This window comes from Acidovorax sp. Leaf73, from assembly GCF_916855635.1.
GTDB lineage: Bacteria > Pseudomonadota > Gammaproteobacteria > Burkholderiales > Burkholderiaceae_C > Acidovorax > Acidovorax facilis.
Genome location: NZ_CAKASI010000003.1, coordinates 569736 through 679272, shown reverse-complemented (window position 1 = coordinate 679272; position 109537 = coordinate 569736). Strand labels below are relative to the sequence as shown.

The 109537-nt window shown below is 65.2% G+C and carries 111 protein-coding genes (2 of these 111 only partly in view); 52 read left to right on the top strand and 59 right to left on the bottom strand.

What is annotated here, in order from left to right; genetic code table 11:
* A protein-coding gene (locus LPA35_RS12930; protein ID WP_228897244.1) for a TIGR03915 family putative DNA repair protein crosses the window boundary here: on the top strand, nucleotides 1–377 show its 3' end. Its footprint begins 613 nt before the window's first position; only the last 377 of its 990 coding nucleotides appear in the window; the start codon falls outside the window, past its left edge; it ends in the stop codon at nucleotides 375–377.
* Here the strand turns inward: LPA35_RS12930 and LPA35_RS12925 are convergent.
* Nucleotides 271–1272 carry a pyridoxamine 5'-phosphate oxidase family protein gene (locus LPA35_RS12925; protein ID WP_228897243.1) on the bottom strand — a complete coding sequence of 334 codons (1002 nt, stop codon included), beginning with the start codon at nucleotides 1270–1272 and terminating at the stop codon, nucleotides 271–273. The genes LPA35_RS12930 and LPA35_RS12925 overlap by 107 nt on opposite strands.
* Complete coding sequence (locus LPA35_RS12920; RefSeq protein ID WP_121421529.1) at nucleotides 1269–1910, bottom strand: glutathione S-transferase family protein; 642 nt, start codon at nucleotides 1908–1910, stop codon at nucleotides 1269–1271. The genes LPA35_RS12925 and LPA35_RS12920 overlap by 4 nt, the downstream gene beginning before the upstream one ends.
* Before the next feature lie 117 nt (nucleotides 1911–2027).
* Between LPA35_RS12920 and LPA35_RS12915 the strand changes: the two genes are divergently transcribed.
* Nucleotides 2028–2951 (top strand): LysR family transcriptional regulator, encoded by a 924-nt coding sequence (locus LPA35_RS12915; protein WP_121421530.1) that lies wholly within the window; start codon nucleotides 2028–2030, stop codon nucleotides 2949–2951.
* Between the two features lie 301 nt (nucleotides 2952–3252).
* Entirely contained in the window at nucleotides 3253–3822 is a 570-nt protein-coding gene (locus LPA35_RS12910; RefSeq protein WP_121421531.1) for a PleD family two-component system response regulator, read from the top strand.
* 59 nt (nucleotides 3823–3881) lie between these two features.
* Here LPA35_RS12910 and LPA35_RS12905 read toward each other — a convergent pair whose 3' ends face one another.
* On the bottom strand, nucleotides 3882–4475 hold the full coding sequence (locus LPA35_RS12905; RefSeq protein WP_228897242.1) for a TetR/AcrR family transcriptional regulator: 594 nt from the start codon (nucleotides 4473–4475) through the stop codon (nucleotides 3882–3884).
* Between the two features lie 172 nt (nucleotides 4476–4647).
* On the opposite strand from LPA35_RS12905, the gene LPA35_RS12900 reads away from it, so the two are divergent.
* Together LPA35_RS12900 and LPA35_RS12895 are read left to right on the top strand one after the other, a co-directional pair.
* Nucleotides 4648–5448 (top strand): SDR family oxidoreductase, encoded by an 801-nt coding sequence (locus LPA35_RS12900; RefSeq protein ID WP_228897241.1) that lies wholly within the window; start codon nucleotides 4648–4650, stop codon nucleotides 5446–5448.
* Between the two features lie 44 nt (nucleotides 5449–5492).
* On the top strand, nucleotides 5493–6626 hold the full coding sequence (locus tag LPA35_RS12895; protein ID WP_228897240.1) for a thiolase family protein: 1134 nt from the start codon (nucleotides 5493–5495) through the stop codon (nucleotides 6624–6626).
* A gap of 13 nt (nucleotides 6627–6639) precedes the next feature.
* Here the strand turns inward: LPA35_RS12895 and LPA35_RS12890 are convergent, their stop codons facing one another.
* The 6 genes from LPA35_RS12890 to LPA35_RS12865 all read right to left on the bottom strand — a co-directional run bounded on the left by LPA35_RS12890 (nucleotide 6640) and on the right by LPA35_RS12865 (nucleotide 10710).
* Nucleotides 6640–7116 carry a peptidylprolyl isomerase gene (locus LPA35_RS12890; protein ID WP_055397684.1) on the bottom strand — a complete coding sequence of 159 codons (477 nt, stop codon included), beginning with the start codon at nucleotides 7114–7116 and terminating at the stop codon, nucleotides 6640–6642.
* 90 nt (nucleotides 7117–7206) lie between these two features.
* Complete coding sequence (locus LPA35_RS12885; protein WP_228897239.1) at nucleotides 7207–8286, bottom strand: pirin family protein; 1080 nt, start codon at nucleotides 8284–8286, stop codon at nucleotides 7207–7209.
* A 288-nt stretch (nucleotides 8287–8574) separates the two neighbouring features.
* Nucleotides 8575–8943, bottom strand: a complete 369-nt coding sequence (locus LPA35_RS12880; protein ID WP_055397674.1) for a DUF1428 domain-containing protein — start codon at nucleotides 8941–8943, stop codon at nucleotides 8575–8577.
* A gap of 90 nt (nucleotides 8944–9033) precedes the next feature.
* Nucleotides 9034–9528, bottom strand: coding sequence for a DUF1579 domain-containing protein (locus tag LPA35_RS12875; RefSeq protein ID WP_228897238.1), 495 nt, complete (start codon nucleotides 9526–9528; stop codon nucleotides 9034–9036).
* Nucleotides 9529–9586: 58 nt separating this feature from the next.
* Nucleotides 9587–10246, bottom strand: coding sequence for a glutathione S-transferase family protein (locus LPA35_RS12870; RefSeq protein ID WP_228897237.1), 660 nt, complete (start codon nucleotides 10244–10246; stop codon nucleotides 9587–9589).
* Between the two features lie 35 nt (nucleotides 10247–10281).
* The gene (locus LPA35_RS12865) at nucleotides 10282–10710 is read right to left on the bottom strand and encodes a VOC family protein (RefSeq protein WP_121508236.1); all 429 of its coding nucleotides are present in this window, start codon (nucleotides 10708–10710) and stop codon (nucleotides 10282–10284) included.
* Nucleotides 10711–10846: 136 nt separating this feature from the next.
* On the opposite strand from LPA35_RS12865, the gene LPA35_RS12860 reads away from it, so the two are divergent.
* Entirely contained in the window at nucleotides 10847–11530 is a 684-nt protein-coding gene (locus LPA35_RS12860; protein WP_228897236.1) for a TetR/AcrR family transcriptional regulator, read from the top strand.
* Here the strand turns inward: LPA35_RS12860 and LPA35_RS12855 are convergent.
* The 3 genes from LPA35_RS12855 to LPA35_RS12845 form a co-directional block, all read right to left on the bottom strand.
* Entirely contained in the window at nucleotides 11527–12339 is an 813-nt protein-coding gene (locus tag LPA35_RS12855) for a cupin-like domain-containing protein (RefSeq protein WP_228897235.1), read from the bottom strand. The two genes, LPA35_RS12860 and LPA35_RS12855, sit on opposite strands and share 4 nt — an antisense overlap.
* Complete coding sequence (locus LPA35_RS12850; protein WP_228897234.1) at nucleotides 12339–13796, bottom strand: metal-dependent hydrolase; 1458 nt, start codon at nucleotides 13794–13796, stop codon at nucleotides 12339–12341. The genes LPA35_RS12855 and LPA35_RS12850 overlap by 1 nt, the downstream gene beginning before the upstream one ends.
* A 214-nt stretch (nucleotides 13797–14010) precedes the next feature.
* Entirely contained in the window at nucleotides 14011–14991 is a 981-nt protein-coding gene (locus LPA35_RS12845) for a YafY family protein (protein WP_228897233.1), read from the bottom strand.
* 141 nt (nucleotides 14992–15132) lie between these two features.
* On the opposite strand from LPA35_RS12845, the gene LPA35_RS12840 reads away from it, so the two are divergent.
* Genes LPA35_RS12840 through LPA35_RS12830 form a run of 3 tightly spaced genes read left to right on the top strand, consistent with a single transcriptional unit; the run spans nucleotide 15133 to nucleotide 17064 of the window.
* Entirely contained in the window at nucleotides 15133–15861 is a 729-nt protein-coding gene (locus LPA35_RS12840; protein ID WP_228897232.1) for an NIPSNAP family protein, read from the top strand.
* Nucleotides 15862–15880: 19 nt separating this feature from the next.
* Entirely contained in the window at nucleotides 15881–16504 is a 624-nt protein-coding gene (locus tag LPA35_RS12835) for a glutathione S-transferase family protein (RefSeq protein ID WP_228897231.1), read from the top strand.
* 38 nt (nucleotides 16505–16542) lie between these two features.
* The gene (locus tag LPA35_RS12830) at nucleotides 16543–17064 is read left to right on the top strand and encodes a hypothetical protein (RefSeq protein ID WP_228897230.1); all 522 of its coding nucleotides are present in this window, start codon (nucleotides 16543–16545) and stop codon (nucleotides 17062–17064) included.
* Between the two features lie 141 nt (nucleotides 17065–17205).
* Here the strand turns inward: LPA35_RS12830 and LPA35_RS12825 are convergent, their stop codons facing one another.
* Complete coding sequence (locus LPA35_RS12825; protein WP_228897229.1) at nucleotides 17206–18105, bottom strand: oxidoreductase; 900 nt, start codon at nucleotides 18103–18105, stop codon at nucleotides 17206–17208.
* A gap of 171 nt (nucleotides 18106–18276) precedes the next feature.
* On the opposite strand from LPA35_RS12825, the gene LPA35_RS12820 reads away from it, so the two are divergent.
* Both LPA35_RS12820 and LPA35_RS12815 read left to right on the top strand, forming a co-directional pair.
* Nucleotides 18277–19251: a LysR family transcriptional regulator gene (locus tag LPA35_RS12820; protein ID WP_228897228.1), complete on the top strand. Its 975-nt coding sequence runs from the start codon at nucleotides 18277–18279 to the stop codon at nucleotides 19249–19251.
* A 192-nt stretch (nucleotides 19252–19443) separates the two neighbouring features.
* Complete coding sequence (locus tag LPA35_RS12815) at nucleotides 19444–19956, top strand: SRPBCC family protein (RefSeq protein ID WP_055401106.1); 513 nt, start codon at nucleotides 19444–19446, stop codon at nucleotides 19954–19956.
* A gap of 38 nt (nucleotides 19957–19994) precedes the next feature.
* Here LPA35_RS12815 and LPA35_RS12810 read toward each other — a convergent pair whose 3' ends face one another.
* Entirely contained in the window at nucleotides 19995–20870 is an 876-nt protein-coding gene (locus LPA35_RS12810) for a hypothetical protein (protein ID WP_228897227.1), read from the bottom strand.
* Nucleotides 20871–20978: 108 nt separating this feature from the next.
* Nucleotides 20979–21779, bottom strand: a complete 801-nt coding sequence (locus LPA35_RS12805; RefSeq protein WP_228897226.1) for an SDR family oxidoreductase — start codon at nucleotides 21777–21779, stop codon at nucleotides 20979–20981.
* 139 nt (nucleotides 21780–21918) lie between these two features.
* On the opposite strand from LPA35_RS12805, the gene LPA35_RS12800 reads away from it, so the two are divergent.
* A complete protein-coding gene (locus LPA35_RS12800) occupies nucleotides 21919–22842 on the top strand; it encodes a LysR family transcriptional regulator (RefSeq protein ID WP_121422926.1) in 924 nt (307 codons plus the stop codon).
* Nucleotides 22843–23024: 182 nt separating this feature from the next.
* Here LPA35_RS12800 and LPA35_RS12795 read toward each other — a convergent pair whose 3' ends face one another.
* The 4 genes from LPA35_RS12795 to LPA35_RS12780 all read right to left on the bottom strand — a co-directional run bounded on the left by LPA35_RS12795 (nucleotide 23025) and on the right by LPA35_RS12780 (nucleotide 25632).
* Nucleotides 23025–23600, bottom strand: coding sequence for a DUF1439 domain-containing protein (locus tag LPA35_RS12795; RefSeq protein WP_228897225.1), 576 nt, complete (start codon nucleotides 23598–23600; stop codon nucleotides 23025–23027).
* A gap of 184 nt (nucleotides 23601–23784) precedes the next feature.
* Entirely contained in the window at nucleotides 23785–24036 is a 252-nt protein-coding gene (locus LPA35_RS12790; protein ID WP_055401112.1) for a hypothetical protein, read from the bottom strand.
* 155 nt (nucleotides 24037–24191) lie between these two features.
* Nucleotides 24192–24689 (bottom strand): GNAT family N-acetyltransferase, encoded by a 498-nt coding sequence (locus LPA35_RS12785; protein WP_228897224.1) that lies wholly within the window; start codon nucleotides 24687–24689, stop codon nucleotides 24192–24194.
* Nucleotides 24690–24753: 64 nt separating this feature from the next.
* Nucleotides 24754–25632 carry a PA4780 family RIO1-like protein kinase gene (locus LPA35_RS12780; protein ID WP_055401116.1) on the bottom strand — a complete coding sequence of 293 codons (879 nt, stop codon included), beginning with the start codon at nucleotides 25630–25632 and terminating at the stop codon, nucleotides 24754–24756.
* A gap of 192 nt (nucleotides 25633–25824) precedes the next feature.
* Between LPA35_RS12780 and LPA35_RS12775 the strand changes: the two genes are divergently transcribed.
* On the top strand, nucleotides 25825–26673 hold the full coding sequence (locus LPA35_RS12775; RefSeq protein ID WP_228897223.1) for a hypothetical protein: 849 nt from the start codon (nucleotides 25825–25827) through the stop codon (nucleotides 26671–26673).
* A gap of 150 nt (nucleotides 26674–26823) precedes the next feature.
* On the opposite strand, the gene LPA35_RS12770 is transcribed toward LPA35_RS12775, so the two are convergent.
* From LPA35_RS12770 to LPA35_RS12760, 3 genes are all read right to left on the bottom strand, one after another.
* Nucleotides 26824–27246, bottom strand: a complete 423-nt coding sequence (locus LPA35_RS12770) for a hypothetical protein (RefSeq protein WP_055401120.1) — start codon at nucleotides 27244–27246, stop codon at nucleotides 26824–26826.
* A 358-nt stretch (nucleotides 27247–27604) separates the two neighbouring features.
* The gene (locus LPA35_RS12765) at nucleotides 27605–28384 is read right to left on the bottom strand and encodes a tRNA-uridine aminocarboxypropyltransferase (RefSeq protein WP_228897222.1); all 780 of its coding nucleotides are present in this window, start codon (nucleotides 28382–28384) and stop codon (nucleotides 27605–27607) included.
* A complete protein-coding gene (locus tag LPA35_RS12760) occupies nucleotides 28381–28989 on the bottom strand; it encodes a class I SAM-dependent methyltransferase (protein WP_228897221.1) in 609 nt (202 codons plus the stop codon). The genes LPA35_RS12765 and LPA35_RS12760 overlap by 4 nt, the downstream gene beginning before the upstream one ends.
* Nucleotides 28990–29113: 124 nt before the next feature.
* Here LPA35_RS12760 and LPA35_RS12755 point away from each other — a divergent pair, with 124 nt between their 5' ends.
* Together LPA35_RS12755 and LPA35_RS12750 are read left to right on the top strand one after the other, a co-directional pair.
* A complete protein-coding gene (locus tag LPA35_RS12755; protein ID WP_228897220.1) occupies nucleotides 29114–30349 on the top strand; it encodes a helix-turn-helix domain-containing protein in 1236 nt (411 codons plus the stop codon).
* Nucleotides 30350–30469: 120 nt separating this feature from the next.
* The gene (locus tag LPA35_RS12750) at nucleotides 30470–31156 is read left to right on the top strand and encodes a hypothetical protein (RefSeq protein WP_228897312.1); all 687 of its coding nucleotides are present in this window, start codon (nucleotides 30470–30472) and stop codon (nucleotides 31154–31156) included.
* 40 nt (nucleotides 31157–31196) lie between these two features.
* Here the strand turns inward: LPA35_RS12750 and LPA35_RS12745 are convergent, their stop codons facing one another.
* On the bottom strand, nucleotides 31197–31586 hold the full coding sequence (locus tag LPA35_RS12745; RefSeq protein WP_228897219.1) for a VOC family protein: 390 nt from the start codon (nucleotides 31584–31586) through the stop codon (nucleotides 31197–31199).
* A 171-nt stretch (nucleotides 31587–31757) separates the two neighbouring features.
* Here LPA35_RS12745 and LPA35_RS12740 point away from each other — a divergent pair, with 171 nt between their 5' ends.
* A complete protein-coding gene (locus tag LPA35_RS12740; RefSeq protein ID WP_228897218.1) occupies nucleotides 31758–32357 on the top strand; it encodes a flavin reductase family protein in 600 nt (199 codons plus the stop codon).
* A 32-nt stretch (nucleotides 32358–32389) separates the two neighbouring features.
* Here LPA35_RS12740 and LPA35_RS12735 read toward each other — a convergent pair whose 3' ends face one another.
* From LPA35_RS12735 to LPA35_RS12725, 3 genes are all read right to left on the bottom strand, one after another.
* Nucleotides 32390–32731 (bottom strand): DUF1330 domain-containing protein, encoded by a 342-nt coding sequence (locus tag LPA35_RS12735; protein WP_055400741.1) that lies wholly within the window; start codon nucleotides 32729–32731, stop codon nucleotides 32390–32392.
* Between the two features lie 188 nt (nucleotides 32732–32919).
* Nucleotides 32920–34329 (bottom strand): DUF2130 domain-containing protein, encoded by a 1410-nt coding sequence (locus LPA35_RS12730; protein ID WP_228897311.1) that lies wholly within the window; start codon nucleotides 34327–34329, stop codon nucleotides 32920–32922.
* An 84-nt stretch (nucleotides 34330–34413) separates the two neighbouring features.
* Nucleotides 34414–35334: a LysR family transcriptional regulator gene (locus tag LPA35_RS12725; RefSeq protein ID WP_228897217.1), complete on the bottom strand. Its 921-nt coding sequence runs from the start codon at nucleotides 35332–35334 to the stop codon at nucleotides 34414–34416.
* A 116-nt stretch (nucleotides 35335–35450) separates the two neighbouring features.
* Between LPA35_RS12725 and LPA35_RS12720 the strand changes: the two genes are divergently transcribed.
* From LPA35_RS12720 to LPA35_RS12710, 3 genes are all read left to right on the top strand, one after another.
* Nucleotides 35451–36287 (top strand): pirin family protein, encoded by an 837-nt coding sequence (locus tag LPA35_RS12720; RefSeq protein WP_228897216.1) that lies wholly within the window; start codon nucleotides 35451–35453, stop codon nucleotides 36285–36287.
* An 82-nt stretch (nucleotides 36288–36369) separates the two neighbouring features.
* Nucleotides 36370–37014 (top strand): NADPH-dependent F420 reductase, encoded by a 645-nt coding sequence (locus LPA35_RS12715; RefSeq protein ID WP_228897215.1) that lies wholly within the window; start codon nucleotides 36370–36372, stop codon nucleotides 37012–37014.
* Between the two features lie 319 nt (nucleotides 37015–37333).
* On the top strand, nucleotides 37334–38692 hold the full coding sequence (locus LPA35_RS12710) for an MFS transporter (protein ID WP_228897214.1): 1359 nt from the start codon (nucleotides 37334–37336) through the stop codon (nucleotides 38690–38692).
* A 621-nt stretch (nucleotides 38693–39313) separates the two neighbouring features.
* Here LPA35_RS12710 and LPA35_RS12705 read toward each other — a convergent pair.
* Nucleotides 39314–40072, bottom strand: coding sequence for a tyrosine-protein phosphatase (locus tag LPA35_RS12705; RefSeq protein ID WP_121508214.1), 759 nt, complete (start codon nucleotides 40070–40072; stop codon nucleotides 39314–39316).
* 97 nt (nucleotides 40073–40169) lie between these two features.
* Between LPA35_RS12705 and LPA35_RS12700 the strand changes: the two genes are divergently transcribed.
* Nucleotides 40170–41042, top strand: a complete 873-nt coding sequence (locus tag LPA35_RS12700) for a helix-turn-helix domain-containing protein (protein WP_228897213.1) — start codon at nucleotides 40170–40172, stop codon at nucleotides 41040–41042.
* Here LPA35_RS12700 and LPA35_RS12695 read toward each other — a convergent pair.
* The 6 genes from LPA35_RS12695 to LPA35_RS12670 form a co-directional block, all read right to left on the bottom strand.
* Nucleotides 41003–41341 carry a DUF2834 domain-containing protein gene (locus tag LPA35_RS12695; protein WP_142149974.1) on the bottom strand — a complete coding sequence of 113 codons (339 nt, stop codon included), beginning with the start codon at nucleotides 41339–41341 and terminating at the stop codon, nucleotides 41003–41005. The two genes, LPA35_RS12700 and LPA35_RS12695, sit on opposite strands and share 40 nt — an antisense overlap.
* A 149-nt stretch (nucleotides 41342–41490) precedes the next feature.
* The gene (locus LPA35_RS12690) at nucleotides 41491–41841 is read right to left on the bottom strand and encodes a DUF4124 domain-containing protein (protein WP_055401712.1); all 351 of its coding nucleotides are present in this window, start codon (nucleotides 41839–41841) and stop codon (nucleotides 41491–41493) included.
* A 71-nt stretch (nucleotides 41842–41912) separates the two neighbouring features.
* Nucleotides 41913–42515 (bottom strand): YbhB/YbcL family Raf kinase inhibitor-like protein, encoded by a 603-nt coding sequence (locus tag LPA35_RS12685; protein WP_228897212.1) that lies wholly within the window; start codon nucleotides 42513–42515, stop codon nucleotides 41913–41915.
* Nucleotides 42516–42630: 115 nt separating this feature from the next.
* Nucleotides 42631–43407, bottom strand: a complete 777-nt coding sequence (locus LPA35_RS12680) for a helix-turn-helix transcriptional regulator (RefSeq protein ID WP_207402156.1) — start codon at nucleotides 43405–43407, stop codon at nucleotides 42631–42633.
* An 89-nt stretch (nucleotides 43408–43496) separates the two neighbouring features.
* A complete protein-coding gene (locus LPA35_RS12675) occupies nucleotides 43497–43727 on the bottom strand; it encodes a hypothetical protein (protein WP_228897211.1) in 231 nt (76 codons plus the stop codon).
* Complete coding sequence (locus LPA35_RS12670) at nucleotides 43727–46651, bottom strand: DNA topoisomerase III (RefSeq protein ID WP_176887492.1); 2925 nt, start codon at nucleotides 46649–46651, stop codon at nucleotides 43727–43729. The genes LPA35_RS12675 and LPA35_RS12670 overlap by 1 nt, the downstream gene beginning before the upstream one ends.
* A gap of 131 nt (nucleotides 46652–46782) precedes the next feature.
* On the opposite strand from LPA35_RS12670, the gene LPA35_RS12665 reads away from it, so the two are divergent.
* The 3 genes from LPA35_RS12665 to LPA35_RS12655 are packed head-to-tail and all read left to right on the top strand — an operon-like array spanning nucleotide 46783 to nucleotide 49038.
* Nucleotides 46783–47385: an SET domain-containing protein gene (locus LPA35_RS12665; RefSeq protein WP_228897210.1), complete on the top strand. Its 603-nt coding sequence runs from the start codon at nucleotides 46783–46785 to the stop codon at nucleotides 47383–47385.
* Nucleotides 47382–48245 carry a biotin--[acetyl-CoA-carboxylase] ligase gene (locus LPA35_RS12660; protein WP_228897209.1) on the top strand — a complete coding sequence of 288 codons (864 nt, stop codon included), beginning with the start codon at nucleotides 47382–47384 and terminating at the stop codon, nucleotides 48243–48245. The genes LPA35_RS12665 and LPA35_RS12660 overlap by 4 nt, the downstream gene beginning before the upstream one ends.
* A 46-nt stretch (nucleotides 48246–48291) precedes the next feature.
* On the top strand, nucleotides 48292–49038 hold the full coding sequence (locus LPA35_RS12655) for an SPOR domain-containing protein (protein WP_228897208.1): 747 nt from the start codon (nucleotides 48292–48294) through the stop codon (nucleotides 49036–49038).
* Nucleotides 49039–49083: 45 nt separating this feature from the next.
* Here the strand turns inward: LPA35_RS12655 and LPA35_RS12650 are convergent, their stop codons facing one another.
* The 3 genes from LPA35_RS12650 to LPA35_RS12640 all read right to left on the bottom strand — a co-directional run bounded on the left by LPA35_RS12650 (nucleotide 49084) and on the right by LPA35_RS12640 (nucleotide 52549).
* Nucleotides 49084–50085 (bottom strand): MBL fold metallo-hydrolase, encoded by a 1002-nt coding sequence (locus tag LPA35_RS12650; protein ID WP_228897207.1) that lies wholly within the window; start codon nucleotides 50083–50085, stop codon nucleotides 49084–49086.
* Nucleotides 50086–50191: 106 nt separating this feature from the next.
* A complete protein-coding gene (locus tag LPA35_RS12645) occupies nucleotides 50192–51643 on the bottom strand; it encodes a sensor histidine kinase (RefSeq protein ID WP_055394603.1) in 1452 nt (483 codons plus the stop codon).
* Between the two features lie 231 nt (nucleotides 51644–51874).
* The gene (locus LPA35_RS12640) at nucleotides 51875–52549 is read right to left on the bottom strand and encodes a response regulator transcription factor (RefSeq protein ID WP_055394601.1); all 675 of its coding nucleotides are present in this window, start codon (nucleotides 52547–52549) and stop codon (nucleotides 51875–51877) included.
* 118 nt (nucleotides 52550–52667) lie between these two features.
* Between LPA35_RS12640 and LPA35_RS12635 the strand changes: the two genes are divergently transcribed.
* The 3 genes from LPA35_RS12635 to LPA35_RS12625 are packed head-to-tail and all read left to right on the top strand — an operon-like array spanning nucleotide 52668 to nucleotide 55977.
* On the top strand, nucleotides 52668–53324 hold the full coding sequence (locus LPA35_RS12635) for a response regulator transcription factor (RefSeq protein WP_055394599.1): 657 nt from the start codon (nucleotides 52668–52670) through the stop codon (nucleotides 53322–53324).
* Complete coding sequence (locus LPA35_RS12630; RefSeq protein WP_228897206.1) at nucleotides 53321–54736, top strand: HAMP domain-containing sensor histidine kinase; 1416 nt, start codon at nucleotides 53321–53323, stop codon at nucleotides 54734–54736. The genes LPA35_RS12635 and LPA35_RS12630 overlap by 4 nt, the downstream gene beginning before the upstream one ends.
* 50 nt (nucleotides 54737–54786) lie before the next feature.
* Complete coding sequence (locus tag LPA35_RS12625) at nucleotides 54787–55977, top strand: serine hydrolase (protein ID WP_228897205.1); 1191 nt, start codon at nucleotides 54787–54789, stop codon at nucleotides 55975–55977.
* A 29-nt stretch (nucleotides 55978–56006) separates the two neighbouring features.
* Here the strand turns inward: LPA35_RS12625 and LPA35_RS12620 are convergent, their stop codons facing one another.
* On the bottom strand, nucleotides 56007–56936 hold the full coding sequence (locus tag LPA35_RS12620; protein ID WP_228897204.1) for an N-formylglutamate amidohydrolase: 930 nt from the start codon (nucleotides 56934–56936) through the stop codon (nucleotides 56007–56009).
* 121 nt (nucleotides 56937–57057) lie between these two features.
* Nucleotides 57058–58023, bottom strand: a complete 966-nt coding sequence (locus LPA35_RS12615; protein WP_228897203.1) for a tripartite tricarboxylate transporter substrate binding protein — start codon at nucleotides 58021–58023, stop codon at nucleotides 57058–57060.
* A 108-nt stretch (nucleotides 58024–58131) separates the two neighbouring features.
* On the opposite strand from LPA35_RS12615, the gene LPA35_RS12610 reads away from it, so the two are divergent.
* The 3 genes from LPA35_RS12610 (at nucleotide 58132) to LPA35_RS12600 (ending at nucleotide 59953) form a co-directional block, all read left to right on the top strand.
* On the top strand, nucleotides 58132–59109 hold the full coding sequence (locus LPA35_RS12610) for a LysR substrate-binding domain-containing protein (RefSeq protein WP_218300865.1): 978 nt from the start codon (nucleotides 58132–58134) through the stop codon (nucleotides 59107–59109).
* Nucleotides 59110–59179: 70 nt separating this feature from the next.
* On the top strand, nucleotides 59180–59410 hold the full coding sequence (locus LPA35_RS12605; RefSeq protein ID WP_121421570.1) for a helix-turn-helix domain-containing protein: 231 nt from the start codon (nucleotides 59180–59182) through the stop codon (nucleotides 59408–59410).
* Nucleotides 59411–59425: 15 nt separating this feature from the next.
* Entirely contained in the window at nucleotides 59426–59953 is a 528-nt protein-coding gene (locus tag LPA35_RS12600; protein ID WP_228897202.1) for a Clp protease N-terminal domain-containing protein, read from the top strand.
* Between the two features lie 6 nt (nucleotides 59954–59959).
* Here the strand turns inward: LPA35_RS12600 and LPA35_RS12595 are convergent, their stop codons facing one another.
* Nucleotides 59960–60472 carry a MarR family winged helix-turn-helix transcriptional regulator gene (locus LPA35_RS12595; protein WP_218300863.1) on the bottom strand — a complete coding sequence of 171 codons (513 nt, stop codon included), beginning with the start codon at nucleotides 60470–60472 and terminating at the stop codon, nucleotides 59960–59962.
* Nucleotides 60473–60613: 141 nt separating this feature from the next.
* Here LPA35_RS12595 and recA point away from each other — a divergent pair, with 141 nt between their 5' ends.
* Both recA and recX read left to right on the top strand, forming a co-directional pair.
* Nucleotides 60614–61690, top strand: coding sequence for a recombinase RecA (gene recA / locus LPA35_RS12590; protein WP_121422935.1), 1077 nt, complete (start codon nucleotides 60614–60616; stop codon nucleotides 61688–61690).
* An 82-nt stretch (nucleotides 61691–61772) separates the two neighbouring features.
* Nucleotides 61773–62252, top strand: coding sequence for a recombination regulator RecX (gene recX, locus LPA35_RS12585; RefSeq protein WP_176887505.1), 480 nt, complete (start codon nucleotides 61773–61775; stop codon nucleotides 62250–62252).
* Nucleotides 62253–62295: 43 nt separating this feature from the next.
* Here the strand turns inward: recX and LPA35_RS12580 are convergent, their stop codons facing one another.
* Both LPA35_RS12580 and argC read right to left on the bottom strand, forming a co-directional pair.
* Nucleotides 62296–64989: a chemotaxis protein CheW gene (locus LPA35_RS12580; RefSeq protein WP_228897201.1), complete on the bottom strand. Its 2694-nt coding sequence runs from the start codon at nucleotides 64987–64989 to the stop codon at nucleotides 62296–62298.
* Nucleotides 64990–65152: 163 nt separating this feature from the next.
* Entirely contained in the window at nucleotides 65153–66085 is a 933-nt protein-coding gene (argC, locus tag LPA35_RS12575) for an N-acetyl-gamma-glutamyl-phosphate reductase (protein ID WP_228897200.1), read from the bottom strand.
* 215 nt (nucleotides 66086–66300) lie between these two features.
* On the opposite strand from argC, the gene sucC reads away from it, so the two are divergent.
* The 9 genes from sucC to LPA35_RS12525 all read left to right on the top strand — a co-directional run bounded on the left by sucC (nucleotide 66301) and on the right by LPA35_RS12525 (nucleotide 77824).
* On the top strand, nucleotides 66301–67461 hold the full coding sequence (sucC, locus tag LPA35_RS12570) for an ADP-forming succinate--CoA ligase subunit beta (RefSeq protein WP_056056610.1): 1161 nt from the start codon (nucleotides 66301–66303) through the stop codon (nucleotides 67459–67461).
* A gap of 15 nt (nucleotides 67462–67476) precedes the next feature.
* Nucleotides 67477–68373: a succinate--CoA ligase subunit alpha gene (gene sucD, locus LPA35_RS12565; RefSeq protein WP_056056609.1), complete on the top strand. Its 897-nt coding sequence runs from the start codon at nucleotides 67477–67479 to the stop codon at nucleotides 68371–68373.
* 359 nt (nucleotides 68374–68732) lie between these two features.
* Nucleotides 68733–71363 (top strand): CHASE2 domain-containing serine/threonine-protein kinase, encoded by a 2631-nt coding sequence (locus LPA35_RS12560; protein WP_228897199.1) that lies wholly within the window; start codon nucleotides 68733–68735, stop codon nucleotides 71361–71363.
* Between the two features lie 17 nt (nucleotides 71364–71380).
* The gene (locus LPA35_RS12555) at nucleotides 71381–72169 is read left to right on the top strand and encodes a Stp1/IreP family PP2C-type Ser/Thr phosphatase (protein ID WP_121421578.1); all 789 of its coding nucleotides are present in this window, start codon (nucleotides 71381–71383) and stop codon (nucleotides 72167–72169) included.
* A 44-nt stretch (nucleotides 72170–72213) separates the two neighbouring features.
* A complete protein-coding gene (locus LPA35_RS12550) occupies nucleotides 72214–72867 on the top strand; it encodes an FHA domain-containing protein (RefSeq protein ID WP_218300858.1) in 654 nt (217 codons plus the stop codon).
* A 63-nt stretch (nucleotides 72868–72930) separates the two neighbouring features.
* Complete coding sequence (locus tag LPA35_RS12545) at nucleotides 72931–75192, top strand: CHASE2 domain-containing protein (protein WP_228897198.1); 2262 nt, start codon at nucleotides 72931–72933, stop codon at nucleotides 75190–75192.
* Nucleotides 75193–75204: 12 nt separating this feature from the next.
* Nucleotides 75205–76005: a 3',5'-cyclic-nucleotide phosphodiesterase gene (locus tag LPA35_RS12540; protein ID WP_228897197.1), complete on the top strand. Its 801-nt coding sequence runs from the start codon at nucleotides 75205–75207 to the stop codon at nucleotides 76003–76005.
* Nucleotides 76006–76069: 64 nt separating this feature from the next.
* Complete coding sequence (locus LPA35_RS26115; protein ID WP_304505256.1) at nucleotides 76070–76936, top strand: pilin; 867 nt, start codon at nucleotides 76070–76072, stop codon at nucleotides 76934–76936.
* Nucleotides 76937–77035: 99 nt separating this feature from the next.
* A complete protein-coding gene (locus tag LPA35_RS12525) occupies nucleotides 77036–77824 on the top strand; it encodes a hypothetical protein (protein ID WP_228897196.1) in 789 nt (262 codons plus the stop codon).
* Nucleotides 77825–78375: 551 nt separating this feature from the next.
* Here the strand turns inward: LPA35_RS12525 and LPA35_RS12520 are convergent.
* Nucleotides 78376–81378: a fused MFS/spermidine synthase gene (locus tag LPA35_RS12520; protein ID WP_228897195.1), complete on the bottom strand. Its 3003-nt coding sequence runs from the start codon at nucleotides 81376–81378 to the stop codon at nucleotides 78376–78378.
* 236 nt (nucleotides 81379–81614) lie between these two features.
* Here LPA35_RS12520 and LPA35_RS12510 point away from each other — a divergent pair, with 236 nt between their 5' ends.
* Nucleotides 81615–82145: a pilin gene (locus LPA35_RS12510; RefSeq protein WP_304505255.1), complete on the top strand. Its 531-nt coding sequence runs from the start codon at nucleotides 81615–81617 to the stop codon at nucleotides 82143–82145.
* Nucleotides 82146–82157: 12 nt separating this feature from the next.
* Here the strand turns inward: LPA35_RS12510 and moaC are convergent, their stop codons facing one another.
* The gene (gene moaC, locus LPA35_RS12505; protein ID WP_228897194.1) at nucleotides 82158–82661 is read right to left on the bottom strand and encodes a cyclic pyranopterin monophosphate synthase MoaC; all 504 of its coding nucleotides are present in this window, start codon (nucleotides 82659–82661) and stop codon (nucleotides 82158–82160) included.
* A 100-nt stretch (nucleotides 82662–82761) separates the two neighbouring features.
* On the opposite strand from moaC, the gene LPA35_RS12500 reads away from it, so the two are divergent.
* Nucleotides 82762–84321 carry a M48 family metalloprotease gene (locus LPA35_RS12500; RefSeq protein ID WP_370641425.1) on the top strand — a complete coding sequence of 520 codons (1560 nt, stop codon included), beginning with the start codon at nucleotides 82762–82764 and terminating at the stop codon, nucleotides 84319–84321.
* Here LPA35_RS12500 and LPA35_RS12495 read toward each other — a convergent pair.
* The 3 genes from LPA35_RS12495 to LPA35_RS12485 all read right to left on the bottom strand — a co-directional run bounded on the left by LPA35_RS12495 (nucleotide 84289) and on the right by LPA35_RS12485 (nucleotide 86000).
* The gene (locus LPA35_RS12495) at nucleotides 84289–84642 is read right to left on the bottom strand and encodes a phage holin family protein (protein ID WP_228897193.1); all 354 of its coding nucleotides are present in this window, start codon (nucleotides 84640–84642) and stop codon (nucleotides 84289–84291) included. The two genes, LPA35_RS12500 and LPA35_RS12495, sit on opposite strands and share 33 nt — an antisense overlap.
* An 86-nt stretch (nucleotides 84643–84728) precedes the next feature.
* Nucleotides 84729–85187 (bottom strand): hypothetical protein, encoded by a 459-nt coding sequence (locus LPA35_RS12490; protein WP_218300852.1) that lies wholly within the window; start codon nucleotides 85185–85187, stop codon nucleotides 84729–84731.
* A 78-nt stretch (nucleotides 85188–85265) separates the two neighbouring features.
* On the bottom strand, nucleotides 85266–86000 hold the full coding sequence (locus LPA35_RS12485; protein ID WP_055394555.1) for a TerC family protein: 735 nt from the start codon (nucleotides 85998–86000) through the stop codon (nucleotides 85266–85268).
* Between the two features lie 488 nt (nucleotides 86001–86488).
* On the opposite strand from LPA35_RS12485, the gene LPA35_RS12480 reads away from it, so the two are divergent.
* On the top strand, nucleotides 86489–86929 hold the full coding sequence (locus LPA35_RS12480) for a DUF3717 domain-containing protein (protein ID WP_055394553.1): 441 nt from the start codon (nucleotides 86489–86491) through the stop codon (nucleotides 86927–86929).
* Between the two features lie 94 nt (nucleotides 86930–87023).
* On the top strand, nucleotides 87024–87329 hold the full coding sequence (locus tag LPA35_RS12475; protein WP_228897192.1) for a DUF2007 domain-containing protein: 306 nt from the start codon (nucleotides 87024–87026) through the stop codon (nucleotides 87327–87329).
* 75 nt (nucleotides 87330–87404) lie between these two features.
* Here LPA35_RS12475 and LPA35_RS12470 read toward each other — a convergent pair whose 3' ends face one another.
* Together LPA35_RS12470 and purB are read right to left on the bottom strand one after the other, a co-directional pair.
* Nucleotides 87405–87965, bottom strand: a complete 561-nt coding sequence (locus LPA35_RS12470; RefSeq protein WP_008903834.1) for a YaeQ family protein — start codon at nucleotides 87963–87965, stop codon at nucleotides 87405–87407.
* Between the two features lie 79 nt (nucleotides 87966–88044).
* Nucleotides 88045–89424, bottom strand: a complete 1380-nt coding sequence (gene purB, locus LPA35_RS12465; protein ID WP_121421591.1) for an adenylosuccinate lyase — start codon at nucleotides 89422–89424, stop codon at nucleotides 88045–88047.
* A 119-nt stretch (nucleotides 89425–89543) separates the two neighbouring features.
* Here purB and LPA35_RS12460 point away from each other — a divergent pair, with 119 nt between their 5' ends.
* From LPA35_RS12460 to LPA35_RS12425, 8 genes are all read left to right on the top strand, one after another.
* Nucleotides 89544–90158: a glutathione S-transferase N-terminal domain-containing protein gene (locus LPA35_RS12460; protein ID WP_055394547.1), complete on the top strand. Its 615-nt coding sequence runs from the start codon at nucleotides 89544–89546 to the stop codon at nucleotides 90156–90158.
* 69 nt (nucleotides 90159–90227) lie between these two features.
* Nucleotides 90228–90944, top strand: a complete 717-nt coding sequence (locus tag LPA35_RS12455) for a TetR/AcrR family transcriptional regulator (protein WP_228897191.1) — start codon at nucleotides 90228–90230, stop codon at nucleotides 90942–90944.
* A 181-nt stretch (nucleotides 90945–91125) separates the two neighbouring features.
* On the top strand, nucleotides 91126–91713 hold the full coding sequence (locus tag LPA35_RS12450; RefSeq protein WP_228897190.1) for a TRAP transporter small permease: 588 nt from the start codon (nucleotides 91126–91128) through the stop codon (nucleotides 91711–91713).
* 23 nt (nucleotides 91714–91736) lie between these two features.
* The gene (locus LPA35_RS12445) at nucleotides 91737–93017 is read left to right on the top strand and encodes a TRAP transporter large permease subunit (protein WP_228897189.1); all 1281 of its coding nucleotides are present in this window, start codon (nucleotides 91737–91739) and stop codon (nucleotides 93015–93017) included.
* A gap of 72 nt (nucleotides 93018–93089) precedes the next feature.
* Complete coding sequence (locus LPA35_RS12440) at nucleotides 93090–94094, top strand: TRAP transporter substrate-binding protein (protein WP_228897188.1); 1005 nt, start codon at nucleotides 93090–93092, stop codon at nucleotides 94092–94094.
* Nucleotides 94095–94225: 131 nt separating this feature from the next.
* Entirely contained in the window at nucleotides 94226–95089 is an 864-nt protein-coding gene (locus LPA35_RS12435) for a shikimate dehydrogenase (RefSeq protein WP_228897307.1), read from the top strand.
* A gap of 36 nt (nucleotides 95090–95125) precedes the next feature.
* Nucleotides 95126–96025, top strand: coding sequence for a VOC family protein (locus tag LPA35_RS12430; protein WP_228897187.1), 900 nt, complete (start codon nucleotides 95126–95128; stop codon nucleotides 96023–96025).
* Between the two features lie 15 nt (nucleotides 96026–96040).
* A complete protein-coding gene (locus LPA35_RS12425; RefSeq protein WP_228897186.1) occupies nucleotides 96041–96946 on the top strand; it encodes a sugar phosphate isomerase/epimerase in 906 nt (301 codons plus the stop codon).
* A gap of 30 nt (nucleotides 96947–96976) precedes the next feature.
* Here the strand turns inward: LPA35_RS12425 and LPA35_RS12420 are convergent, their stop codons facing one another.
* From LPA35_RS12420 to LPA35_RS12370, 11 genes are all read right to left on the bottom strand, one after another.
* A complete protein-coding gene (locus tag LPA35_RS12420) occupies nucleotides 96977–97432 on the bottom strand; it encodes a nuclear transport factor 2 family protein (protein ID WP_055394683.1) in 456 nt (151 codons plus the stop codon).
* A gap of 5 nt (nucleotides 97433–97437) precedes the next feature.
* A complete protein-coding gene (locus LPA35_RS12415) occupies nucleotides 97438–98220 on the bottom strand; it encodes an SDR family oxidoreductase (protein WP_121508179.1) in 783 nt (260 codons plus the stop codon).
* Nucleotides 98217–98759, bottom strand: a complete 543-nt coding sequence (locus LPA35_RS12410) for a DUF3833 domain-containing protein (RefSeq protein WP_228897185.1) — start codon at nucleotides 98757–98759, stop codon at nucleotides 98217–98219. The genes LPA35_RS12415 and LPA35_RS12410 overlap by 4 nt, the downstream gene beginning before the upstream one ends.
* 26 nt (nucleotides 98760–98785) lie before the next feature.
* On the bottom strand, nucleotides 98786–100081 hold the full coding sequence (locus tag LPA35_RS12405; protein WP_228897184.1) for an MFS transporter: 1296 nt from the start codon (nucleotides 100079–100081) through the stop codon (nucleotides 98786–98788).
* Nucleotides 100078–100575: a chalcone isomerase family protein gene (locus LPA35_RS12400; RefSeq protein WP_121421602.1), complete on the bottom strand. Its 498-nt coding sequence runs from the start codon at nucleotides 100573–100575 to the stop codon at nucleotides 100078–100080. Before LPA35_RS12400 ends, LPA35_RS12405 begins: the two co-directional genes overlap by 4 nt.
* Nucleotides 100576–100664: 89 nt before the next feature.
* Nucleotides 100665–101888 carry a cyclopropane-fatty-acyl-phospholipid synthase family protein gene (locus LPA35_RS12395; protein WP_228897306.1) on the bottom strand — a complete coding sequence of 408 codons (1224 nt, stop codon included), beginning with the start codon at nucleotides 101886–101888 and terminating at the stop codon, nucleotides 100665–100667.
* 26 nt (nucleotides 101889–101914) lie between these two features.
* The gene (locus LPA35_RS12390; protein ID WP_228897183.1) at nucleotides 101915–102706 is read right to left on the bottom strand and encodes a DUF1365 domain-containing protein; all 792 of its coding nucleotides are present in this window, start codon (nucleotides 102704–102706) and stop codon (nucleotides 101915–101917) included.
* On the bottom strand, nucleotides 102703–104022 hold the full coding sequence (locus tag LPA35_RS12385; RefSeq protein WP_228897182.1) for an NAD(P)/FAD-dependent oxidoreductase: 1320 nt from the start codon (nucleotides 104020–104022) through the stop codon (nucleotides 102703–102705). Before LPA35_RS12385 ends, LPA35_RS12390 begins: the two co-directional genes overlap by 4 nt.
* Before the next feature lie 244 nt (nucleotides 104023–104266).
* The gene (locus tag LPA35_RS12380; protein ID WP_228897181.1) at nucleotides 104267–104860 is read right to left on the bottom strand and encodes a glutathione peroxidase; all 594 of its coding nucleotides are present in this window, start codon (nucleotides 104858–104860) and stop codon (nucleotides 104267–104269) included.
* 315 nt (nucleotides 104861–105175) lie between these two features.
* Nucleotides 105176–106381, bottom strand: a complete 1206-nt coding sequence (locus LPA35_RS12375; RefSeq protein WP_228897180.1) for an HD-GYP domain-containing protein — start codon at nucleotides 106379–106381, stop codon at nucleotides 105176–105178.
* 92 nt (nucleotides 106382–106473) lie between these two features.
* Nucleotides 106474–109537, bottom strand: the 3' portion of a protein-coding gene (locus LPA35_RS12370) for an efflux RND transporter permease subunit (protein ID WP_228897179.1). The gene runs 44 nt beyond the window's last position; the window shows 3064 of its 3108 coding nt (coding positions 45–3108); its start codon lies beyond the right edge, outside the window — the gene reads right to left on this strand; its stop codon occupies nucleotides 106474–106476.

Below are 109537 nucleotides of genomic sequence, written 5' to 3'. Positions count from 1 at the left end.
GCGACGCGCCGCCGCCCGATGCGGGCGAGGCGCTGTGGCTCACCTACTACCGCCACATCTTCAACCCCGCGCGGCTCAAGCTGGCCATGATGAAGAAGGAGATGCCCACGCGCTACTGGCACAACCTGCCCGAGGCCGCGCTCATCACCGAGCTGGCGCAGACAGCGCACGAGCGCAGCGCCAAGATGGTGGAGGCCGAGGCCACCGTGCCGCGCAGGCGCATCGCGGGGACAACGGCACCCCGTGCGCGGCCCGCTGGTGGTGCCCCACTCAGTCCAGCGCCGCCTCGCGCATCACCCGGAACTGAGGGGCCGACACCGGCGGTGTCCAGCGCCACGGCAGCACCTGCGGCCGCCACAGGGCGCGCAACACCGTGAGCCGCAGCACACGCTGTGCGCCGGGCCAGGCAGTACGCGCTGCGCGGTCCCACAGCACCTCGGCCTGCGCGGCAATGTGCAGCAAGCCGCCCTCTTCATAGTCCACCACCAGCAAGCCTGCCAGCGGGTGCAGCGCAAGGTTGCCCAGGGTGTTGAAGAACTGGTTGCCAGGGTAGTCCGGCAGGCTCAGCACCACGCCGGCCTCCGTGTGCGCCACCTGCACAAAGCCTGGCTCGCCGCCCCGGTGCGATACATCCACGCCTTCGCTGTGCCCGGCACCAGGGCGTGGCGCCGAGGCACTGGCAATGAACAGGGTGTCGGCACGCTGCACGCGCGCAATGGCGTCGGCGTCCAGTCCGGCGCCCAGCCACTGCACCGGGCCCGGAGCGGCCAGCGCAGCGCGCAGGCCTGGCTGCCGCGCCTGGATGTATTTGGGGCAGTTGCCAAAGCTCTGCACCACCTGCACGTCCAGGCCGCTATCGCCAAACGCTGCCACCCGCCCGTTCATGCGGTTGCGCCGCCGCGTGTGCGGCTCCAGCCCCAGCACGCCCACGGCCGCGCCAGGCGCCAGGTGTGTGAGCACCGGGTCCTGGGAATCCGGCGCGGTCGCGATCTCCATGCGCTGCGCATCGGGGGTGTGCACAAACCCAGGTGGGCCAGCGAGCATCGTGGCCCACGGCTGGCCTTGTTCATCCAGCGTCCCCAGCAGCAAGGTGGGCAGCTTTTCAAACAGCTCACGGTGCTGGTCGGGCATGTGGTCGCGCAGCACCATCGCACCCACGGCCGCCATGCGCTCGCGCACACCCACGCGCGCCTGCAAGGCCTGCTCACCGGGGTGGAATGCCTCGGGCGGCACCGGCACCACAGCCGATGCAGCGGGCACGGTGGCTGTCATGCCGCCACCTGCTCGGCAGCGGGCAGCTGGTCGGCCAGCACCGGATAGCCCGGCAAGGCCTGCATGCGCGCCACCCAGGCCGCAATGCGCGGGTAGGCATCCAGCGGCAGCCCCGCCAGGTGGGCCTGCGAGGTGTAGCTGACCATGGCCACATCGGCCAGGCTGGGCGCTGAACCCCCGAGCAACCAGGCCCGCCCCTGCAGTTCGTCCTCCATGAAGGCGAGCAGGCGCTTGCCGGTGGCCTGCGCCACCTCGTTCACGGCACGGCCCGTCAACGTCGCAAAGCGCGGCCCTCCGATGCCCGGCGCCAGAAAGCCCGCCGCCAGGCTGAACCAGCGCTGCAACTGAGCCTGCCCCACGGCGTCTTGTGGCAGCCAGGCACTGCCGGGGGCGTAGCGCTGCACCAGGTACACCAGGATGCCATTGCTGTCACTCAGCACCTGGCCCGCGTCCACCAGCACGGGCACCTGGCCCAGCGGGTTGAGCGCCAGAAACTCCGCGCGCTGGTGTTCGCCGCGCAGCAGATTCACATCAATCAGTTCATAGGGCAAGCCGAGCAGGGACAGCATCAGCTCCACGCGATGGCAATGGCCCGAGATGGGCATGCGGTACAGCTGGAGCGGGGTGGAGGGGAACATGGTGAAGCCTCGTCGGTGGGTGAGTGAAAAGATGGCTCGACGATATCTATTGCAAGCTGCGATGTGAATAGCCAATCACCGCTTTTCATAATTGCGGCATCCGCAATAATGGGTCGCATGGACTACCTCGACACCTTGCGCTGTTTTGTGACCGTGGCCGATGCGGGCGGCTTTGCCGTGGCAGGCCGTCGGCTGGGCTGCTCCGCCACGGCCGTCACGCGCGCCATTGCGGCGCTGGAGGCGCGGCTGGGTGTGCTGCTGTTCCAGCGCAGTACGCGTTTGGTGCGGCTGACCGAAGCGGGCGAGCGCTTTTTGCAGGACTGCCGCCCCATCCTGAACGACCTGCACGAGGCCGAGCAGGCAGCCAGCGGTGCACAGGCCGAGGCCCAGGGGCTGCTGTCCATCACCGCACCGCAGATGTTCGGCATCCAGCACGTGGCGCCCATCGTGCAGGGCTTTTTGCACGCCCAGCCGCGTGTGCAGGTGCGCACGCTGTTCGTCAACCGGCTGGTGCATTTGCTTGATGAAGGCATGGACGTGGCCATCCGCATCGCGCACCTGCCCGACTCGGGCCTCACTGCGGTGCAGGTGGGCGCGCTGCGCCGCCTGGTGGTGGCGTCACCCGCCTACCTGGCGCAACACGGCGAGCCCCGGCACCCCGACGAGCTTGCCGCGCACCGCGCCATCGGCTTCTCATTCGATGCGCGGGCCGTGGCGCCCTGGAAGTTCAAGGACGGCGCCACGGGCCAGCCGCAGTTTGCGTGGATCAGCAACAGCAACGAGGTGGACATCGCCGCTGCCGAAGCAGGCCTGGGCCTCACGCGCTGCCTGGCCTACCAGGCCGCCGCCAGCCTGCGCGCGGGGCGGCTGCGCATCGTGCTGGCCGAGCACGAACTGCCGCCCGTGCCCGTGCACATCGTCTACCCCGCCGGGCGGCGCGCACCGGCCAAGGTGCGCGCGTTTGTGGAGTTTGCGCGCGAGCGGCTGGCGGCAGAGCCGGTGCTGCGCGGGCGTGGGCTGGTGCGCGGCGGTGCGCAGTGACAGGCCATGCTTCGAGTATTTTTGGCCTCTAGCGCTTATCTATCAAGCGTTGGTAGCTATCAATTTTGAAGTTTTTGCGAGGCGACGTTGTTCGACTGGGATGGGACCGTCGCCCGCTCTTTCACCATGACACGGAACACGCTACCCGGAGCGGCGGCCGCATCTGGAATACTTGCGCCCTGTGGACACGAGATGTGCGAACGCGCCCGTCACTTACCCATCCAGCGGCCATCCGCTGGAACCCAGCGAACGCAATGACCCGCCGCCCGCCATCCAAGAACGAAAGAAACGAGACAGCACCATGAGCATCTTCGACCGGCTTCTGGGCAGTGTGCGCAAACCGACGGGGAAGCCCGAAGCCCCCGCCGTCCCACCAGCGGCACCCGTGGAACGCCGCCAGCGCAAACGCGTCAACGCCCGCAAGGGCACCACGGTGCTGATCATTGACGACTCGCCGACTGTTGTGGCCGTGCTGCGCAAGGCACTTCGATCTGCAGGCTATGACACCCGCGAGGCGCTCGACGCCGAGCAGGGCCTCGCCCTGATCGCAGAGGAAGCGCCCGAACTGATCTTCCTCGACATCATCCTGCCGGGCATGAACGGGTTCAACGCGCTGCGCGCGATCCGCAAATTGCCCGCTTCGCAGCACATCCCCGTGATCATGATCAGCGGCAACGAGCATGCCACCGAGCAGTTCTACGCCAACCGTATCGGCGCGGACGATTTCATGAAGAAGCCGTTCTCGCGCCACGAGATCTTTGCCCGCATCGAGGCGCTGCTCGACGAGCAGTTCGTCCCCCGGCGCAAGGTGGACGCCGCGCCAACCTCCCCGCCCACTGCGGCCGCTCCAGCCACGCCCACCGCGCCCTGAGATGCAGGCCGATCACGCCGCTTTCTCAGCCGCGATCACATGAACAGCCCTCCAGGGTCTCAAGCTGCAGGTGGTGCACAGACGCGCAGCGCCGCCGCCGTGGCCTGCAGGATCTCGTCCGAAAGGTCCGAATCGTCCACCGCGCGCGCCAGCACCATGGCGCCGACCATGCTCGCGTAGTCGGCCAGCGCGCGCTGGCGTTTGGCCGCCTTGGTGCGGCCGGGCATCAGCGTAGCCAGGGCGTCCACCTGTTTTTGCACCCCATCGGTCACGGCCTGCCGCACGGCGGGGCCCTGGCGCGCGGCGTCGCTGCCCAGCGCGGCCAGCAGGCAGCCGTGGCCGGGCGCGTCGCGATGTCGGGCTGACAGGTAGGCAGATTCCACCGCTCCCAGCGGGTCTTGCCCGTTGTGTGCAGCGTCGCGCGCCAGCGCAGCCCAAGCGGTGTGCAGCTTGCCCAGCGCGCGTTCGGTGGCCTGCGCCATGAGGTCGTCCTTGGATGCAAAGTGGCCATAGAAGCCACCGTGCGTCAGCCCCGCGCTCTTCATGAGGTCGGCCACGCCAATGCCATCGAAACCTTTCTCACGGAACAGCTGCGCGGCCGTGTCCAGGATGCGCTCGCGGTTTTCTGCCATCTGTTCCTTGCTGACTTTCATCGCATTCCCCTTGTTTGCTGCGCTGTCTGAAATCACCCGCTTGACATTTTAAATGATGATCGTCATATAATTCAAACATGATGATCATCATGTAAAACATCTTTCGCCTTTTTCTGTTTTCTTCAGGAAGCCTTTCATGTCCATTGCTGCATCCCATTCATCCCGCACCTCTATGCCCTCCCTGGGCACGGCTGTTGTCACCGGCGCATCGTCCGGCATAGGAGCGGTGTATGCCGACCGCCTGGCCCGGCGCGGCTATGACCTGGTTCTGGTGGCCCGCGACGCTGCACGCCTGACGGCTCTGGCCGACCGCCTGGCACGCGAGACCGGCGTACGCACCGAGGTGCTGCAGGCCGACCTGACCAACCCCGCCGACCGGGCCCGCGTGGAGCAGCGCCTGCAGTCGGACGCCAGCATCACCTTGCTGCTCAACAACGCAGGCATGGCCGTGAGCGGCACGTTCCTCGAGTCCGACATCGATGCGGTGGAACGCATGATTGCGCTCAATGTGGTGGCGCCCACGCGGCTTGCAGCGGCCGTGGCCAAGGGGTTTGCAGCACGCAAGGCGGGCACGCTGATCAACATCGCATCGGTGCTGGCGCTGGTGCCCGAGATGTTCAGCGACACCTATAGCGGCACCAAGGCCTATGTGCTTAACCTCTCCAAGTCACTGCAGGCCGAACTGGGCCGCCACGGCGTGCGCGTGCAGGCTGTGCTGCCGGGCGCTACACGCACGGAGATCTGGGACCGCGCGGGCACGCCCATCGCCCACCTGCCGCAAGAGATGCTGATGGATGTGGACACCATGGTGGACGCAGCGCTGGCAGGCCTGGACCAGGGTGAAGAGGTGACCATCCCGTCGCTAGAAGCCGTGCATGAATGGACCGCACTGGAAGACGCCCGCCGCGCGCTGGGCCCCTTCCTGTCGCTGCGCGACCCGGCACGCCGCTACCTGGCCGCCGCTGCCGCCTAACCCGCAACCCACCCCACCAAACGTCACCCCCGAAAGGCATCGCCATGAAAGCCCTGATCACCGCGTATGCACGCTCGCCCTTTCACTTTGCGCGCAAGGGCGCGCTGGCCGGCATGCGCCCTGACACCCTGGCCGCGCAGGTGGTCACCGGCCTGCTGCAGCGCACCGGCATTGACCCCTCCACACTCGAAGACGTGATCGCCGGCTGCGCCTACCCCGAGGCGGCGCAGGGCAACAATATCGCGCGCATCGTGTCGCTGCTCGCGGGCCTGCCGCAGGAGCTGGGCGGCATGACGGTCAACCGCTTCTGCGGCTCGTCCATGTCAGCCATCCACATCGCCGCCGCGCAGATCGAGGCGGGCCTGGGCGAGGCATACCTGTGCATCGGCGTCGAGTCGATGACCATGGTGCCGCAGGGCGGCTTCAACTTCTCGCCCCACCCCGCGCTGTACGAACACAGCGACGCCTACATCAGCATGGGCGAGACGGCCGAGAACGTGGCGCAACGCTATGCGGTGACGCGCGCCGACCAGGAGGCGCTGGCCGTGGCATCGCACCGCAAGGCGGCCGCCGCGCGCGATGCAGGCCGCCTGCAGGCCGAGATCGTGCCGATCACGCTGGCATCCGGCGACATGGTGGCGCAGGACGGATGCATCCGTCCCGGCACCACGCCCGAAGCCCTGGCCGCGTTGCGCCCCGCGTTCAGGGACGATGGCGTGGTCACCGCAGGCACCTCATCGCCATTGACCGACGGCGCCGTGGCCGTGCTGGTCACCACCGAAGCGTATGCCACCCGCCATGGCTTGGCGCCCCTGGCCCGCATCCTGGCCATGGCGACTGCGGGCGTGGACCCCGCCTACATGGGCATGGGCCCGGTGCCCGCCACGCGCAAGGCACTTGCGCGCGCAGGCATTGCGGCGCAGGACCTGGATGTGGTGGAAATCAACGAAGCGTTTGGATCACAGGCCCTGGCCTGCATCCGCGAACTGGGCCTGCGCGAGGACGCGATCAACCTGGACGGTGGCGGCCTGGCCATCGGCCATCCGCTGGGCGCCACAGGTGCGCGCATCACCGGCAAGGCGGCGGCGCTGCTGCAGCGGGAGAAGGGCCGCTATGCGCTGGCAACGCAGTGCATAGGCGGCGGGCAGGGGATTGCGACGGTGCTGGGGGCCGTGTAGCAATCTTTCGTGATCAGTGCTGGTGGCCGTGTGCCCCGTGCACATGGCGGTGTGCAATTTCTTCAGCACTGGCAGCGCGCACTTCGGTGACCTTGCAGCTGAACTTCAGCGCCTGCCCGGCCAGCGGGTGGTTGCCGTCCAGGTGCACTTCGGGGCCCTTGATCTTGACGACGTTGAACAGAGCGGGCTGGCCGTCAGTGCCCATGCCCTGCAGCTGGCCGCCCACCTTCACGCCCGGGGGGAACTCGGTCTTGGGGATGGTGCGCACCAGGCTTTCGTCGCGGGCGCCGAAGGCGTCTTCCACGGCCAGGTCCAGCGCGGTGGTGAAGCCGACGGCCTGGCCTTCGAGGGCGGCTTCTACCTTGGGGAAGATGTTTTCATAGCCACCGTGCAGGTATGACAGGCTGCCCGCGTCCAGCGGCTTGCCCTGCGGTGTAGTGACCTTGTACGTGATGGTGACGGCGGTGTCTTTGGTGATGGTGGTGGCCATGGTGGTATCTGCTTGCGCTAAAAGCGTGCATTGTCCACGAGGCGCCCGGTGGCCGCCGGGCACCTCGGGGGCGGGGCGCGCCGCCCCGGCTTACGCGCCAGCCGCCGCCTCTGCCGGCCGCTCTTCTTCCGCCTGCCCCGGATACCGCGCAAACCGCCGTGCCTCGGTGCCGTGCACCGGGTCCTGCTGGGCCCAAGGCCACCCGCCGAACTGGGTGCGGCGGTAGTCGTTCATGGCCTGCATGATCTCCGCCTGCGTGTTCATCACAAACGGGCCGTACTGCGCCACGGGCTCGCCAATGGGGCGGCCCTGCAGCACCAGGCATTCGACGGCGGTGGTACCGGTGTTGGTCAGGGTCCAGTCCTCGGTGGCCCGCACCTGCAGCGCGGCGTGGCGGTCCACGTCTTGCGGGCCGACGCGCAGGCTGTCGCCCACAAAGAAGTACAGCATGCGCTGCGTGGTCTCACCCTTCGCCGCAGGCAGTGTCCATTCAGCACCGGGCTCCAGGTGCAGCGTCCAGATGGCGACTTCGCCTTCGGGCTGGGAGGCCCAGGATTCGGGCGGCGGCGACAGCGGATCGGGCGCGCCGGGCAGCGCACCGGCCACCACCGTCACCGTGGTGGCGCGGCCTGCAGTGTCGTGGTGCACCAGGCGCGGGATGCGCTCGTTCCACAGCATGGTGAAGTGCGGTGCCACCATCTTGTTCTTGGCAGGAAGGTTCAACCAGATCTGGAACAGCTCCAGAGGGTTGGGCTCCGTGGCGTTGAGCAGCGGGAACATTTCGGAATGCACGATGCCCTTGCCAGCGGTGACCCACTGCACGTCGCCGCCGCCAAAACGCGCGGCCGCGCCCAGCGAGTCGGAATGGTCGATGAGGCCCTTGCGCACCAGCGTCACCGTCTCAAAACCCCGGTGCGGGTGGCCCGGAAAGCCCGGCACGGTGTCGCCGTGGTACATGCTCCAGCCGTCCTTGCCGCTGAAGTCGCTGCCGATCTGGCGGTCTTCAATCGGCACGGCGGGGCCGAACGCTGCGTTGCCTGCCGGGTAGGCATCGTCGTGGTGGGCGCAGAAAAGAAACGGGTCGAGCGTGGGCCACTGCGGACCGAGCAGCTGGGCGCGCACGATGGGCACCAGAGCGGTGCTTGCTGCAGCAGGTGTGGGCGACGACATACGGGGGCTCCTCATGTTGTGCACCGCCACGATCGGGCGGTATGCCTGTGGAATATGGAGCCTATGGTGCCTGAGCAGAAGTGCTGTGGGTGGAACAGTGCGGTGCGGCGGGCAGGACAGTGGGGGCTTTGCACCGCGTGCTCTTACAGAACACATAAGGATGACCTGCATAACTCCCTGCGGTCTGTGATGGCACGGCCTCGGGCGGGTCGTGCAGGACATCCCTAGCCAAGTCCGGCCCTGGCGCTTGTCCACCAAGCACCGATTGCTATCAGTTTCGACGGCTGTTCAAGCCTTCACCTCCACCACCTGCTCGAAGCCGCCGAAGATCATGCGTTTGCCATCAAAGGGCATGGGAGGGTTGCCGGGTTGGGACGGGTCCATGCGCGGGTCTTCCATCATCTTCTTCATGCCCGCGTCGCGCGTGGCTTTGTCGGGCCATTCGACCCACGAAAAGGCCACCGTCTCCTCGGCCGTGGCCTGGACCGCGCGGCGGAAATCGGTGACTTTGCCGTCGGGGACGTCGTCGCCCCAACCTTCGATCACACGGATCGCGCCCAGCTCGATGAACATCGCGTCGAAATGGCGCGCGTGCTCAATGAACTTCTGCTTGTTGGCGGTGGGGACCGCGATCACGAAACCATCGATGTAGGACATAGCTTGACTCCTGTGAGGTTGACCAAGGGATGCGCCCGCCTGTGGGCGCCACGTATTCGTTCGGCGGACGCGGACCGGGGCCCGCCCCCATCACTTGCGCCGGTACGTTGCCTGCATCATCTGCGACCAGCTGCCATCCGGCTGCAGCCCGAACGATGTCAAGGTGCGTTCGTTTGCGCTCACCAGCGTGATCACGTCGCGGTAGCGGGCGGTCTTGCCGTCGTCCTTGAAGCTCGGGCCTTCGGTCTCCAGGGTCAGCACCTTCTGGTCGGCATCGAGCGTGCCTTCGTACACGAACATGTGGGTCATCATCGAGCCCACCCAGGTGCCGCGAAACACGCTCTTCTCGGGGTCGTAGCCCAGCGTCATCAGCATGTGGGCTTCGCCCCCGCCGGGCATGGTGCCCGTGCCTTCGCACAGCACCCACAGGTCGCCCAGGGCGCGCACATGCTCGGAGCCAGTGGATTGCTCTTGAGCGGGGGCGCCGGACTCGCCGGGTGGAGCGTCGCAGTTGGCGTCGCTGGTCCAGTCGCCAATCAGCTGCTGCAGCCAGCGGTGCATGGCGTGGGGTTCGGCATTCATCATTTCGGTCTCCTTGGTGGTTGGGGTTTGGCAATTCAGTCAGCTTGGGGGGGCGATCCCGTCAATCACGGTCTGGCGCCCCGAGCGGAAAGTAGTGGCGGTAGGGGCGGCCGCCCTCCACGGCTTGCGCAAATGAGGGTCGCGCCAGCAGTCGCGCGCGGTAGGCGCGCAGCAGGGGGTAGCTGGCGGCAATGGGGTGCGTCCAATCGGCATAGAACAGCGCGGGCGCCGCTGCGCAGTCGGCCATCGTGAAGCCGTCGCCCGCAGCCCAGGTGCGGCGGGCCCATTCGCCTTCCAGCCATGCATAGGCCTTCTCCAGCTTGTCAGCGGCCCAGGCCACGCCGTCAACGCGCTTGGCGGGGTCGCCAGTCAACGCAGCGTTCACCGCGTGCTGGACGGGCGCCATCACGTGCAGGTCAAAGAAGCGGTCCATGAACCGCACCTGCAACGCCGCTGCAGGGTCGTCCGGTATCAGCTGCACGGGCCCCGGGTGGGCCATCTGCAGGTGCTCGATCACGATGCTGCTCTCCACCACCGTGTGATCGCCATCCACCAGAAGCGGAAACTTTGCCAACGGCCAGCGGCGCAGCCATTCGGGCGCATGGTTGCCCGGCGCAGCGGGGTCGAGATTGCGCAATTCAAAGGGAGTCCCGTTTTCATACAGCGCGGTCAGCACCTTCTGGGTGTACGACGAGAAAGGGTGTCCATAGAGGGCAAGCATGACCGTACCTGTGTTGGGGCTCTGGTGCGCTTCGCTCATTCGGGCGCCACCACCATCCACGGCACGCCGAAGCGGTCGGCCACCATGCCGAAGGCCTGCGAGAAGAAGGTCTTGGCCAGCGGCATCTGCACCTGGCCACCGTCGGCCAGCGCATTGAACAGGCGCTGGGCCTCCGCTTCGCTCGCGGGGCTCAGCGCCAGCGAGATGCCCTGGAAGCTGGCCTTGCCCGACCCCATGCCGTCCGATGCCATCAGCGTCGTCTCGCCCACGGTGAATTCGGCGTGCATGACCATCTCGGGCGTGGGGCCTGGGCCGCTGCCGTCGGCGCAACCCTGTCCTGCTGCGGGCTCGGGGTTGTCCTTGTAGCGCATGAGGGTGCCGACCTTGGCGCCCAGGGCGCTGCGGTAGAAGTCCAGCGCTTCCTCGCAACGGCCTTCAAACATCAGGTAGGACTCGACTTTCATGGGGTCTCCTTGCAAACCAGGCCGTTCATCGCATGAAGGCCTGGGAGGGTCATAAAAAGAAAGTGTCCACCTCATTGTGAACACCGTCCACAAACAATAGCAAAGATAATGGACAGTGTCCACATCCAAGTCCGCCATGCCCGTAACCAATCGCAACGCCCTCGCCGCTAGCACTGCCAAGACTGCCAGCGCAGGCCCCGCCCCGCGCGCCACCTACCGCCATGGCGACCTGCGGCGCGCGCTGCTGGACGCCGGTGTCGAGCTGGCCCGACAGGGTGGCCCCGACGCTGTGGTGCTGCGCGAGGCCACACGCCGCGCGGGGGTGGCGCCCAACGCGGCCTATCGCCACTTTGCCAACCGCGACGATTTGCTGGCCGCCGTGCGCGCCGCCGCCGTGGCCGCTGCCGCGCACTTCATGGAGGCCGAACTGGCCCAGGTACCCTCCACCGGCACCCGCACCGAACAGGCCCACGCCAAGGTGCGCGCCGTGGGCGCAGGCTACATGCGGTTTGCGCATGCCGAAACGGGCCTGTTCCGCACCGCGTTCGGAGGCCGCTTCACCGTGCAGACCCATCCCGACCCGGCCATGGGCGGCGCCACGGGCCTGAATCCTTTTCAGCACCTGAGCGCCGCGCTGGATGACCTGGTCACCGCTGGCGCCCTGCCAGCCGAGCGCCGCCCCGGCGCGGAGTACCTGGCATGGTCCACCGTGCACGGTATGGCGCTGCTCAGCATCGACGGGCCACTGCGCGGCACGCCGCAGCCCCTACTGGACGGGCTGGGGCAGCGGCTGCTGGACATGGTGGAGCGGGGGATTTAGACCCGCGCCGGATGGCAGGTGCAGTGCCCACGCCGCCACAGGCCTGCAAGATGTGCACCCTGCACAGCCTGGCGCCACACCCACTGCGCGTACACCGTCGTGCGGGTGCCAAAAAACCCGCTCAGCAACACGCTGGGGGTGTGGTTCACCACTTCATGCCACCAGCGCGCGGGCACATAGAGCACGTCCCCGGGCTCCAGGTCCACCACCCAGGCGTCGCCTGCAACCACACCTCGGTCCACCACGGCATCAGCATTCAGTGAAGCCAGGGCCGCCCAGCGGTCATGCTTGGCGGCAACGGCACCCAGCCGCTCCACCGCCCCGGGGCGCAGCAGATAAAAGCGCTTGCGCCCCACCAGTTGCACGGCAAGGTTGTCGAGGTAGTCGTGGTGCAAGCCCGTTCTGGCCTCTGCGGGGCCGATCCAGGTCTGGGCATCGTGCAGTGCCCCCGGCGGAAACAGCTCCTGCGGACGCACATCGGCGCGCAGCGTGGGAAAGGCACCCAGAAGGTTGAACTCCTTGAGGTACAGCGGCGCCTCACCGGCGGTGGCGGGGCCTTGCAGGGACTGGAGATAAGCGCCCAGAGTGGAAGGCTGGAACACGGTGGCGCCCAGCTCGCGGTTGCCCTGCACCAGCCGCACGGGCAGGTCGGGGGCCAGCGCCCCCAGGCGCTCCCAGGTCCACTGCGCCACTGCGGGCCAATGGGCCGCGCGCTGGCGCAACACACAGGGCTCGCGGCGGCCGACGGCCTCGGCCACGGAAGCTACCTGCGCGCCCAGCGGCTCCCACGCGCTTTCATGGTCTGCCATCACAGCACCCTGGCCATGCAGCGTTGCATCCCCCGCAACCAGGGCAGCGGCACATGGCGCCACAGCGGCGCCAGGGACGACAACGGGATGCGCCCCCGCACCACCACCCCGTAGTCCAGCGACGCGGCATGCGGAAAGTAGTCTGGCTTGCAGGCCACGATGGTCTTGAAGCCCTTTTGCCAGTAGTAGCGCAGCTGCGGGTCTTGCGGCATGCCCCGGCGGGTGGCGTAGACATACGACTCCACCGGGGCATGGGTCTCGCTCCTGCGCCAGCGGGCCAGGCCCGGCACGGGCGAGCCCAGGTAAATCTGGCGCCAGCCAGCCTTCAGCGCACGCGGCCAGAAGAACGCAAAGATCGCCTCCACCCCTTGCGGGCTGACGCTGCTCAGACTGATGCCAAACAGGTCACGGCTGGGCTGTGCCCCGTCCTGGCTTCCAACCTCCGCGCAATCGGCCCAGGTGCGGGCGCTTTGCAACTGTGCCGCTGAAATGGGCTTGAGGAACAGCGAGGCCAGCGCCTCGCCCGTGCGCGGGCAGAACGCCCCCATGCACAGCTGCGGGTGGGCCGCGATGCGTTGCGCCATGGCCTGCGCGCTGGCGGCCTGGTCGTCGCTCCACTTCCGGTGCTCCAGCACCAGCAGGCGGGGAATGTCGCGGGCCTTCAGCGGGCGCACTTCGATGCGGGTCTTCTCTGCGTTTCGGCCCGCGTGCGGCGCAGGCACCAGGCGGTGCAGCGGCAGCCCGTAGCCCAGCCACCCCACCGCCATGCGGGCCAGGCCCATGCCCTGCCGCAGCACAAACTCCGCCGCAGACCGGACACCACCCCCCCAGGTCAACCGGCCCTGCGCGCGATCTGTCTGAAAGAAGTCCCAGGTGTGGCGCGCCACATCGCCCAGCAATATCAGGGACGCCAGCACATACAGCCCCAATCGGCGCCCATAGCCCACCTGGCCCACCTCATTGAGAAGGCGCAGCGCCACGCCATGGTGCGCCACCTCTTCTTCGCAGTGCCAGCGCCACAGGCTGGACTGGCGGCACGCGTTGTGAACCAGCCAGCCCTCGCCGCGCAGTGCCTGGCGCGAGATCAGCGCTGTCAGGTATTCCAGCGCCGCCGCCAGGGCCAGGCGCTCCTTCCAGGCCAGGGCCTGCTCCAGGCCCTGCACGGCGCGCTCGATGCGCGCCTCCAGGGCCACGGCGTTGTAGCCCTGGGCCGCCAACTGCGTGTTGTACAAGCGGTGCGCGCGCTGGTGGGCGCGCTCCTCGCGCACGAACTGGGCCACCTCTTCCTGCAAAGGTGCCCCTTCGGGCAGGCGCGTGGCAGCGTCTTCCATCGCCCGAATCACAAACTGCTCCCCGGAGGGCAGCAGCAGCGAAAACGCATTGAACAAATACGAACGAAAGGGGGTCTGGTTCCAGAACCGCTCGGACGCCCCCGACACCACCATCACTGTTTGCATCACCGCAGGCCATTGTTAAAGCCTGTCGAAGGTAGTGGGGGCACGTGTCGCGCATGTGACACCTCCAACACCACCCAACCGGCAGGGCGGCTGCAGTGGCAGGGCACGGTCTGCGTTGAAGTGCCTGCTCAGTTTTAGAAGATTTTTAGGCCCTAGCGCTTATCTACATTGCGCAAACAGCTACAACTTTAATAGCAATTCCCTACAACCCAGATCACGGCAATCCATACAGGCGCGCCGTGGCCACCACCCGCTCCATGAGCGCGCGGCGCAACGCCGCAGGCCGCAGCACCTCCACCTGCGGAGACAGCCGCATGAGTTGCCCGCAGGCGTGTTCCACCGACTCAATGGGAATGGTCACGGCCACGCGCCCATCCTTGCGGCGGGGCGGCGGGGCCGCAGCCACCGCGCGGGCCACGGCGCTGCTGAGCGCGCGCAGGCCCTTGAGCCCGGCCGGTGTGGCCAGCAACGCCGCCTCGCCGGTGTAGATCCCTGCTTCAAAACGCTGGATCGACTGCGCCCAATAGCTGGCCAGGTCAAACCGCGCCGGGCGGCGCACGGGTGTGGCCAGCGCCGTGGCAGCCCGGATGTTCGACACGCGGTAGGTGCGCGGTCCGCCTTCTGCCGTACCCGCAGGCCCTGCCACCAGGTACCAGACACCCGCCTTGAGCACCAGCCCCAGCGGGCTCACCGTACGCTCCACCGTGTCAGCCCAGCTCTCGTAGCGCATCGCGATCTGGTGACCGCTCCACACCGCAGCGGCCACGGTGGGCAGGTGGGGCGTGGGGTCGCTCTCGCGGTACCAGTCCACCGGGTCCAGGTGCAGGCGGGTGCTCACGCGCTGGGCGTCTTCGCGCCACGAAGCGGGCAGCGACGACAAAAGCTTCAGCCGCGCGCCCTCCACATCGCCGCCCAGCCCCAGGTCCTGCGCGGGGCCGGGCAGGCCGCTCAAGAACACGGCCTGCGCCTCGGAAGGCGTGAGCCCGGTGAGCGTGGTCTTCCAGCCTGGCAGCAGCGCAAAGCCACCGTTGCGCCCACGCTCGGCATAGATGGGCACACCGGCCGCGCTGAGCTGGTCCACATCGCGGTACAGCGTGCGCACGGAGACCTCCAGCGCCTCGGCCAGCGCCTGCGCACTCATGCGGCCCTGGGTTTCGAGCAGCATCTGAAGGGACAACAGGCGGCTGGCGCGCATGGGCAGGCAGGTTGTGCGGGGTAACGGGGGGGGTACTAGGGTGAAGGCGAAAGATAGCGCAATACCTGCCATAGGTTGGCAGGTATTGCGGCGCAGACTCCGATCATGAGCTTGTCTTACCCCCACAAACCCGGAGCCCGCATGCCCACCGCCGACCACCACCCCATCGTCGAACTGCGCCAATACACCCTGCACCCAGGGCAGCGCGACGCGCTGATCGACCTCTTCGACCGCGAGTTCGTTGAAACACAGGAGGCCCATGGCATGCGCGTGCTGGGCCAGTTCCGCGACCTCGATCAGCCCGACCTGTTTGTCTGGCTGCGCGGCTTTGCCGACATGGACTCACGCCGCCGCGCACTCGAAGCCTTCTACGGCGGCCCCGTGTGGGCGGCGCACCGCGCTGCCGCCAACGCCACCATGATCGACTCTGACAACGTGCTGCTGCTACGCCCCGCGTGGCCCGGGGCGGCGTCCACGTTGCCGCAACACGCCCGGCCCGCGCCGGGCGCCACAGGCACTGCGGCGGGTGTGCTGGACGCCACCGTGTTCTATCTGCACGAGCCCGCCACCCCGGCCTTGCTGGACTATTGCCGCCACCGCATGGCCCCCACGCTGCAGCGCGGCGGCGCGCGCCAGGTGGCGTGGTACAGCACCGAAGCCAGCCCCAACACCTTTCCCCGCCTGCCGGTGCGCGCGGGCGAGCATGTGCTGCTGGGGCTGGCGCTGTTTGGCGATGCAGCGGCGCTGCAGTCCTTTGCCAACAGCGGCGCCTGGGCGCAGGACGTAGCCCCGGGCCTTGCCCCCTGGCTGGCCCGGGCGCCCGAGACGCACCGGCTGCAGCCCACAGCGCGCTCGGCGTTGCATGCCTGATCGCAAAGGAGAAGAGCCCATGTCCACACCCGCCTCCCTGCTGCTGTACGGCGCCGCAGGTTCCGGCCACTCGTACAAGGTTCGGTCGCTGCTTTTACTGACTGCCACCCCGCACCGCTACCAGCCGATTGCGCTCGATACGCCCCGGGTCGAGCGCCCCGCGGACTTTGTGGCAGCCAGCCACTTCGGTGAAGTGCCGGTCCTCGTCGATGGCGGCACCGCCTATTGCCAATCCAATGCCATCCTGCTCCATCTGGCGCAGCGCACCCGCGCGTTCTGTGGCGCTGCGGCGGAAGGGAGCGCCATCCTGGAATGGCTTTTCTGGGAGACGAACCGCATTGGCTTCAGCGTGCCCAACCTGCGCTTTGCAATGCGCTGGGCGCCACAGCCTGGCGAGGTTCTGACCTACCTGCGCGCACGCGCCATCGCAGACTTGACCACGCTGAACGAAACACTCGCAAGCTCGGAGTTCCTGGTGCCTTCCGGCCCCAGCATCGCAGACCTCGCCTGCTCGGCCTATCTCTTCTGGCTGCCCGAAGCGGGCCTCGCCGCCGAAGACTTCCCCTGCGTGTCGCGCTGGCTGAATGCTCTGCGTGCCCTGCCCGGCTGGGTTCATCCCAACGAAGCCATGGCTTCGTCCTGATCCTTCATCCCCCTCACGAACCCCCATCACCACACACCATGCAAAACTCCACCACAACCCCCACCACTGGCAACAACGCCGCCCGCGACTTCGACTTCCTCATGGGCTCCTGGCACATCCGCAACACCCGCCTGGTGCGCCGCCTGGCCGGCTGCACCGACTGGGAGACCTTTGACGCCACCGGCACCGCGCGGCCGCTGCCCGGCGGCATCGGCAACTGCGACGACTTCATCCCAGCCACCTGGAAGCCCGGCTTTGTGGGCATGGCGCTGCGCGTGTTCAACCCTGAGGCACAGCGCTGGAGCATCTATTGGCTCGACAACACCACCGGCGGCGTGGACCCAGCCACCGGGCTGCTGCATCCGCCCGTGGTGGGCGGGTTTCGCGATGGCGTGGGCATCTTCGAAGGCCAGGAGAACTTCGAGGGCCGCCCCGTGCGCGTGCGCTTTGAGTGGTCGCAGATGCACACCGGCGCACCGCGCTGGCAGCAGGCTTTTTCGGACGACGGTGGGGCCACCTGGGAAGTCAACTGGGTGATGGAGTTTGCGCGGCCGGTGTGAGGCCCTGCACACCATTGCAGGGGTGGGCGGCTGGCACGGCATCCGCCATTCCATCCAACCACACCATCGCCACTGATTGAGAGCAAAAATAGCATCCAGCGCTTAGCCTATAAGCGCTAACAGCTATTAAATCAGGAGCTTTTATCCAGCAGACAGCGCCTGGGCCTCCTCACGCTCCTGCACCGGAAAATCCGTGGACGCCGCTACGGCCCGCCACTGCGCGGTCTCTTGCGCCACGAAGGCATGCGTGTCGGCAATGGTCTGCAGCGTGTCGGTGCCCAGTGGCAGGCGCAGCGGCGGTGTGGGGCTGGCCACCAGCTTCATCACGGCCTGGGCCAGGCGCACGGGGTCGCCAGGCTGGTTCAGGTTGATGCGGCGCGCAGCCTCGCGCACGGCGCCAGCGCTGGCGGCGTAGTCGTCCAGCACACGTGGCGCCACGGCCAGCGAGGCACCATCAAGGAACTCGGTGCGGAAGTACCCGGGCTGCACCGCCGTGGCATGGATGCCCAGCGGGGCCAGCTCGGCATGCAGCGCCTCGGTCAGGCCTTCCACCGCGAACTTGGTGGCGCAGTACACGCCAAAACCGGCACTGGAGCGCACGCCACCCAGCGACGAGATGTTGATCACGTGCCCTGCGCGGCGCGCGCGCATGGCGGGCAGCACGGCCCGGGTCACATGCAGCAGGCCGAACACGTTGGTGTCGAACAGTCGCAGCACTTCGTCGGCGGTGGATTCCTCGACCGCGCCCAGCAGGCCGTAGCCCGCGTTGTTGACCAGCACGTCGATGCGGCCAAAGCGCTCCAGCGCGGCGCCCACAGCGTGGCGGGCCTGGGCTTCGTCGGTCACGTCGAGCGCCACAGGCAACAGTGCGTCGCTGGGGCCCAGGCGCTTTTCAATCGACGCGGCATCGCGGGCCGTGGCGACCACAGCGTCGCCCTGGGCGAGCGCCGCCTCGGCAATGCGGGCGCCAATGCCGCGCGAGGCGCCGGTAATCATCCAGACGCGGGGGAAGGAGGAAGGGAGAGCAGTCGAAGCCGTCATGGCGGAAGTCCTTGAAAGGGATTGAAAGCGGGGTTCTGGCAAACGCAGCACGCTGAGATGCAAAGGCGCGGCCATGGAGGTGAACTGTAGGCAGACCATTGCCATCGCACTAGCCCATAATTGCTGACTTCATTCACAAGTAAAACTTGTCAATACCTCGGAACGGACACCATGGCCATCAATGAACTGCGTGCCATTGCCACGTTTGCCAAAGCCGCCGAGCTGGGCAGCCTGCGGCAGGCCGCCTCGGCCCAGGGCATCACCCCGCAGGCCGCCAGCCTGGCGCTGGGGCAGCTCGAATCGCACCTGGGCGTGCGGCTGTTCCACCGCACCACGCGCAGCCTGAGCCTGACCGAGGAGGGGCGCCAGTTTCTGGAGGCCGCGCAGCCGGGCCTCGCGACCCTGCAGCGGGCGGTGCACGGCGCGAGGCGCGGGCGCGAGGAGATTGCGGGGCCGCTGCGCATCGTGGCACCACGCTCCATCATGCTGGAGTTGGTCTGGCCCGTGCTCGACGTGTTCTGCCGCCGCTATCCGCTGGTGGAGCCCGATGTGCAGCTGGACGACCGCATCGGCAATTGGGTGGAGGACCGGGTGGACGTTGGTTTCCGCTCGGGCTACCCGCCCGAGGGCGGCGTGATTGCGCGGCGCCTGATGGCGCTGCAGCTGGTGGTGTGCGCCACGCCGGACTACCTGGCCCGCCATGGCACACCCACCCGCATCGAAGACCTGGCGCAGCACCGCTGCAGCGGGTTTCGCCACCCCACCACCGGCAAGCCCATGCCGTGGGAGTTTCAGGTGGGCGATGACATCGTGGCCCATGCCATACCGCCAGCGTTCTGCGTCAACGACATCGAGCTGGAAGCGCGCGCGGTGCTGGGCGGCCACGCCATCGGCCAGCTTGTCGGCGTGACGGCGGCGCCACTGGTGCGCAGCGGGCAACTGGTGCCCGTGCTGACCGAATTCGTGCCCCAGCACCTGGGCCTGTACGTGTACTACGGCAGCCGGGCGGCGCAGCCGGCCCGCGCGCGCGCCTTTATCGATCTGGCGGTGGAGATGCTGGCCGACAACCCGGCGTTCGGGCTGAGCGTGCAGGAGCTGCGGGGCCCGGCTCCAAAGCCCCGGCGACGCAAAGCTTCGGCCACCTGAACGGGCTCCGGCCGCCGATGGCTGCCGTGTGCGCCCGCCGCGTTGGCGCACAGCGTTTTCGCCCGGGAAAGGGGCGATTGCGGGTCATATCGCAAACAGTCCGTTGCGGAGAAGGGTATTTATCGGTGTGGTCGCACGCCCTACAGTGACTTGACTGCCCGAGAGGGCGAAAGCAACGCACCGGATTCACCCATGACCACCTTCTCTGCCACGGTCCAGACACACATCAAGGCCTCCCCGGCACTGGCGTTCCAGCACATCGCGCCCATTGACCCGCGCGCCCTGTTCACCGGCTACGGGCCTTTGCCCGCAGTGATCGGCACGCGCGACCAGACGGGCGCCTGGGACACGCCGGGGCAGACGCGCACCGTGGCGCTGTCCGACGGCAGCGTGGCCGAAGAAAGGCTCAAGCACTACCACCCGGCGCAGTACTTCAGCTACACCGTCAGCGGCTTCACCGGGGCACTGCGCTGGCTGGCCACCGGGGCCAATGGGGCCTGGTGGTTTGACCCGCAGGCGGGTGGCACGCAGACCACGGTGCGCTGGCGCCACGCGTTTCATCCCCGCTCCAAATGGGCCGCGCCGGTGCTCTGGCTGCTGGCCAACGTGCTGTGGCGCGGCTACATGCGCAAGGCGCTGCGGCTGGCCAAGATGCAGATCGAGACCCCACTGCGTGCGCCCGGAGGCCCAGCGATTTCAGCCTGAGGCGGCCCTCATCCGACCCGACGACTGCCCACCACGGCTCAGTTGCTTTTGGCTTCGAAGAATGGCGTGCCCTGAATGGCCGACGGGCTGACGGTAAACGTTCTCAGGGGCTCCAGGGGCGGGGTCTCGCCTTGCTTCGGCGCAGGGCGCGGGGCGCCAGGATTCAGCGCGGGGGCTATGCAACCCGTGCGCACCGTTTGCACCACTTCAGGGTCCAGCGCCCGGCGTTTGCCCAGGCGGCTGCCTGACAGAAACAGCATGTCCCCTTTCAGCTCGGCCCGCTGGCTCATCAGCGGCAAGGCCTGCAGCGGATCAAACCCCACACGCACTGAATTGGCACCGTCCAGCCGGTACTGCACCACCTTCACGACCGCTGGCTTGCCCGGGGCTTCCTCCACCACGTCGCCCAGGTAGAAGTAGCGCACGGCCTCTGCAGGCAGTGGGGGCAGCGGGTAGTTTTCAGACCAGCTGCTGTGGTCCGGGCCAAACAGCGGGCGCAGCGTGGCCGGGGCCTTGTCATCCGCCGACACCGCAAACACCGGCGCGCGGGCACTGGACAGCGTGGGGCCGTGGAAGTCGAACTCCACCATGGCGCCCAGCGCTGCCACCTTGCGGGCGTAGGCCGGGAACAAGGTCTGGTCCTGCCGCACCTGCTGTAGCCGGACTCCGCTGCCTTCCGCCTTCCAGCGGCCCGCCATCAGCATGTCCAGCACCCCACCCGTCACCGCAAAACAAAAGGTGTTGTCGTCCAGCAGCGCCAGTTGCGTGATCGTGTCCACGGAACGCCCCCGGTATTCGCCCACATAGACCGACTCGGCGGGCGTGGCGGCGTGCAGGGAGACGCTGACCGTCAGCGCGGCCAACGCTGCTGCAGGGGCGCAGGCATTGCGCAAAGTGCGGAGGGTGAGGTTCACAAAAGGGTCCCAGGTGGAAGGGTGGGCCACTATATCGCCCTGGGCGCAACCCGCGCGCGCAACGCCACCCACCAGCACAAAACCCAAAGAGCCCCGAGCTACCTTGGCTCAGGCAGCAAACCCGCCATCGATGAGCAGGCTGGCCCCGGTCACCATGCCCGACTCCGGCCCCGCCAGATAGGCCACCATGCCCGCGATCTCGTCGGGGTGGGCATGGCGGCCGAGCGCCATCATGCCGTGCATGTTGCTGGCCAGGGGGCCGTCGGCGGGGTTCATGTCGGTGTTGACCGGGCCGGGTTGCACGTTGTTCACCGTGATGCCACGCGGCCCCAGGTCGCGCGCCAGGCCCTTGGTGAGGCCCACGATGGCGGCCTTGCTCATGCCATACACGCTGAAGCCTGCCCATGGCACACGGTCGGAATTGGTGCTGCCGATGGTGATGACGCGGCCATAGGCACCGCCCTGGCCCATGTGGCGCACGGCAGCCTGCGTGGCCACAAACACCGCGCGCACGTTCACGTTGAGCGTGTGGTCGAAATCGGCGAGGGCAAAGCTGTCGATCTCGCCCGCCACCGCCACGCCGGCATTGTTGACGAGGATGTCGAGGCGGCCCAGCGTGCGCGCGGCCGTGTCGATGGCCTGCGTGAGGACGGCGGCGTCTGCACTGTCGGCACGCAGCGCCAGGGCCTTGCCTCCGGCAGCTTCAATAACCGCCACCAGCGCCTGCGCCGGGGCTTCGGAGCTGCTGTAGGTGAAGGCCACGGCCGCTCCGTCGCGCGCCAGGCGCTGGACGATGGCGGCGCCGATGCCACGCGCGCCGCCGGTGACAAAGGCCACCTTGCCCGCCAACAGGCGTGACGCGCTGGCAGGCAGCGTGGTGGGGGCGGATGTATCGGGCACAGAAGACATGGTGTTTTTCCTAAAAAATCAGACGGTTGAAAAGGTTCTTCACGGAACCAGGAACACCTGCAGTTTCAGAAAAACATTGCTTTGCGGGTAGCCATGAATGGGCTGGATCTATTTCAACCTGCAGTTGAAAATGCAAACCATGCAACCCCTGAGCCACCTCGAATCGTTCGTCAAATCCGCCGAGTGCGGCAGCTTCTCGGCCGCCGCGCGGCTCATGGGCCTGACGCCTGCCGCCGTGAGCAAGAACGTCGCGCGGCTGGAGGCAGGCCTGGGCGTGCGGCTGTTCCAGCGCAGCACGCGGCGCCTCACGCTCACCGAAGGCGGGCAGCGCCTGCTGGCGCAGATCAGCCCGCCGCTGACCGCGCTGGCCGATGCGGTGGACCACGCGGCCGAGGCCGAGCAGCAGCCTGCGGGCACGCTCAAGGTGAGCATGGGCCAGGCTTTTGGCCGTGCCTACATCGTGCCGCTGCTCACCGAGTTTTTGCAGCGCTACCCGGCCATCCAGCCCGACTGGCGCTTTGAGAACCGCCAGGTGGATCTGATCGGCGAGGGCTTTGACGCCGGCATTGGCGGCGGCCTGAACCTGAACCCCGACATGGTGGCGCGCACGCTGGGGCCGATCCACCTGGTGGTGGTGGCCGCCCCCGCGCTGCTGCAGGGCCGCAAGGCGCCGCGCCACCCGGCAGACCTGGCGCAGTGGGACGGCATTGCGCGCCGCGCCATCCGCACGGGGCGCGTGCCGGTGACCACACTGCGCAACAAGGCGGGCGACGCTGCAGCGGCAGTGTTCCGCCCCCGCATCGTGTTCGACGACCCCGAGGCCATGTGCCAGGCCGCGCTGATGGGCCTGGGCCTGGCCGTGCTGCCCATGCCGTTCGCGCAGCCCTGGCTGGCACGCGGCGACCTGGTGCGGGTGCTGCCCGGCTGGTGGGCGGATGCAGGGCCGACATCGCTGTACTACCCCAGCAAAAAGCTGCTGCCAGCGCGCACGCGGGTGTTTGTGGATTTTGTGGTGGAGCAGTTCGCGCTGCGCGGGTTTGCGCAGCGGGTGCGGGGCGATTGAGCGCAAGCCCCTGCGCGAGACTGACCTGCGCAACCCTCGGCCCAGCCTTGGTGGGAGAGGGCGGGGAGAGGGAGAACAAGCGCGGCGCCCCCGAAGCCCCGTCTCCCCCACCCGCTCCCGCGAGGGGAAAGGGAGTTAACCCCGGCGCTGCGGCGATGGAAGGCGGCCGTGCCCAGCGGGCGTCATGGCTGCTTGCCCACAAACGCCACGGTGAGCCCCTTGGCCGTCACCGTGATGGGCCCGGGCTGCAATCCCAGGCCGTCGAACATGGCGGTGTCCTGCGGGCGCAGCTGGTGCAAGGTGACTTCGCGCAGGGATTGTTCGGCCAGCACGGGGGCATAGGCATTGATCAGTTCGGTGACGGCCGGTTTGAGCGTGGGGAAATCCAGCCGCCCCAGCCTGATCTGGTGGGCGCGCAGCGTGCGGTCACTGGCTTCATAGCGCAACGCAAACTCCACATCGAACGTGCCCGCGTGGCTGCGCCGCAGCGCAGCGCCCGCCGCGTCCACCGCCATGACGGCGCCCAGGCGATTGACCTCAGGCAGCAGGCGCAGGCGCGGGGGTTGCAGGGTGAGATCGAACAGGCCTTGCACCGGCACACTGCGCGGGAACTTCGTGGCCACCATCTCCTGCAGCTGCGCGAGCGGCACGGTGTAGCTGGGCTGGGCCCACGCGGCACGCCCTGCCAGCAGCAAAGCGGCGGCGCCCAGGGCCAGGCGGCTGCCGGTGGTTCTCAGAAATCGTCTGCGGTGCAGCATGAGGCTATCTCCTTGATAGGCCTGTGTGACACGCACGAGATGAAAAGGTGCCCCATTTGTGGGCCATGGCTGTGTATCCGTTCGCACAGCCCTGCAAGCCGTTCCCAGCCATGGGTTGGAACCCAAAATGACCGCTGGCGCTTATCCAACAAGCGCTGACCTCTCTCCATGGAGATGCGATTGCTTATCGCCCCACCACCGACCAGCCTGCCTTCTGGTTGCCCTTGTCGTTCTCATACTCCCACGCCGTGCCGCAGCGGTCGCACACATAGCGGGTGATGGTGACGGAGCCCGTCTCGCGGTCTTCCTTGCGGTTGCCGCGCTGCACCAGCTCGGCGTGGCCCGGCGCCTTGCGCCAGTTGCGCTGGATGCCCTGGCAGGGCTCGCACAGCGCCATGGGTTTGAGTTCGTTCTGTCGGGCCAGGTCTTTGGTCATGGGGTGTCAGCCGTCGTGGGCCGGTGTGGGTGGGTTTGTCTGCTGCGGGGCGGCTACTGTAAGGCACCTGCGGGTGCAAAGACACAGCATGATGGCTGAACTACAAGCAAAATCAGCCTCTAGCGCTTGATAGACAAGCATAACCAGCTATCAAATCAGGAGTTGCCTTGGCCCATCACCAGCGCCTTGGCCATGCGCGCGTTGTGCAGCACCACGCCCGCGCGCTCCACCTGCTGGCGCGATTCCACCGCGAAGCCCTGCGCGGCAAAAAATGGCTCGGCGGTCAGGCTCACGTGGGCGTTCAAGTGGGTGATGCCGCGCTGCGCCGCCTGCGCATGGAGGTGTGCCATCAGCGCCCGGGCCACGCCCTGGCCTGCAAACGCCGGGGCCACAAAAAACATGTCGATGGTGCCGCTGGACTGCAGATCGGCAAACCCAGCTATCGCCCCGCCGTCTATTGCTTGCGCGATGAAGGGCTGGTTGGCCCGCATGCGCTCGGCCCATTGCGCGGCGTCGTGCTCCAACGGCGCCCAGGCGGCCAGCTGTTCGCCGGTGTAGTCCTTGCAAGCCAGGCCATGCACCGAGGCATGAAAAACGGCGCGCAACGCGGGTTCGTCGCCAGGGCAGAAGTTGCGGATGTGGAAGGAAGGCATGGCGAGCGAACTGCAGAGAAAAAAGGGGCGCGATGGTGCCACAGCGCAGCGCGGTGGAGAAATCTCAGCCCGCCGCCATGCGCAGCCTGCGCGCGGCATCTTCATCGCGTGCGTCGTCAATCTCGCGCAGCACGGCCTGCATGTCCACATCGGCATGCGTGGGCGCATAGATGCCGGTGAGCGGCGTCTCGTTGCTCAGCAGGCCGCTCTGGTACAGGCTCCAGATCTCGGGGCCGTATTGGGTGGCGCGCAGCTCGGGGGCAAACTGGCCGAAGAAGTCGCGCAGGTTGGCCACGTCGCGCAGCAGCATGCGCTGGGCGTGGTTGTTGCCCGCAGCGTCCACGGCCTGGGGCAGGTCGATGATGACGGGGCCATCGTGGCCGGCTTCTCCACCTTCTGCGCCCGGCAGGTGGGCCAGCAGGATGTTGAACTCCGACAAGTCGCCATGCACCACGCCCGCACACAGCATGCGCACCACCTCGGCCACCAGCGTGGCGTGGTGGGTGCGCGCGTCTTCGGGGGTAAAGCTCACATCGTTCAGGCGCGGGGCGGCGTCACCGTGGGCGTCGGTCACCAGCTCCATGAGCAGCACGCCGTCGTGAAAGTTGTAGGGCTGCGGCACGCGCACGCCGGCAGCGGCCAGGCGGTAGAGCGCATCGACCTCGGCGCTTTGCCAGGCGGCCTCTTGCTCTTGCCGGCCAAACTTGCTGCCCTTGGCCATGGCGCGGGCCGAGCGTGAGTTCTTGACCTTGCGGTTTTCGGTGTAGTCCACCGCCTGCCGAAAGCTGCGGTTGTTGGCCTCTTTGTAGATCTTGGCGCAGCGCGTTTCATCACCACAGCGCACCACATAGACCATGGCCTCCTTGCCGCTCATGAGCTGCCGGACCACGGTGTCGATCAGGCCTTCCTCAATGAGGGACTGCAGGCGGGGGGGAGCTTTCATCGGGTCAGTGCGGTAGAGGGGGAATGGTCCATTGTCGTTGCAAGGCCACAAGAGCACGACGTGCCCAGGGCCTTGAACGACAATCCGACGGCTTTTCAGTGTGATGACAGGCCGCCCCTGGGCACGCCGCCGTTCCACCGCCTTCTCTTTTTCTTGCGCCGTACCAGGCGCTGCCGCCCGGAGACACCCCCCATGCCCTTCGCCATTGCGCTCCCCGCCACCGCCCCGCGCGCTGCTGTGTTGGTGGGGCTTCTGATCGGGGGCGTTGCGGTTTCGCAGCCTTCGGCGGCTGCCGGGTTCCGCCAGGGTGCCTATGCGGACTCCTTGGGCAGCACCGCAGTGGTGTGCGTGACAGCGCAGCACATGGCCAGCCTGACGGCCCCCGCCTGGAAGAACGCCATGCAGCAGCGCGGCATGGACTGCACGGTCAGCGAGTCTGACCAACCCATGCCCGGCCATGAGACCTGGAAGGCCCGCTGCGTCGCCCCTGCCCAGGCCGCAGGCGCCAGCGCCGCGCACCTGTACCAGTTCACCGTGCACGCCGATGGCGAGCAGCTTGTCATCGACAGCGGCATGCAGACCTCGGCGGGCCGGCAGATGATGAAGAAGGCATTTTTCGGCACCTACCAGGGGGCGTGCGCGTCCGGCACCCCACCCCTGGACGTGTGGGCCTACCTGGATGGCACGCGCGGCATGGAAACACCTGCGCAGGCCGATGCACGCAAGGCGGTCGCCATCGACCTGATCCGCTGCGGCAATGTGTTCAACGGCCTGTCGCTCAGCGTGGCAAAAGCCCGGCAAGAAGGCATGCGCGCCGCTGCGGCGGCCATGCTGGAAGCAGCGGTGGAGCTGCACCCGGGCGATGGTGACTTCCACATCGACGCGCTCAAGAAATCGGCGCCCGAAGTGTCGGCCGAACTGGTTGGTACGTCGGCAGAAAAGAAGTTTGCGCTGTACCAGACCTGCAGCCCGTATCTGGAACCAGACGGCATCACCAAGGCGGTACAAAGCCGTGTGGCTGCGGGTGCCACCCCACGCTAGCGGGGTGTTGCACGCTATCCGGCACGTAGAACGGCGATTCGTTCGCAACTGCAGCACCTCGGTTCAGCCACCTCACGGTGCCCACAAACACCAACGCCCCGCACCACGCACAGTGGTGTCGGGGCGCTGCTTGGGGCTAGGAGTCTGCGCTTATTTGTCCAGCTCGGCGGCCAGCATGTCCCAGCTGGGGTACGAGCTTTCATCGAGAGTGATCGCACCCTTGCCTGCGGCAAACTTGAAAGCGGTGGTGCCGGTGCGGGCAAATTCCAGGGTCTTGAGTTGGCACACTGCGGCCTTGGAAGGGGCATCGTTGCAGTAGCGCGGGGCGTTGTCCACGATGGTGCCGGCCGCGTAGCGCACCTGGCGCAGGTGGTCCACGGTCTGAAAGCTGTCCTGTTTCACATCCATCTTCACATCGCAGCCGCACGATTGCTTGAGGGTGCTGGCGGCGGTTTTCAGCGCGGGGGCCACCTCGGCAGCAAAAAAGTCGCGCTCGGCCTTGCCGGCGTGGGCCAGCGATGCGACAGCCAGGCTGAGGGTTGCGACGAGCAACAGGGGGATCTTGTTTTTCATGGTTCTCCAACGGGTTGGCTTTGGGTGTGCAGGCCCCTGCCCCTCCCGGACAGACGGGCCGCGCCAGAGGTGGTGGCGCCAGCGCCGAATTTTGCGGGGGGCCAGGTGCAGCGCTTGTAACAACGCGGTAACAGCGCATGCTTTTTGGGCAACAGGTCATGCACGCACGCGGCCCGACAGTCCGAGGGGCGATGGCTCAGAGGCTGAGAGTTTTTTAGCCGAGCCCGAAAGGCGCGCGAAAACGCCTCGGATCTAGGCGCAAAGCACAGCCATAGCTCGGGCTATGGCGAGCATGTGCAACGACGAGCCGGGGCGTTTCGGCGTGCAAGGCGGGCATGGATAAAAGACTCTCAGACTCTCAGCCGCGGCCCTGCGCCAGAAGCCGGAGCCGTGCGTGCGCCGCCCCGTTCACGTCCGGCGGCAGCTGGTGCTTGGCCTGCAGGTAGTGGTGGGTGAACACGTCCAGGTACGCCTCCAGCGCCTGTGCGGCCTGCAGCTCGCCCGCCAGCTCCAGGCACAGCGCGCCCACCTCCGAGGTGCAGAAATGGTCCGTGCGCGTGGAGCGGCGCAGGTGGTAGCGTGAGAGCTGCTCGGGCTGCAGGCTCAGCACGGGCAGACGGTCCAGGTACGGGCTCTTGCGGAACATCTTGCGCGCCTCGGGCCAGGTGGCATCGAGCAGGATGAACAGCGGGCGCTTGCCCGTCGGCTCGGTGCTGCCCACCTGGGTGACCACGCGCCCAGGCTCCACAAACTCACCCGGAAACACCACATACGGCTGCCACTGGGGGTCAGCCAGCAGCGCCAGCAGGTCGGGGTGCACCTCGGTGCGCGCCCAGCCAAACGCGTAGGTGTCGGCCACCACATCGGCAATCAGCCAGCCGGTATTACTGGGCTTGAGCGGTTCGATGTCGGCCATCAGCAGGCACATGCCCGCGCGCGTGGGCAGCACGGGGCGCAGTGCGCAGATGCAGTGGCTGGGCACCAGGCGGCAGCCCGCGCAGCGCTCGCCCTTGGGGCCGCCCCGGGCCAGGAAGGGCTTGGCGCTGCGGGCCAGGCGCTCGGTGCGCAGGCGCGATACCGCATGGGGCGGGTGCGGCACCGCCTGCGGCTGGGGCGGCGGCACAGGGGTCGCCGTCACTGCCCGCCCGCCTGCTCCAGCGCAAACAGCGGCAGCTCGGCCCGGCGGCTGAGCCACACGCCGCCACCCAGTTCGATGGCGCCTTCGCGCAGGCCGCGCCGGTACAGCTCGGCACGGTGGCGGAACACGCGGTTGTCGGTGATCTCTTCGTCGATGATGTCGCGCTCAAAATCCTCGCGCGACACGGCCTCGACATAGAGCGCGCCTTGGGTCAAACGGCCCAGGTTGAGCAGCGCAGCCTTCAGGTCCGGCGGGCTCAGGTAGGGCAGCACGCCCTGGCAGATGACCAGGTCATACGGCGCATCAGCCGCGTAGTCCACCACCGAGCCCTGCTGCCAGCCAAAGCGCTCGCACAGGTAGGGGCTGAACTCCACGCCCTGGTAGCTGGCCTGCGGAAAGTGCTGCGCCACGATGCCCTTCCACAGCCCGATGCCGCAACCCACATCCAGCACGCGGTTCACCGGCACGCGCAGGTACTTGAGGTAGCTGCACACGAAGGTGCCCAGGCGCTCCATGTGCGCCGGGTCCACCACGCTCGTTTTTTTGTCGAAGTAAAAGCGCTGGTAGTAGGCCTCGTCAAAAGTGGTGGCGCTGGCGGATTTCAATGGCGGGTCCTTGGGTCTTTTGGGGGGATTTGCACCACCCGGCGGGCGGCACAGCGAAGCGGCCAAGTATCCCCCACGCTTGCTGGCGTGCCATCGCAGCAGCACGCTGCGGTAGTCTGTCGCCATGGATTCGCTAATCTCCGCCGCCGCCCGCGCGCTGGCCGCAGGCGACGCCCTGGCCGCCCTGCAGCGCGTGGCCCTGCGCGACGACTCACCGGCCCTGGCCCTGCGCGGCATAGCCATGGCCCAGCTGGGCGAGCACCCGCGCGCCCGCGATCTGCTGCGCCGCGCCGCACGCAGCTTTGGCACGCACGAGCCCGTGGCCAGCGCCCGCTGTGTGGTGGCCGAGGCTGAGGTGGCCCTGGCCCAACGCGACCTGGGCGGGCGAGCGCAGGCGCTGATGTCGGCAGGGGCTACGCTGCAGGCCCACGGCGACATCGCCAATGCGCTGCAGGCACGGCTGGTGGCAGCGCGCACGCTGATCCTGCTGGGCAAGCTGGACGAAGCATCGGCTGCGCTGGCAGACGCTCCCACCACCGACGCCACAACGCGGCTGCCCCCTTCCCTTGTCGCGGTGGCCGAACTTGCCGCCGCAGAGCTGGCCCTGCGGTCACTGCACATCGGCGCAGCACGCACCGCCCTGCAACGCGCGCAACAGGCTGCCGCCCAATCCGGCGTGCCCGCGCTGCTGACCGAGGTGGCGCAGGCCCATGCGTTGCTCGAACAGCCCGCTGCGCGCTGCCTTGCGAACGGCGCCGAGCACACGCTGCGGCTGGACGACGTGGCCGCGCTGCTGGCGTCCTCCACGCTGTGGGTCGTGGACGCCTGTCGCCACGGCGTGCGCGCGGGCGAGGTGTGGCACCCGCTGGCACGCCGCCCTGTGCTGTTTGCGCTGGTGCGCGCGCTGGCTACCGCGTGGCCGGGCGGCGTGGACCGCGAAGCCTTGATCGCCAACGTGTTCCGCACCCGCCACCCCGACGAAACCCACCGCGCCCGCCTGCGGGTGGAAATCGGCCGCCTGCGCGCCCTCATCGCTCCGCTGGCCGGGGTGGAGGCCACGCCGCGCGGCTTTGTGCTCCGGCCCCACGGCGGACGCACTGTGGCCGTGCTGGCCCCGCCGGTGGAGGGCGAGCAAGGCGCGCTGGTGGCGCTGCTGGCCGACGGCGCGGCATGGTCCACATCCGCCCTGGCGCTGGCCCTGGGCGACAGCCAGCGCACCGTGCAGCGCGCACTGGCTGAACTCGAAGCTACCGGCCGCGTGCGCGCCATCGGCCAGGCGCGCGCACGCCGGTGGCTGGCCGCGCCCCTGGTGGGATTCACGACGATCTTGTTACTCCCCACCGCGCAGCCGATTGCCTAAAGTGGCTTCACCGCCCAACGCACAGCGCCCTTGCCGTGCACCGGGTACCTACCCTCAGGAGCTACCGCGATGACCACAGCCACCCCTACCGCCACCCACGACACCGCCTGCAGCAGCGACATGGCGGGCACCCCGCCGTCCACCAAACACCTGCCCATTGCGGCCCGCCAGCCCGCCGAGGTCGTGCGCGAATACGGCCCGTTTGGCGGCGCCAGCACCATCCACGGCGTGACGCACGATGGCCAGCGGGTGTGGGCCGCCACGGGCGAACACCTGGTGGGTTTTGACCCGGCCAGTGGCGCCACCACACGCACGCTCAACGTGGTGTGCGACGCAGGCACCGCGTTTGACGGCACGCACCTGTACCAGATCGCTGAATCACGCATCGACAAGATCGACCCCGCCACGGGCCGGGTAGTGGCCACCATCCCCGCACCGGGCGGCGGCAACGATTCAGGCCTGACCTGGGCCGAAGGCAGCCTGTGGGTGGGCCAGTACCGTGACCGCAAGATCCACCAGATCGACCCGTCCACGGGTGCGATCCGCCGCACCATCGAATCCAACCGGTTTGTGACCGGTGTGACCTGGGTGGACGGCGAGCTGTGGCACGGCACCTGGGAGGGCGAAGAAAGCACCCTGCGCCACATCGACCCCACGAGCGGCGCGGTGCTGCAGCAGCTCGATATGCCGCAAGGCGTGGGTGTGAGCGGGCTCGAATCGGATGGGGCCGGGCTGTTCTACTGCGGTGGTGGCGGCAGCGGCAAGGTGCGCGCCGTGCGTCGGCCCAGCGCACACACGCCCGCTTGAAGATCAGAAAACCGATGCGCTGAGCCGGTCGGCCCGGCCGTCACGCCGCTGGCTTGGGTGGGCGGTGCAGCGCGCAGATCTTGTTGCCGTCCGGGTCGCGCAGGTACGCCAGGTAGAGCTTGCCGCCAGGGCCTTCGCGGTAGCCCGGTGGGTCTTCGCAGGTGGTGCCACCATTGGCCACACCGGCTGCGTGGAACGCATCGGCCTGCTCGGGCGACTGCATGGCAAAGCCGATGGTGCCGCCATTGGAAAAGGTGGCGGGCTCGCCATTGATGGGGGTGCTGATGCAGAAGGTGCCGGTGGGGCCCCGGTAGAAGTAGCGGTTCTTGTTGGCGACACCCGGGGGCACACCGATGGTGCCGAGCAGCGCGTCGTAGAACTTCCGGGACACCTCCAGATCGTTCACACCGACCATCACATGACTGAACATAGCTTCTTGTCTCCGTAGTGCCCCGGGGGCAGTGGTTGATAGGCCCGGGGATGTTACCGGCCCTGCACCCACCCGGCGCGCACGCTGGCGACACGGCCACACACGGCAGTCTGGTTTCAGATCAAAATGCCATCTACCGCTTATCCAACAAGCGCCACCAGCTATGAAATCATGAGCAAACCCAGCCCACAACATTCGCCCCGAATCCCCCACATCGCCCCCGTCCCCCTCGACAAGGCCTACCGCCTGCTCAACCACGGCCCCACGGTGCTGGTGTCGGCAGAGCATGCGGGCCAGCACAACGTGATGGCTGCATCGTGGGCCTGTGCACTGGACTTTGCACCGCCCAAGGTGACAGTGGTGCTCGACAAAGCGACACGCACGCGCGAGCTGGTCGAAGCCAGTGGCGAGTTCGCACTGCAGTTGCCCACCCTGCCCATGGCGGCGATGACCGTAGCCCTTGGCACCGACAGCGCCAAGACCCACCCCCACAAACTGCAGCAGCACGGGGTGGAGCTGTTCCACGCCCCTGGCCATGCCACCCCGCTGGTACAGGGCTGCGCCGCTTGGCTGCTGTGCCGCGTCATCCCCGAGCCCCACAACCAGCAGACCTACGACCTGTTTATCGGCGAAGTAGTGGCCGCCTGGGCGGACGAGCGCGTGTTCCGCCACGGGCACTGGGAGTTCGACACCGCGCCCGATGCGCTGCGCACGCTGCACTACGTGGCGGGTGGGCAGTTTTATGCGACGGGGGCGTCGGTGACGGTGTAGCCCCGGGCCCGTGTCTGTGCCCGGAGGAGCATTCAGGCCTTGACTCCCAGCTTGGCCAGCAAGGACTCTGCGCGGTAGTTCGGTTCCGCCACCCCATCCAGCAGAAACACCGTGGATTGCGCGTGCTGCGCACGCAGTGGAATCAGCTCGGCATAGGCTGGCGATTCGTACCAGGCACGCGCCTGCTCCATGGCCGGGAAGCTGATGATGATGCAGTCCCCATCGAACACGCCTTCCTTGACCTCTGCCCGGGTGCCATGCACGAGGAAGGCCCCGCCATAAGGCGTAAGGGTCGCGTCGATGCGCTGCAGGTAGGTGACGATATCGGGGCCGAACTGCAGATTGCTCAACAGGCCAACGGCATAGGCAGACATATCTGGGGCTCCTTTCTGGTCTCTCAGTGAGTTGGTTGGCTGCGGTTTCGGTGTGTATGCACAGACGCAGCGCGCGTCTTCAATGCCGCTTTACGCTGGCAACCGACCCGCGAGGACCACTGTAGAAATAGGCGCTCCGCTTGGCGATTACCTCAGAGGTCAAGGTTTGGCGCCGCGATGCTCTTGCATCACTCCCCGTCCAAAAGCCCCACCTGCTTGAGCTCTGCAAACTTGGCCGCCATCGTCGGGTTGCCCCGGGTCAGCTTCTTGATCGTGAGGTCTTCGGCCTTGTCGTTGGCCAGGCGCAAATTGTTGGCCGACTTGTGCAGCGCCTCCTTGGTCTTCTCCAGGTCCTTGATGGCCTCGTCAATGCGCCGCACGGCCTCCTCGAACCCGTCTGACGCCAGGCGCCAGTTGCGCCCAAACGCGCCCTTGAACTCCTCCAGCTGCGATTCGAACTTGGTGATGTCCAGGTTCTGCGCCTTCACCAGCGCCAGCTCCGACTTGTACTGCAGCGACTTCATCGCAGCGTTGCGCAGCAGTGTGATGATGGGGATGAAGAACTGCGGCCGCACCACGTACATCTTGGGATAGCGGTAGAACATGTCCACGATGCCGGTGTTGTACAGCTCGCTCTCAGGCTCCAGCAGCGACACCAGCACCGCGTACTCGCAGCCCTTTTCAGCGCGGTCCTTGTCCAGCTCTTTCAAGAAGTCTTCGTTGCGCTTCTTCGTGGCCGTCTCGTCGCTCTCGTTCTTCATCTCGAACATGATCGAAACGATCTCGTTGCCCGCCTCGTCCGCATCGCGAAAAATGTAGTCGCCCTTGCTGCCGCTGCGTGCGTCGTTGTCCTTCTCAAAGTACGCGCGGGGGAATGCCGTGGCGCGGATGCGGTTGAACTCCGTCTCGCAGTGCTGCTCCAGCGTCTCGCCCACCATCTTGGTCGAAAGGCGCGCCTTCATGTCCCGCAGCCGCGCAATCTCGCCGTCACGGTCGCGCAGCTGCAGGGCGAACTGCTCCTTGATGGCGGCCTCCTCCAGCTGCTTTTTCACCACCACCAGGTTCAGGTCGTTCTTGAGCTCGTCGCGCTCCCGCGCCACCACCGTGACTGCCTCGGTCACCGCCAGCCTGCGCACCACCTCGCCTGCTTCCAGCTGCGATTTCAGCTGCTGAATCTCCGCGTCCTTTTGGGCAGCCACACCTTGCAGCTCCTGCGCCAGCCGGGCTTGTGCCAACTGGTCCGCTGCCTGCTGCGCCTGCCGCGCACGCTCCAGCTCATTGGCCAGCGCATCGCGCTGCTTCTCCACCGCACTCAGGGCGTGCGCCACCGCCAGGTCGCGCTCCACCGCGCCCGCATCCAACTGCGCCTTCAGGGCTTGGATCTGTGCATCCTTGGCGGCTGCCGCCTTCTGCAGCTCATTGGCCACCTGGGCCTGCGCCAGCGCCACCGCATTGCGCTTGTCCTGCTCGGCCAGCTCCAGCCGCTCGTGCAACTGCGCATGGAAATCTGCGTCGCGCACCTGCTTGAGGATGTCGGCGTAGCCGGTCTCGTCCACCTTGAAGGCCTTGTTGCAGTGGGGGCAGATGATGTCGTGCATGGCGGTCACCGTGGTCTTGTTTGGTTGGGTGGGGAGCATAGCGGGCAGGAGCATGAGCATGAGCATGAGCGGATTCATGCTGCATCAGCCGCAGGTCTGCGGCGGCAGTTCTTGCATCGCGCCCATCTTGCTGATCACCAGCTCCATGAAAGCAGACACCGCCAAGGGCAGGTAGCGCCGGCTGGGGTACACCATGTGCACGCCGTGGCCCTGCCGGTGGTATTGCGGGAGCACGGGCACCAGCAGGCCAGCGCGCAGATCGCGCTGGGTTAGCGTGGAGGGCAGCAGTGCAATGCCCAGGCCCGCCAGCGCGGCCTTGCGCAAGGCCTGCGCCGTGTTGCCACTGAAGCGGCCCGCCACCTGCACCTCGGCCTGCGCTCCATCCGGTCCCGTCACGCGCCAGGTGGCCTTGCCGCTGGGGTGGCTGAACACCAGGCAGTCGTGGCCTGCCAGGTCTTGCAGCGTGTCCGGCACGCCCTGGCGGGCCACGTAGGCCGGGCTGGCCACCAGGCCGTCGTTGCCCGCATCCAGCACCTTGCGCGCAAAGAGGCTTGAGTCCTCCAGGATGCCGCCCCGAAGGGCCACATCAATCCGGTCTGCAATCAGGTCGGCGCGCCCGTCGCTCAGTACAAAGTCCACCCGCACCTTGGGGTGCGCTGCCAGAAACTCGGTCAGCCACTCCATCGCAAAGAAATCAAAAAAATCGGCCGGTGCCGCCACCCGCACCAGGCCACTGGGCTCCTGGTTCACCGCCAGCAACTCCTCGCCCGCATCCATCAGCCCCTCTACCGCGCCGCTGCAGCGTTCCAGAAACACCTGGCCCGCGCTGGTAAGCGTGAGATGGCGGGTAGAGCGCTGCATCAGCCGGGTGCCCAGCTGCGCTTCCAGTTGCTGCACCCGGCGGCTCAGGGTGTTGGGCGGCACGCCCAGGCGGCGCGCGGCCTCGGCAAAGCTGCCACAGCGCACCACCTGCACAAAGATGGCCACGTCGTTCAGATCCAGCATGGTCGCGCTCATTCATTCAATTAATGGACGAGTTCAATCATATTGCACCATATAGTCAATCAATCGATGAATTTTTAAGCTACAGGCATCAGTTCAACACCTCCAAGGTTCTCTTGATGTCTGCACCCGCCACAGCCCCCCGCGCCATCGCCCACCGCACCCGTGGCACCGCGCACGGCCCCATCACCCGTCTCATGAGCCCCGGGGACCTGGGCCAAGTGCTCAAGCCCTTCATCTTTTTGGACCTGGTCCACTTTCAGCCCGGCGCCGCGCAGCAGGGCTTTGGCATGCACCCGCACTCGGGCATCGCCACCGTCACGTTCTTGTCAGAAGGCGATGTGCGCTACGAAGACAGTACCGGCCAAGCGGGCCTGCTGCCTGCGGGCGGTGTGGAATGGATGCGGGCGGGCAACGGCGTATGGCACACCGGCGCCCCCGTGGGCGACACACCGGGCCGGGGCTTTCAGCTGTGGGTGGCCCTGCCCGCCGCGCTGGAAAACGCCCCCGCCCAGAGCCAGTACTTCGCCCCTGAGCTGGTGCCCCAGGTGGGCCCGGTGCGTGTGCTGCTGGGCGAGTACGGCGCAGCGCACAGCCCGGTGGCGGCGCCCGAGGGTATGACCTATCTGGCCGTGCAGTTGGCCCAAGGTGCGCGCTGGATCTACACCCCGCCCCCCGGCCACACCGTGGCATGGGCAGCAGTGGCCACCGGCGCGCTGACGGCAGGCGAAGCCATTGACGCTGGCGAGCTGGTGGCGTTTGAGCCCAGCAGCCAGGGCATCGACTTTGTGGCCACCCAGGCCACCAGCTTTGTGCTGGGCTCTGCCGTGCCGCACCCGCACGACCTTGTCATGGGCCGCTACTCGGTGCACACCAGCCCGGCCGCACTGGCACAGGGCGCCACAGAAATCCGGCGCATTGCCACGCAACTGCGCCAGGCCGGGCGGCTCGGGTAGTCGTCTAGCCCTTCCATCACGCTTTCTCACCTCACCCCTTCCACCTCACTTCAACCCACTTCATTTCAACAAGGAAAACATCATGAACATCGGCATCATCGGTTCTGGCGCTCTCGGCTCCAACGTGGCCCGCGCATTGGCCAACAAGGGCCTGTCGGCCACCCTCTCCACCCGGCGCGGTCCGCAATCATTGGCCCCGCTGGTGGCCGAACTGGGCCCCACCATCAAGGCCGGCACTGTGGCAGAGGCCGCAGCCGCAGACATCGTGCTCATCGCCGTGCGCTGGGAAGACCTGGGCCAGGCCCTGGGCACCCTGCCCGCGTGGAACGGCCGCATCGTCATCGACGGCACCAACCCCGTGGCGTTTCTGGACCCCAACTCGCCCGACGCCCAAGACCCCACCAACCCGCTGGCGGCCTACGGCATCAAGGCCATCGACCTGGGCGGGCGCTCGTCCAGCGAAGTGTTCAGCGAATTCGTGCCGGGCGCCCGCGTGGTCAAGGCGTTCAACCACCTGGACGTGAACGTGCTGGCGCAGCCCCAAGTGTCTGGCGGCCAGCGCGCCATGTTCTATGCGGGCGACGATGCCGCCGCCAAGGCCGAAGTGCGCAAGGTGCTGGAAGCCATCGGCTACTTTCCGGTGGACCTGGGCACGCTGGCGGTGGGCGGGCGCTTGTCGGAGCTGCCGTTTGGCGCGTTGTCGAGCACGCAGTTCATCAAGATCTGAGAGGGGTGCCTGCCCAGGCACTTTCAGGGCCCCAGGTGCACCTTGTCTAGCCCAAGGCACCTGGGGTCTAGGCATTTATTGCAAGCGCTGGTCACCGCTGAATTGGTATCCATGGAAGAGGTGCCCGGGGCAGACTCCCTCAGCCCCGCGGGTGTGGCGCCATGAGACTCGGGTTGTGGATCGCTGGATGACAACACGCTGGAGGTGGCGCTGACCGCGATGGACACTAAATACCAGCGGGAAAATGGTCGGGATCATCGGCCATGTGGATGCGTTGACGGAGCGGCGTCATGCGCAGATCAGGGTTAAATTGCACCGCATGCGTACCACCCCTGCTTCTGCACACATCGCCGCCCCGGCATCCCTCATCGATTCCCCCCAAGCCGCCTGGCGCCTGCTGACCACGCTCGGCCTGGTCGTGCTGGGCAACAGCAGCATGTACGTCGTGTCCGTGGTGCTGCCCGCCGTGCAGGCCGAATTCGGCGTGGGCCGCGCGGATGCGTCGCTGCCCTACACGCTGATGATGGTGTGCCTGGGGCTGGGCGGGCTGTGGACGGGGCGGATGGCGGACCGGCATGGGCTGATGCCGGTGCTGTGCGTGGGGGCGGTGGCGGTGTGTGGCGGGTTTGTATGGGCGGGGCTGTCGGGCAGCATCTGGGTTTTTGGGCTGGCGCATGGGTTGATGGGGCTGGTGGGCAGCTCGGCCACGTTTGCGCCGTTGATGGCCGACACGGCGCTGTGGTGGAACAAGCGGCGGGGCATTGCGGTGGCTATTTGCGCCAGCGGCAACTACATTGCCGGTGCGCTGTGGCCGCCCATCGTGCAGCACGGCATCGAAGCCATTGGCTGGCGCCACACCTATGTGCTGATGGGGCTGGTGTGTGGCGCGGGCATGCTGCTGTTGGCGCTGCGCATGCGGCAGCGGGCGCCGTTGGTGTTGATGGATGGGGCTGCGCCTGCGGCGCCTGCGTCGTCGTCACCTTCGGCAGGGGGTGCTGCACTGGGTGCTGCTGCTTCACCAGCGACTGCGTCCGCATCTTTGGTTCCCTTGGCACTGGACCGCAGCCGCCCGTTTGGCTTGCGCCCGGTGCACGCGCAGTTGCTGCTGTGCGTGGCGGGCGTGGCGTGCTGTGTGGCCATGGCGATGCCGCAGGTGCATATCGTGGCCTATTGCACCGACCTGGGTTTTGGCGCGGCGCGCGGGGCTGAGATGTTGTCTCTGATGCTGGCGTGCGGCATTGTCAGCCGCCTGGTGTCGGGCGTGATCTGCGACCGCATTGGCGGGGTGCGCACGCTGCTGCTGGGGTCGGCGCTGCAGGGGGTGGGGCTGATGCTGTTTTTGCCGTTTGACGGGCTGGTGCCGCTGTATGTGATCTCGGCGATGTTCGGGCTGTTCCAGGGCGGCATCGTGCCCGCGTACGCCATCATCATCCGCGAGTATTTCGCGCCGCAAGAGGCGGGCGCCCGGGTGGGCGCGGTGATCATGGCCACGCTGATCGGCATGGCGCTGGGGGGCTGGATGTCGGGCTGGATTTTTGACGTGACGGGCAGCTACCAGGCGGCGTTCATCAACGGCATGGGGTGGAATCTGCTGAACCTGTCGATCATGGGCTGGCTGTACTGGCGGGTGCGGCGCCAGGGTGCGGTTGAGGGGCGGGTGCAGCCCAGTGCCGGATAGCGTGCAACACCGCACTAGCGGCTTGCTGGCACTGCGCCGCCTTCATTTCGTTGAGAATTTTGATCAAATAGGCCTCTAGCGCTTGGTAGTCAAGCGCCTGCAGCTATTGATTTATGAGCAATTGAGCACTGCAGCATTCGCTCAACAGGCCCCGGCAGGTGCAACCCGATTTTTTATCGGCCTGCACCTGCCGGGGCCCCACGGGACCGCAGTAGCAGCTGCGGTCCCTGAGCAGGTCGTCGTTGCCTTCGACCCTGTGTTCGGGCTGCTCAGCAAGGCGTTTCTCACCAGGCTGCATGCCTTCATCCCGAAGGTATGCGCCCGGTGCTAGTAGCAACCCTGTCTTTCGCCTTTGCTGTCAGCCTCTCCTCCCTGTTCCCGCCCTTGTGTGCATTTGTTACTTGACTGTAGGGGGTGAGGGAGCGCGGCACAACCTGCGAAAGTTGGTAGGTACGGCGGGTTGTGCGGGGCGAGGGTTCGGCAAAAAGAACCCGCCAACATGGCTCTATCGCCCTGCTGTATTGCATTGGCAGCTTCTGATTTGATAGCAAACGGGATTTGCACGGCACAAACCCACGCACAGGGTGCCGCGCGATTCTTCGGGGTCTTGGTGCGAATTGGCTACACCGCCGCCTGCAGATAGCGCCCCGCCAGCTCTGTCTGCGCAGCGGCGTCCACGCCCAGCACGTCCACCAGATACGGCTGCAGGCCGCCGAACTCGGTGTCTACCTTGTGCAGGGCGGCGTCCAGAAATTCTTCTTGCACGCGCCACAGCACGGCCAGCACTTCCTCGGGCGCGTGGCTGCCCATGCCCGGCGGGCGCTGGTAGAGGGTATTGGTGAGCAGGTAGTCGTGCATGACCACGTCGCGCGGCACGCCCAGGGTGAGCAGGATGAGGGCGGCGGCGAAGCCGGTGCGGTCTTTGCCAGCGGTGCAGTGGAAGACGGTGGGGGTGTCGCTGGCCAGCAGCAGCTTGAACAGTTCGGCAAAGCGCGGGGCGTTGTCGTGCACAAAGCCGCGGTAGGTGTCTTGCATGAGCCCCACGGCGTCTTGTGCGGTGAGCTGGCGGCCGGTGCGCTGCAGGTCGAGCGCGCGCTGCACCACGGTGGGCTCGATGGCGAGCGGGTGGTAGGCGATGCCGGGCAGCGCGTAGGCGTAGGCGGCGCTTTCGGCCTGGCCGCGAAAGTCCACCGCGCGGGCCACGCCCAGCTGGGCCAGCAGGGCCTGGTCCTCGGGGGTCAGGGCGGCGAGGTGGTCCGAGCGAAAGATGCGCCGCCACTTCACGGGCCGCCCGCCCTGGCCGGTGTAGCCGCCCAGGTCCCGAAAGTTGGTGGCGCCGGCGAGGGGGAGGGATCGGGTGGGGGCTTGCTCTTGCTGCATGGTGCGTGCGGGGAATGTGGTGGGAGGGGGTATTTAAACAACAAGGATAGTCGGGCGGTGCGGCAGGCGCATGTCGCACGGGTGGCTGGAGGAATGCATGGGGCGCGACCGTGTGCAGAATCCGGGCATGCAGCGTTTTGTGCCCGTGCCCTCTGATTTGCAGCCCTGGCTGATGGCGGGGGTGGTGGTCGACGCCCCGGCGGAGCTGGCGCAGTCGCATTTTCCGGCGATGGTGTCGAGCATGCTGGTGGTGCGGCTGGCCGGGCAGGTGCATTGCCGGGGCGCACTGGTGCCGCCAGCGGCCTGGATCAGCGCCAGCACCACGGCCACGGTGTACGAACACGGCGGGCCGGTGCGGGCCGTGGGGCTGGTGCTGCAGCCTGAAGCCGCGGCGGCGCTGTTTACCAGCGCACGCGGTTTGGTGAACACGCTGCGGCCGCTGGCAGAACTGGTGGGCCCTGGGTGGACCGAGGTGGAGCACGGCGTGCATGCTGCGCGGGATGATGCCGCGCGGATCGCGGTGCTGTGCCAGTTCGTCCGGCAGCTGGTCGCACCGCCGTCACCCTGTGAAGCACGGCGGCTGCAAGCCCTGGCCCTCTTGCAGGCGGCCCACGACGATGCCCCAGGCGCGAATCAGCACATGGGCCTGAGCCAGCGGCAGTTTGAACGGCGCTTTGTGGCGCACTGGGGCATGGCGCCCAAGCAGTTTCAGGTGATTGCCCGGCTGAACAGCACGCTGGGCAACGCCCTCGCCGCGCCCAGCGGCCCGGTGGTGGACCTGGCGGCCGACAAGGGCTACTACGACCAGTCGCACATGGCGCGCGATGTGCGCAGGCTGGCGGGCCACCCGCTGCAGGCCCTGGTGCAGGGCACGCGCAGCCCGCTGACCGCGCACTGGCCCTTGCAGATTGGGGCACAGACCCTGCCGAATCAGCCTGCCCCACCCTTGCAGCCCACGCGCAAGCGCTGAGCCAGGTACAGCGGCATCACAAACGCGAGGCCAATGCCAAAGCAGGCGGCGATGTAAGCCCAGCGCCACGCGCCCAGGCTGCGGTCTGCCGCCACCCACGCGGAGAACGCCACGGCGGCCAGGTACACGTCGCAGGTGATGCCGGTGGTCAATGCATTGGCAAAGGCATCGCGCCAGAAAACGTCGGGCATCACGCTGCCGCCCGCCAAAAAATACACGGTGTTGAAGTACCAAGGGACGGCCAGGCCCAGAAGGGCCAGCAGAAGAAAAAATGCGCGCAGGTGGGTGTGGTTTTGCATCGGTGCATGCGGCCTTCTCAAGAGAAAGAGAGAGGCCTTGGGTAGTGAATCAACGCACCGATTGAATCCGCGCAGCCCACTGGCGGGCTAGGAAAAAAACGACATGCCTCGCACCGGCGGACGAGCCGCTGCACGCCATCTTCATGAACTTACTGCGCACGCGGCAGCGATGTCACAGCGCCATCCACCGGCAGCTCCTGCGTGCCCTTGGGGCAGGGCTGGTCGGTGTAGGTCGTGCGGCCGTCCTTCACGCACTTGCGCGGCTGCGGGGCCACGGGCTCAGACGCTCCACTGTTCGCAGAGCGGGCCTGTGCGGCAGGCTGCTGCTTGCCGGGCGGCAAGGTGTCGGGGCCGGGGCGGGTGATCTTCTTCCAGGCCTGCTCGGTCCATGGCCCGGCGTGGGGCAGCCACTGGTCGGCCGTCCACCATGCGGCGGCTGCGGCAGCCAGCAGCAGTGCGGCCAGAATGGACCAGAGGGTGCGTTCGCGGGTGCTGCGCATGGGGTGGGTCTGTGGTGTGGTGGGTGACCACCAAGCTTAAAACATCACGACGCCCACCCGACCACGCGGTATCAAGGCTGCTTGCCTTTGGCCGCAGGGCGCCCGTAGCGCGCCGTGAGCGTGGCCTTGCCCAGGCTGTTGGCGTTGATCATGTAGCCGGCCAGCGCGGCGGTGGCGTCGGCAGGCAGGTCCAGGCGCGGCACCTTGAGCGCGTGCACGGTGAAGATGTAGCGGTGCGGCGCATCGCCTTCGGGCGGGCAGGCCCCGCCCCAGGCGGCCACGCCGTAGTCAATGCGCACATGGCTGGCGCCTGCGGGCAGCTTGGCGCCGCCGGCAGCACCCGCGTCGGGCCGCAGCTCGGTGGTGCTGGCGGGGATGTTGACCACCGACCAGTGCCACCAGCCCGAGCCGGTGGGGGCATCGGGGTCGTAGGCGGTGACGGCGAAGCTTTGGGTGCCTGCGGGTGCACCGCTCCAGCGCAGGGCGGGTGATTGGTTGTCGCCCGCACAGCCAAAGCCCTTGAACTCGAAGCGCTGGGGCAGTGTGCTGCCTTCGGCAAAGTCGGGGCTGGTGAGCGCGAAGGCCTGGGCGTGGGCGGCAGGGGCCAAGCCGATGGTGGCGAATGCCGCGATGGCGGCGCCAAAGCGAAGGGGGCGTGAAAGTGGGTGGGTCATCTGAAAAGCTCCTTGCAGTAGCGGTGTGAGACAAGGGCTTGATGGTGCTGCGCGCCGCGCCTTCGCATTGGCCCGGCGGCGTCAATGGCTGTGCGCTGCGCGTCAGCCGCAGCCATCAGGGCCGCAGCTGCGAAGGCGGAAAGCCGAAACGTTCGCGAAAGGCCGCACTGAAGCGGCTGTGCGATTCATAGCCGCAGCGGGCCGCAATCTCGGACACCTGCAGCGTGGAGCTTTGCAGCAGTACCAGCGCCGTCTCCAGCCGCACATCGCGCAGGCACTGGCTCACGGTCTCGCCCTCTTGCGCCAGGCGGCGCTGCAGGGTGCTGGCGCTGGTGGCAAAGGCGGCGGCGATGCGCTCCACCGTCCAGTCGGCCTGCGGGCTGGGGCCGACCAGGCGGCGCACGCGTTCAGCCCAGCCCAACTCGCCCGGCGGGGCGAAGACGATGCCCGCCTCGGCCAGCATCAGCAGCACTTCGAGCGCGCGGTGTTCGCGCAGCGCCTGCGAGCTGGCATCGCTCTCCAGCGCGGCCACGGCGCGCGTGAAACTGTCTTCAAAGGTGGCGTCGGCCGCCAGGCCTGCGCAGCCCTGCACTGGCGGGACGGCTGCAAACTGGCCAAACTGGCGGTGGAACTGCTCCACCAGCTCGGGCGCAAAACACAGGAGCCGCGCCACATAGCGGCCTTGGGGCGCCGGGTCGTTCACCACCTCCCACTGCGCGCCACGCGGCAGCACAAACACCCGCCCGCGGGGGTAGCGGTGGCCGCCGCCGGGCGTGACCAGGTGCTTGGTGCCCGAAACCACCCAGCCCACCGAATCCATGCGCACGGTGACGGTGTGGATGCGGTGGTGGACCGTGGTGGCAATCTGCAAGGACAGTGCGGGTTCGCCCATCGTTCTTTCCCCTGGGGCTCAAGCGCCATCATCTGCGCAGCGCTGTGCCGGATGATGGCAGGCTTCACCCGACAGCAGCACAAGCACCGTCAGCGTGTGCGCTCTTTCGTCACGCCGACATCGATGTCGCCAAACACGGTAACGCCGCTGGCGCCCTGGGGCTGCTGCTGGCTGGCAGGGTCGCTGGAGCGCGCAGAGCCTGCGGTACTGCTGCAACCACCCAGCGCACCGGCAACCGCCAAAGCCGCCAGCGTGGTGCGCCAGAAGCCTTGTGCGAACCGTACGGGCGATGCGGCGTGTTCTGTGTGGAGCGGCTGCATCATTCGCCACCCAGGTGGTTGCCCAGGATGCCCGCCAGCTCGAACATGCCCGCGCTGTCCTTGCCAAACACGGCGCGCAGCTTGTCGTCGGCGACGATGGTGCGCTTGTCCTTGGGGTCTTGCAGGTTGTGGGCCTTGATGTATTCCCACATCTTCTTCACGGCCTCGGGGCGCGCCACGGGTTCGTTGCCGATCACGGCAGCCAGCGCGGCACTGGGGGCCTTGCCAGCGGCGGCCTTGCGCGGTGCCTTGGTGGCAGCGGTCTTGGTGGCCGGGGCCTTTTTGGCAGCGGCAGGTTTGGCGGATTTTTTGGCTGCAGCGCTTGTCTTGCCTGCCTTGGCAGCTATCGTTTTAGCAGCAGCGCCTGGGCGCGGCGGGAACTTGCTGGGCGCAAACTCAAAGTTGACCTTCCCCGCCTCCTTGTCCCACGCCAGGTGGGCCTTGAAGGCGCGGCGCGTGCGCATGCTCACGAACTTGTCGAGCAGGTCGGTCTTGCCGGTGTCCAGCAGCTTGGTCATCTGCTCGCGCTCCACAGGCTGTTGCAGGATGATCTTGCCGCTTTTGAAGGTGCAACTCGGTGTGGGCTGCGCAGCGGTGGGCACGGCCTTGCTGCACACGTAGTTGCTGCCGTGCTCATGCACTTCCGATCCGCAAATGGGGCAGGCACCCAGCGATGCGTCTTCAAACTCGACGATCTCGCCGGACTCTTCGCCTTTCTTGTCATCGCCAAAGTCGAATTCGAGCTTGTAGTTGTGCGCTTCGTCGTCGTACTTGATGACGATCTCGGACGTGAACGGCCAGCCGGCCTTGGAGCGGAAGCCTTCCAGCGGGCCGATCTTCTTGTCGCGCAGCAGGGCGTTGGCCTCTGCGGTTTCAAACGTGCGGCCTGCGGGCGACTTGCCAAAGCTGAATCCGCAGCCTTCCGAGCCGGGCTTGCCCACGCAGGCAAAGCGGCGGTAGTTCTCTTTGACCACGCCGCCGCAGTTGGGGCACGGCGATTCGAGCGTGGCGTAGTCGCCGGGGATGGTGTCGCGGTCGTATTCCTTGGCCTTCTTGACCATGCGCTCGGTCATGGCGGCGATCTCAGCCATGAAGGATTCGCGGCTGAGCAGGCCCTTTTCCATTTGCGAGAGCTTGAACTCCCACTCGCCGGTCAGGTCGGCGCGGCAGAGTTCTTCGACCTCCAGCCCGCGCAGCAGCGTCATCAGTTGAAACGCCTTGGCCGTGGGGATGATCTCGCGGCCTTCGCGCAGCATGTACTTTTCAGTCAGCAGACCTTCAATGATGGCCGCGCGCGTGGCTGGCGTGCCCAGGCCTTTTTCCTGCATGGCTTCGCGCAGTTCGTCGTCGTCGATCTGCTTGCCCGCGCTTTCCATGGCGCCCAGCAGCGTGGCTTCGGAATAACGTGCGGGCGGTTTGGTCTTGAGGCCCTTGGGGTCCACCTGCAGGGTGTTGACCATTTCACCGGGCTTCACGGGCACCAGGTTCTGGCCCTTGTCGCCGTCCTTGCCGCCTTCCACCTCCTCGGCCGCTTCCTTGCCGTAGATGGCCAGCCAGCCCGGCTTGACCAGCACCTTGCCTTCGGTCTTGAAGCTGTGGGGCGCCACGGTGCTGATGCGCGTGGTCACGGTGTATTCAGCGCTGGGGAAGAACACCGCCATGAAGCGGCGCACCACCAGGTCGTACAGCTTTTGTTCGGCCTCGCTCAGCCCGCTGGGCGCCTGCAGTGTAGGGATGATGGCAAAGTGATCGCTCACCTTGCTGTTGTCGAAGATGCGCTTGGACGGGCGGATGTAGTTGTTGTTCAGCGCGGTGAGCGCGTGCGGCGCCAGGTGGCGCATGCCGCTGTCGGCCAGCATCTCGAAGGTCTGTTTGGCCACGGGCAGATAGTCTTCCGGCAGCGCGCGCGAGTCGGTACGTGGGTAGGTCAGGGCCTTGTGGCGCTCGTACAGGCTCTGCGCCAGCGCCAGCGTGGTCTTGGCCGAGAAGCCGAACTTGCCGTTGGCCTCGCGCTGCAGGCTGGTCAAGTCAAACAGCAGGGGCGAGGCTTGCGTGGTGGGCTTGCTCTCTTCGGTGACCGTGGCCTGCTTGCCGCGCACGGCGTTGGCAATCGCCTGGGCTTCTGCGGCAGACCACACGCGGTCGGCGCGGGCTTCCACATCCTCGCCCTTCTTCCACTTGGGATCAAACCACTTGGCGGGGTATTCACCGGCCTGGGCGCCAAAGGTGGCGTGGATTTCCCAGTAGTCGCGGCTGATGAACTTGCGGATCTTTTCTTCGCGCTCCACCACCAGCGACAGGGTGGGCGTCTGCACCCGGCCCACCGTGGTCAGGAAGAACCCGCCGTCGCGCGAGTTGAACGCCGTCATGGCGCGCGTGCCGTTGATGCCCACCAGCCAGTCGGCCTCAGACCGGCTGCGGGCTGCACTGGCCAAGCCCGCCATCTGCTGCTCGGTGCGCAGGGCGTCAAAGCCGTCCCGGATGGCCTGGGGCGTCATGGATTGCAGCCACAGGCGCTTGACCGGCTTGCCCAGGGGCTTGGCGCCCCCGGCGTATTGCTCGATCAGGCGGAAGATCAGCTCACCCTCGCGGCCCGCGTCACAGGCGTTGATGAGTTGCGTCACGTCCTTGCGCTTGGCTTGCTTGACCACGGCGTTCAGGCGCGTCTTGGTCTTGTCCACGGGCTTCAGGTCGAAGTACGGTGGGATCACGGGCAGGTGCGCAAAGCTCCACTTGCCACGCTTCACGTCAAACTCTTCGGGCGCCTGGATCTCTACCAGGTGGCCCACGGCGCTGGTGACTACATAGCGGTCGTTCTCGAAGTGGTCTTCGTGTTTGTCGAACTTTCCGGCCACGGGGGTCAATGCGCGCACGATGTCTTGCGCGACAGAGGGTTTTTCTGCAATTACCAGGGTCTTGGTCATTTTGGGGCTCTCGCCAGTCATTCTGGTTGCCCGGGTTCCGGGCGCTTCTACAATTCGGGTCTCACGCGCATGCACACGCATACACGCGCACGCACACATGTGTGCACTATCAAGTTAACAGAGTTTTTGCCATGCCCCGCTCCGCATCGCCTGCCGCCCCCACCCTTGCACCGGGCCGCCGCATCCAGACCCGGCGCTCTGGCGTCCATGGCAAGGGTGTGTTTGCCGTGCAGGATATTGCGGAAGGCGAAGTCCTTGTGGAGTACACGGGCGAAGTGATTGGCTGGCAGGAAGCACAGGACCGGCACCCGCACGACCCCCTGCAACCCAACCACACGTTCTACTTTCATGTGGATGAAGACCACGTGATCGACGCAAAGTTCGGCGGCAATTCGTCGCGCTGGATCAACCACAGCTGCAACCCCAACTGCTACGCCGATGAGCGGGACGGCCGCATTTTCATCACCGCGCTGCGCAATATCAAGGCGGGCGAAGAGCTGAACTACGACTACGGCCTGATCATCGAAGAGCGCTACACCAAGAAGCTCAAGGCCGAATACCCCTGCTGGTGCGGCAGCAAGAACTGCCGGGGCACGCTGCTGGCGCCCAAGCGCGGCTGGGCACCACCGGTGCCGTTGCCACCATCCAAACCCTCTCCACCCAAGTCTTCCGCCAAAAAAGCCAAAGCCCCCAAAGCGCCTTCAACCACCAAGCCACGGGGCCGAAGCCAGTGAGCGCCGCCTCCCCCATCCGCTGGCCCGCCGAGGCCATCTGGGAAGCGGTGTCACCGCTGTTACCGGGCTTTACCGTCGAGGTGCTGCCCACCATCGACTCCACCAACACCGAGCTGATGCGCCGCGCGCGCAACGGCCAGTGCGAGCCCACGCTGCTGGTGGCCGAGCAGCAGACCGCCGGGCGCGGGCGGCTGGGGCGGGTGTGGCAAAGCGATGTGGGGGCTTCCCTCATGATGTCGCTGGGGCTGCCTCTGGCGCCGCAGGATTGGTCGGGTCTCTCGCTCGCTGTGGGGGTGAGCGTGGCTGAAAGCCTGCAGCCTGTGCTGCCCGCTCTGGGCGCCGACCAGCCCGCGCGCGTGGGGCTCAAGTGGCCCAACGACCTCTGGCTGGGCGGCGCGGCGGGTGACCGCAAGCTGGGCGGCATCCTTGTGGAGACTGCGAGTTTTGTGGCGCCCCAGGCGGCCTCTGCTGCAACAGCCAGTGCCAGCCCCGCACGGTATGTGGTGGTGGGCATCGGCATCAACGTGCTGCCGCGCAGCGCCGAGGGCATGAGCATGCCGCCCGGCAGCTTGCAGGACGTAGAGCCCGGCCTGGACGCCCCCACCGCGCTGCTGCGCATCGTGCCGCCACTGGTGGCCATGCTGCGCTCGTTTGAAGGCTACGGGTTTGGCCCCATGCAGCCCCGCTTTGCAGCCCGCGATGTGCTGCAGGGCCGGGCCGTGACGCTGAGCGACGGCCACACCGGCACGGCGCACGGCGTGGGGGACGATGGCGCGCTGCTGGTGCACACTGCGGGCGGCATGCAAGCCATCACGAGTTCCGAAATCAGCGTGCGGCCCACTGCGGTGCCTCCGGTGTGAAGAAGCTCCCTTTGTTGATCTCGATGTTCCTGAAAGGCCGCGCTCCATGCTCCGTCTTGCCGTGATCGCACTGCTGCTGGCCAACGCGGGCTACTACGCGTGGTCGCAAGGGCTGCTCAAGGACTGGGGCTTTGCCCCCGAGGAACAGGCAGAGCCGCAGCGCATGAACCAGCAGATCCGGCCCGAGACGCTGCAGATCCTGCGTGTGAACCCCAGTAAAACATCTTCCTCTTCCTCCTCCTCTTCTTCTTCGTCCTCCCCCCCACCCTCTCCCTCCACCCCCGGCACGGCCACCGCATCGGCCGACGTGGCGTCTTCCGCCGCTTCCTCCCCACCCCCTGCCGATACCGCCGAATGCCTGCAGGCCGGTGTATTTGACGAGCGCCAGGCCGACGCCCTGCGTACCGCCGCCGCCAACCTGCCGCCGGGCAGCTGGCTGCTGGAGCCCACGCCCATCCCGGGCCGCTGGATGGTCTACATGGGCCGCTTTGAAGACCTGGAAACGCTGGACCGCAAACGCGCCGAACTGCGGGCCCGCAAGGTGGATCACGACCGGGCAGGCGGCACACTGGAGTACGGCCTCTCGCTCGGCCGTTTTTCGTCCAAAGAGGCCGCAGAGCGCGAACTGGCCAACCTGGGCAACAAGGGCGTGCGCACGGCCCGCGTGATCCAGGAGCGGCCCGAGTCCCCCGGCTTCACGCTGCGCCTGCCCGCCGTGACCGACGCACTGCGCCCGCAGTTCGACGCGCTGCGCAGCGCCATGGCGGGCAAGACGCTGCGCAACTGCGCGTAACCGCAGCAGCGGCGATGGCGGAGCCATCGCTTGCGCCGCCGGTTGTCACATCGGGACGGCGCGCGTCTCGCCGTGGCGCATGAGCCAGACCCGGTCCTGCGGCAGGCCGCGCTGCGCCAGTGCAGCGGCCACGTCGCGCGGAGGGTGGTCAAACGCCTCCTGCGTCAGCATGAACGTGCCCCAGTGCACGCCCATGGCCTGCTTGGCGTCCACATCCAGCATCAGCTGCACGGCGTCCTCGGGGTTCACGTGCATGGGTTTCATGAAATCGCGCGGCAGGTAGGCGCCGATGGGCAGGGCCAGGAAGTCCACGGCCCCCAGGCGCTGGCGGATGGCCTTGAAGTCGTCGCTGTAGCCCGTATCGCCCGGAAACAGAAAACGCCAGGGGTCCCCAGCGTCCGGGCGCGCCCATTCCAGCGCGTAGCCGCCCCACAGCGAGGCGTTGGTATCCCACGGGGTGCGGCGGCTCCAGTGCTGGGCGGGCGTGAAGTGCACCCGCAGACCCGGGGCGATGTCGGTGTGTTCCCACCAGTTCAGCTCGGTCACGGGGCCCATGCCGCGTTGGGTGAACCAACCTCCCAGGCCCCGGGGCACCACAAAACGCGGCGACTGGCCCGCGTCGCGCAGGCGGCGCAAGGTGCCGTAGCAGAGGTGGTCGTAGTGGTTGTGCGAGATCAGCACCACGTCGATGGGCGGCAGCTGCTCGGGGGTCAGCGGTGCCGGTACGCGGCGTGGTGCGCCAAAGCGGCCGAGTGGCCCGGCAAAGCCGCACAGTGTCGGGTCCATGAGCACGTTCAGGCCTGCCACCTGAAGCAGGATGGACACATGGCCCAGCCAGGTGACGACCGGTGCCTGCGGGCGCTGCGCCAGGCGCGCGTGGTCCACGGGCGCGCCCCACTGCCGGGCAAAGGCTTCATAACCCCCGGCGGGGTCCGAGCGGGGTTTGAAATCGCCGCGCAGCGAGCGCCACACCATCTCGTACCAGGGGAAATTGCCAATGACGACGCCGGGGTGGGTGTTGGCAAAACGGCGGGGTGATGGGGACATGGTGACAGCTTCGGGTCAAAGAGGTCGCATGATGCCGCAGCCCGGTGCGGGGCGGTGGGGTCTAGTGCATCGCCCCTGCGGCGTGCCGGTATTCGGGCAGTGCTGTTCAGCCGCCCGCCACTTCATCGCGCGCGGCAAAACGCACGCTGAAGCGCGCGCCCGGCGGCTGCTGGCCCGGGCGTGCGTCTTCCAGGGTGACCTCGGCATCGTGCTTGCGCGCAATCTCCAGCACGATCGGCAGGCCCAGACCGGAGCCGTCGGCCTCGCTGCCCAACGCACGGTAGAACGGCTGGAACACCAGCTCGCGCTCGGCCTCGGGCACGCCGGGGCCTGAGTCTTCGACCTGCAGCAGCAGCACATGGCCAAACGTATCGGCCAGCACGCGGGCCGTGACCACGCCCGGCTTGTCGGGCGTGGAAGGGGTGTAGTTGAGGGCGTTGTCCACCAGGTTGCGCACCAGTTCCTTGAGCAGCGTGGGGTTGCCGTCGAGCATCACGCCGGACGAGCCCGGCTCTGCACCGTCGTAGCCCAGGTCGATGTGTTTTTCCAGGGCGCGGGGCACCGAGTCGCGCACCACCTCGATGGTGAGCCGGGCCAGGTCGCAGGGCTGGCGCGCAAAACCCACGCCGCTGCCCTCGGCGCGCGCCAGCGCCAGCAGCTGGTTGACGGTGTGTGTGGCGCGGATGCTGGAGCGGCCAATCTGCTGCAGCGAGCGCTTGAGTTCCTCGGTGCTGGTGCCCTCGCGCTGGGCCAGGTCGGCTTGCATGCGCAGGCCTGCCAGGGGCGTCTTGAGCTGGTGCGCCGCGTCGGCCAGAAAGCGCTTTTGCGTGGCCAGCGAGTCGTTCAGGCGCTGCAGCAGGTCGTTCACCGAGGCAACGAGGGGCGCCACTTCGAGCGGCACCGTGCGGTCGTCCAGCGGGGAGAGGTCGTCGGGGTTGCGCGCGCGGATGCGCTGCTCCAGCTGGTTGAGCGGCTGGATGCCCCGCGCCAGCGCCAGCCACACCAGCAACACGGCCAGCGGCAGGATCACGAACTGCGGCAGCATCACGCCCTTGATGATTTCGGTGGCCAGCACGCTGCGCTTTTCGCGCGTTTCGGCCACCTGCACCAGCGCCACGGGGGTATCTGGCAAGGGCAGGCGCACCCAGATGTAGGCGACGCGGATCTCGATACCGCGCATTTCGCCGTCGCGCAGGCGCACCTCGCCGGACATGGGCACCTCGTCGGCGGGCGGCTCGGGCAGCTCGCGCTCGCCGGAGAGGAACTCCCCGCCGGGGCCCAGCACCTGGTAGTAGACGATGTCGGACTCATCGGCCCGCAGGATCTCGCTGGCAGGCTGGGGCAGGTTGAACTGCACCTTGTTGCCCGCCACGCCCACCAGCTGGGCAAGGGCGTGGGCGTTGTATTCGAGCGCCCGGTCAAACGGCTTGTTGGCCAGGCCCTGTGCCACCAGCCAGGTCAGCGCCAGGCTGACGGGCCACAGCAGCAGCAGCGGCGTGAGCATCCAGTCGAGGATTTCGCCGAACAGGGATCGCTGCTCTCGCTGGAATATTTTCAAGGCGTTCGCCGTGGCGGTTTTGAATGAAATTGGCCTCTAGCGCTTATCTATCAAGCGCTAGTAGCTATCATTTTTAAAGTATTCAATCGGCACGTCATGTCCGTCCACAGCATGTGCACTGACGCGGCCAACGCCAATGCACCCGTGGAACTGGCTCCGCCAGGCCACCGGGTGCGTCCCCCTCCCGAAGGAGAGGGGGAAGGCGCGAAGCGACTCAGGGGGTGCTTCATATCAACCTGGAATCTTTTCCAAACAGTAGCCCAGGCCGCGCACGGTAGCAATGCGGATGGGCCCGCCTTCGATCTTCTTGCGCAGGCGGTGGATGTAGACCTCGATGGCGTTGTTGCTGACTTCTTCGCCCCACTCGCACAGGCGCTCCACCAGTTGCTCCTTGCTCACCAGGCGGCCCGCGCGCTGCAGCAGCACCTCCAAGAGGCCCAGCTCGCGCGCCGACAGCTCGATCATCTTGCCGTCGATGGTGGCCACGCGGCCGGCCTGGTCGTACACCAGCGGGCCGTGTTTGATGGCGCTGCTGGTGCCGCCCATTCCCCGCCGCGTGAGGGCGCGCACGCGGGCTTCCAGCTCCTGCAGGCTGAAGGGCTTGGCCATGTAGTCGTCGGCGCCAAAGTCCAGGCCCTTCACACGCTCTTCCACGCTGTCAGCGGCGGTGAGGATGAGCACGGGCAAGGCGGAGCCTCGGCCGCGCAGCTTTTTGAGCACCTCCAGCCCGTGCATCTTGGGCAGGCCCAGGTCCAGGATGAGCAGGTCGAATTCGTTGTTGGTCAGGAGCGCTGCATCGGCCTCGGTGCCGCTGGCCACGTGGTCCACCACGGCTCCCGAGGCGCGCAGGGTGCGCAGCAGGCCATCGGCCAGCACCTGGTCGTCTTCGGCAATGAGAATGCGCATGCGTTGTCTCCTGGTGAGGTGGCGGCGGTCTGGTGCCGCGCCTGTGCTGTGATTTTAGGCGTCTGGCTCCCGCCTGGTCTTTGGTTTCGTGCAAGCTTGGGCGGGGACAATCACCGCCATGCACATCCTGCTCATTGAAGACGATCTGGACCTGGGACAAGCGCTGCTGCAGGCCCTGCAGCTGGACGGCTTCACGGTGCAATGGCTGCGTAGCGTGGCCGCCACGCCGCCCGTGCCCGACGCCAACGAGATTGCCGCCGTGCTGCTGGACCTGACCCTGCCCGATGGCCAGGGCATGGCGCTGCTGCGCCACTGGCGGCGCGCGGGGCTCGCGGTGCCCGTGATCGTCATCACTGCCCGCACGGCGCTGCAGGACCGGCTGGACGGCTTGGACGCCGGTGCGGACGACTATGTGCTCAAGCCCTTTCACGTGCCCGAGCTGCTGTCGCGCCTGCACGCGGTGCTGCGGCGCAGCGCCCGCCAGGCCTGCGAGGAATGGACACTGGGCACACTGCGGATTGCGCCCCGGCGGCATGAGGCCTGGCAGGGCGACGCCCTGCTGGCCCTGTCGCCGCGCGAGTTCCGCCTGCTGGTGGAACTGGCCCGCGAGCCCGGCACCGTGGTCGCCAAGAACGTGCTCGCCCAGCGGCTCGAACCGCTGGGCGATGCGCTGGACGCCGCCACGCTGGAGGTGCATATCTCCAACCTGCGCAAGAAGATTGGCGCCCAGCGCGTGGTCACGGTGCGCGGCGTGGGCTACCGACTGCAGCCATGAAGTGGCCTGTCCTTGCACACGGCGCATGGAACCGCTGGTGGGGCCCCAGCCTCACGCGGCGCACCCTGCTGGCGCTGCTTGCAGCCATGGGGCTGGTGTGGCTGGTGCTGCTGGCGCAGATGGCCTACACCCACTACGAGACCATGGGCACAAACCCGGGCGTGCGCCAGCTGGCACAGGGGCTGGCAGTGCCGCTGGCCTCCATGCCCGACCCGGTGGAAGCCCGCGCGCTGGTGCGCGGCACGGCACAGACGTTCAACGCCATGCGCCTGGACGTGGAACTGCTGCAGGGCGAGAAAGTCGTGCTGCAGCTGCAGGACACGCACGGGCAGCTGTTTCATAGCAGCGCCGCCGACCTCCCCGCCGTGGCCCTGGCCGGCCCGTCCGGCCACGCCAAGATGGTGATTGCTGGGCGCCCGCACTGGGCCGCGTGGGAAACCTCGGGCGCGTGGCGCGTGCTGGTGGCCGAGCCCCTGTTGTCCGACGCGCGCCTGCTCAGCTTCATGGGCGAAGACCTCGCGGCCTCGGTGCTGCTGGCGCTGCCCCTGGTGGGACTGCCGCTGTGGCTGGCCGTCCGCACGGGCCTGCGCCCACTGGCGCGGCTGGGTGCCCAGATCGCGGCGCGCTCTGCCCACGACCTGCGCCCCCTGCAGGACCTGCCCCCCCAGCGCGAACTGCGCGGGCTGGCCCAGGCATTCGACCACCTGCTCAACCGACTGCGCGCCCACCTGGCACGTGAGAAGGCGCTTGTGCACGACGCGGCCCACGAGCTGCGCACGCCCATGGCGGTCATTGCCACCCAGGCCCACGTGCTTCTCCAGGCGCCCGAGGGCCCCGCGCGGGCGCGGGCCTCCGAGGCGCTGATGCACGCCGTTGAGCGCGCAGCGCACCTGAGCGAGCAGTTGCTCACCCTGGCCGCACTGGAGGAAGCCCCTACCCCCAATGCCGAGCGGCTGGACCTGATGGCCTTCCTGCAGGACTTCCTGGCCCAGCGCATGCGCTGGGCGGATGAGATGGGCGTGGAGCTGTCGCTCGAAGGGCCCGACACCTGGGTGCTGGCCTTTGACCGCCAGCTGCTGTGGTCGGCGCTGGGCAATGTGCTGGACAACGCCCTCAAGCATGGCTGCGGACCGGGCGCCGGGCACGAGGTGCAGTTGCGCGTGAGCCAGGACGGTGGCGACGTGGTGGTCTGGATTGCAGATGACGGCCCAGGCATTGAGGCCGGCGAGCAGACACGGGTCTTCGAGCGGTTCTGGCGTTCGCCACGCGCGCGCAGCAGCGGCTCCGGCCTGGGGCTCACCATCGCGCAGCAGGCCATGGGACACCTGGGCGGGCGGGTCACTGTCGGCACGGGCCTGCAGGGCCGGGGCGTGGGCTTCACGCTGCGCTGGCCAGCTGAGACCTTTGGGTAGGCCCAAGGTTCGCGTTCCAACAATCGGGCATCTTTTCTTTGCGAGATGCCATGAACTTCCTGAATTTCCTTGCGGCGCGCGGCGCCATCCTTTCTCGTCGCCGCTGGCTGGCCGCAGCTGGCCTGGGCATCCTGGTGACAGCCTGTGGCGGCGGTAGCGACGATGGGGTTGACGCCTTGCTGGAGCGCCTGCAGTCGCAGGCCAGCAAGCTGGTGTCCCAAGGCGTTGTGGGTGCGGCCACCGGCTGGACGGATTCCACGCGCGCCCAGGTGGCGGTGGCCGGGCTGCGCGGGTTGGGCGGCACCGCCGCGCTGGAGCGCGGCGACCTGATGGCAATTGGCTCCAACACCAAGGCCATGACGGCGTGTGCGGCCGCCAGCGTGGTGGACCAGGGCCTGCTGCGCTGGGACAGCACGCTGGCGCAGACGCTGCCCGGATTGGCCCGCGAGGCCCTGCCCGCCTACCAGGGTGTCACGCTGCGGCAATTGCTGGACCACCGTGCGGGTGTGATGGCATTCAACAAGCCTGAGGATGTGGCGATGTTCCTCGGCGAAGTGGGCACCGACGTGCTCACCCGACTGCAAGAGCCCGCCGACGTGGAGGATTTCTTCCTGCAGTGGCTGCTGCGCCAGGCCCCTGTCCGGGGCACGGGGGCCGACCCGGATTTTGCGTACTCCAACGCTGGCTATGCGCTTGCGGCCCGCATGCTGCGCGCCGCCACGGGGCAGGACTGGGCAGACTTGCTGCGCCAGCGCGTGGCCCAGCCGCTGGGCATCTCCCTGTTCATCGGCGAGCCTTTGCGAAGGGGTAGCGACCAGCCCGCAGGCCATGCACTGGAAGGTGGGCAACTACAGCCCCAAAGCTTGGCCGGGGCGCCCGAGCGCGCATGGCTGGAAATCCTGAACCCAGCCGGCGCCGTGAGCCTGGCCGCGCGGGACGACGCCCTGTGGCTGCAATGGCACCTGCACGCCCTCAAGGGCGGCGCCACGCCCCTGCCCCGCAGCTATGTGCAGGGGCTGCAAGACCTGGCACGCGCTCCTGCAAACCGCTATGCGCTGGGGTGGATCACGCACGCCATGCAGGGCGCAGGCTGGCTGTTGCACACGGGCGAAACCGGCGGGTTTCAGGCGTTGTCGCTGGTGGCAATGGACGGGTCGCGCGCCGCCTTTGCGCACAGCAACATCGCCACCGAGGACAGCATCGCGCTGCTGTACGAAAGCGTTTCTGTACTGCTGGCCTGAGAAGCGTTTCTGAAAGCGGCTCGCCCCCGTCAGCGCGGATCGTGCGCGAGCAGCCTGCGCACCAGCGCCTGCAGGTCGGCCTGCAGCCGTGCCATGCCCTCGGGCACCTGCGCCAGCGTGCGCTCGTCCATATAGAGCTTGCGGTTGATCTCGACCTGGATGCTGTGGCGGTGCTGCGCAGGGTTGCCATAGCGGCGCACCAGCTCCACGCCTTTGTAGGGGTGGTTGTATTCCACGCTGTAGCCACACGCGCGCAGGTGATCGCAGATCAGTGCGGACAGCGCGGGGCTGGCCGTGGTGCCGTCGCGGTCGCCCACCACGAAATCGGCGTGTTCGAGGCCCGGAAACTCGGTGGCAAAGCGCCCGGCCACGGCGGGCATGGAGTGGCAGTTGAGGTGGATGCTGTAGCCGTGGCGCGTATGGGCGGCATCGATGGCCTGGGCCACTGCCGCGTGGTAGGGGCGCCAGCATTGGTCGATGCGCGCACGCACTTCGGACACGGTGAGCTGGCGGTGGTAGATGGGCTCACCCTCGTCGGTGAACTTCCAGATCAGGCCCTTGCCCAGGCGCACCTTGCTGAGCACCTTGGGGTCGGTGGAGATGGGGTCGGTCCATTCGCCGTCGATCAGGCTGGTATCCAGCTCGGTGGTGTCGCGGTTGGCATCCAGGTAGATGCGGGGGAAGTGGGCCTCGACCCAGGCCACGCCCAGCGCCGGGGCAAAGGCGTAGATTTTTTCGACATGGGTGTCTTCCGCACGGCGCAGGGTGGCCAAGGCGAGGGCGGAGCCAAAGTCGGCGGGGTACTGAGTGCCGCTGTGGGGAGAGTCAAGCACCAGCGGTGTACTGCCGGACACCGCAGTGACGGTGGCAGATGGTTGCGTGGCCTGCCCGGGTGAACCGGTGGCTCCCGGTTGGGCGTGCTGAAAGCGGTGGTGGATCAGTTTCAAGGCTGAATGCATAGGCAGAGTGTGCGCAAAATGGGGCGGCTGGCCTAGCCGTCCAGACCGGGCGAAGACCATGGTTATCCCTGTGACGGTCTTCCTCGGCTATGGCCGCCGGGCCCGCGGGCCCGGTGTGGGTTCAATCGAGCACCACCTTGGCGTAGGCGGCAACACCCTTCATTTTCTCGATCTCACGGGCGATCTGTGCGGTGAATTCCTTGGAGGTTGTACCGGAGGGGTACAGGCCCTGACCCGCCAGGCGCTCGCGCACGGCAGGTTCCTTGAGGGCCTGGGCCACGGCCTGCTGGATGCGGTCTATGGCCGCGGCGGGCGTCCCCGCCGGGGCCACCATGCCAAACCAGGAGGGCTCGTTGGCCTGTTTGTAGCCCACCGCAGCATAGGTGGGCACATCGGGCAGGACTTCCAGCCGCACCGGCCACGACACGGCCAGCGCCCTGAGCTTTCCAGCCTTGATGTGGGGCAGCGAGGAAGCCACCTGGTCAAAGTACACCCCCACCTGGCCAGCCAGCACGTCGTTGATGGCCGGACCCGCACCGCGGTAAGGGATGTGAACCATGGAGACACCTGCGCTGCGCTTGAACAGCTCGCCCCACATGTGTCCGATGGTGCCGTTGCCCGGAGTGGCATAAGCCACTTTGCCGGGGTTGGCCTTGAGATAGCTCACCAGCTCGGCGAGGTCCTTGACGGGCAGGACGGCCGGGTTGACCACCACCACGCCGGGCGCTTTCACGATCTCGGTCACGCCCACAAAGTCCTTGATCGGATCGTAAGGCAGCTTGCTGTACACGGCGGGGTTCACGCCGTGGGTGGACAGCGTGGCCACGCCCAGGGTCAAACCGTCCGCAGAGGCCCGCGCCACTTCAGCCATGCCGATGGAGCCGCCTGCGCCGCCCCGGTTTTCCAGCACCACGGGCTGCTTGAGGATGCGGGCCAGTGACTCCTGCAAGCTGCGGGCGGTGATGTCGGTAGCCCCGCCGGGGGGAAAGGGCACGATGATACGCAGAGGCCTGGCCTCTTGCGCCAAGGACATTCCAGGAACGAAAGATACAGCGGCCAGCGCTGAAAGCATGTGACGGCGTTGCATGGGTTCTTCTCCTATAAGGAGCCACAAGGTTAAGTGAGGCATACACAGCCGCCAAGCAATGGATACGCCTGATAACATTCCATTCTGGAATGATTAAATCCAACAACCATGTCCTCCCTTCGTCGGCTGTCGCCCCCTTTGCACCTATTGCGCGCGTTTTCCATGGTCACGCGGTTTGGCAGCGTCTCGCGCGCTGCCGAGGCCTTGCACCTCACGCAAAGCGCGGTCAGCAAGCAGGTCAAGGAGCTGGAGGGCTGGGTGGGCGTGGCATTGTTTGAGCGCAGCCGCAAGCGCTTGGCGCTGACGCCCGCGGGCGAACGCTACGAGAAAGCCGTGCGCGCGGTGCTGGCGCAGCTGGAGGCCGCCACCCTGGAGCTGATCACCAGCGACGACGGTGGCGGGGCGCTGCACCTGTCCAGTCTGCCCACGTTTGCGGCCAAGTGGCTCATCCCGCGCCTGCCGCAGTTCCAGCAGCTGCACCCGCAGGTCACTCTGCACTTCGTGCCCTACGTGCACAGCTACGACTTCGAGCGGCCCGAGCTGGACTGCTCCATCCTGTTCGGTGAAGGCCACTGGCCCGGCGCACACGCGCACTACATCACGGGCAACGAGGTGGCCTTGATCGCCCCGCGCACCCGCGTGGCCGACTGGACCATCGACACGCCAGGCGATGTGGCCCACCACACACTGATGCGCCACGTGACGGTGCCCGAGGCCTGGCTGCGCTGGAGCGAGACACACGGGGTGGAGGCCCTCATCGACCCGCTGGCCGGGCCGCAGTTCGACCAGTTCCAAACCATGATCCGCGCGGTGATGGCCGGCATGGGCCTGGCGCTGGTACCGCGCTGCTTGGTGCAGGATGAAATCACGGCGGGCCTGGTGCGCGAGCCCCTTGCCGACCATCCGCTGCGCGGCGGCTTCCGCAGCGACATGGGCTACTGGTTTTGTTACCCCGAGGGCCGCACGCAGCTGCAGGCGCTGCAGTGCTTTCGACAGTGGTTGCTGGCGTGTGAATCGCCCGGGGGTGAGACAGTGCTTTCGCCACCCACACCGGGTGCAGGGCCGATCGCGCTCGTTCCGCGGTGACGCCTTGCTGTGAACAGGCCGCCGTCAACATGGGTTGACGATAGAGCTATTTGTCAACTATAGTTGACGAATGCAAGCGCCACCCGCACTCCCCTCACCCGACAACCCCGAGGCCGCGCTGGCTGCCGTAGTCGCCTTGCGGCTGATGGCCGACCGGCTGGAAGCTGCCGCCGTGGCTGCGGCGCTGGAGCAAGGGTGGTCGTGGGCACAGATTGCCCAGGCCCTGGGCGTGAGCAAGCAGGCAGCGCACAAGCGCCTGTCACCCCACATGCCCCAGGCCCCACAGCGCCCCCGTTCTTGAGAAGGAGTTATCACCATGTTTCGCCAATTGCAGCACCGCTTCCAGAGCATGCGCACCCTGAGCCGCCTGTGCACCGGCGCCGAGGCACATGCCCGCGCAAGCGGCCAAGCCGCACCGGGGGCAGAGCATTTTTTTCTGGCCGCCATCGACCTTCCCGATGGGTCGGCCCGGCGTGCGCTGGAGAGCATGGGCGTCGCACCCGCCGCCGTGCGGGATGCGATCGAGCAGCAGTACCGCGATGCGCTACGCAGCGTGGGGCTGGATGCAACCCTGCCGCAGGCGCCAGCCCTCGCGCCAGCGGCCCCGGGCCTCTACCGGGCACAGCCATCGGGCCAGGAGGTCATGCAGACGCTGGCGCGCTCCCGCAAGAGCCAGGGCGGCCCCCTTCTGGGCGCCCACGTGGTGGCAGCGGTGGCCACCATGCCGCACGGCGTGGCGGCACGCACGCTGCGTGCCATGGGCATTGACGCTGACCAGCTGGTGGCAGTGGCGCAGGCCCAGGTGTCAACGGCAACAGCAACCGCAACGGGTACAGCCGACTAGCCGGGTTCAGCGCATCAACATGCCCGCCCCATCGCCGCCCGCATAGGCTTCCAACCCAATCGCTACCACAGTGGCCACGTCATGGCCCACTTCGGCCCGGAACTCGGCCTCCGCCTGCGCCACAGCATCGCGAAACGCCTGCAGCCAGGCCAACCCCGTGGACGTAAAACACACGCGGCGGGCGCGCGCGTCCAGCGGGTCGGCCTCGCGCGTGACCAGGCCCCAGGCCTCGCACTGGTCCACCAGGTTGGCCATGGCCTGCTTGGTCATGCCCGCGCGCTGGGCCAGGTCGGTCAGTCGGTCGCCCTGCAAGGCCAGGTGCCGGGTGATGTGCACATGCGCGGCCGTCACCTGGTCGCGCGCCGCCAGGTTGGACAGCGCCAGCGGCACCTCCACGTTGTGCGCCATGAGCTGCAGCACGCGCGCGTCAAAACGCCGCATGGCGTGGCCAAAGAGGCGACCCAGGTGGGTCTGGCGCCAGCCGTCTTCGACAGGGGATGGAAGGGGCGAATCAGGCATCACCGAATTGTCAGGCAAACTGACCAAATTATCCTTGAAGACCTTGCAACAGCTCGCATAAACTACTGTTCAAGCATCCAGCCTGTGATTAACCGCAGAGCGATGCAAGCATCCAACCTGTTGTTTTTCAAGGAGTTTCTCATGGACGTCGCAGTCAAAGGCACCAACCCCGCATTGCCCGTGAACACCGAAAAGGCCAAGGCCCTGGCCGCTGCGCTCGCCCAGATCGAGAAGCAGTTTGGCAAGGGCACGATCATGCGCCTGGGTGAAGGTGAGGTGATCGAGGACATCCAGGTTGTCTCTACCGGCTCGCTGGGCCTCGATATCGCGCTGGGCGTGGGCGGCCTGCCCCGTGGCCGTGTGGTCGAGATCTATGGCCCGGAATCGTCGGGCAAGACCACGCTCACGCTGCAGGTGATTGCCGAGATGCAGAAGCTGGGCGGTACCTGCGCGTTTGTGGATGCCGAACACGCGCTGGATGTGCAGTACGCCCAGAAACTGGGGGTGCAACTGTCCGACTTGCTGATCAGCCAGCCCGACACCGGCGAGCAGGCGCTGGAAATTGTGGACAGCCTGGTGCGCTCCGGCGCCGTGGACCTGATCGTGGTGGACTCGGTCGCCGCGCTCACGCCCAAGGCCGAAATCGAAGGCGAGATGGGCGACGCGCTGCCCGGCCTGCAGGCCCGCCTGATGAGCCAGGCGCTGCGCAAGCTGACCGCCACGATCAAGAAGACCAATTGCATGGTCATCTTCATCAACCAGATCCGCATGAAGATCGGCGTGATGTTCGGCTCGCCCGAAACCACCACCGGCGGTAACGCGCTCAAGTTCTATGCGTCCGTGCGCCTGGATATCCGCCGCACCGGCACCATCAAGAAGGGCGACGAAGCCATCGGCAACGAAACCAAGGTCAAGGTGGTCAAGAACAAGGTGAGCCCACCCTTCAAGACGGCCGAGTTCGACATCCTGTTCGGCGAGGGCATCAGCCGCGAGGGCGAAATCATCGACATGGGCGTGACCGCCAAGATCGTGGAAAAGAGCGGTGCCTGGTACGCCTACAACGGCGAAAAAATCGGCCAGGGCCGCGACAACGCGCGTGAGTTCCTGCGCGAGAACCCCGACCTCGCCCGCGAGATCGAGAACAAGGTGCGCGAAGGCCTGGGCATTGCGCTGCTGCCTGGCGCACTGCAGGCCCCTGCCGCCACTGCGGACGAGTGAACTCCGAAGTTTCAAGAAAAATTGGCTACTAGCGCTTGATTGGCAAGCGCTAGTAGCTATCAAATTTGAAGCTAATAAATTCATGGGGTTCACCACGCTCTCGCTCAAGGGCCGGGCCCTGCGCCTGCTAAGCCAGCGGGAGCATTCCCGCAGCGAACTGGCCGCCAAGCTGGCGCCCCATGCAGAGAGCCCCGAGGAGCTGGCCGCCCTGCTGGACCTGCTGGTGGAGCAGGACTGGCTGAGCGACCAGCGCGCGGCCCAATCCCTGGTGCACCGCCGTGGCCCCCGCCTGGGTGCAGCCCGCCTCGTTCGGGAACTGCGCAACCGGGGAGTGGCCGATGAGCTGGTGCGCGAGGCCACGGCCCCGCTGCTGGCCACCGAGGTGCAGCGTGCCCGGGAGGTATGGCAGCGCAAGTTTGGCCAGGTGCCACTGGACATGAAAGAACGCTCGCGCCAGGTCCGCTTCCTGATGGCACGCGGTTTCACGATGCATGCCATCCAGAAAGCCATTGGGGGCGATACGGACGGCGACACGAATGACGAAGACCCTGGCGCCACCTGACCCAACCAGGCAGCGTCCGCAAGCTAGGCCAGGCCAGGCCCGGTCAGCGCTGCGTTGTCAACTCTGCAACAGTACTGCTGGCTGAGGGTGCCGCAAGCACCTCGGGTGGCAAGGGTACCCACCGGGCATCCAGGCCATTGGGGTCCACCACATACACAATGGCCTGGCCCGAGCCTCGGTCGCTCAGGATGCCCGTGATCCATGGGGCATGTGCGGACACGCTGCCCGGTACAGGGTGCACGCTGTCCTGCGACACCACGCCCACCAGACGCTCCACCAACAGCACCACCGGGCGGCCCTGGCTCTTGACCACGACCGCCACGGCCCGCCGAGGGTCGGCCAATGCAGACAGGCCCGCAATGCGGCAGGCGTCATAGGCGGGCGCCATGCGGGTGCCGCCTTCGTGGACAATCTCCAGCATGCCGGCCAGCTGCGCCGGGCCCGGCACCTGCACCAGGCGCGCGGCCGACATGGCCTGCTGCACGTGCATGCTGTCAATGGCCAGCAGCAGGGCGCCACAGGCCACCACACCATAGCGGCGCACATTGCCGCCCGCCCCCTGCACAGATGACTGCGGCAAGGCCAGGGCACCGCCGCTGACCACGGCGGGCTGCACGGGCATCAGCAATACGGAGTACACGGGTTCCCGGTATCCATCGTCGCGCTTGAATTCCCGGTATCCGGTGCTGACCGCCACACCCGCCAGATAGTCCTGCCCTTGCCAGTGCACGCGCTGCGCGGTGGCGGGCAGGACAGACGCAGTCGCCGCAGAGGAAGTTCTTGCGCCCTGCCCGGGCTGCCGCCCTGCGGCAGCGGGTGGCACTGCGGCCCGTGCGATATCTGCCACAAAAGGCAACACAGGTTGCGCACCGCCCAGAGCGGCATCCGGGCCATCCTCGTCGGCGCTGGCCAGCACGCGCCCCTGCGCATCGGTGAAGAAGCCTCGCATGCCCTGGCCCTGCGGCAGTGCGTCGCGCAGCATGGCCTTCAGCTCGGTGGCGCAGTTGAAAGCCAGCGCGATGCCGCCCACCACCGGGCCGCCCGGCGCAGCGCGCAGCGCGGCGCAGTACACATAGGCGGGCAAGCCATCGGCCAGCGCCTGCGGCTGCATGGGCGACACGGCATAGGCCTGCGAACCTTGCAAGGCCAGGGTGCGCCGGACCAGGTCGGCATCCAGTTTCAGGTCGGCGGGCAGCGTGTTGGCATCGCAGGACACGGCCACCACGAGCCCCTGGCGGTCAAACAGCGCCACGCGCCGGTACACCGTGTAGAGGCTGTTGAGGTGCGCGAGGATCTGTGCCGCGCGCTGTGCTGCAGCGGCTGATTGCCCGGGCACGCCCCGCGCCTGGATGTCACCCAGCGCATGGGCCAGTTCTTCGGACAGCGCCCACCAGCGGCAGTCGTTGGCACGTTCGTAGAGATTGCGGTCCATGATGCGGACCGCCAGGCCGGCATGGGCCTTCATCTCGGCGCGGCGCCCTGCCAGTAGCAGTCCGCGCAGTTCCTGGATGGCACCGTCGAAGACGGCAATGGTGTCCTTGCCCGTACGCCCGATCTGGTCAAACACGGCATGGATCGACGAGCCTGCGCTCACCGCCGATTCGGCCACCTTGCCATTCCAGATCACGCGGGTAAGCCCTTCTTCGATGGCGCGGGCGCGTTCCACAATGGCGCGCAGCATGGGATCATCCACCTCCATGCGCGCCGCCTCAGCCGTCGCCGGCGCGCCACCGCCCCCTGCAGACTCCTGCATACCTTGCTCGCCCTTGAACGCCGCATCCAGCCGCACCAGCGCCACCGCCCGCCAGGGCAGGCCTTGGTAGCCCTGGTAGCCCCGGGTGGTGCGCGCCTGCGCCAGGTAGTCGTGGCCCCGGTGGGTGCAAGGGCGGGCGTCAAGCGACTGCAGAGAGCCAGTGGCCAGGACCTCGCCCACCGAGAATTCAGCGGGCTTGCTGGACGCAATGACACGATCACTGCCATCCACGAGCAGCAGCGCCACGCGGTCCTCGGGGTCGCGCAGGTCGGCAAAGATCGACTCCAGCTCGGAATGGAGTCCAAAGCGCAGCACCACGGCCCCGCAGGCGCGCCCCTGCGCCGATACAACGCGGTGCACATACAGCAGCAGATCGCCTTCGCCGGGATACCAGCCCGAGGCACCGTAGTGCTCGCCATAACCGGGCCTGTCCATCGCACCCCGCCACCAGGAGGGCTCCTGCACAACCAAGGCCTCAGTCACCTGCCGGTCTTGCAGGCCCAGCAACGGATGGGCACAGGCATCCAGCAGCAGGATGTCGTCATAGACGGTGTATTTGGCGCGGTACTCTTGCAACCGCTGGCGCAGCAGCGTGGCGGCATCGGGGTCGCCTTGGACTGCCGCAGCCTCCACAAAAGCCACCAGCGGTCCATCGGTGGCGATGAAGCCGACATCGGCCGTGCGCTCGAAAAGGTTGCGCACCAGAATATCGATGGCCACCTGGGCGCGGGACGCCAGGTCGCCCATGCGGTTGCTCAGGTGGGTGGTGGCAATGTGCTCCACCATCTCCTGGGCCAGCGTGGCGAACGCGGTACGCGTCTGGTCCAGGGTATGCAGGAAACCCGCCGCCTCGCCCGGGCACACGATGCGTGCAGTGGTGTCGATGACCTCCCAGCGAAGATCCAGGCGCTGCAACGCAGCTTCGAGCTTCTGCAGCGACCGCATCTGCGGCGCCACGATGTCATAAGACAGTGGAAAACCCATCAGCCCCCCCAAACATACGGCGTGCGCCAGTGGGCCTGGCGTGGTCAGCGGTCTGGAATCAGCTTAAACGATTCCGCCAGGGACGCCCATAGAAAAAACGCGCCAGGTCTGGCGCGTCGAAAACCTGCCGGGCAGACAGGAGGGTGGGGAAACCCGTAGCGGTTCAGAGACCGAGCATCAGCTGCAGGTTCTGCACTGCGGCGCCGCTGGCACCTTTGCCCAGGTTGTCCAGGCGCGCAATGACCACGGCCTGCCGGTATTGCTCGTTGGCAAACACGCGCAGCTCCAGCTTGTTGGTGTCGGTCAGCGTGTCGGCGGCGAGCTTCAAATCATCGGTGGGCGGCAGTACGCTGACCCACTGCTCGGGCGTGTTGGTGCGGCGGTAGTGACCGGCCAGCGCGTCGTGCAGGTCGCTGGCCTTGGGGGCTCCGGGCAGCAGGTCCAGGTGCAGCGGCAACTGCACCAACATGCCCTGGCGGAAGTTGCCCACAGCGGGGATGAACACCGGGCGGCGTGTGAGGCCGGTGTAGCGCAGGATCTCGGGGATGTGCTTGTGCGTCAGGCCCAGGGCGTAGGCCTCATACGGCGCTGCAGTGCCTGCCTCGTACGCTTCGATCATGGTGCGGCCGCCGCCGGAGTAGCCCGACACCGAAGGCAAGCTCAAAGGGTAGTCCGCAGGGATCAGGCCGGCGTCCACCAGCGGGCGCAGCATGGCAATCGCGCCCGTGGCGTAGCAGCCGGGGTTAGAGACACGGGTGGCGTCGCGCACCGCCTGCGCCTGCGATGCAGCGAGTTCTGGAAACCCGTACACCCAGCCATCGGCCGTGCGGTGGGCCGTGCTGGCGTCGATCACCTTGACCTTGCGGCCCGAGCTGCGCTCGATCTCGTCCACCATGGCCACGGTGTCGCGCGCCGCATCGTCGTGCAGGCACAGCACCACCAGGTCGACCCCCGCGATCAGGTCGCGCTTGGCGGCTGGGTCTTTGCGCAACTCGGGCGCAATGCTGACCAGCTCGATCTGCGGCGTGGCCTGCAGGCGCTCGCGGATCTGCAGGCCCGTGGTACCGGCTTCGCCATCGATAAAGACTTTGGACATGGAGGTGCTCCTGCAAAAAGGCGGCAGCGGCTGCCGGAATAGAAAAGAGAAAAAGGGGGGATGGGAAGGCTACCAGCCCAGCCCAGGGTGTAAGTTAGGCACAAGGATGGTGCGTTGCAACATGATACAGTCGCGGGTTGCCATGTCCCAAGCCCGCGGCCAGACATCTGTTCATGGTAAACGGGTAACTACCACCCTTCCCTGAGAGAGACCTCATGAAGATTCACGAATACCAAGGCAAGGAAATCTTGCGCAATTTTGGTGTGCCCGTTCCGCGTGGCATTCCCGCATTCACGGTGCAAGAAGCCGTTGAAGCAGCCCAGAAGCTCGGCGGCCCCGTGTGGGTGGTCAAGGCCCAGATCCACGCCGGTGGCCGTGGCAAGGGCGGCGGCGTGAAGGTTGCCAAGACCATTGACGATGTGAAGGCACGCGCCAGCGACATCCTGGGCATGCAGCTGGTCACGCACCAGACGGGCGCTGAGGGCCAGAAGGTTCGCCGCCTGTACATCGAAGACGGCGCCGACATCAAGAACGAACTGTATGTGTCGCTGGTCACCGACCGCGCCACGCAAAAGGTCGCCCTGATCGCTTCGAGCGAAGGCGGCATGGACATCGAGGAAGTGGCCCACTCCACGCCCGAGAAGATCATCACCGAGATGATCGATCCGCTGACCGGCATCACCGAAGCGCAGAGCCGCAAAGTGGCAGCAGCCATCGGCCTGACCGGTGCCTCGATCGACCAGGCCGTGGACATCTTCGCCAAGATCTACAAGTGCTACATGGACACGGACGCGTCGCTGGTGGAAATCAACCCGCTGAACTGCGACTCCAAGGGCAACCTGATGGCCCTGGACGCGAAGTTCAACTTTGACGCCAACGCCCTGTTCCGCCACCCCGAAATCGTGGCCTTCCGCGATCTGGACGAAGAAGATCCGGCCGAAGTCGAAGCCTCCAAGTTCGACCTGGCCTACATCAGCCTCGATGGCAACATCGGCTGCCTGGTGAACGGCGCCGGCCTGGCCATGGCCACCATGGACACCATCAAGCTGTTCGGCGGCGAGCCAGCCAACTTCCTGGACGTGGGCGGCGGTGCCACCCCCGAGAAGGTGACTGAAGCCTTCAAGATCATGCTGAAGAACCCCAAGGTCGAAGGCATTCTGGTCAACATCTTCGGCGGCATCATGAAGTGCGACACCATCGCCACCGGCGTGATCACTGCTTGCAAGGCCGTGAACCTGAACGTGCCGCTGGTCGTGCGCATGAAGGGCACGAACGAAGAGCTGGGCAAGAAGATGCTGGCCGAGTCCGGCCTGCCCATCATCGCTGCAGACACCATGGCCGAAGCTGCGACCAAGATCGTTGCTGCCGTCAAGTAAGCCCGGAGAACACACATGTCGATCTACATCAACAAAGACACCAAGGTCATCACCCAGGGCATCACGGGCAAGACTGGCCAGTTCCACACCGAAAAGTGCCAGGAATACGCGAACGGCAAGAACTGCTTCGTGGCGGGCGTGAACCCCAAGAAGGCGGGCGAGTCGATCTTCAACATCCCGATCTACGCCTCCGTCAAGGAAGCCGCTCAGCAGACCGGTGCCACCGTGTCGGTGATCTATGTGCCTCCAGCAGGCGCTGCGGATGCCATCTGGGAAGCCGTCGAAGCCGACCTGGACATGGCCATCTGCATTACCGAAGGCATTCCGGTCAAGGACATGCTGATGGTGCGCAACAAGATGAAGGCCAAGGAAGCCGCTGGCGGCAAGAAGACGCTGCTGCTGGGCCCCAACTGCCCTGGTCTGATCACGCCTGACGAAATCAAGATCGGCATCATGCCCGGTCACATCCACCGCAAGGGCCGTATCGGCGTGGTAAGCCGCTCGGGCACGCTGACGTACGAAGCCGTGGCGATGCTGACCGAAGTTGGCCTGGGCCAGTCGAGCGCTGTGGGCATTGGTGGCGACCCCATCAACGGTCTCAAGCACATCGACGTGATGAAGGCTTTCAACGACGATCCAGACACCGACGCCGTGATCATGATTGGCGAAATCGGCGGTCCTGACGAAGCCGAAGCCGCCCAGTGGTGCAAGGCCAACATGAAGAAGCCTATCGTGGGCTTCATCGCTGGCGTGACGGCCCCTCCCGGCAAGCGCATGGGCCACGCTGGCGCGCTGATCTCTGGCGGTGCCGACACGGCCGACGCCAAGCTGGCCATCATGGAAGAGTCGGGCTTCATCATCACCCGCAATCCTTCGGAACTGGGCAAGCTGCTCAAGGCCCAGCTGAAGTAAATCTCGCTGCGCCCGTCCGCGTCACCGCGGACACCTCGGGCTTGAGGGCTCGCAGAGGAAGGCGAATTCCAAAAAAAGCGCCCAGAACCAACGTTCCGGGCGCTTTTTGCATGGGAAGACCAAAGTGTGCCTGGGTGGCTCGTCGCGTTAGGGTGACAAAAATGGCACACCCGATTCACGCATCCTGCCTGCCCCGACAAGAACCGCCATCGAATCCTCGATGAACCACCCGTCGCACGCGGTTGGGGGTCACACCAAGCCCCCCTGGCGCCCCGGCTTAAATATTGCTTTGAACAGCTCTCAATACAGAGAGTGGAATATCAGCAGTGGGACGAACAACCTCGGGGCGGTGGCTTGGCATGTGGCGTACCGATGGTTTGCGGGGCGCATTGGCTGCGGCGGTGCTGGTTGCACTGTGCGCAGCCACGGGTCTGTTCCAGTGGCTGGAGTACCGCGTGTATGACGCTGCGACCAGCATCCACACGCCAGCCCCGCTCCCTGAAATTGCCATCATCGGCATCGACGATGCCACCCTTGAAAGCTTGGGCAACGGCCCCTGGTCTCGGGATGTCTACGCCAAGTTGATCGACCAGCTTTCGGCGGCTGGCGCCAAGACCATTGTCCTGACCCCGTCTTTTGCCGAACCCCAGTCCGACCGTGGCCTTGCCTACCTTCGCAAAATGCGGGACACGATGGCGCGGGCGGGGGACACATCCCCGCTGGCGACGGAGTTGAGCCGCACCGTAGACGAGGCGGAGAAGGCTCTGGATTCTGACGCGCGCCTGGCCGCCAGCATCCAACGGGCCGGCAACGTTTTCCTGGCCTCGCGCTACACCCTGGCGGGCGGTGCCCGCACACCGCTGCCCGCCTATGTGCACCGCAGCGTTTTGCCGAACCCGGCAAGCTTTGCGATCCCCGCCACATCGGCGCAAAACCCGGTAGCCGGGATCGGTTCGGTGGCGGCAGGCGTCGGTCATCTTTCGGTCGCCCTGGACGAAGATGGACACCTTCGCGGCATTCCCCTTCTGCTGCGGTACGACGACGTCGGCGTGCCCTCCTTGGCCTTGCTCGCGGCCAGGCACAGTCTGCACCTGGGCCAAAACGAACTGCGGGTTCAGACGGAGCCTCAGGGCATTCGCATGGGTGGGCTGCACGTTGTGACCGACGGTTCGGCGGTGATGCACCCGCGATTTCACGCGGCGCCGGACGGTGCCTCCGCATTCCCTGTGGTGTCTTTTGTCCAGGTATCCAGCGGCAAGATTCCGCCACAGGACTTCAAGGACAAAGTGGTACTGCTGGGTGAGACAAGCAACGCGCTGGTCACCCCGTGGGTCCAGTCCAGCACGCGCACGATGTATCCCGTGGAGGTACTGGCGCAAACGCTGTCCGCCATAAGGCTGGGCCTCGGGGTGCAACGGCCTGAGTGGGCATGGACGGCGTCCTGGGGCAGCGCACTGGGAGCATTGCTCTTTGTTGCGCTGGCCCTTCCGAGACTCTCTCGTCCAGCCGGTGGAGTGCTGGGCGCAGGGCTCCTGCTCCTGCTCGCCGCCACTGAGTGGGGCCTGCTGCGTTACGCAGGGCTCTGGATTCCTTTGGCGCCCGGCGTGCTGGCTTTGTTGGGAGGCATCACAGCCTTTGCCGTGCTGGGCAAGCTCAGCGCAAGAGGTACGCCCCCATCAGCGGAAACCGCCGAAACCGATCGCATGATGGGGCTTGCGCTGCAAGGGCAGGGCCAATTGGACATGGCCTTCGAGCGCTTGCGCCGAGTGCCGCCCAGCGATGCCCTGATGGACAACCTGTACCACCTGGCTCAGGACTTTGAGCGCAAGCGCAACTTTGCCAAGGCCAAGTCCGTCTACAAACACATCCTGCAGCACAACAAGGGATACAAGGATGCCCATGCACGGTACAAGCGTGTGCGGGCGCACTTGCAGAAGGAAACTGGCGCCCCGTCCAGCACACCCGCATCGATTCCCCCCACCCCAGCGCCGCGCCTGCCAGGTGATGCCGCAACCGGCATACCGATGCTGGGCCGCTATCAGATAGACAGGGAGATTGGCAAAGGGGCGATGGGCGTGGTCTACCTGGGAAGAGACCCAAAGATTGGACGCGTGGTTGCCATCAAGACCCTGGCGCTCGGCGAAGAGTTCGAGGGCGACGCACTCATCGACGCCAGAGCCCGGTTCTTTCGCGAGGCAGAAACAGCGGGGCGCCTGCAGCACCCCTGCATCGTGACGATCTTTGATGCTGGCGAGGAACACGATCTGGCCTACATCGCCATGGAGTTCCTCAAGGGCGCAGACCTGGCGCGGGCCTGCCATGCTGGGCATCTTCTACCGGTGGCCACGGTGCTTTCCATCGGAGCACGCGTTGCCGAGGCGCTGGACTACGCCCACGCACACAACGTGGTGCACCGCGACATCAAGCCTGCCAACATCATGTTCGACGCCGCCACGGATGCCGTGAAGGTGACGGATTTTGGCATTGCACGCATCACGGATTCCAGCAAGACACGCACAGGACTGGTTCTGGGAACCCCGAGTTTCATGTCACCGGAACAACTCGCAGGCAAGAAGGTAGATGGCCGGTCAGACCTCTACTCATTGGGTGTCACGTTGTTTCAGCTGCTGACGGGCTCGCTGCCGCTGCGCGGGGAGTCAATGACGGAGCTGATGCACAAAATCGCCAACACGGAGGCGCCCGACATTCGGCAGCTGCGTCCCGAGCTTTCCCCCGCCGTGGCGCGCGTGGTGGCCCAGGCCCTTCAGAAACGCCCGGAGGCCCGGTACCAGACGGGCCGGCAATTTGCCGCCGACCTGCGGCAGGCGGGCGTGGCAGCCGGACAGGCGGGATCGCCGGAGCCGGGAGCAGTCGTCTATGATGCGGACCGCGATGCAACAGGGCATGAAATGGCGGATTTTCAGAGAACCGTGATGGAGCAACCCGCTGGGCGGGGCGCGGCATCCCCGCCGATTTCAGGCGCCCGATGACGCTCGCCCCAACATCCATGACCTACGAATTTTTCGCACGCACCGACAAAGGCCGCGTGCGCACCAACAACGAAGATGCGGTGGCGGTCGACCGGGATGCTCAGGTCGCCATCCTCGCCGATGGCATGGGCGGATACAACGCTGGTGAAGTGGCAAGCGGCATGGCCACCACGTTCATCCGCACCGAGATGGCCCGCTGGTTGGGGCAGGCCGGCAGCACTCCCCAATCGACCGACGTGCGGCGAGCCCTGGAGATCTGCGTCGAGAACGCCAACCATGCCATTCTGGGTGCCTCGCTTTCCAACCCCCAATATGCGGGAATGGGCACCACGCTGGTGGTCGGGGTTTTCCACGGCAGCCGCCTCATCCTCGGACATATTGGCGACTCCCGCTGCTATCGCCTGCGCGATGGCACCCTGCAACAGATCACACGCGACCACTCCTGGCTCCAGGAACAGGTTGATGCCGGCCTGCTTACAGCGCAGCAAGCCGCGCTGTCGTCCAATCGCAATCTCGTTACTCGTGCGCTGGGCGTAGAGCCCAATGTCATGATGGAAGTCAACGAGTTTCAGGTGGCCCCCAATGACTTGTTCCTAATGTGTTCAGACGGCCTCACGGACATGGTCGCTGACTCAGACTTGGCGGAGCTGGTGCGAACACCACTGCCTTTGGAGGAAAAAGCCACATTGCTCATCGACACTGCCAATGCGAACGGTGGGCGTGATAACGTCAGCGTACTGCTGGTGCAAGCGGCTGCGGGGGGCAAGAAACGCGGCCTTATGTCCCGATTGCTAGGGGCCGCGTAAGTGGCGCCGACTACAACAATTACTCATCACATCAGGAGTGGATCATGCCCAGAATGATCGTTTCAATCGACGGGGTTGTCATCAAGGAAGTGCAACTGACCAAAGAGCGCACTACGCTCGGCCGCCGCCCTTACAACGACATCGTGATCGATAACCTCGCCGTGAGCGGCGAACATGCCGTCATTCACATGGCAGGCCAGGATGTGGAAATTGAAGACCTGGGGAGCACCAACGGCACCTACGTCAACGCCAAGGCTGTCAAGCGCCAGGAACTGCGCAATGGCGACACCGTTGAGGTGGGCAAGTACAAGATCCGTTTCATGCACGAGGCTGAAGGGCAAAACTTCGAGAAGACCATGATCTTCAAACCGGGAATGGTGCCTCCGTTGGGCACGGCATCCCGGCCTGCCCCGCTGGGTGCTGCCACTGCCCCGCCCATCTCCGGGGTCATCCGTGTGATGTCTGGTGCCGCTGCGGGACGGGAAGTGTCGCTGCAAAAAGTGGTTACCACCATCGGCAAACCTGGCGTTGCCGTGGCCTCCATTACTAAGCGGCATCAGGGCTTCGTGCTGGCCCATGTCGAGGGCCCCGACATGCCTCTGCTCAATGGTGCTTCCATCGGCACATCTCCTGTACCTCTCAAACACGGTGATCGGCTGGAGTTGGCAGGTACGGAAATGCAGTTCGAACAAAGCTGACGGCCGCACCCGGGCCTCGCGCCCCATCTGGCAATTCATCTGCCGACCTTGTCGCCGGAACCCATGCAATCCAGACTTTTGCATCTGTTCCGACGGCACGCTCGCCGCACGGCAGTCACCCTGATTCCGTTAGCGTTTGCACTGCTGCACATTTCAGGCGCCCTTCATCTCCAGGTGCTGGAGCGGCTCGAAAACATCATCTACGACACCCGGCTGCGTGCGACCATGCCGCGTACGCTGGATGAGCGTATCGTCATCGTTGATATTGACGAAAAAAGCCTTGATAGGGTGGGGCATTGGCCTTGGGGACGGGACAAGCTTGCTGCTTTGACGCAGGAGCTGTTTGAACGGCAACAGGTCGCGCTGGTGGGGTTTGACGTCCTCTTCGCGGAAGCAGACGGAAGCTCGGGTCTCGCAAACCTGGAGCGTTTGGCCAAAGGGCCTTTGCGGGCGCAGACAGGCTTCAAGGAACAACTGGCGCGCCTGGCTCCCGCTCTTGACTACGACGCACTCTTTGCCCGCGCTCTGCAAGGCCGACCTGCGGTTCTGGGCTACTACTTCACCAGTGACCGGGACGGGAGAACAAAAGGTGTTCTACCCCCTCCTGCCTTGCCCACCGAGAGACTTCGTGGTCTCCCATTGCGGGCCACCTCCTGGGGTGGATACGGCAGCAACATTGAAAAACTGGCCAATGCTGTGCCTGCTGCGGGTTTTTTCAACTCGGTTACCGATGACGATGGCGTAGTCCGTTCCCTTCCTCTCCTTGCGGAGCACCAGGGAAAGTACTACGAATCCTTGGCGCTTGCGATGTTTCGCACGCTGCTTGGCTTGCCGGAAGTACATCCCAACTATGTCAGCGCCGTCCCCCAAGGCACCCACGACACCTTGCACAGCATCGTGCTGCGCCAGCATGGCCGCGAACTTGCGCTGCCTGTAGACGACCGGCTAGCAACACTCATACCCTTTCGCGGCCCCGGCGACGTGAGCGGAGGGTCATTCCGCTATGTTTCCGCGTCGGATGTACTGGAGGGCAAACTGCCTGCCAACAACCTGCAAGGCCAACTGATTCTGGTGGGCTCAACAACCCCCGGTCTGCTCGACCTGCGCGTAACCCCCGTAGGCCGAACCTATCCCGGCGTGGAAACCCACGCCAATATGCTGTCCGCCTTTCTCGATGGCAAAAGCATCGTGCGACCCGACTACGCGGTGGGCTTTGACGCTGCACAGCTGCTCTGTGCAGGTGTTTTGCTGGCCGTCGCCCTGCCCGCGCTGTCAGCCACCTCCGCGGTGCTTCTCAGCCTGGGGGTGGTTGCAGCGCTGGCAGGCCTCAACCTGTGGCTTTATCTCGCCCAAGGCTTGGCAATGCCACTGGCGACGGTAATCGTGATGGCGGTACTGGCATTCGCGCTCAACATGGTCTACGGCTACTTTGTGGAAAGCCGATCCAAGCGGGAACTGGCTGCGCTGTTTGGCACTTACGTGCCACCCGAGTTGGTGGACGAGATGGTCAAGCAGCCCGAAAACTACAGCATGCAGGCCACCAGCCGCGAACTGACCGTCATGTTCTGCGACATGCGAGGGTTCACCGCCATGTCGGAGCAGATGGAGCCCCTGCAGCTGCAAGCCCTGCTCAACGACGTGTTCAGCCAGTTGACCCACATCATTCGCAGCCACCGGGGCACCATCGACAAGTACATGGGGGACTGCGTCATGGCGTTTTGGGGAGCGCCGGTGCCCACCGCAGAACACGCGCAACTGGCAGTGCAGGCAGCGCTGGACATGGAGCGTGCGGTTGAGCAGATCAACTTGTTGCACCGGGAGCGCGGGCTTCCGGAAATCGGTATTGGCATAGGGCTTAACACCGGCACCATGTGCGTGGGCGACATGGGTTCGGACATCCGCCGCAGCTACACGGTCATCGGCGACGCGGTGAACTTGGGGTCTCGCCTGGAAGGCCTGTCCAAGCACTATGGCGTGCGTACCGTGGTGAGTGAATCCACCCATACCCAGGCACCGGATTTCATCTGGCAAGAGCTGGACCTGGTGCGCGTGAAGGGCAAAGCCCAGGCTGTGGCAATATATTCGCCGGTTGCCGTTCTACAGACCGGTATGCCGTACAAAGTGGAGGAATTGTCCATATGGAAACACTTCCTGGATGCGTATCGCGCCCAGGACTGGGCACAATGCGGCAAACTGCTGGTGAACTTACAGCAAACTGCCGCGCCCTCCGCCCTCTACGAACTGTATGCTGCCCGAGTACAAACCCTCCAGGGGCAGGCCGTCGATCCAGAATGGGACGGCGCCACCAATTTCGACACCAAATAGACAGGTTGGCCCATGAAAGTTCGTGTGCTGGGCTGCTCCGGAGCCATCGCTAAAGATTGCCGGACTACGTCCTTCCTCATCGACGACAACATTCTCGTCGATGCGGGTACAGGAGTGGGCGACCTGACACTGGACGAAATGCGAAAGATCGACCATGTGTTTCTTACGCATTCACACCTGGACCATATTGCTGCGCTGCCGCTGATGTTGGATGCGGTCTCCTCCTTGCGCAACTCACCCGTGCAGATTCACGCCCTGCCCGCCACCATTGACGCCCTTCGCACGCACATCTTCAACAACGTTGTTTGGCCGGACTTCGGGTCTATCCCCTCAGCAGACAAACCTTTTGTTCGCTTTTGCCCATTGCAAACCAGCGAACAGCGCACCGTCGCCGGAGTTTTGATCGAAGCACTGCCCGCCGTCCATACGGTGCCTGCGGTGGGCTATGCAATACAGGGAAGCTCAGGCTGGTGGGTTTTTAGCGGAGACACCGAACGCAACCCCGCCTTCTGGAATCGCGTCAACCAGTTGCCAGTGGTTATGTTGGTCATCGAAACCGCATTCAGCAACCGTGAAAGTGCCCTGGCCCGCCGAAGTCTGCACCTGTCGCCACACACCCTGCTGATGGAACTACAGTCTTGCGAGCAGCAAGACTGTCAGGTGTACATAACCCATACCAAACCAGCGGAAACAGAAGTCATCTTGCGGGAAATTCGCAGTCTGCTGGCAACCAATCTTTTGAGTACTGGCTCCAGTAGCGAGGCATCCGTCAATATTGGCTGGCTGCAGGCTGGTCAGGAGTTTGCGATATAGCACTGACCGTGTGATGTGCTCAGTGCGCAGATCTGGATTCCACATCATTGCCACTGGCGCCAAAGTGCTGTGTTTCAAACGAAAAACAAATTTTCCGGATATTGCCCAGCACGGAGAGCGCCTCATCCTGTTGCACGCTTCCGGACTGCCGCGAGATCCGCGTGACATGCATACAAAAGAAGCACTTGGTGACACTCTTGCGCGGACAAAAATGTCAACCGAGCCTACAGGTGTGAACCTCTATCAGGCTCGCCCCCATCCCTCGTATGCTTGCTCGCCAGCAGCGCTGTTGCAGAAGGCCCCCAAGGGCTGGCACGATAAATGCTGCATCAGCACAGACCTGGAGAATCCTTCTGCAGGTTGTTTGTTTGCAATCGACCTCCGAGGAGTTTATATGAAGCGTTTCATTCAAAAGGGTTTCACCCTGATCGAATTGATGATCGTGGTGGCCATCATTGGTATTCTGGCCGCTGTGGCGTTGCCTGCGTATCAAGACTACACGGTGCGCGCACGCGTAACGGAAGGTATTGCGCTGGCTGCTGGCGGCAAGAAGCTTGTGGAAACAGATGCAAATACAGCTTTGGAGCTGAAGGCGGTGGCTGCCACTTTCAATGCACAGGTTGGCGGTAACGGTGCTATTAGTAAGTATGTGACGAAAACCAACATCAACGAGGAAACCGGTGAAGTTATCGTGACTTTTAACAAGGCCAATATTGGCCCTATTCCGGCGAATGCTACACTGGTTTATACGCCTTACATGCAATTGACCGGCGGCCCTGTTCAATTGAAAGCAGCGCTCAATGGTGTGGAAACCGGTACGGTTGATTGGGGTTGCTCCTCGGTAGACAATGCCGTGTCTGGCGGACGTAATTTGCCACGAATTACCGCTGGGACTCTGCCCGCAAAATTTGCACCGAGCGAATGCCGCTGATATAAGCTCTGTTCAGATCGTAAAAATGCCCGCTCGCGGGCATTTTTATTTGCTTATACTTTTTGACTTTTTCTAGCAAGATATTCCTAAAAGTTAGGCATGAGCATTCGAGGAAAAAGCACATTTTCTGTTCCTTTTCGCCATCTGATAATTTCGATCATTGTGGCGTTAGTGGTCGCAGCGCTAGTATTTTTTATTTGGTTTCCTGGACCCTTGGTAGATTTTGCCGGAGGACAAAAAATACTATGGATTTTAGTTGGCGTTGATGTGGTGTGCGGACCGCTATTAACACTGCTCTTGTATCGCCCCGCAAAAAGTCGCCTAGCATTGATTATCGACCTGGGGATGATTGCAGCGATCCAACTAGCTGCCCTGGGTTACGGTTTACACACTTTAGCGCAGGCTCGCCCTTTGGCATTCGTTTTCGAAGTTGACCGATTTCGCATGGTCACTTATGCAGACATCCAGGAGGATGATAGAAAACACCTTCCTTATTGGTTTGCCCCGTGGAGCTTAAATAGGGCGCGCACCCTCGGGCTGAGTCCAGCACAATCTTCTGACGAGCGTCTAACCATTATCAATGACTCCTTGCACGGCATCGAAGCAGGTCAGCGACCTAAGCATTGGGGAGACTATAGCGCGAGCATCTCAAAAGTGCTCACACGAGCAAAGCCAATAACAGTACTTCGAGAAAAATACCCGCAACATGATCCCTTAATAAACAAGGCTATTGATACCGCACTCAGAGATATAGATGCGGGTGAAGTCAGCGATGGGAACTCGTTGGCATGGATACCTTTGGTGTCCCGCAATAGCCTGGAATGGGTTGTTTTGCTGGATCCTAAATCCGGACGAATTCGTGGATATATCCCACTCGACGGTTTTTGATGTTTCGACTCTGCCACATCATTAATATTCTAAGCAAAATATCAATCCTGTTTGGCAATTGAAAATCCATTCTTTAGAATTTTCATTAGGCCATTCAACAGCAGATATTTTTAAAAGCGCAAAGCTCGCAACGCGTCAGAGTGCGACTGGCATTTTGAATCCAAATTAGGGCAAGTGAATTCCGCTTTACCACACACTCACCTGAACTTGAAAAGAGCACTCAGTTGCGGTCTCACTGGGAAATATCCTGCGCGCTCACCAATTCAGTAATCTTCTTGCTGGGCATAGCCACACCCTTTTGGACCCGCAGGATCTGAGGGGAATTTAAGTCCCAACTGCCCTTCCGGACAATACCCTTGTGCGATTGCACTACGTCAGCAATTTCGATATACCGGCTGATCTTGCAAGCAGATGGCTCCACAATGACCTGTGCATGCGATCCGCGCCGTTTACCCGGGGGTATCAATACGTGCGCCAAGCTCCAATTAACTGATACGCCCGGGATTCGAATTTATTGCACAGTGAAATTGCAGGCTCTGTAGAACATCTTACTACCTCTGAGATAATGAGCCTTTTTCTGCCATAGCGACTGCTAACTTTGCGAGATAAGCGTAATCATTGACAACCGAGATATCTCTATCCAAGAGATCGATCGCATTTGGCAAATCACTCCATCGCTGCGAGTGAATACGGGAAAGAACGATTCCCGACCATGCCACCCCATCGAAATCAACGCGCGAATTCGGGTTGAGCGGTCGATTATTGATCCAATCGATCCCCAATGCCTCCATTTTGGCATAATCTCTCTGTGAGTGGGCACTCAACATTTCCATCGCTCTAACCAAATCCACGGACAGATTTCCACATTTCTGCCATACAGGATTGACCCATACCCCTTGCAGCATAGAGGCTGGCAAATGCCTGATGGTCCGAGCCGCTAAGCTGCTAATAGCGCTAGACAAAGCACGCATTTGCTCAGCATTTAAATCGGCAGAGCAATTTGCCGTGGTGGCCCGCAAGAATGCGACTGCGGGAGACAGGATAGCTGTATTTCCACGAATTTCGCGCACAAGTTGACGAGCTTCGGCTACAAGTAGATCGCCAGAAAAGTGCCCTAATGATGACGGCTCTATATTGTCGGGCAATGCTGACGAAATACCCATCGCTTCAAGTAACGGCCTATTAAACCTTGGCAAAGTCATGGTTGTTTCAGCAGCACTACCTTTGAAGCGTGCTTTGGGCGCATGCAGACCAAGAATTGGAAAATAATCTGAGTTGGGCCCAGGCTCCTTGGTAATCTTGCTTAGCGCTCGTAGCATATGAGCATCCGCTACTTTCCGAAAACCAAGCTGCTGGCCATTCTCGATACCGATTCGCGTCAAGTCCGCCAAAACTTTCGGACTAGAGGCTAGTGCTGGAAAGTCCATTTTGGGCAGCATCCCCTTCGGGCTTGCCACTATCAACAAATCGGAACCATTGCTCAGCCAAGCTGCATAGTCATCAAAGGCTGGTGTTAGTGACTTGAGGATAGTGCCAAGCAAAGCATCGTCTATTTCATATATTTGCACCCATTGCATGAACAGCCCCCCCTCGTTCAGATGCCGTGGAATGAATTTATAAAACTCCTGACTAAAAAGCGATCCCACACCGCTAATCCAAGGGTTAGATGGCTCTGAAACTATAATGTCATATTTTTGATTTTGCCCAGAAAAATAGCTTTTGGCATCATCAATAATGACATGAGAACGAGGATCATTATATGCCCGCTCTGACCGAGTTCCGAATGCTTTGGCCCCCTCAACCATAGCTGACTCGATATCAATGGTATCAACATGCTTAACGCGATCATCTCCCAGGAATGCGTGGGTGGTCAAACCCGACCCAAACCCAATTACACCAATCCTCTCCGGAGTTCTTACCATCCCGAGTGGTAGCGCCGCTGCAAGTACCATTGTTGGCTCATCTGGAGTGGCGGGAAGGTGATCGTGCATTTGTATGGAGGCATCAGTTTTTCCGTTGGTTGAAATATGAATACTTCCATTTTTTGAAGCCGCCGCTGCAATAGTAGCTGTTTTTCCATCTTTGTAGTAGATTATTTCGTCGTCTGCTTTTAGACTCGCACGCCCATGTCGATAAACTCCAGAAGTTGCCACCATCAAATCAAAAGGAATACGAACTGCGATAATAAGGGCAATAGCTGATAATCCAACAGCAACGCCAAATCGTAGCAAACGTTTTTTGCTATCCACTTGCTGGCGTAGCAGCACCAAGCCGATACCGATATCCACCAGGGCAGCAATACACAGCGCTAGTTTCAAGCCAAAACTGGGTATCAAAAAATGAATTGCTGTGAAAACACCTGCGATAGCGCCTACCGTATTCCATGCATAGACTCGGCCAATTGCTCGCTCACCCTGACCCGAGCGTAGTAGTACAACGGTGAACAAAGGAAGTGTCGTTCCCGCAAAAAAGGCCGCCGGTAACATGATAGCAATTGCTGTTGCCGCAGTACCCAGATTGAATAATGAATATCCCCCATCAGTTTTCCCAAGCGCCGACATTAGCCAGCCGACCCAGGCAAATGCGTTTGCATAGACGGCCAAGGATGCCAAAGCGGCTATACCCATTAAGACCTGCATCCATCCAACTAACCGCAAAGGAGATTCAGCTTGGTCAGCGTGCTTTCGCACCCACAGCCCCCCTAGAGCGATGCCCGCTATAAACGATGCCAGCATGAGTTCGAAAGCATGCATGGTGCTGCCTACAGCCATGCTTAGCATGCGTATCCAGATAATTTCGTAGGCGAACGACGCTGCTCCAGACAGTGCTGTGCCAAACAACACTGTGCGCAGCAATGGGTTATGGAAGAGACGCTGTTCAGGCTCCGCTTGACCCGATGTCCGGGCTAGGGCTGCCGGCTCAGGATCACGCGCCAACCACCAAGCTAAGGCTGCCACCACGAAGTTCAAAATGCCCGCCACAGTCATGGCCCCTGGGAGTCCCACCCATGGGAGCAGAACGAACACTGCCATTAAAGCCCCGAACGCAGCACCGATACTGTTAGTAAAGTAAAGTCCCCCGAGCAGATTGCCGTCGCTTCCTGGAAAGCGACGGATCAGACCTCCGCTCATGAGCGGAAATGTCATTCCCAGCAAAATTGTCTGCGGCAGAATCAACAACGCAGCAATAACCCATCGGGAAATATTGATCGCTAAAGGGGCACCCAATGATGGGATTAACCAGTCGTAGCTGAAATTCGCCACACCTGTAAAAATCCAGTGAAAAAGCAGTCCTAGCACACCAATAACTGCTTCAATCACTGCATATCCACGGATTAGATTTCGCCAGCGTTGTCCGGCGCGCGCAATCCACGCAGCACCAGTAGCCATCCCACCCATGAAGATGGCGAGAACAAGGGCTTGAGCATAGGCTGCATGGCCTAAAAATAGCCCTAAGTAATGAGACCATATGGACTGATATATCAGCCCTGCAAAACCCGATAAGATAAAAATGGCCAGCAGCCAGTGTCGAGGGCCACGATGCGAGGGGGTCATCAATCAATGCTCCAATTCAAATCCATAGTTAAGCTAGCCCAAGCAGCAAGAACGGTGCCGCAAGTCCATCGCCACAAATTTGGACGAAAATTTACCAAACTCCCGCGACGCGCGTTGGCTTGTGACCCGGAGACTTGAGGAATTCGATCAAAACAACAAAAATGTCATTTGGATCTAGGCTGGTAGGAACGGAACTTGCACATTTGGCACTCCGACCTGTTTGCACGAATGCCTATATGAACCGGAAATCGACCAGCGGATTTACATTGATTGAACTGATGATCGTGGTGGCCATAGTCGGCGTGCTAGCTGCTGTAGCGTTGCCCGCCTATCAGGAGTTTGCAATACGAGCGCGGGTAGTTGAGGCAGTGACGGCTGCGAACCCAGCCAAAGAGCGTTTGGCGGAGGGCTTCCAGACGGGCGGGATTGCCGGAATGAACACTGCGGCAGCTCTCTACAATGCAATCCCCGTCGGAAATAAGTCCAGCAAATATGTAGGTGGTGTAGCAATTACAGCCAGCGGTGCCCCTTGGGCTGTCATTGTGAGCTTGTCAGCTTCACCAAACAATGGCTTCCCTGTTGGACTGCATGGACGGACTGTGGTGTTTTCTCCCAATATTGAAGGATCGGTGCCAGTAGCCACCTCTACAGGCGCAATGGATTGGGCCTGTGCGAGTGCTTCGGCTGAGGTAGCAACAGCCCGGGGTATGACCAATAGAACCTTGGGTACTTTGCCCGCTAAATATGCACCTTCGGAGTGCCGCTGAGAGTATTTGACACTACACCTTATCCGTGTAGTACCCAGACTTACCTCCCTTTTTTTCAACGACTCGAACGTCCTGCATCACCATCCCCCGGTCCACCGCCTTACACATGTCGTAAATTGTGAGCAGGGAGACCTGCACTGCCGTCAGTGCCTCCATCTCTACCCCTGTTTGCCCAACCGTTTCCACGGTAGCCACGCACTCAATCCCGGTCACCTTTTGGCTCGGCGTGCTGGACCTTGTGAATTCCAGCGCTACCCGCGTCAGCGCCAGCGGATGACACAGCGGGATCAAATCACTCGTCTTTTTGGCAGCCATGATCCCTGCAATGCGTGCAATTCCCAGCACGTCGCCTTTTTTGGCAATCCCAGATTCGATCAAGGCCAAGGTTTCCGGCTGCATCTCGATGCGGCCAGTGGCGACGGCCACGCGGTGGGTGGCGGGCTTGGCGCCAACATCCACCATGTGGGCTTGGCCTTGGGCATCGAAGTGGGTGAGGGGTGAGGGGGGGGTAGACATGGACAATGGAGCGAAACGTTTTTGGGGCGAAGGCATCATAAGGCGTTAGTCGTACAGGGCAACGCATGTGCATGGCCCTGAGGGTGGACAAAGGACCTTCGTGCAAAAATTTCAACAAAAATGGCTTGTAGCGCTTGTTCAGAAAGCGCTAATAGCTATTATTTTTATAGCAAACAGCATTTTGTACGCACCAGTGGCGAGTGCCCAGACGGCCTTGCCCACCCTCGGCGACCCCAGCGACCTCACCACCAGCGCCGAGCGCCGCCTGGGTGACCGCATCATCCGCGAACTCTACAGAGACCCCGACTACATCGACGACCCCGTCATTGCCGACTATGTGCAAGGTATCTGGCGCCCTTTGATGGCTGCCGCCAAGGCGCGTGGGGAGCTCTCGCCAGAGCTGGATGAGCGCTTCGCGTGGGAGATCCTGCTGGGGCGCGACCGCACGGTGAACGCGTTTGCGTTGCCGGGCGGCTATCTGGGCGTGCACCTTGGCCTGATCGGGGTCGTTACCACCCGCGACGAGCTGGCCTCGGTGCTGGCCCACGAGCTCAGCCACGTCACCCAGCGCCACATCTCGCGCCTCATCACCCAGCAAAGCAAGCAGACGCCCCTGCTGCTGGGGGCGATGATTCTGGGCGCGCTGGCGGCCAGCAAGAATCCGGGCGCCACGCAGGCGCTGGTGGTGGGGGGGCAGGCGCTGGCCATGCAGAACCAGCTGAACTTTTCGCGCGACATGGAGCGCGAGGCGGACCGCATTGGCTATGGCCTGATGGCCCCCGCCGGGTTTGCACCGCAGGGCTTTGTCAGCATGTTCGACAAGCTCCAGCAGGCCAACCGGCTCAACGACAACGGTTCGTGGCCATATCTGCGCAGCCACCCGCTGACCACCGAGCGCATGGCAGACATGCATTCGCGCCTTCCGCCCGGAGAGGCTTCCGCAGCGGCCACAGTGCCATCGACCCTGGAACACGCCATGGTTGCAGCGCGTGCCCGGGTATTGGCCAACCCCGGCGTGGACACCTTGCGCCAGTGGATTGCCGAGCCGCAAGGTTCCGGTTTTGCAGCCCTGCCCGCCTCCCGGCGTGTGGGCGCGCTGTACGCGGCTGCGCTGGGCAGCAACCAGCTTCGGGACGCTGCAGGTGCCCGCACTGCCGCAAAGAAGCTGGAGGACCTGGTGCGCAATGATGCCGCTGCCCACCGACTTGCAAAGCTGCTCGCCGCCGAAATCGAACTGGCCGCTGGCGACGCTGCCGCCGCAGTCAACGCACTGGCTGCCGATGCGACCAACACCACCAGCAGCAGCAACCGGCGCCCTGAACTGGTTTTGCGCTCACAGGCCTTGCTGCGCGCTGGGCGCGCTGCCGAAGGAACCAGCGCCCTGCAAACCTGGGTGGCCACACACCCCCGGGATGCGACGGCGTGGCAGCTTTTGGCGTCCACCTGGCAGGCTCAAGGCCAGGCACTGCGCGCAGTGCGCGCCGAGGCAGAAGCCCACGCCGCACGCTATGACTATGCAGCTGCGGTAGACCGCTTCAAGGCGGGCCAGGATCTGGCGCGGCGGGGTGGACCGCAGGTGGACCACATTGAGGCGTCCATCATCGACACCCGGCTGCGCGCGGTGGAGTCACTTCTTCGCGAACAGGCCGCCGAGCGCTGATTCAATCAGCACACCCAGCAGCGAATAGATCAGCGACCCGAGCAGCGCCGCGCCGAAGCCATTGACGTGGAACCCGTCCAGTACGCTGGCGGCGGCCCAGAACATGAGCGCGTTGATGACGAAGAGAAAAAGGCCGACGGTGACGATGGTGACCGGCAGCGTCAGCACCACCAGCACGGGCCGCAACACCACGTTGAACAGGCCAACGACAAAGGCCGCGATCAGCGCGGAGGTGAAGCTCTGCACTTCCACACCGCTGTAGACATAGGCCACAAACAGCAGCGATGCAGCGCTGAGAAGCCATTTCAGGAGGAGTTTCATGGCCGGAGAATAGCACCGGCCGAGGGAACCAAGAAATGCGCAAAACGGGAGCCAAGCCCCTGGCAGTCAGCCCGCGCGCTGACTGCCTATTCGAAAGCCAGCATCCACAACGCTCCGCAACCCGTGAGCAGGCTGCCCAGCGTTCCTGGCATTGGCGACCAGCCTTTGTCCGGGCGCACAGGCGCAGGCTCCTGTGCCAAATCCGTCTTGGGCCGGCGCGCATCTACCACCTGGGCCACGGAGGCGCCTGCAGCCTGCAACTGATCGGTCAGCTCCGCCAGCGGCCCCTTGGCCAGTACGGTGGTCACTCTGTCCGTGGGCACCCGCAGCACGGGAAGGATCTGGGCAAACAGCTTGTCAGCCCACTTGGCTCGCCAGTTTTCACGGGCGCTGTGGCTTACCCACTTGCTGATGCGATGGGTCATCCGTGGCGCACAGGCCACCAGCACCCATTGTGTTCTGGCAGCCGCGTCGCGCGCGAACAAAGGTGCCAGCACCTGCTGCGCATAAACCGCGTCGTCCACATACACGATGACTCTGTCCATACCGACTCCCATTGAGGACCAAGGACAAAAGGGGGCATAAAGCCCCCTTTTGCAATGGTCGGTTCCGTATGTCTGCCTTTAGCCCTGCTGCTCGGCAGGTGCCGCCGCCGCGCGGCGCGCAACGATGATCTTGCCAGCCAGCAGAACCAGCAGCGCACCCGCCACGCTGGCACCGTACTTGATCATGTCTGTCTGTGGCAGTTTCAGCATCCACTGCCACTTGTCGGGGTTCGAGAAAGCAGGGTCCGTCACCAGCATGCCGCCAGCGATCCAGCCCAGCAGCATGCCGCCCGCCGTGATGATCATCGGGAAACGCTCCATGAGCTTGATGACCAGCTGGCTACCCCAGACGATGATCGGGATAGAGATCAGAAGGCCCAGCACGACCAGCAGGAACTGGTGCTCGCCCGCATTCTGCGCAGCGCCCGCAATGGCGATCACGTTGTCCACGCTCATCACCAGGTCGGCCACGATGATGGTCTTGATGGCGGCCAGCAGCTTGTCGCTGCCTTGCACGTCACCGTGGCCCTCTTCATCGGGAGCCAGCAGTTTGACGCCAATCCACACCAGCAACAGCGCGCCCACGAACTTGAGGAACGGCAGCGCCAGCAGGGTCATCGCAAAGGCGATCAGGATCACACGCAGAACAATAGCCCCGGCAGTGCCCCAGATGATGCCCTTGGTACGCTGGGCCGGAGGCAGCTTGCGGCAGGCCAGCGCGATGACCACCGCGTTGTCGCCGCCCAGCAAGATGTCGATGATGATGATCTGGCCGAGTGCGAGCCAGAATTCGGGCGAAGCCAAAAAGTCCATAAATTCCTCAGTATCAATACACGCGAAGGGGGAGTTCGCCGCCACTGTAGCGCCGAGTCCACCCAAGGGATAAAGGGCCTGCGGTCGGGGGATCAAGGACTGCCCTGACAGGGCAAGCAACGAAAGGACGGCCTTGATCAGCCCCAGCGGGCCCATCAAAGGTCTTGCTCAGCCCGGCGCCCTTGCGGTATGCGCTGAACCCGGACCGCCGGAAGCGATGTTTCGCTTCGTACTGACGACGGTTCCGATGCCTCGCGCCCCCACGCACCAAAATTTGGCAATGCCGGAATGCAAGTCGGGAGCTACTCCCCTTCGAAGCGTCGATTGGAACATCGCCCGCACGGTCGCGCAAGGGCAGCGCGATTGTGGTTATTGCGTACACACCCCCTCAAAGGCTGCCCCAAAGGGGCCGAAGCTCCCTGCAAAACACCTTTGCCAGGGTTGCCTTGTCCGCGCGGCTATGATCCAGCCCCTTCGCTCAAACCTCCATGGCCGCCATCCACATCACCGACATCGAAGCCGCCATCAACCACTGGCGCAGCCGGGTGCCTTCGCCCGACGGAGTCTCCCTGGCCCCGGAGATCCGCGCGCTGGCAGAGGTCTATGCGCAGATGGTGTTCCGGCGCGAGGACGTGGTGGAAGAAGACCGCCTGCCCCCGGATGCCCTGGACGCCTGGCATGCCTGGTACGGCACCACGCCTGACACGCCCTGTATCGCCATCTGCTCCACCAGCCAGGGCGACGACCTGTGCAAAGGGTGCGGGCGCACGTTTGACGAAGTGCAGTTCTGGCCCGCGATGGGCCCTGCCGAAAAACGCGCGGTGTGGCGACGCATCACGCTGGAGCACTCTGCGTGGCGGTTCAACCGCTATGCAGAACGGGCGGCCGAAGGGGTTTCCAAAGCGCCGGCGCCAGCGGGCGCGGCGTAACCCGCTCCTTTTCTTTTCAACACGTCGCCCCGCCTCGCAAGCTGCAAACATACGGGGGCTGTACGCCCGGCGGTCAAACGGCTATGGTGGGCCCATGCTGCGCCTCACCCAAGCCCCGAACATCGCCATCGCCACGTTGTGGGCGGACTTGTTGTGCGAAGCGGGCATGACGGCCTCCGTGCAGCGCCAGTATCTGGGTGCCGCGGCGGGGCACCTGCCGCCGGACCAGTGCCTGCCCGAAATCTGGCTGGACTACGACGAACACGCCACCCGCGCACGCGCGCTGCTGCAGGAGCTTCAGGATTTGCCACAGCGCCGCTGGGCATGCCAGTGCGGCGAGACGGTCGAAGGCGGATTCGAGCAGTGCTGGCAGTGTGGCGCGCTCATGCCACGGAACTGAGTCAGAAACTACCAAATTGATAGCTGTTAGCGCTTATCCATCAAGCGCCATAGGCCATTTTGACCAGTATTCCAGTCACTTCCATCGGACGGGCTCCACATGCACACTGCCCTGCGTGCTGCTCAGGGTGATCGCGCCTTCCTGCACCGTAGCCTGCAGTTGCATGCTGCGCTCGGCCAGCTGCGCCAGTGCCTGGGATGCCTCCGTGGGGATGCGCCAGACCTGCAGCTTTTCCAGGCGTGACAGTTTGGTCTCGATGCCTTTCCACCAGATCTCTGCGGCGTGGTTGAAGCAGTAGACGATCACAGAATCGGCCTTGCTGCAGGCCTTGGTGAGCGGCTTGTCTTCGGGCTGGCCCACCTCAATCCACACGCGCTTGCGGCCGGTAAAGTCGGTGAGCGAGGCATCCGGGTCATCCGGGTCCGACAGACCCGCACCAAATGCCAGCGTGGCGTCGCCGTTGCAGAGGTCGTTGAGCTGGTGCGCCTGGATGGCCAAAGCAGCCAGCCGGACCATCATGCGCTCGTCGGTCTCGCTGGGGTGGCGCGCCAGCGTGAGGGCGTGGTCAGCGTAGTAGCCGTGGTCGATGTCGGCGATCTGGAGGTTCGCCTTGAAGATGGTGGATTTGATGGCCATGCAGCCTCACTACTAAATAGATAGCTGCCAGCGCTTTATCTACAAGCGCTGGAGGCCAGAAAGGCTATAAATCTGCAGGCTAGACGCGCCGTGCGAGTTCGGCGGCTTTGCCCACATAGCTGCCGGGCGTCATGGCCAGAAGGCGGTCTTTTTCGGCCTGGGGGATTTCCAGCGAGGCGATCAGGCCGTGCAGCGCCTCGGCGGTCACGGTCTTGCCACGGGTCACTTCCTTGAGCTTTTCGTAAGCGCCCTGCACACCAAAGCGGCGCATCACCGTCTGGATGGGCTCGGCCAGCACTTCCCACGAAGCATCCAGGTCTTCGGCCAGCGCTTCTTCATTCAGCTCCAGCTTGTTCAGGCCGGTCAACAGCGAGGCATAGGCCAGCGCCGCGTAGCCCAGGGCCACGCCCATGTTGCGCAGCACGGTGCTGTCGGTCAGATCCCGCTGCCAGCGGCTGATGGGCAGCTTTTCAGACAGGTGCTTGAGCAGCGCGTTGGCCAGGCCCAGGTTGCCTTCGGCGTTTTCAAAGTCAATCGGGTTGACCTTGTGCGGCATGGTGCTGGAACCAATCTCGCCCGCCTTCAGGCGCTGCTTGAAGTAGCCCAGGCTCACATAGCCCCAGATGTCGCGCGAGAGGTCGATCAGGATGGTGTTGGCGCGGGCCACGGCATCGAACAGCTCGGCCATGTAGTCGTGCGGCTCGATCTGGATCGAGTACGGCTGGAAGGTCAGGCCCAGGCCCAGCGGTTCGGGCGTTTCGATGACCTTCTTGCTGAAGGCTTCCCAGTCAAACTCAGGCCAGGCGGACAGGTGGGCGTTGTAGTTGCCCACGGCGCCGTTCATCTTGCCCATGATCTTGACGGCGGCGATCTTCTCGCAGGCCGTTTGCAGGCGCATCACCACGTTGGCCATTTCCTTGCCCACGGTGGTGGGGCTGGCGGTCTGGCCGTGGGTGCGGCTGAGCATGGGCACATCGGCAAAGGCGTGCGACATTTCGCGCAGCTTGAGCACGATGCGGTCCAGGCCCGGCAGGATGACCTGGTCGCGACCTGAACGCAGCTGCAGCGCGTGGCTCGTGTTGTTGATGTCTTCGCTGGTGCAGGCAAAGTGCACAAATTCGGAGGCCTTTTCCAGCTCGGGGCGCGCCTCGAACTTGCTCTTGATCCAGTATTCGACGGCCTTGACGTCGTGGTTTGTTGTTTTTTCGATCTCTTTGATGGCGGCGGCGTCAGCTTCGGAGAAGTTCTTGATCAGGCCGAGCAGATAGGCGCGGGCGCCCGTGGTCAGGGGCTTGAACTCGGCGAAACCGGCATCCGACAGGGCAATGAACCAGGCCACTTCCACCTGCACACGGCGGTGCATGTAGCCGTGTTCGCTCATGATGGGGCGCAGGGCGGCAAGTTTGCTGGCGTAACGGCCGTCAAGCGGCGACAGGGCGGTAATGGTGGACAGGCTCATGGCGCGCCATTGTAGGCGTGGTGTGTAAGCGCCACGCAGCCGTCAGCTTGCGGGCGGGCAGCTGCCGATAGAATCAATCTCGAATCGTTCAGCCTACCCCGCGCCCTGGAAGACACACCATGAAATTGATCGGAGCCACCGCCAGCCCCTACGTACGCAAGGTACGTATCGTGATGGCCGAGAAAAAGCTCGACTACCAGTTCGTGCAAGAAAACGTCTGGGCAGACGACACCCATATTTCCACCTCCAACCCCTTGGGCAAAGTGCCCTGCCTGGTAATGGAAGGCGGCGAGGCCGTTTTTGACTCCCGCGTGATCGTCGAATACCTCGACACCCTGTCGCCCGTGGGCAAGCTGATCCCGTCGCAAGGCCGCGAACGCGCCGAGGTCAAGACCTGGGAGGCACTGGCAGATGGTGTGATGGATGCCGCCATCCTGGCCCGCCTGGAAGCCACCTGGGCCCACCGCAAGGACAGCGAGCGCAGCCAGGCCTGGATCGACCGCCAGCTGATCAAGGTGAACGACGGCCTCAAGTCCATGAGCCAGGGCCTGGGCGACAAGCCGTATTGCAGCGGCATCCACCTCAGTCTGTCCGACATCGCCGTGGGCTGCGCCCTAGGCTGGCTGGAATTCCGATTCCCCGACATCGCCTGGCGCAGCGAGTACCCCAACCTGGGCAAGCTGCTCGACAAGCTGATGCTGCGCCCTAGCTTCGCCGATACCAAACCGTCCTGAGCGGCCAGCGAGAGCGGGCATTGGTTTTTTGAACCCCCTGCGCCTGGCTTGCCGTATGCTTGGGCGCTTATGAACGAAATGGTTCAAAACCCTCCGAAACCCGGTGATGTACGGGCCACCCGCCAGCGCGCAGCGCGCGAGGCCGCCACCACGCCCGGGGCGGACAGGGTGCGCGTCAACGACCCCGACCGCACGATGGCCAACATCCTGCAGGTAGCCACGGCAGAGTTTGCGGACAAGGGCCTGGCCGGGGCACGCATCGACGAGATCGCGGCACTGACCAGCACCAGCAAGCGCATGATCTACTACTACTTCGGTAGCAAGGAAGGTCTGTATGTCGCGGTGCTGGAGGAGGCCTACCGCCGCATCCGGCGCATCGAATCGGAGCTGCACCTGGAAGACCTGGCGCCCGAGCAGGCCCTGCGCACGCTGGTGGGCTTCACGGTGGACTACCAGCTCGCCAACCCCGACTTCATCCGCCTGGTGATGAACGAGAACATGCACCGGGGCGAGTACATCACCAAGTCGGCCACGATCCAGGAACTGAACATCCCCGTCATCCATGCCGTGCGCGATGTGTACCAGCGTGGCGTGGCGGCGGGTGTGTTCCGCCCCGACGTGGACCCGGTGGACCTGCACATGTCCATCTCGGCCCTGTGCTTCTTCAACGAGGCCAACCGCCACACCTTTGGCGCAATTTTCAAGCGCTCCCTCGACACCCCCGCCGCCACGGCGCAACGCCGTGAATCGATCATCGAGATGATCGTGCGCTTTCTGCGGCCCTGACCTTCCCGGCCCTGGCGCGCACACCGGCCCGCGTCAAAAAGCTCCTCATCAGCACCCTGCGCGCGCGCCGTGCATGGCTGCGTGCTGCCATGACAAACCATGCAGGGTTTGCACCTAGATCAAATACTAACCAGTTCGTACAAAATTATTCCAACGTTTCAATACAACGACTGGAGACACCATGTTTGCACTGGCCGACCGCGTGCTGCGGGGATACACCCGCGTGCTGGATGCACTGGCTGGCCTGTGCCTGGCGGTGATGGTGGTGCTGGTGTTTGGCAATGTGGTGCTGCGCTACACCATGAACTCCGGCATCACCGTGTCGGAAGAACTCTCGCGCTGGCTGTTTGTGTGGCTGACCTTCATGGGCGCCGTGGTCGCGCTGCGCGAACATGGCCACCTGGGCACGGATGCGCTGGTGTCGCGCCTGCCCGCTGTGGGCAAGAAGGCCTGCCTGGTGCTGGCACAGATCGCCATGCTGTACGTGTCGTGGCTGCTGCTCAGTGGCAGCTGGGCCCAGATGCTGATTAATTGGGACACCGAAGCACCCGTGACCGGCGCCTCGGTGGGCATCTTCTACGCCAGTGGCGTGCTGATGGGCGGGTCGGGGATTGCCATCTTGCTGCACGACCTGCTGCGCACCCTGTTCGTTCCGCTGGCGGAGCATGAGCTGGTCATGGTGCAGGAGAGCGAAGAACTGGCGGCCCTCGCGCACCGCCCTGCGGGCGCCGATGCATCCCACGAAGCGCCCGGCAGCCACCGCCCCTGAACCCTCCGCACAGGCTCTCCACCATGACCGTCACCATCTTCCTCGGCTCCCTGCTGCTCGCCATGGCGATCGGCATTCCCATCGCCTTTGCGCTGCTCATCAGCGGCGTGGCGCTGATGTGGCATCTGGACCTGTTCGACGCGCAGATCCTGGCGCAGAACGTGATCAACGGCGCCGACAGCTTTCCGCTGCTGGCCGTGCCCTTCTTCATGCTGGCGGGCGAGATCATGAATGTGGGCGGCCTGTCCAAGCGCATCGTGAAACTCGCGCTCACGCTCGTGGGCCATGTACCCGGCGGCCTGGGCTATGTGGCCATCATGGCGGCGGTGATCCTGGCCGCCGTGTCGGGCTCGGCCGTGGCCGATGCTGCAGCGCTGGCCTCCCTGCTGCTGCCCATGATGGTGGCTGCGGGCCACAACAAGGAACGCTCGGCCGGGCTCATAGCGTCGGCCGGCATCATCGCCCCCGTGATCCCGCCGTCCATCGGTTTCGTGATCTTTGGTGTGGCGGCCAACGTGTCCATCAGCAAGCTGTTTCTCGCAGGTATCGTGCCCGGCATCCTGCTGGGGCTGGCGCTGGCCCTTACGTGGTGGTGGCTGGTGCGGCGCGAAGATGTGGCGCCCCCCAAGCGGGCCACCCGTGCTGAACTGGCCGTGGCCCTGCGCGAAGCCGTGTGGGCGCTGGGCCTGCCCATCATCATCCTGGTGGGGCTGCGCATGGGCGTCTTCACTCCCACCGAAGCCGCCGTGGTGGCCGCCGTGTATGCGCTGTTCGTGTCCATGGTGGTCTACCGCGAGCTGAGCTGGCACCAGCTGGCCGATATCTTCCGCGCCTCGGCCCGCACCAGCGCGGTGGTGATGTTCCTGGTGGCTGCCGCCATGGTGTCTGCCTGGCTGATCACCGTGGCCGACCTGCCCTCCAAGGTCATCGGCATGCTGGAGCCCTTCATGGGCAACCCAACGCTGCTGCTGATCGCCATCATGCTGCTGGTCATGGTGGTGGGCACGGCCATGGACATGACGCCCACCATCCTCATCCTTACGCCCGTGCTGATGCCGGTGGTCAAGGCTGCAGGCATCGACCCGGTGTACTTCGGCGTGCTCTTCATCATCAACAACGCCATCGGGCTCATCACCCCACCCGTGGGCACGGTGCTCAACGTGGTGGCCGGGGTGGGGCGCATGTCCATGTCGCAGGTCACACGCGGCGTCACGCCCTTCATGCTGGCCCAGTTGGCCGTGATGTTCCTGCTGGTGCTGTTCCCCTCCATCGTCATGGTGCCGCTGCGCTGGTTGGGTGGTTGACCCCCATCTGCGCCCCGGCCCTTTTCTTTCCGCTCCGTTTCTGCCCCGCCTAAAACTCAAGGAGACATTTCCATGAAGCTGCTCAAAACCCTGCTCACCACCGCCCTCGTTGCCGCGTCGCTGCTGCCCGCTGCACACGCCCAGGAGCGCACCATCAAGTTCGCCTTCCAGAACCAGAAGGACCACCCCCAGGCCCAGGGCGCGCAAAAGTTTGCCGACCTCGTGGCGGCCAAGACCGGCGGCCGCATTGCCGTCAAGCTCTTCCCCGGCGGCACGCTGGGCGGTGACCTGCAGACCGTGTCGGCCCTGCAGGGCGGCACGGTGGAGATGACCGTACTCAACGCGGGCATCTTGTCGGCCCAGGCCAAGGAATTCGGCATCTACGACTTCCCGTTCCTGTTCGCCACGCCCCAAGAGGCCGACGCCGTGACCGACGGCCCCTTCGGCAAGAAACTGCTCGACAAGCTGCAAGCCAAAAACCTGGTCGGTCTGGGCTATTGGGAGCTGGGTTTCCGCAACCTCACCAACAGCAAGAAACCCATCACCAAGGCCGAGGACATCGCGGGTCTCAAGATTCGCGTGATCCAGTCGCCGATCTACATCGACCTCTTCAACGCGCTGGGCGCCAATGCCGTGCCCATGCCTTTCCCCGAGCTGTACACCGCCATGGAACAGAAGGCCGTGGACGGCCAGGAGAACCCGTTCTCCACCATCCTGTCGTCCAAGTTTGCCGAGGTGCAGAAGTACCTCACCGTCACGCGCCACATGTACAACCCCCAGGCCGTGATCGTGAGCAAGAAGTTCTGGGACAGCCTGAACCCCGCTGACCAGAAGGCGCTGAACGACGCGATGGCCGAGGCCACGACTTTCCAGCGCGGCGTGTCGCGCGTGCAGGCCAACGTGGCGCTCGAAGACCTCAAGAAGGCGGGCATGCAGGTGTCCGAGTTCTCGCCTGCCGAGCTGGACAAGCTGCGCGCCAAGGTGAAACCCGTCGTTGAAAAACACAGCGAGAAGGTGGGTGCCGAGACCGTGCAAGAGGTCTATTCCACGCTGGCCAAACTGCGCGGCGGCAAGTAAGCAACCGCTGCAACCCCTGCGCTGCCGTGCGGTGAACACACCACCAACCCGGCAGCGCGCTCACCCCGCATTCCGCCCGCCCCATGAGCCTCCAGCTCCTCGATCCCCCGGTCATCCCCACCACGTCCACCATGTCTTCCACTAGCCCCCGCAAGGTGCTGATCGGGCTGATCGGCGCCGGCATCCAGAAGTCGCTGTCGCCGGCCCTGCACGAGGAAGAGGCGCGCCACCACGGCATGCGTCTGCACTACCAGCTCATCGACCTGGACCGCTCTGCTTCGTCGGCGGAGCATCTGCCCACGCTGTTGTCTGCGGCGCGCATCATGGGCTATGCGGGCTGCAACGTGACCTACCCCTGCAAGCAGGCCGTGATCCCTCACCTCGACAGCCTGTCCGAGGAAGCGCGCGCCATGGGCGCAGTGAACACGGTGGTCATCCGCGACGGACAACTGGTAGGGCACAACACCGATGGATCGGGCTGGGCCTGGGGCTTTACCCGCGCACTGCCCGGCGCTGACCTGCGCCGCGTGGTGCTGCTGGGTGCGGGTGGCGCGGGCGCTGCGATTGCACACGCAGTGCTGCGCCTGGGTGCACAGCATCTGAGCATCGTCGATGCACAACCTGAACGCGCCGCACAACTGGCCGCCGACGTGAATGCGCTCTACGGCGCGCGCGCCGAGGCCGGTGAGATCCGCTCGGCCATGGCCCACGCCACCGGGCTGATCCACGCCACGCCCACGGGCATGGACAAGCTGCCGGGCCTGCCGCTGGACGTGGGCCTGCTGCGCCCCGCCATGTGGGTGTCCGAAGTCGTGTATTTCCCGCTCGACACCGCCCTGGTGCAGGCTGCACGCGCGCTGGGCTGCCGGGTATCGGACGGCGGCGGCATGGCCGTGGGCCAGGCCGTGGGAGCGTTTGAGCTGTTCACCGGCGAGGCCCCTGACGCCGCCCGCATGGACGCACATTTCCGCCGACTGGTCAGCAGCGCCCGCTGACCCCTTCCGCGCACGACAACACAAGGAGCTGAACCCATGAGCACCCCGATGGTGGCCACCCGCGAAGCGCTGGGCGACATGCCCAACCCCCTGGGCCTGCAGGGCATCGAGTTCATCGAATACGCCACCAGCCGACCGCAGGCGCTGGGCCAGGCGCTGGAGCGCATGGGTTTTCAGCCCGTGGCGCGCCACCGCTCGCGCGAAGTGCTGCTGTACCGCCAGGGTGACATGAACATCATCGTCAACGCGCACCAGGACACCGAACGCACCGGTGTGCATGCGCCGCCCGCACTCACGGAAACACCGGTGCTGGCCGCCATCGCCTTCCGCGTGGGCAATGCAGCCGCAGCATTTCGCCGCGTGCTGGAACTGGGCGCGTGGGCCGTGCACACCGAGGTCGAGGTGATGGAGCTGAACATCCCCGCCATCCACGGCGTGGGCGCGAGCCGCATCTACTTTGTGGACCGCTGGAAGGAGTTCTCGATCTACGACGTGGACTTTGTGCCCATCCCCACCGTCAACCCGCGCCCGCCTGCGCTGCAGGGCCTGCACCTGTTTGGCGTGGTGCAGTACATCGGCCTGGGCCGCGCCGCTGACTGGATCCATTTCTACAGCGAGCTGTTCGGTTTTGCCGAGCTGGCACCCGACCAGTCGTTTGGCGTGCTCACCCATGGCCGCATCCTGGCCAGCCCCTGCGGCACGCTGCACTGGCAGCTGATTGAACCGCTCGTCGATGCGCTGGATGCCGACCCCGAGGAGCTGCTGCAGCGCGTGGCCTTTGGCACACCCGACGTGCTGGCCACGGTGCAAGCGCTGCGTGCGCGCGGCGTGGAGTTTGTCGAGTCGCCCACGGGCGTGCACACCGGCACGCGCGGTGCCCTCACGCGCGCCGACACCGCATCGCCCAGCTTCGAGCTGGTGCTCGACGCCCGCTGAGCCTGGAGACCGCCCATGCGCCAATCCACCATGCAACGCAACGTCGCCGATTTCGGCATGGACACCATCAGCCTGGCGGGCTCACTGGAGGCCAAGCTGGCCGCCGTGAAAGCCGCCGGCTTTGGCCAAATCATGCTGGCCGCGCGCGACATCGTGGGCCACCCCGAGGGCATCGAAGCCGCTGTGCACGCGGTGCGCAACAGCGGCCTGCGCGTGACGGGTTTCCAGGTGCTGCGCGACTTCGAGGGCCTGTCGGGCCACCTGCACAGCTACAAGGTGGACATTGCCAAGCAGATGATCCTGATGGCGCGCGACCTGGGCGCGCCCGTGCTGCTGGCCTGCAGCTCCACGTCATCGCACGCCACGGCGGATGCCGAGGCCATTGCACGCGACCTGCGCAAGCTTGCGCTGCTGGCGCTGCCCCATGGCATCCGTGTGGCGTTTGAAGGCCTCTCGTGGGGCCGCCACATCAACGAAGTGCACCAGGCCTGGGCCGCAGTGGAGCAGGCCGATTGCCCCAACCTCGGTCTGGCGATCGACTCGTACCACCAGTTCGCCACCAGCACGCCGCTCTCGGCCTTGGAAGATGTGGACCCCGAGAAGATCTATCTGGTGCAGCTGTCAGACTTCATGTGGCAGGAGACCCGCACGGTGCAGGAGCGCATCGAGACCGCGCGGCACTTTCGCGTGTTCCCTGGCGAGGGCGTGCACAGCCAGGCCCTCGCCGAGCTGGTGCGCACGCTCGATGGCATGGGCTACCAGGGCGACTACAGCTTCGAGGTTTTCAACGACGACTACCAGCAGCTGCCGCTGCCTTATGTGGCGCAACGCGCGTGGAACAGTGCGCTGTGGCTGGCGGAGGGGGTGCTGCAGCGCGCCGTGCCGCTGCCCGGGCACCCGCGCATCAAGACCCTGGCGTGACCAACGCGTCAAAGCGGCAGCGGCCAACGATCAGCTGTTGGCGCGCTTCTTGAGCCAGCGCATCAGTGCGCCCACCACGGGCAGCTTTTCGTACAGCTCTTCGGCAGCGTCCCAATAGTCGCGGTGCAAGCTCACCAGGCCTTGTTCGTCCAGCACCAGGTGCGAGGCACCGCGCACCGTCTGCGTCACGCCCTTGTGGAAGTCCTTGAAGGCGAACAGGAAGTCCCAGGTCAGAAAACATTGCTGCCCCTGCACCACGCGGCCGGTGACCACAAAACGCGGCTGCTCCAGTGCCTCGAACATGTGGGCAAAGATGCCCTGGATGGCAGGCACGCCCACCACCTCGTTGAACGGATCCTTGAAGCGCGCCTGAGGCCCATAGAACTGGCCGATGGTCGCCACATCGGCGGGCGACAGGTTTTCAAAAAACGCAATGACGCGCGTAACGGCTTCTTCCGTAGCGATCGTGGTTTCCGGTGGGTGCATACCGTTCAAAGACCTGTGAATTTGCGAACCGCCGGAAAGTACCACCGATACGGCAGCACACGCAGCAGTTTCATCACCCGCGTGAAGCGCTTGGGAAAGTGGATGTCGAAATGCCCCCGCTCCCAGCCCTGCACGATGGCAGCCGCCGCAGCTTCGGGTGAGATGAGGGCCGGCATGGTGAAGTCGTTGCCCGCCGTGAGCGGCGTGGCCACAAAGCCCGGGTTGATCACGCTCACGCCCATGCCCAGGTCATGCAGGTCCAGGTAGAGCGCCTCGGCCAGGTTGATGAGCGCCGCCTTGGTCGGCCCATAGGCCAGGCTCTTGGGCAGCCCCCGAAAGCCCGCCACGCTGCTGATCAGGCTCACATGGCCCGGGCGCCCGGCCTGCGCTGCGGTCAGCATGGCGGGCAACACGCCAGCCAGCACATGCAGCACGCCGTTGTAGTTGATCTGCTCGTGGCGCAGCATCACGTCCAGGTCGAAGTCGGTGGCGCGCATGTCGCGGTAGTAGCCCGCGCAATAGCACACCATGTCGGGAACACCACCCGCCAGCACCTGCGCGGCGGCGGCCTGCACCTGTGCCGGTTCGGCGGTGTCAAAAGCCAGCGCCGTGCTGCCGGGGTGCTGCCGGGCAAAGGCGTTCAGCGCATCACCACTGCGCGCCGACACGATGACCTGCGCGCCGCGCGCATGCAGCGCAGCCGCTGTGGCCCGGCCAATGCCGCTGCTGGCCCCGATGAGCCAGGCCCGGCGGCCATGCCAGTCGCGCAGGGGTGGGTTGAGGCTCATGGTGCGCGTTTGGTGAAGGACAGGGTGATCTCGCCCAGGCGCACGCCGAACTTGCTCATGGTGGCGCGGTTGAGCATCACGCGGTCGTCAATGAGGTACATCCAGTCGTCCAGGTCCACGTTGTAGACCTTGCCATCCACGGGCAGCGCCAGCGTGTAGTTCCAGCGGAAGGCGTTGCCACGCGTCTGGCCGTTGGCCGTGCCCACCACATCGTCGGCGGTGCCGGTGTAGCGGCCGTCGGCATGCTTCGTCAGCCGCCAGATGCGGCGCTGCGTGGTGCCGTCGGAGTAGGTGAAGGCTTCGTCGAGCACGCCCTCGTTGCCTTTCCAGCTGCAGTCCATGACCACGGTGAAGCGCTTGACGATCTGGCCGCTGCGGTCCTGGAAGATGCCGTAGGCGTCGATCTTGCCGTTGAAATACTGGGCCAGGTCCAGCACCGGTTTTTCGCTGGCGTAGCCATCGAGGTTCTGGCTGGCGCAGCCAGACAGCACCATGGGTGCGGCCACAGCGGCCGAAAGGAGGAGACGTCTTTGCATCATGGTGGTGGGCCTTGGTCGGTTCGAATTCAGACAGTCGCCGCGCCACGCGGGCGGCGCAGGATGAGGAGATAGAGCGCGGCCGCAGCGGTGAACTTGAGCACGCAGGGCAGCACTGCATAGGCCAGGCCGAGGGTCTGCAAACCGTCATCGCTGCGCGTTCCGGGGCTGTAGCCCAGCCATCCCAGCAGGGGCAGCGCCAGGCCTGCCGCCAGTGCCAGGTTGAGCTTGGTGGCAAAGTTCCACCAGCCAAAGTACGCGCCCTCGTGCTGGCCGCTGTCGCCCTCGGCGGCAATCACGCCAGCCAGCAAGGCGCTGGGCAGGGCCAGATCGGTGCCCAGGGCCACGCCGGACAGCGCACAGACGACGAGGAACGGCACCACATCACCCGCGCCCAGAAACGCAGTCCACACAAACACGGCAATCGCCAGCAGCATGCCCGCCAACCAGGTGCGCGCCAGGCCCCAGCGCGCCACGGCACGCAGCCACAGCGGGATGGACAGCGCAGCGCACACGAAATAGGCCGCGAGGAACATGGGCTCCTGCGCGGTTGGGGCCTGCAGCCGGTCCTGAATAAAAAACAGCACCAGCGTGGCCGGTATGGCGCTGGCAATGCCGTTGAGCATGAACACCGCCAGCAGGCGGCGGAAGGCAGGGCGGCCCCAGGGCCGCCACAGGCTGGCGCGCTGCGGGGGGCGGTACACACCGGCCACGGCGACACCCGCATGCGCTGCGGGGCGAGGGGCTCTGGTCCAGGCCCACCAGCCTAGCAGCAGGGTGATGGCAAACACACTGAGCATCACCGGCAGGCCCAGCAGCGCGGGCAGCACCGATGCCAGCACCACGCCGACCAGCGCAGCACCCTCGCGCCAGGCCACGATGCGGCCACGCTGCAGCTCGTCGCCGCCCAGGCGCGCGCCCCAGGACTGGTGTGCAATGCTGAGCTGGCTGTAGGCGGTGTAAGTGATGAGCAATGCCACCAGTGCCCAGGCAATGAGCGCATCGGCCCCCCGCACCAGCGGAAAGAACAGGCTGCTCAGCCCCAGTGCCAGCACCACCGCCGACACCGCGCCCACCGCCAGCACGGCGCGCACCGAGCGGCCGAAGAGGTAGTCAGACAGGCGGCCCAGCAGCGGGTCGGTGAACGCATCAAACAGCCGCGCTGCCAGCAGCACCGAGCCCAGCGTGGCCAGGGGCATGCCAAATTCGCGCGCATAGTGGTTGGGCAGCAGCACATACAGCGGCAGCGCCACAAACGCCAGCGGCAGGCCCAGCAGCCCATAGGCCAGGCCTGCGCTGGCGCGGATGGGCTGCGTGGAGGTCATGGTTGGCCTGCAGTGCGGGTGGCGGCCAGCAATTCCTGGCGCAGCCCTGGTTCGGAGGTCTGCGGAGACAGCCAGATGCCAAAGAACAGGCGCGAGAACTCGGCGTCCGGCACCTCACCGACGACACGCCCCGCCATCTTGAACACCGCACCCACGCCCGGCTGGTGAATGCCCAGCAGGCGGTCGCCCGACTTCACATCCGGCAACGCGGCCTGCAGCGCCTGCTGCCAGCGCGTGGCCTGTTGGGGCGTGAAGCTGCCCACGCGGCGCATCTCTTCCAGTGAGCGTTTGGCGATGGCCTCGGCCGTGAAGTCGCGGTGGTAGGTCAGCTCCAGCGCCAACGGCTGGGCGCCGTAGTTGTCTGCGTCAAAGCCGGGCTGCACCCACAGGCGGGCGCGGTAGATCTCGAAGCCCAGAAACCGGAGCACGCCCTGGCCCGCCAGGCGCACGCCTGACAGGGGCGTGGCGGTGGCCGACTCTGCCGCCTGGGCCATTGGCACGGCCTGCGCGATAGCGGAATTTGAATAAAAAAATGCTCCAGCGCTTATCCATAAAGCGGTAATAGCTATGTTTTTCATAGCATTCAATCCTTCACCAGCGTGTACTGCACCAGGTCGATGTTGCTCATCGCAAATGCCGCTTCGCAGTACGCCAGGTAGAACTCCCAGATGTGCAGGAAGCGCTGGTCAAACCCCAGCTGCAGGATTTGCGTGCGCTGCGCCAGAAAGCGCTCGCGCCAGCGCTTGAGGGTTTCGGCGTAGTCCTGGCCAAACGCAAACTCGTCGACCACGCGCAGGCCTGCCGCCTCGGCCTCTCGGCGGAACTCGCGCGGACACGGCAGGCAGCCTCCGGGGAAGATGTACTGCTGGATGAAATCCGTGGAACTGATGTAGCGCTCGAACAGGCTGTCGTCGATCACGATGCTCTGGATGCAGGCCTTGCCACCTGGCTTGAGCAGGCGGTTCACCGACTGGAAATAGGTGGGCCAGTATTCGCGGCCCACGGCCTCGACCATCTCGATGGAGCAGATGGCGTCGTACGGACCGTCCTGGATGTCACGGTAGTCCTGCAGGCGCAGGTCGGCGTGCTCGGCCACCCCCTGCTGTGCCATGCGCTTTTGTGCGAATGCGAGCTGCTCGGTGGAGAGTGTCACTCCCGTCAGGTGGGCGCCGAATTCCACGGTCGCCATCTCGGCCAGCGCACCCCAGCCGCAGCCAATCTCCAGCACCCGGGCACCTGGCTCCACCCCCGCCATGCGCAGCGCGCGGCGCACCTTGGCGTGCTGGGCAATGCGCATGTCGCCGCCTGCATCACCCTCGAACCAGGCGGACGAGTAGTTCATCGTGTCGTCCAGCCAGAGTTCGTAGAACGCGTTGCCCAGGTCGTAGTGGGCGTGGATGTTCTTCTGGCTGTTGGCGCGGGTGTTGCGGTTGAGCAAATGCTTGATGCGGTACAGCAGACGCCCGGCCCAGGTGCCGTAGATCACGCCTTCCACCTGCTGGCGGTTGGCGATGAAGAGCTTGAGCAGGTCGGTGAGGTGCGGCGTGGTCCAGTCGCCTGCGATGTAGCTCTCGGCAAAGCCGATGTCGCCCGACCGGAGTGCGGCACTGCACACGTTCCAGTTCTTGAGCGTGATGGCCGCCGAGGGGCCATCACCGTGGCCGAAGTGCTGCAGCGTGCCGTCGGGCAGCTGCACCGTGAGGTGGCCATGCTGCAGGCGCTGCAGCAGCTTGAGCGCCGTGCGGGCGGCAGCCGGGGTGCCAGCGGGCAGGGCCAGGGCGGTGCGGGGGGCGGTGGTGGAGTTCATGGCGGCGTTCTCGTTCGTCATGGAATTCAGCGGGTCACGATGGATGCAGGCGCCTCGGGCTTGCGGTGGAAACGCACGCGCTTGAGCCACAGCTGCAGCGCGTGCCAGTGAATGCGGGCAATGATGGCCAACGTCATGGCGGGGTAGCCCCAAAGCGCCTGGCGCAGGGTCTGCGGGGTGATGGCCTGCAAGGTGCCACTCACGCTGGTCTGGATGAGTGGGCCGGTGTCGTCGTCGTGGTCGATGCGCACCACAGTGCGGCCCGCGTCCTGTGCCCCCGCCTCGGTACGCATGAAGCGAAAGCGGTAGCCCCCGTTCACCTCACAGAACGGCGAGACGTGGAACACCTTGCGCGCCTGCTGCTCCACGCCGTACTGCGGCGCATCCAGCAGGTAGCAGTGGCGCTCGCCAAAGGTGTTGTTGACCTCCACCACGATGGCACGCAGGTGGCCGTCGGCGCGGTGGCAGTACCAGAAGCTCACGGGCTTGAAGGTGTAGCCCAGCACGCGCGGATAGCAGTGCAGCCAGACCTCGCCCGTGGCGTCGGTGACGCCTTCGGTGCGCAGCAGCTCATCGAGCCAGGCCAGCGCACCGCCCTGCGCAGCACTGCGGCCGTCGCCGTGGTCCACGTCGTGAAAGCTGATGGCGCCACGCCGGTTCACGGCCAACGCGCCGTGCAGGCCGGGCAGGCTGCGCATGGGCAGCATCAGAAAAAACGTGGGGTATGCAAACGCGTGCCGCCGGGGCCGCAGCCGCGTGTGGCGCACCTGGCCGAAGCCGATGAGGGGCGCTGCGGGTGGGGCCGGGGCGTGGCTCACGCAGCCTCCGCCAAGGGGGCTGGCAGGGCGGCCAGCAATTGCTCGGCCACGGCCAGGCCCGATTTGAGACCGTCTTCGTGGAAGCCGTAGCCCGTCCAGGCGCCGCAGAACCAGGTGTGCTGCTGCCCTTGCAGCTTGCCCACCTGCTGCTGCGCGCGGATGGCGGCCATGTCGAACACCGGGTGCGCGTATTCGTAGCTGCCGATCACATGTTCGGGCGCTATGTCGCGCACCGGGTTCAGCGACACCACCACGGGCTGCGCAAAGGGCACGGGCTGCAGCTGGTTGATGAGGTAGTGCAGGCACACGCGGGCCGACTCGCGGCTGCGTTGCGGCGCACGTTCGTAGTTCCACGCGGCCCAGGCGGCGCGGCGCTCGGGCAGTACGGACGTATCGGTGTGCAGCACGGCGCGGTTGGCCTGGTAGCGAATGGAACCCAGCACCGCGCGCTCGTGCGGCGTGGGCTGTGCCAGCAGGGCGAGCGACTGGTCCGAATGGGTGGCCAGCACCACCTTGTCAAAGTGTTCGGTGTGGCCTACCGTCACCACGCGCACACCGGCGGCGTCGCGTTCGATGCGGCGCACGGGGGTGTTCAGGCGCTTGTCGGCAATGCCCGCCACGATCTTGTCCACGTAGTGGCGTGCGCCACCGGACACCGTCCACCACTGCGGGCGGTTGCTGACCTGGATGAGGCCGTGGTTGTGGCAGAACCGGATCATGGTGGCCACCGGGAATTTCAGCATCTGGTCGGTGGGACAGCTCCAGATGCAACCCAGCATGGGCAAGAAGTACCAGTCGCGGAACGCGTCGCCAAAGCGGTGCTCGCGCAAGAAGTCTCCCAGGGGCTGCATCAGCGCGGCCTCGGCCTGCTTTTCGGCAATGCGCGTGCACAGCTTGTTGAAGCGCAGCAGGTCGCGCAGCATGCCCAGAAAGCGCGGGTTGACCAGGTTGGAGCGCTGGGCAAACACGGTGCTGAGGTTGGTGCCGCTCCATTCCAGCGCGCGGCCACCACCAGGGCCGCTCAGGGCGCCCGGCACCTGCACCGAGAACGACATGTCCGACTTGGCGGTCTCCACGCCCAGCTCGGCCAGCAGGCGGATCAGGTGGGGGTAGGTGCGCTCGTTGAACACCAGAAAGCCGGTGTCCACACCGTGGGCGACGGGGGTGCCCGAGGCATCGGGTAGCGTGACATCGACCGTGTGGGTGTGCCCGCCGAAGTAGTCGCCTGCCTCAAACAGTGTGATGTCCGCCTGGCCGCGCAGCTGGTGCGCGACCGAGAGCCCCGAGATGCCGGAGCCGATGATGGCGATTTTCATGACCGGCTCCCTCTGGCCGGTGCACGGAATAAAAAGGTTGCGAAGCGTCCCGAAACGAATAAGAGAGGGAGGGAGGAGAAGCGCTCCAGGAGGTCAGTCGGAACCCGGGGGCCCGAAAGGCTTCGCAACGTTAAAACTGTACGCTGCGCAATCGTCTTGCGCAATGGATAGAGTGGGGTCACGCTGGCGAAGTTCCAGAGGCTCACTGTATTTTTTTTCAAGAAATGTAAAGAAGTCATGGCGGTCACCGGGGCACAGGCTGGTTCAGCTGTTGTTCGATGGCCCGCACCAGGCCTTTGTTGTCTGGGGCGGTCAGGCTGGAGTAGCTGTCCACCAGCTTGCCGTCGCGGCCCAGCAGGTATTTGTGGAAGTTCCAGCGCGGCGCTGTGCCCGACAGCTGCGCCAGTTGCTGGAACAGCGGCGAAGCCTCGGGGCCCTTCACGCTGCTCTTGGCAAACATCGGAAATTTCACGCCAAAGGTGTTTTCGCAGAAGTCAGCAATCTCCTTGTTGCTGCCTTTTTCCTGGGCAAAGTCGTTGGACGGGAAGCCCAGCACCACCAGGCCCTTGTCTTTGTAGCGGGCGTACAGCTCCTCCAACCCCTTGTACTGGCCCGTAAAGCCACAGAAGCTGGCCGTGTTCACCACCAGCACCACTTTGCCGCTGTACTGGCACAGCGACTGAGGCTTTTCGTCCTGCAACCTCGCAAACGTGTGCTGCAGCGTGGCCGGGCAGCTTTCGGAACCCGCCGCGCGGACCGGGGGGGCATAGCCGACCGCCACCGCGACCAGCAGCAGAAGGCTGGCGGCCGAAAGAAAGCGTCTGTTAGAGGTGTTCATAGGACTTGGGATCGCAGTGGGTATGGGCAATTTAACCATTCCATCATTTTTTGTCCACATGAGTTTTTATTTGGACTGATTGGTTTACGAGGATGCGAACCGCTCGGATTCAAAGTCCTGCAAAAAGAAATGGGTATTGCGGGCGCGCTCGGGAACGGGGCGACAGGTGTCGCACGGCTGAAGGTTTGCCGTCGTGGTGGCAAGAGAGGGAAAATTCCGGACACAAGCTGCCCGCCAGTGGCGCTGGGCGCCGTTGGGTGGCGTGGGCCTGTGCCAGCCCACCCGCTGCAGGGGGGGGATGCGCCCGGCGCGGGGTCAGACCAGGTTGAGCAGGCGGTCCAGCGAGAGCTTGACTCTCACGTCCTTGAAAGCCACCACGCCCGTGACCTTCCAGGGGGGCATGCCGGTGTCACGCGGAATGGGCTCGCCCGTGGGCATGCCGTCACGGTTGGTCACCACCGCCACCTTGGGCGTGGTGGCCGTGGTGCCCCGGCGAACGACCACGCCCACCTCCTGGCTGGCCAGCCGCACGAAGGCCCCGGGCGGGTATACACCCAGGGTCTTGACGAGCGCGGCACCAGCCTCGTCCACCTGGTGCTCTTCGTCGTAGTAGCTGGCCTGCATGGCCGCCGTGACGGGCATGGGCAACCGGGCCGCGCGAGGTGCCATGCGGGCGCCAAAAATGTCGGCACGCTGCAGCAGGCGGGCCATTTGCTGGGGTTCCGTCTTCTTGGCCAGCGGGCCGGGGGTGCGGTGGTGGTGGCAGCGCACCGCCTCCAGCCACACCGGGTCGGCCACGCCGAGCGTGCGCAGCAGCGCCTCAGAACGCTCCGCGTGGCTCTCGACCGCCGCAATCTGCTGGGCGGTGAGCGGATGGGTCTGCTGGGCCAGCTGGTCCTGCAGCTCGGACATGGCTATGTTCATGGAGAGCGCGGCGTGGCCCAGCTGCTGCACGCGGGAGGCGGGCCAGCGCAGCATCTCGCGCGCCACCACCATGCACACACAGCACACCAGCATCGAATGCGTGGCGCTGTACATGCGCGTTTCCTGCGCAGACAGGTAAATCAGGCCCAGCAGCGTCGCGTCGGGCGTCTGCTCGCAGTGGCGGGCCAGCTCGTCGTGCAGCGTCTGGAAGCGCCCGCCAAAATCAGCGGGCGAAGGTGCACGCAGCAACTGTGTGGCACGCAACTGCAGTTCGGGCCAGTCAGGCAGCGTCTTGCCAGCGCGGCCCCGCCCTCCTGCGTCGTCGGCCGCCGTCATCTTCATCGCGGCAATTTCGCCCAGGTTGGTGTCGGCGATCAGCATGCGCTGCAATTGCGCGAGGTAGGCCCGGTGGCTGTCACCGGACTCATCGGTATCCACACACAGCTGCCGCCCCCGGCCCACCATCTTGGCCAGCTCTTCCCGAGTACGGATGACATAGCCTTTTTGCGCCAGCAACACGCCATCAGCACCCCGCAGCACAAACGGCAAAGGGTGGCCCAGCTGGATGGATTCGATGTTCAGGCTGACGAGGTTCATGGTGGTCGTTACATTATCTAACGGCCACACGCCCGGCTAAGCCGGGGCAACCCCGGGGATTGCCTGCTTTTTCAAGCAACCACCGGTCTCCATCATCCCGCTGGGGGTGTAGCGGGCGCCTCTGGGGCGGGCACCGGGTGGGCACCCCGCAAGCGCCGCAGCATGCGACCAAACCACTGCCCCAGATCATCCACCCCCGTGAACACGGCGGGGATGACCAGCAGGCTCAGCAGCGTGGATGTGATCAGCCCGCCAATCACCGCCACCGCCATGGGCGAGCGGAAGCTGGCATCCGCCGCACCAATGCCCAGCGCAATCGGCATCATCCCCGCACCCATGGCCAGCGTGGTCATGATGATGGGCCGTGCGCGCTTGTGGCAAGCGTCGATCAGTGCCTCAAAGCGCGTCATGCCATGCTCGCGCCGCGCCAGGATGGCGTATTCCACCAGCAGGATGGAGTTCTTGGTGGCAATGCCCATGAGCATGATCAGCCCGATGAGCGAGGGCATCGAGAAGCTCTTCTGCGCGATCAGCAGGCCCACGAACGCCCCGCCCAGCGACAGCGGCAGCGCCGCCAGGATGGTCACCGGGTGGAGGAAGTCCTTGAACAGCAGCACCAGCACGATGTAGATGCACAACACCCCGGTCAGCATGGCCAGGCCGAAGCTCGCGAACAGCTCGCCCATCATCTCGGCATCGCCAATGGTGATCTGGCGCACGCCCGGCGGCAAGTTCTGGATGGAGGGCAGCGCTTCGACCGCCTTCGTCACGTCGCCCAGCGGCTGGCCTGACAACTCGATCTCAAAGTTGACATTGCGCGCGCGGTCATACCGGTCCACCACGGCCGGTCCGCCGCTGAACTCCAGCGTGGCCACCTGGCCCAGCATCACCGGGCCTTTGCTGCCCGGCACCGACAGGCGCTCCAGCAGCGACAGGTCCTTGCGCGCGTCATCCTGCAGCTTGACCACGATCGGCACCTGGCGCGAGGCCAGGTTGAGCTTGGGCAGCGACACGTCGTAGTCGCCCACGGTCGCAATGCGCAGCGTTTCGGCAATGGCGCTGCTGGTCACCCCCAGGTCGGCGGCGCGCGCAAAGTCCGGGCGCACCGCGATCTCGGAGCGCACCAGGCTGGCGGTGGAAGAGATGCTGCCCAGGCCCGGGATGGTGCGCAGGTCCTTCTCGACCGCCAGCGCGGCCGAGGTCAGCGCCTGCGGGTCGTCGCCCGAGAGCACCAGCACGTACTTCTCGCCAGAGCCCCCCAGGCCCACCTTGCTGCGCACGCCCGGCAGCGTCTCCAGCGCTGCACGGATCTGGTTCTCGATGCCCTGCTTGCGCGGCCGGTCGCCGCGCTCGGCCAGCAAGATGGTGAGCGTGGCCTTGCGCGTTTCGGCATTGGCGCTGCCCATGAACGGATCGCCACCGGCCGAGCCCCCACCGATGGTGGTGTACACGCTTTGCACATGGTCCACCTTGGCGATGCGCTGGCGCGCATCCTCGGCCACGGCGCGGGTCTGGGCCAGCGTGGCGCCAGGTGGCAGCTCCAGGTAGACCTGGGTCTGCGAGTTGTCATCGGCCGGAATGAAGCCCGTGGGCAGCAGCGGGATCAGCGCCAGAGAACCGATGAAAAACGCTGCCGTGGCAATGAAGGTCATCCAGCGGTGTTTGATGCACCAAGCCGCCCAGCGCAGGTACACCGTCATCCAGCGCGGGTCCTTGTGCGTGTCCACGATGGGTTTGAGGATGTAGGCCGCCATCATGGGTGTCAGCACCCGCGCCACCACCAGGCTGGCAAAGACCGCCAGCGACGCCGTCCAGCCGAACTGCTTGAAGAACTTGCCCGCAATGCCGCTCATGAACGCGGTGGGCAAAAACACCGCAATCAGTGTGAACGTGGTGGCCACCACGGCCAGGCCAATTTCGTCGGCCGCCTCCATGGCCGCCTGGTAGGGCGTCTTGCCCATGCGCAGGTGGCGCACGATGTTCTCCACTTCCACGATGGCGTCATCCACCAAAATGCCCACCACCAGCGACAGCGCCAGCAGCGTGATCACGTTGATCGAGAAGCCCAGCCAGTGCATGCCGATGAACGCCGGGATCACCGACAGCGGCAGTGCCACAGCCGACACGAACGTGGCGCGCCAGTCGCGCAAAAAGAGCCACACCACCAGCACGGCCAGCAACGCGCCTTCGTACAGCAGGTGCATGGAGCCGTCGTACTCCTCCTGCACAGGCTGCACAAAGTTGAAAGCTTCGGTGATCTCCAGATCGGGGTGCTGAGCGCGAATTTCCTTGAGGGCCGCCTGCACCGCAGAGCCGACTTCCACCTCGCTCGCGCCCTTGCTGCGCGCAACCTCGAAGCCCACCACGGGCTTGCCGTTGAGCAGGGCCAGGGCGCGCGGCTCTGCAATCGTGTCTGTCACCGTGGCCACCTGATCGAGCCGCACATGGCGGCCGTCTGACAGTGCCAGCGTGAGCCCTGCGAGCTCCTGCGCCGACTGCACCGTGGCCAGGGTGCGTACAGGCTGTTCGCTGCCGCCCAGGTCGGTGCGGCCACCGGCACTTTCGGTCTGCACCAGCCGCAGCTGGCGCGAGACATCGGCCGCCGTGGCGTTCAACGCCTGCAGCTTGACCGGGTCCAGCAACACATGCACCTCACGCTGCACACCGCCCACGCGATTGACCGCGCCCACACCCCGCACCGTGAGCAGCTTCTTGGCCACGGCATCGTCCACAAACCAGGACAGCGCCTCGTCGTCCATACGGGTGGAGGCGATGGTGAACGCCAGCACCGGCTGCGCGGCCAGGTCCATCTTGGTCACGATGGGGTCGCGCACGTCGCCAGGCAGGTCACCGCGCACGCGGGCCACGGCAGAGCGCACGTCGTCCAGCGCTTCCTGCGTGGGCTTTTCCAGGCGGAACTCGGCCGTGATGGTGGCGCCACCGTCCTGCACCTTGGTGTAGATGTGCTTCAGGTCTTGCAGCGTGGCGATGCTGTTTTCAATCTTGCGCGCCACATCGTTTTCGAGCTGCGCGGGCGAGGCGCCGGGCAGCGCCACGGTCACGGAGATCGTGGGCAGGTCAATGTCCGGAAAGTTCTGTACCTTCATGGCGTTGAACGACAGCAGGCCGCCGAAGGTCAGCAGCACAAACAGCATC

What these genes read in the sequence shown, in the direction of transcription:
- LPA35_RS12925 (WP_228897243.1), bottom strand. Translation starts at nt 1,272, where the DNA reads ATGACAGCCACCGTGCCCGCTGCATCGGCTGTGGTGCCGGTGCCGCCC.
- LPA35_RS12920 (WP_121421529.1), bottom strand. Translation starts at nt 1,910, where the DNA reads ATGTTCCCCTCCACCCCGCTCCAGCTGTACCGCATGCCCATCTCGGGC.
- LPA35_RS12915 (WP_121421530.1), top strand. Translation starts at nt 2,028, where the DNA reads ATGGACTACCTCGACACCTTGCGCTGTTTTGTGACCGTGGCCGATGCG.
- LPA35_RS12910 (WP_121421531.1), top strand. Translation starts at nt 3,253, where the DNA reads ATGAGCATCTTCGACCGGCTTCTGGGCAGTGTGCGCAAACCGACGGGG.
- LPA35_RS12905 (WP_228897242.1), bottom strand. Translation starts at nt 4,475, where the DNA reads ATGAAAGTCAGCAAGGAACAGATGGCAGAAAACCGCGAGCGCATCCTG.
- LPA35_RS12900 (WP_228897241.1), top strand. Translation starts at nt 4,648, where the DNA reads ATGCCCTCCCTGGGCACGGCTGTTGTCACCGGCGCATCGTCCGGCATA.
- LPA35_RS12895 (WP_228897240.1), top strand. Translation starts at nt 5,493, where the DNA reads ATGAAAGCCCTGATCACCGCGTATGCACGCTCGCCCTTTCACTTTGCG.
- LPA35_RS12890 (WP_055397684.1), bottom strand. Translation starts at nt 7,116, where the DNA reads ATGGCCACCACCATCACCAAAGACACCGCCGTCACCATCACGTACAAG.
- LPA35_RS12885 (WP_228897239.1), bottom strand. Translation starts at nt 8,286, where the DNA reads ATGTCGTCGCCCACACCTGCTGCAGCAAGCACCGCTCTGGTGCCCATC.
- LPA35_RS12880 (WP_055397674.1), bottom strand. Translation starts at nt 8,943, where the DNA reads ATGTCCTACATCGATGGTTTCGTGATCGCGGTCCCCACCGCCAACAAG.
- LPA35_RS12875 (WP_228897238.1), bottom strand. Translation starts at nt 9,528, where the DNA reads ATGATGAATGCCGAACCCCACGCCATGCACCGCTGGCTGCAGCAGCTG.
- LPA35_RS12870 (WP_228897237.1), bottom strand. Translation starts at nt 10,246, where the DNA reads ATGCTTGCCCTCTATGGACACCCTTTCTCGTCGTACACCCAGAAGGTG.
- LPA35_RS12865 (WP_121508236.1), bottom strand. Translation starts at nt 10,710, where the DNA reads ATGAAAGTCGAGTCCTACCTGATGTTTGAAGGCCGTTGCGAGGAAGCG.
- LPA35_RS12860 (WP_228897236.1), top strand. Translation starts at nt 10,847, where the DNA reads ATGCCCGTAACCAATCGCAACGCCCTCGCCGCTAGCACTGCCAAGACT.
- LPA35_RS12855 (WP_228897235.1), bottom strand. Translation starts at nt 12,339, where the DNA reads ATGGCAGACCATGAAAGCGCGTGGGAGCCGCTGGGCGCGCAGGTAGCT.
- LPA35_RS12850 (WP_228897234.1), bottom strand. Translation starts at nt 13,796, where the DNA reads ATGCAAACAGTGATGGTGGTGTCGGGGGCGTCCGAGCGGTTCTGGAAC.
- LPA35_RS12845 (WP_228897233.1), bottom strand. Translation starts at nt 14,991, where the DNA reads ATGCGCGCCAGCCGCCTGTTGTCCCTTCAGATGCTGCTCGAAACCCAG.
- LPA35_RS12840 (WP_228897232.1), top strand. Translation starts at nt 15,133, where the DNA reads ATGCCCACCGCCGACCACCACCCCATCGTCGAACTGCGCCAATACACC.
- LPA35_RS12835 (WP_228897231.1), top strand. Translation starts at nt 15,881, where the DNA reads ATGTCCACACCCGCCTCCCTGCTGCTGTACGGCGCCGCAGGTTCCGGC.
- LPA35_RS12830 (WP_228897230.1), top strand. Translation starts at nt 16,543, where the DNA reads ATGCAAAACTCCACCACAACCCCCACCACTGGCAACAACGCCGCCCGC.
- LPA35_RS12825 (WP_228897229.1), bottom strand. Translation starts at nt 18,105, where the DNA reads ATGACGGCTTCGACTGCTCTCCCTTCCTCCTTCCCCCGCGTCTGGATG.
- LPA35_RS12820 (WP_228897228.1), top strand. Translation starts at nt 18,277, where the DNA reads ATGGCCATCAATGAACTGCGTGCCATTGCCACGTTTGCCAAAGCCGCC.
- LPA35_RS12815 (WP_055401106.1), top strand. Translation starts at nt 19,444, where the DNA reads ATGACCACCTTCTCTGCCACGGTCCAGACACACATCAAGGCCTCCCCG.
- LPA35_RS12805 (WP_228897226.1), bottom strand. Translation starts at nt 21,779, where the DNA reads ATGTCTTCTGTGCCCGATACATCCGCCCCCACCACGCTGCCTGCCAGC.
- LPA35_RS12800 (WP_121422926.1), top strand. Translation starts at nt 21,919, where the DNA reads ATGCAACCCCTGAGCCACCTCGAATCGTTCGTCAAATCCGCCGAGTGC.
- LPA35_RS12795 (WP_228897225.1), bottom strand. Translation starts at nt 23,600, where the DNA reads ATGCTGCACCGCAGACGATTTCTGAGAACCACCGGCAGCCGCCTGGCC.
- LPA35_RS12790 (WP_055401112.1), bottom strand. Translation starts at nt 24,036, where the DNA reads ATGACCAAAGACCTGGCCCGACAGAACGAACTCAAACCCATGGCGCTG.
- LPA35_RS12785 (WP_228897224.1), bottom strand. Translation starts at nt 24,689, where the DNA reads ATGCCTTCCTTCCACATCCGCAACTTCTGCCCTGGCGACGAACCCGCG.
- LPA35_RS12780 (WP_055401116.1), bottom strand. Translation starts at nt 25,632, where the DNA reads ATGAAAGCTCCCCCCCGCCTGCAGTCCCTCATTGAGGAAGGCCTGATC.
- LPA35_RS12775 (WP_228897223.1), top strand. Translation starts at nt 25,825, where the DNA reads ATGCCCTTCGCCATTGCGCTCCCCGCCACCGCCCCGCGCGCTGCTGTG.
- LPA35_RS12770 (WP_055401120.1), bottom strand. Translation starts at nt 27,246, where the DNA reads ATGAAAAACAAGATCCCCCTGTTGCTCGTCGCAACCCTCAGCCTGGCT.
- LPA35_RS12755 (WP_228897220.1), top strand. Translation starts at nt 29,114, where the DNA reads ATGGATTCGCTAATCTCCGCCGCCGCCCGCGCGCTGGCCGCAGGCGAC.
- LPA35_RS12750 (WP_228897312.1), top strand. Translation starts at nt 30,470, where the DNA reads ATGGCGGGCACCCCGCCGTCCACCAAACACCTGCCCATTGCGGCCCGC.
- LPA35_RS12745 (WP_228897219.1), bottom strand. Translation starts at nt 31,586, where the DNA reads ATGTTCAGTCATGTGATGGTCGGTGTGAACGATCTGGAGGTGTCCCGG.
- LPA35_RS12740 (WP_228897218.1), top strand. Translation starts at nt 31,758, where the DNA reads ATGAGCAAACCCAGCCCACAACATTCGCCCCGAATCCCCCACATCGCC.
- LPA35_RS12735 (WP_055400741.1), bottom strand. Translation starts at nt 32,731, where the DNA reads ATGTCTGCCTATGCCGTTGGCCTGTTGAGCAATCTGCAGTTCGGCCCC.
- LPA35_RS12730 (WP_228897311.1), bottom strand. Translation starts at nt 34,329, where the DNA reads ATGCACGACATCATCTGCCCCCACTGCAACAAGGCCTTCAAGGTGGAC.
- LPA35_RS12725 (WP_228897217.1), bottom strand. Translation starts at nt 35,334, where the DNA reads ATGCTGGATCTGAACGACGTGGCCATCTTTGTGCAGGTGGTGCGCTGT.
- LPA35_RS12720 (WP_228897216.1), top strand. Translation starts at nt 35,451, where the DNA reads ATGTCTGCACCCGCCACAGCCCCCCGCGCCATCGCCCACCGCACCCGT.
- LPA35_RS12715 (WP_228897215.1), top strand. Translation starts at nt 36,370, where the DNA reads ATGAACATCGGCATCATCGGTTCTGGCGCTCTCGGCTCCAACGTGGCC.
- LPA35_RS12710 (WP_228897214.1), top strand. Translation starts at nt 37,334, where the DNA reads ATGCGTACCACCCCTGCTTCTGCACACATCGCCGCCCCGGCATCCCTC.
- LPA35_RS12705 (WP_121508214.1), bottom strand. Translation starts at nt 40,072, where the DNA reads ATGCAGCAAGAGCAAGCCCCCACCCGATCCCTCCCCCTCGCCGGCGCC.
- LPA35_RS12700 (WP_228897213.1), top strand. Translation starts at nt 40,170, where the DNA reads ATGGGGCGCGACCGTGTGCAGAATCCGGGCATGCAGCGTTTTGTGCCC.
- LPA35_RS12695 (WP_142149974.1), bottom strand. Translation starts at nt 41,341, where the DNA reads ATGCAAAACCACACCCACCTGCGCGCATTTTTTCTTCTGCTGGCCCTT.
- LPA35_RS12690 (WP_055401712.1), bottom strand. Translation starts at nt 41,841, where the DNA reads ATGCGCAGCACCCGCGAACGCACCCTCTGGTCCATTCTGGCCGCACTG.
- LPA35_RS12685 (WP_228897212.1), bottom strand. Translation starts at nt 42,515, where the DNA reads ATGACCCACCCACTTTCACGCCCCCTTCGCTTTGGCGCCGCCATCGCG.
- LPA35_RS12680 (WP_207402156.1), bottom strand. Translation starts at nt 43,407, where the DNA reads ATGGGCGAACCCGCACTGTCCTTGCAGATTGCCACCACGGTCCACCAC.
- LPA35_RS12675 (WP_228897211.1), bottom strand. Translation starts at nt 43,727, where the DNA reads ATGCAGCCGCTCCACACAGAACACGCCGCATCGCCCGTACGGTTCGCA.
- LPA35_RS12670 (WP_176887492.1), bottom strand. Translation starts at nt 46,651, where the DNA reads ATGACCAAGACCCTGGTAATTGCAGAAAAACCCTCTGTCGCGCAAGAC.
- LPA35_RS12665 (WP_228897210.1), top strand. Translation starts at nt 46,783, where the DNA reads ATGCCCCGCTCCGCATCGCCTGCCGCCCCCACCCTTGCACCGGGCCGC.
- LPA35_RS12655 (WP_228897208.1), top strand. Translation starts at nt 48,292, where the DNA reads ATGCTCCGTCTTGCCGTGATCGCACTGCTGCTGGCCAACGCGGGCTAC.
- LPA35_RS12650 (WP_228897207.1), bottom strand. Translation starts at nt 50,085, where the DNA reads ATGTCCCCATCACCCCGCCGTTTTGCCAACACCCACCCCGGCGTCGTC.
- LPA35_RS12640 (WP_055394601.1), bottom strand. Translation starts at nt 52,549, where the DNA reads ATGCGCATTCTCATTGCCGAAGACGACCAGGTGCTGGCCGATGGCCTG.
- LPA35_RS12635 (WP_055394599.1), top strand. Translation starts at nt 52,668, where the DNA reads ATGCACATCCTGCTCATTGAAGACGATCTGGACCTGGGACAAGCGCTG.
- LPA35_RS12630 (WP_228897206.1), top strand. Translation starts at nt 53,321, where the DNA reads ATGAAGTGGCCTGTCCTTGCACACGGCGCATGGAACCGCTGGTGGGGC.
- LPA35_RS12625 (WP_228897205.1), top strand. Translation starts at nt 54,787, where the DNA reads ATGAACTTCCTGAATTTCCTTGCGGCGCGCGGCGCCATCCTTTCTCGT.
- LPA35_RS12620 (WP_228897204.1), bottom strand. Translation starts at nt 56,936, where the DNA reads ATGCATTCAGCCTTGAAACTGATCCACCACCGCTTTCAGCACGCCCAA.
- LPA35_RS12615 (WP_228897203.1), bottom strand. Translation starts at nt 58,023, where the DNA reads ATGCAACGCCGTCACATGCTTTCAGCGCTGGCCGCTGTATCTTTCGTT.
- LPA35_RS12610 (WP_218300865.1), top strand. Translation starts at nt 58,132, where the DNA reads ATGTCCTCCCTTCGTCGGCTGTCGCCCCCTTTGCACCTATTGCGCGCG.
- LPA35_RS12605 (WP_121421570.1), top strand. Translation starts at nt 59,180, where the DNA reads ATGCAAGCGCCACCCGCACTCCCCTCACCCGACAACCCCGAGGCCGCG.
- LPA35_RS12600 (WP_228897202.1), top strand. Translation starts at nt 59,426, where the DNA reads ATGTTTCGCCAATTGCAGCACCGCTTCCAGAGCATGCGCACCCTGAGC.
- LPA35_RS12595 (WP_218300863.1), bottom strand. Translation starts at nt 60,472, where the DNA reads ATGCCTGATTCGCCCCTTCCATCCCCTGTCGAAGACGGCTGGCGCCAG.
- recA (WP_121422935.1), top strand. Translation starts at nt 60,614, where the DNA reads ATGGACGTCGCAGTCAAAGGCACCAACCCCGCATTGCCCGTGAACACC.
- recX (WP_176887505.1), top strand. Translation starts at nt 61,773, where the DNA reads ATGGGGTTCACCACGCTCTCGCTCAAGGGCCGGGCCCTGCGCCTGCTA.
- LPA35_RS12580 (WP_228897201.1), bottom strand. Translation starts at nt 64,989, where the DNA reads ATGGGTTTTCCACTGTCTTATGACATCGTGGCGCCGCAGATGCGGTCG.
- argC (WP_228897200.1), bottom strand. Translation starts at nt 66,085, where the DNA reads ATGTCCAAAGTCTTTATCGATGGCGAAGCCGGTACCACGGGCCTGCAG.
- sucC (WP_056056610.1), top strand. Translation starts at nt 66,301, where the DNA reads ATGAAGATTCACGAATACCAAGGCAAGGAAATCTTGCGCAATTTTGGT.
- sucD (WP_056056609.1), top strand. Translation starts at nt 67,477, where the DNA reads ATGTCGATCTACATCAACAAAGACACCAAGGTCATCACCCAGGGCATC.
- LPA35_RS12560 (WP_228897199.1), top strand. Translation starts at nt 68,733, where the DNA reads ATGTGGCGTACCGATGGTTTGCGGGGCGCATTGGCTGCGGCGGTGCTG.
- LPA35_RS12555 (WP_121421578.1), top strand. Translation starts at nt 71,381, where the DNA reads ATGACCTACGAATTTTTCGCACGCACCGACAAAGGCCGCGTGCGCACC.
- LPA35_RS12550 (WP_218300858.1), top strand. Translation starts at nt 72,214, where the DNA reads ATGCCCAGAATGATCGTTTCAATCGACGGGGTTGTCATCAAGGAAGTG.
- LPA35_RS12545 (WP_228897198.1), top strand. Translation starts at nt 72,931, where the DNA reads ATGCAATCCAGACTTTTGCATCTGTTCCGACGGCACGCTCGCCGCACG.
- LPA35_RS12540 (WP_228897197.1), top strand. Translation starts at nt 75,205, where the DNA reads ATGAAAGTTCGTGTGCTGGGCTGCTCCGGAGCCATCGCTAAAGATTGC.
- LPA35_RS12525 (WP_228897196.1), top strand. Translation starts at nt 77,036, where the DNA reads ATGAGCATTCGAGGAAAAAGCACATTTTCTGTTCCTTTTCGCCATCTG.
- LPA35_RS12520 (WP_228897195.1), bottom strand. Translation starts at nt 81,378, where the DNA reads ATGACCCCCTCGCATCGTGGCCCTCGACACTGGCTGCTGGCCATTTTT.
- LPA35_RS12510 (WP_304505255.1), top strand. Translation starts at nt 81,615, where the DNA reads ATGAACCGGAAATCGACCAGCGGATTTACATTGATTGAACTGATGATC.
- moaC (WP_228897194.1), bottom strand. Translation starts at nt 82,661, where the DNA reads ATGTCTACCCCCCCCTCACCCCTCACCCACTTCGATGCCCAAGGCCAA.
- LPA35_RS12495 (WP_228897193.1), bottom strand. Translation starts at nt 84,642, where the DNA reads ATGAAACTCCTCCTGAAATGGCTTCTCAGCGCTGCATCGCTGCTGTTT.
- LPA35_RS12490 (WP_218300852.1), bottom strand. Translation starts at nt 85,187, where the DNA reads ATGGACAGAGTCATCGTGTATGTGGACGACGCGGTTTATGCGCAGCAG.
- LPA35_RS12485 (WP_055394555.1), bottom strand. Translation starts at nt 86,000, where the DNA reads ATGGACTTTTTGGCTTCGCCCGAATTCTGGCTCGCACTCGGCCAGATC.
- LPA35_RS12480 (WP_055394553.1), top strand. Translation starts at nt 86,489, where the DNA reads ATGGCCGCCATCCACATCACCGACATCGAAGCCGCCATCAACCACTGG.
- LPA35_RS12475 (WP_228897192.1), top strand. Translation starts at nt 87,024, where the DNA reads ATGCTGCGCCTCACCCAAGCCCCGAACATCGCCATCGCCACGTTGTGG.
- LPA35_RS12470 (WP_008903834.1), bottom strand. Translation starts at nt 87,965, where the DNA reads ATGGCCATCAAATCCACCATCTTCAAGGCGAACCTCCAGATCGCCGAC.
- purB (WP_121421591.1), bottom strand. Translation starts at nt 89,424, where the DNA reads ATGAGCCTGTCCACCATTACCGCCCTGTCGCCGCTTGACGGCCGTTAC.
- LPA35_RS12460 (WP_055394547.1), top strand. Translation starts at nt 89,544, where the DNA reads ATGAAATTGATCGGAGCCACCGCCAGCCCCTACGTACGCAAGGTACGT.
- LPA35_RS12455 (WP_228897191.1), top strand. Translation starts at nt 90,228, where the DNA reads ATGAACGAAATGGTTCAAAACCCTCCGAAACCCGGTGATGTACGGGCC.
- LPA35_RS12450 (WP_228897190.1), top strand. Translation starts at nt 91,126, where the DNA reads ATGTTTGCACTGGCCGACCGCGTGCTGCGGGGATACACCCGCGTGCTG.
- LPA35_RS12445 (WP_228897189.1), top strand. Translation starts at nt 91,737, where the DNA reads ATGACCGTCACCATCTTCCTCGGCTCCCTGCTGCTCGCCATGGCGATC.
- LPA35_RS12440 (WP_228897188.1), top strand. Translation starts at nt 93,090, where the DNA reads ATGAAGCTGCTCAAAACCCTGCTCACCACCGCCCTCGTTGCCGCGTCG.
- LPA35_RS12435 (WP_228897307.1), top strand. Translation starts at nt 94,226, where the DNA reads ATGTCTTCCACTAGCCCCCGCAAGGTGCTGATCGGGCTGATCGGCGCC.
- LPA35_RS12430 (WP_228897187.1), top strand. Translation starts at nt 95,126, where the DNA reads ATGAGCACCCCGATGGTGGCCACCCGCGAAGCGCTGGGCGACATGCCC.
- LPA35_RS12425 (WP_228897186.1), top strand. Translation starts at nt 96,041, where the DNA reads ATGCGCCAATCCACCATGCAACGCAACGTCGCCGATTTCGGCATGGAC.
- LPA35_RS12420 (WP_055394683.1), bottom strand. Translation starts at nt 97,432, where the DNA reads ATGCACCCACCGGAAACCACGATCGCTACGGAAGAAGCCGTTACGCGC.
- LPA35_RS12415 (WP_121508179.1), bottom strand. Translation starts at nt 98,220, where the DNA reads ATGAGCCTCAACCCACCCCTGCGCGACTGGCATGGCCGCCGGGCCTGG.
- LPA35_RS12410 (WP_228897185.1), bottom strand. Translation starts at nt 98,759, where the DNA reads ATGATGCAAAGACGTCTCCTCCTTTCGGCCGCTGTGGCCGCACCCATG.
- LPA35_RS12405 (WP_228897184.1), bottom strand. Translation starts at nt 100,081, where the DNA reads ATGACCTCCACGCAGCCCATCCGCGCCAGCGCAGGCCTGGCCTATGGG.
- LPA35_RS12400 (WP_121421602.1), bottom strand. Translation starts at nt 100,575, where the DNA reads ATGGCCCAGGCGGCAGAGTCGGCCACCGCCACGCCCCTGTCAGGCGTG.
- LPA35_RS12395 (WP_228897306.1), bottom strand. Translation starts at nt 101,888, where the DNA reads ATGAACTCCACCACCGCCCCCCGCACCGCCCTGGCCCTGCCCGCTGGC.
- LPA35_RS12385 (WP_228897182.1), bottom strand. Translation starts at nt 104,022, where the DNA reads ATGAAAATCGCCATCATCGGCTCCGGCATCTCGGGGCTCTCGGTCGCG.
- LPA35_RS12380 (WP_228897181.1), bottom strand. Translation starts at nt 104,860, where the DNA reads ATGAACACCTCTAACAGACGCTTTCTTTCGGCCGCCAGCCTTCTGCTG.
- LPA35_RS12375 (WP_228897180.1), bottom strand. Translation starts at nt 106,381, where the DNA reads ATGAACCTCGTCAGCCTGAACATCGAATCCATCCAGCTGGGCCACCCT.